A 112,907-nucleotide genomic window follows, 5' to 3' on the forward strand; every position below is an offset into this window, starting at 1 on the left:
TGGTTATTTACCCAGACCTTGCTGTCACGATCTTCCGGCAGCACGCCCACGGCGGACAGGCGGATCATGAAGTCACCCTTGCCCAGACCGATCTTGGTGCTGGCGCAGGTCTGGAAAATGCCGCAGCGGCCCTTGGGCTGCGCGGGTGCAACCGGCGCGGCCAGCGGCGCGTTGACATAGGTGGTGGGTGCTGCGGTCTGCGCCTGGACCGCGACCGGTGTCAGCGCCGCGGCGCCGAAAGCGGCCGACAGGGCGATGTTGCGAATGTTCTTCATCATGGGCAGACCTTAATTTTTTCTCTCACGGGTTAGTGAGGTGAGAATGTTAAGAATATTCGAAGTGATGTGATCTGTGCAGAAATCACGCCCACCTAACATTCGGCTTTGATGTGAATCAATCACAGAGGCCGATCTATTTCCTTATTGCGCTCTATCCGGACTGTTCTTTCGGTAATGTGGCTTGATGAACACAGTTTCAGGACTGTGTTGTCCTTGTTTGCCACGGGGTTACTGTAGGAAAAGGTGCGTATTGCCCGGCACCCCATTTCCCGCGCCAGTGTTTCCATGGCGGGAATCAGCGCGTCGATGATCTGCTGCTTGTGGGCGTAGGACAGGGCGATGATGTAATCGGCGCTCAGCGTATCGCCCGAATACAGGTCGAATCCACGCCGGAAGGTCGCCATGGCGCAGGGGGGCCGCGCTTCTCCGTAATGGGCGACCAGAATCCCCTCCCGCGCGCGTTTGCCCGCGCGCGACATCCTGCGCCCGATGCGGGTCCATTCCCGCATCGTAATGTGCGGAAACGACAGCCGGATAAGGGGATACAGCAACGGTACATCCGCGGGAGCCAGTCGTCTGACCAGGGGGGAAGGGGCGGCCTGCACGCGGCGGGGTTTCCTGTGGGTTGAGAAACTTTTCTTATGATGCTTATTGTATTTACCGAATGATCTGCGGCGCAACGCATTGATTTACATCAATCCATCGGACATACTCGGTTCCGCTTGCGAATGATTTGCTGTATTTTCAGGAGGCTCGCGCCTGTCCGTTGGTATTCACCACCGGAACGCAGGCCCCTGAAAGTAATTGGGAATAATCTATGTCGGATATGCCTTCGTGTCAGTTCGAGTCGCGGCCACGGCGTATCGTGATCGGGTCATCCGGTGTGCAGGCTGATTTCTGCGCCACCTGTACCGTCCGTCCCACCAGTGTGTGCAACGTGATCGGGCAGGCTGACATGGCCCGCCTGGCGGAAGCGGCGGTGGAAACCATCATTCCCCCCGGCCGTGGCTTTATCGAGGAAGGCGCGCCCGCCACCGATTTCTTCAACGTGACCTCCGGCACCGCCAAGCTGTTCAAGGCCCTGCCGGACGGGCGGCGGCAGATCACCGGCTTCGCGGCGCCGGGGCATTTCCTGGGGCTGGCGGTATCGGACAGCTACGCTTTCGGGGCGGAAGCGGTCGATACGGTGCGGGCGTGCCGCTTCTCGCGTGAGAAGATGGCCGAACTGCTGGATGATTTCCCCCGCCTTGAGCGCCGCCTGCTTGAAGAGGCGTCGAATGAACTGGTGGCGGCGCAGAACCAGATGCTGCTGCTTGGCCGCAAGACGGCGCGCGAGCGGGTGGCGAGCTTCCTGCTTGACCAGATGCGCGCGGAAACGCCGCTGGACCAGAACGGCCATCGCGGCAGTCTTCACCTGCCCATGACACGCGGCGACATTGCCGATTACCTTGGCCTGACCATCGAAACCGTCAGCCGTACGCTGAGCTGGATGCGCAGCCAGGGCATGATCGACGTGGGCAAGGGCTATGCCATCACCATCCTTTCGGTGGGTAGACTCGACATACTGGCGGCGGGGAATGGTTAGTCCGGCCCCAGTGTGTCGTCATTATCCGCGTCCGGCGCCGCGTCTTCCGTAAAAAGCGGGTTCTGCGGCGTGGTCCGTGTCGGGCCGCCGACAATGTGGCCGATGGGGGTGAGGAACTCCACATGGTCGCAGATGATCTTGAAGACCGCCAGCAGCGGCACCGACAGGAACGCCCCGAAAATACCCCACAGCCAGTCCCAGAACATGAGCGACGCCATGACCAGCACCGGGTTCAGCGTAAACCGGCGCGCCAGCACCATGGGGGTTATGGTCTCGCCTTCCGTCAGGTGGATGCACAGGTAGATGGCGGGCGGCAGGAGCGCCTGCCAGACGGATGGATAGACGAACAGCCCCACCAGGAAATAGATGATGATGCCCATCATGGGGCCGATGATGGGGATGTAGTTGAGCAGGAACGCCAGCACGCCCCATAGCAGCGCGTTGGGTAGGCCCAGCAGCCAGCATTGCGCCATGTTCACCAGCCCGACCAGGCTGTTGATGATGGTGATGGTGGCCAGGTACAGCGAAACGTTGCGCTCGATCTGGTAGGCGATCTGCACCGTGCGGCGTTTGTCGGCAAAGGTGGGCATGATCTCGACGAACCGCCGCAGCAGGCTGTCCCCCTGCGCGAGCAGGAAGAACAGCATCAGGATCATGGTGAAGAACTGCCCCATGAACGCCTGCGTGCCCAGCAGGATGGACGAACTGAACCGGTCCAGCCCCCCCACCCCGGGCGAGGCGACGACAATGACATGCTCCCCCGTCGTCTCCATCGCCGGGGCGGGATGGTCAAGGCGACCGCCCGCGATGGTCATGAAATTGCGGATCCGGTCCGATGCGCTGGTCAGGAGCTGGAACGGCCCGCGCAGGAAGGCCAGCCTGTCACGCAGGGTGTTCAGCGCCTCTGGCGCGCGCTCCAGCCAGCCGGTGGCGGGTACGGAAATGGCGGTGCCCACCGCCCCGGCAATGCCGAACACGCACAGGATCAGGCACAGCGCCGCCAGCGGCTTGGGCAGGTGCAGCCGGCTGTGCAGGAAGCGCATGGGGGTCGAGAGCAGCAGGTTGACCACCAGCGCCAGGATCATGGGCAGGATGATGGCGGATGCGAAATACAGCGTGTAGAAAACAGCCAGTACGCTGAGCAGCAGCAGGCAGGCGGTGCGGGTGTCGATGCGGCTGTGACGCATGACCTCGATGGCGCGCTGCTGCTGTATCTGTTCGTAGGATGACGGGGTCGGCTCGGTCTCGGGCGGCATCACTCAGATCCTGGCTTGTACGGGCGCGGGCCAACGGCCGGATCAGGTTCCGTGCCGACGTCTGGAGACTGCTTCGGAAACCCTGCGCCCTGGGCGAACCGTCACGTGTTTTTCCCGCTCCGGTGCCCACGGCCCTGATTGCCGCCCTGCCCCGGTGCTCGTAAAACATGTTCCGGTCGTGGCCGGGGCCACGTTCGTCCATCAGCAGAAGTTTTGAAACATTCCCGTGCATCCGTACCGATCCGTTCTTATGGGCGTATATGGCAGGCAGGACCAAGGATTTTGGCACATCCCCGCTACGCAGGCAGTGCAGGGGATCGTTTCGCACACGGGAACGTGAATTTTTAGCCTTCATCTGGCGGAACACAAGGGTTGAAAGCGGTATTGGACAGGGCTCAAATACCGCAAGAGGGAGGCTGCTGCCTTCTGTTACCGTTAATCAATGGAGAATCCCATGGCCTGGAATACCCCCAAGATCGTCGAAGTCCCGCTGGGCGCCGAAATCAACAGCTACGTCTGCGGCGAAAAGAAGTAAGAAAAATTGCCGCCTGTCTCGCGCAGGCGGCAATTTTCTTTTACAACCTGCGTCCATGATCGACATTATCGTTCTCGGCGCGGCAGCGGGCGGTGGATTTCCGCAGTGGAATTCAAACGCTCCCGGTTGCAGGCGGGCCAGGGCCGGCGATCCAGCAGCCCCGCCCCGCACACAGGCTTCCATCGCCATCAGTGGTGACGGAAAGCATTGGTTCGTGGTCAATGCCTCCCCCGACCTGCGCACCCAGATAAACCAGACCCCCGCCCTGCACCCGCATGAGGGGCTGCGTTCCACGCCCATCGCCGGTGTCATCCTGACGGGTGGGGAGATAGACGGCATTACCGGCCTGTTCACCCTGCGTGAAAGCCAGCCCTTTACCCTGCTGGCCACGGCCGAAGTCCTGTCCGTGCTGGACGCCAATCCCATATTTGAAGCCCTGAACCGCGAAATCGTGACCCGGACGGCCATCGTGCCCGACCAGCCGTTCACCCTGCGGCTGACGGACGGCACACCCGCGGGCCTGACCATCGTGCCCTTCGTGGTGCCGGGCAAGGTGCCGCTTTATGCCGAGTCCGGACCCGATCCCGCGGCCATCTGCGAAAATGGGGAGACCGTGGGGCTCGAAATATCCGATGGCAGCCACCGGGTATGTTTCATCCCCGGCTGCGCGCGCATGACCGATAACCTGCGCGTACGCCTGCGGGGCGCGGATGCCGTGTTCTTCGATGGCACGCTGTGGGTCGATGATGAAATGGTCCGCGCGGGGCTGGGACAGAAGACCGGCCGCCGCATGGGGCATATGTCCATCGACGGGATGGATGGCACCATCGCCGCCCTGCGCGATCTGGATATCGCACGCAAGATTTTCATACACATCAACAACTCCAACCCTGTTCTACTGGCGGATTCACCCGAACGCGCCCAGGTCGAGGCCGCAGGGTGGGAAGTCTCCCATGACGGGATGAGGATTACTCAATGAGTGGACACCTGCTTTCCCCCGATGAACTTGAGGCCGCGCTGCGCGCCATCGGGGCGGAACGTTATCATAACCTGCACCCTTTCCACCGCGCCCTGCATGATGGCAGGCTGAACCGGGCGCAGGTGCAGGCATGGGCCCTGAACCGCTATTATTACCAGGCCAGCATTCCGGCCAAGGACGCGACCCTTCTGGCCCGCCTGCCCACGGTGGAACTGCGGCGCGAATGGCGCCGCCGGATCGTTGACCATGATGGTGACGCACCGGGCACCGGCGGTGTCGCGCGCTGGCTCAAGCTGACCGACGGGCTGGGGCTTGACCGCGCCTATGTCGAATCCCTCGAGGGCCTGCTGCCCGCCACGCGCTTCGCGGTGGATGCGTATGTGGCGTTCGTGCGCGACCGCTCCATTCTGGAGGCCATCGCCTCGTCCCTGACCGAACTGTTCTCGCCCACCATCATAAGCGAGCGCGTAGCGGGGATGTTGCAGCATTATGACTTCATCAATTCCGAAACGCTGGCCTATTTCCATCCGCGCCTGACACAGGCCCCGCGTGATTCCGATTTCGCGCTGGCTTACGTGAAGGAATATGCGCGCACCCCCGAACAGCAGAAGGCGGTGCTGGATGCGCTCAACTTCAAGTGCGGCGTGCTGTGGGCGATGCTGGATGAACTGGAATACGCCTATGTCACGCCCGCGCGCATTCCTCCCGGAGCCTTCCGCCCGGATGCGGCATGACCGCCAGCCTGGCAGATAGCAGCGTTATCCGTTTCGCGCGCGGGGTCAGGCTCCAGCATGACCGCGTGCGCGACCGCTGGATCATCCAGGCGCCCGAGCGTGCCTTCATACCCGATCCCGTTGCGGCGGAAGTGCTGAAGCTGGTGGATGGCAACCGCACGCTGGGCCAGATCGTGACGGAACTGGCCGGTCGGTTCACGGCCCCCGTTGACGTGATCGGGCGTGATGTCCATGTCATGGTCACCGACCTCATTACCCGGCAGGTACTGACGGCATGACAGACACTGTTCTCCCCCCCATGAGCCTTCTGGCGGAACTGACGCATCGCTGCCCGTTGCAGTGCCCGTACTGTTCCAATCCGCTGGCGCTGGAGCCACGGGCCACCGAGCTTGCCACGGATGAGTGGATCAGCGTGCTGGACCAGGCGGCGGAAATGGGGGTGCTTCAGGTCCATTTCTCCGGGGGGGAGCCGATGAGCCGCCCCGACCTGCCCGAACTGGTCCGGCATGCGGTGGGGCTTGGGCTTTATACCAACCTGATCACGTCCGGCGTGCTGCTCAATGCCACGACCTTTCCCGTGCTGGTCGAAGCCGGGCTGGATCATGTCCAGCTTTCATTCCAGGACATCGACACGGCCAATGCCGAACATGTGGGTGGCATGAAGGGCGCGCAGGCCCGCAAGCTGGAAGCCGCGCGGCTGGTCGTGAACGACGGCATGCCGCTGACACTCAATTTTGTCATCTACCGTGAAAATGCCGGGCGTGTGCCCCAGATGCTCGAGGCCGCGGTCGCGATGGGCGCGCGCCGTGTCGAGATCGCGCATACGCAGTACTATGGCTGGGGACTGGTCAACCGTGCGGCGCTCATGCCCACGATGGCACAGCTTGAACTGACAACCCGGGCGGTGGACGCCGCGCGGGAGAAATATGCGGGCAGGCTCACCATAGATTACGTAACGCCCGATTATTACGCCGACCGGCCCAAGCCCTGCATGGGCGGGTGGGGGCGGCGGTTCATCAACATCACACCCTCCGGCCGCGTGCTGCCGTGCCATGCGGCGGAGACGATCCCCAACGTCACATTCCCCGATGTGCGTAGTGGGATGCTGGCGGATATCTGGCGTGATTCCCCGCTGTTCAACATGTTCCGTGGCACGGACTGGATGCCCGAGCCCTGCCGGAGCTGTGATGAGCGCGAGAAGGACTGGGGCGGCTGCCGCTGTCAGGCGCTTGCCCTTGCGGGTAACGCCGCCGTAGCCGATCCGGTGTGCGCCCTCGCCCCCGATCATGAACGTGTCGTGCAGGTGATCGATACACTGCCCGCCGAGCCGCCGCCTTTTCGCTACCGGCGGTATGCGCGGGCTATGGATGGGGTCGGCTGACTTCCACGCGCGGCAGGCAGATCACGAAGCGCGCGCCCAGCACCCGCCCGCTGGCGTCCATGCGGTTTTCCGCGCTGATGGTGCCGCGCAGGGCCTCGATGATCTGTCGGCTAATGGACAGGCCAAGACCCGAATGCTGGCCGAAATTCTCGCTGCTGGGCCGTTCTGAATAGAAACGGTCGAATATGTTGTCGAGCTTGGCCTGCGGGATTCCCGGCCCATCGTCATTGACCGCGATCTCGATCATGCCGCCCGCCGGTACGGCGCTGAGCAGGATCTGGCCATCGGGCGGGGAAAAGGACACGGCATTGCCGATCAGGTTGCGCAGGACCTGCACCAGCCGGTCTTCCACCGCCATGACGGCCAGCCGGCGTTCCGGGCTGTCACCGCTGCTGGCCACCGCCATGCTGGGCTGGCCGGGCCGGCGGGTGGCCTGGTGGATTTCCACCAGCACGGACAGAAGGGGCACGATGGCCACGGGTTCGGCGCGCGCGCGCGACAGTTCCGCATCCACGCGGCTGGCGTCGGATATATCGGTAATCAGCCGGTCGAGTCGGCACACATCGGCATTGATGATGGAAAGCAGGCGCTGCTGGCGTTCGGGGTCATCGATGCGCAGCAGGCTTTCAATGGCCGAGCGGATGGAGGAGAGCGGGTTCTTGATTTCATGGCTGACATCAGCGGCAAACCGTTCAATCGCATCCATGCGCGCCCACAGGGCGCTGGCGCTGTCCTGCAGTGCGCGGGCGACTTCACCGATCTCGTCGCGGCGCGCCAGCAGGCGTTCGGGCACCATGTCCGTGCGGTCGGCGGATTCGCGCATGGTATGGGCCGAGGCCGCCAGCCGCAGCAGGGGCCGCGCGATGGTCAGCGACAGGTACCATGACAGCAGGATGGTCAGCGCCAGCGCCATGAGGAACAGCGACAGGATGGACGACCGCACCGCGAACAGCGAACGGTCCACATCCCGCGCCTCACGCGTGAGCTGGATGATTCCCACGGTGGTCCGTCCGTCATGCATCACGGGTTCCGCCACCGTCACCATGAGGTGATGGTGGGCGTTGCGGCGGATATAGGGCGGAATTTCCATGACCCGCGTCCCATCGGGCTGGGTGACCGGCTGGATGGACGGATCGGAATCCGGCGTGTCCAGCATCATGATCCGCTCACCCGACAGGGTGGGCAACTGGCCCAGGAGCCAGTTGTACAGCCGCTCCCCGATATTGACCGAAGGCGGGTGGAGGGGGGAATGCTCCTCCTCCTCCGGGGTGGAGGGGGCTACTTTTTCCTCTTCGCCATGGTGGCTGTTCTGTTCCACGCGGCTGTCGGCCACCACCTGCCCATCAGGCGCGAACAGGCGGGCATGCGCGCTGGGGCTGGGTTCGGTCAGGCGCATGAGCAGGGGCCGCGCAAGGGCGGGCTCCAGCGTGACATCATGGCGGGAAAGGGTGACCGCACTCTGCCCCAGCGCGCCGGCATAGATGCGCGCCTGCTCACGCAGGGCCGAGACCTCGGCTTCCAGCAGGCTGTTCTGGAACTGGGTAAGATAGAGCAGCGTCAGCGCCAGCAGGCCCAGCGGCACGGTATTGACCAGCAGGATCCGCCGCATGAGCGGTGAGACCAGCCGGGCCCGGTATTCCATGAACTCCACCACCGCCTTCCCGCCCTCCCCCTTTCCCCGGCGCGGGATCAGGCGGCGCAGGCGCGCGGGCAGCGGCAGGGAGGATAAGATGTGGCGTGGCATCCGGCCGGGTCATTCTTCCTTGTAGCGGTAGCCGATTCCGTACAGCGTCTCGATCTGGTTGAACGCCTCGTCCACCTGCCGGAATTTCTTGCGCACGCGCTTTATGTGGCTGTCTATGGTGCGGTCATCGACATAGATGTTCTCCCCATAGGCGGCGTCGATCAACTGGTCGCGGGACTTGACCAGGCCGGGGCGGGCCGCAAGCGCCTTGACCAGCAGGAATTCAGTCACCGTAAGCTGGATGTCGCGCCCATGCCACAGGCACTGGTGGCGTGTCTCGTCCAGCGACAGGTTGCCACGCACCATCGTGCCGGTGGGGCTCATGCCGGTGGCTTCGCTGCGGGTGACCTCGTTGCGGCGCAGCAGCGCGCGGATGCGCTCCAGCAGCAGGCGCTGCGAAAACGGCTTGGTGATGTAGTCATCCGCCCCCAGCCGCAGCCCCATGAGCTGATCCACCTCCTCATCCTTAGAGGACAGGAAAATGACCGGAAGCTGCGAACGCGCGCGCAGGCGCTGGAGCAGTTCCATGCCATCCATGCGCGGCATCTTGATGTCCAGCACCGCAAGGTCGGCCGGCCGCGACAACAGACCGTGCAGCGCGCTCTCGCCATCGGTATAGGTGCGGACGGTGAAACCTTCCGCCTCCAGCGTCATCTGCACGGAGGTCAGGATGTTCCTGTCATCATCCACCAGCACGATCGTCTGTTTCGTTGGCTCCATGGGGGCTCTCTTTTTGCTTCTTCGCCGGGGCGGGCGTGGTACCATGTCTTGCCCGACAGGCGGCGGCAGCATAGCGTTATATACGTCCGCATGTCATGAGGGGATGCGGTTATCCTGCTTCACTGGAATGTCACAGGCATTCCGGCTGTGCCGTTCGCGGCAGGGACGTTACGCAAAAACGGCATGCCTGTCCGTAATGCAATGTCTTGTCCATCGGTCAGCCGTTACCTACTTGTAAGAGCATGAGCGAGAACACAGAGCATAACCCCTTTGCCGATGCCGCAGCAGGCGAAGGTACCCCTGCCCCCACGGGGGGCGAACAGCCCGGTCCCGCACATGACGGGGCGCCGGAATCCGGCGCGGCCAGCCCGCGCGTGGCCGAGCTTGAGGCCGAGCTTTCCGCCATGCGCGACAAATGGATGCGCGCCGAGGCGGAAATGCAGAACGTCCGCAACCGCGCCAAGCGCGAGGTGGAGGACGCCCGGCAGTACGCCGTGCAGAAATTCGCCAAGGACGTGGTCGAGGCGGCCGAGAACCTCAAGCGCGCGCTGGCCAGCCTGCCCCACGCGACGGAGGGTGAGGACAGCATCCTGACCCGCATGCGCGAGGGGATCGAAAGCACCGAGCGTTCCTTCATGGGAATTCTCGAACGCAACGGGATCTGCGCGGTGGACGCGAAGGGCAAGCCCTTCGACGCCAACCTGCACCAGGCCATGGCGGAACAGCCCAGCGAAGAACACGCGGCGGGCACCGTGATGGAGTCCTGGACACCGGCGTGGACCCTGCACGGCCGGCTGCTCAAGCCAGCCATGGTCGTGGTGTCGAAAGGTCCGGCGCAGGCGGGATGAAATCCCTGTCCGTGCGTATCCTCATCCCCTTGAAAGGTGCGTGCGGGTTGCCTACATCGAATATGACACCGGTGTGGGAATGGATGTGGAACAGACAGTCCAGCACCCGCCGGACGATATGAAAGAAAGGGTCTGTCCCGATGCTTCGGGTCCGGACAGGCCGCTGAAAAGGAGAGTATCTGAATGAGCAAGGTTATCGGTATCGACCTTGGTACGACCAATTCCTGCGTTGCCGTGCGTGAAGGCGACGAGACGCGGGTTATCGAGAACAGCGAAGGCGCACGCACGACCCCGTCCATGGTCGCCTTCACCGACAGTGGCGAAATGCTGGTCGGCCAGGCCGCGAAGCGCCAGGCCGTCACCAACCCGTCCAACACGCTGTATGCGGTCAAGCGCCTGATCGGGCGCCGCTACGATGACCCGACCGTGGCCAAGGACAAGGAACTGGTCCCCTACGAAATCGTAAAGGGCGACAACGGCGACGCATGGGTCGAGGCACAGGGCAAGAAATACGCCCCCGCCCAGATCTCCGCCTTCATTCTGGGCAAGATGAAGGAAACGGCCGAAGCCTATCTGGGCGAGACGGTCCAGCAGGCGGTCATTACCGTTCCGGCCTACTTCAACGACGCCCAGCGCCAGGCCACGAAGGACGCGGGCCGCATCGCCGGTCTGGAAGTGCTGCGCATCATCAACGAGCCGACGGCGGCGGCGCTGGCCTATGGCCTGCAGAAGAAGAACAGCGGCACCATCGCGGTCTATGACCTTGGCGGCGGCACGTTCGACGTCTCGGTGCTCGAGATTTCCGATGGCGTGATCGAGGTGAAGTCCACCAACGGTGACACCTTCCTCGGCGGTGAGGACTTCGACGCCCGCATCATCAGCTACCTGGCCGATGAGTTCAAGCGTGACCAGGGCATCGACCTGCGCCAGGACAAGCTGGCCCTGCAGCGCCTGAAGGAAGCGGCCGAAAAGGCGAAGATCGAGCTGTCCTCCGCCAAGGAGACCGAGATCAACCTGCCGTTCATCACGGCGGATGCTTCCGGTCCGAAGCACCTTGTGCTGAAGCTGACCCGCGCCAAGCTGGAAAGCCTGGTGGACGACCTGATCCAGCGCACGCTCGAACCCTGCCGCGCCGCGATGAAGGACGCAGCCGTGTCCGCGGCCGAGATCGATGAGGTCATCCTCGTCGGCGGCATGACGCGCATGCCCAAGGTGATCGAGGCGGTCAAGCAGTTCTTCGGCAAGGATCCCGCCCGTAACGTGAACCCTGATGAAGTCGTGGCCATTGGCGCCGCGGTGCAGGGCGCGGTGCTTCAGGGCGATGTGAAGGACGTGCTGCTGCTGGACGTGACCCCGCTGTCGCTGGGTATCGAGACGCTGGGTGGCGTGTTCACCCGCCTGATCGACCGCAACACGACCATCCCGACCAAGAAGAGCCAGACCTTCTCCACGGCGGAAGACAACCAGAACGCCGTGACCATCAAGGTCTATCAGGGCGAACGCGAGATGGCGGCCGACAACAAGCTGCTGGGCAACTTCGACCTGACCGGCATCGCGCCCGCGCCGCGTGGCGTGCCGCAGATCGAGGTGACCTTCGATATCGACGCCAACGGCATCGTATCCGTCTCGGCCAAGGACAAGGCGACCGGCAAGGAACAGCAGATCAAGATCCAGGCTTCCGGCGGTCTGTCCGAATCCGAGATCGAGAAGATGGTGAAGGACGCCGAGGCCAACGCCACGGCCGACAAGGCCAAGAAGGAGCAGGTCGAGGCCCGCAACCAGGCGGAAGGCCTGACCCATCAGGTCGAGAAGTCCCTGAGCGAGGCGGGCGACAAGGTGCCGGCGGCCGACAGGACCGAAGCGGAAGAGGCGATTGCCGAAGTTCGCAAGGCGCTTGAAGGTGCCGACAGCGAAGCCCTGAAGAAGGCGACCGATCGCCTGACGCAGGCCGCCATGAAGGTTGGTGAAGCCGTCTACAAGGCAGGTGGTGAAGCCGAGGCGGCAGCCGGTGCGGCGCCGGGTGGCGCGCCGAAGGACGAAAAAGTGGTCGACGCCGACTTCGAGGACGTGGACGACTCCAAGAAAGCCTGATCGACGCCACACGCGTCATACAGGCTCCGGAACGGCGGGTGCGGGCTTGTGGTCCGTACCCACCTTTCTCCAGGATGGCGCCCGTGCTTCTGTGAAGACGGGCGCTTTTCATATTCCGCATAACGACAAGATCTGGAACGCGGGAACCACGCTGCGACATGTCAGCCAGCCGCGTTTGCTAGAGGACCCACATGGCCACCAAGATAGATTATTACGCAGTCCTTGAAATTTCGCGCGATGCCAATGGTGACGAGATCAAGCGGGCGTATCGCAAGCTGGCCATGAAATATCACCCCGACCGCAATCAGGGTGATGAGGAAGCGGAAAGCAAGTTCAAGGAAATCAACGAAGCCTATGACGTCCTGAAGGACGAGCAGAAGCGCGCCGCCTATGACCGTTTCGGCCATGCGGCATTCGAGGGCGGTGGCCCCGGCGCGGGCGGGTTCGATTTTGGCGGCGGTGGCCTGGGTGACATCTTCGAGCAGATGTTCGGGGACATGATGGGCGGCCGCCGGGGTGGGGGTGGCCGGCGCGCGGGCGCGGACCTTCAGGTACAGGTGACCATCACCTTCGCCGAGGCGTTTTCCGGCGTCAAAAAGAAGATCACCGTTCCCACCCGCGTCATCTGCGAAAGCTGCGATGGCACCGGCTCCGCCGACAAGGACCAGCAGCCCGAAACCTGCCCGTCGTGCCATGGCGCGGGCAAGGTGCGCGCGCAGCAGGGCTTCTTCTTTGTTGAACGCCCCTGCCCCACCTGCCACGGGTCGGGCCGCCTGATCCGCAACCCGTGCAAGGAATGTCAGGGCGCGGGCACGGTGGAAAAGAACCGCAGCATCGAGGTCGCGATTCCCGCCGGGGTCGAGGACGGCACGCGTATCCGTATTTCCGGCGCGGGCGAAGCGGGGGGCAAGGGCGTTCCGGCGGGCGACCTGTACGTGCATGTCGCCGTTGAGCCGCACCCGATCTTCCAGCGCGATGGCGCCAATGTCTATTGCCGGGTGCCGGTGCGCATGGGGCAGGCCGCCCTTGGCACGGAAATCGAGGTGCCGGTCGTGGATGGCTCCCGCACCAAGGTGAAGATCCCGGCCGGAACGCAGACGGGCGAACAGTTCCGCCTGCGGGGCAAGGGCTTCTCCGTGCTGCGCTCTTCCGCGCGCGGTGACATGTATATCCAGGTGGTGGTGGAAACGCCGCGGCACCTGAGCAAACAGCAACGTGAACTGCTGGAGGAGTTCGAGGGCGATGCGGCGGATCATGCCAAGGGTAGCCCCGAAAGCACGGGATTTTTCAGCAAGGTGAAAGACTTTTTCGAAGGCAAGCTGTGATCCCGTCCCGCTGGCCTTGGCTGGCATGACGGAGCGGCAGTTGAAATTGCCGATTATTCAGGTGTAGGTTCGGGACGCTATTCATGGTGAATCCCCCCAACTCGCACCATGAGTAGAGTCAGGCGGCGCGATCCCCCGGTCGCGCCGCCATTTCTATGTCTGGACTGGTGGAGAAAGCTCAATGAACGCGCAGCCATTGCGTATCGGGATCGCGGGCCTGAACGGGCGCGTCGGTCGCCTTCTGGCTGAGGAAGTGCCAGCGGGCGGTGCAGTACTCAGCGGTGGCACAACGCGCGATGGCAGCCCCGTTGCCGGTCTGGACTGTCCCGTTTACGCGGATATTGCGGTACTTGCCCGCAATTGCGATGTGGTCATTGATTTCACCCATGCGGATACGGTTGCAAGGCATGCCGATGCGATGCGTGAAACCGGCACGGCATGGGTGCTAGGCACGACCGGCCTGTCCGCCATGCAGCAGCAGGCAGTCGATGTGGCGGCCCGGACGGTTCCCGTGGTGCAGGCGGCCAATTTCTCGGCCGGTGTGACGCTGGTCACGCGGCTTGCGCGCCAGATGGGGGCGGCCCTGCCCGGCAGTGACTATGATGCCGAGATACTGGAAATGCACCACCGGCAGAAGGTGGATGCCCCATCGGGCACGGCGCTGGCCATGGGGCGCGCGGTGGCCGAGGGACGGGGCATCCGGCTGGAAGACCATATCGAAAGCGGCCGGGACGGGCATACCGGCCCCCGCGCCGATGGCGCGATCGGCTTTGCCGCCCTGCGGGGCGGGCAGATCGTGGGGGAACATTCGGTCATCTTCACGTCCGGCCATGAACAGATCACCCTGACCCATCGTTCGTTCGACCGCAGGGTCTATGCAACCGGCGCGGTACGGGCGGCCAGATGGCTGCGCGCGCGCGCGGCGGGTCTCTATACCATGGACAATGTGCTGGGGCTTGATCCCGTCACCTGAATGAACCGGCGCGTCCATATGCCGGGTGGGACGGTGGTATTTACGGAAACGGCTTGACGCTGGTTTCCGTTTCCGTCAAACGCATGCGATCGTACGTCAGGCTCCATCGGCGTTGCTCATCCTTCTCTATACGAGGCAGACAGGACCATCATGCGTAATAAAGGCGATTTTCTGTTCACATCGGAATCCGTATCCGAAGGGCATCCTGACAAGGTCGCCGACCGGATCAGCGACTCCGTTCTTGACGCATTTCTGGCAGCGGATGGTGAATCGCGCGTTGCGTGTGAAACGATGGTCACCACCAACCGCATCGTTCTTGCCGGTGAGGTGCGGGGCCCCGCTTCCGTCACGCCCGAGCAGCTCATTCAGGGCGCGCGCGACGCGGTAAAGGACATCGGCTACGACCAGGCCGGGTTCTCATGGCGCAACGCGGAAGTCGAATATTACCTGCACGCGCAGTCCGCCGACATCGCGGTGGGCGTGGACAGCGCGGGTGAGAAGGACGAAGGCGCTGGCGACCAGGGCATCATGTTCGGCTTCGCCACACGTGAGACCGAAAGCCTGATGCCCGCGCCGCTGTTTTACGCGCATGAAATCCTGCATCGCGTGCGTGACCTGCGCAAGGCAGGCGATCCGCGTGCCGCGGCCCTCCAGCCGGATGCGAAAAGCCAGGTGACCCTGCGTTATGTCGATGGCAAGCCCGTCGGCGCCACCTCGGTCGTGATTTCCACCCAGCATGTCGAAGGCGCCAGCCAGGCGACCATCCGCGAGGAACTGGGCAGCATCGTGCGTGATGTCCTGCCGCAGGGCTGGATGTGCCCCGAAGAGGAATTCTACGTCAATCCGACCGGCGTGTTCGTGATCGGTGGCCCCGACGGTGACTGCGGCCTGACGGGGCGCAAGATCATTGTGGACACCTACGGCGGCGCGGCCCCGCATGGCGGCGGCGCGTTCTCCGGCAAGGATCCGACGAAGGTTGACCGTTCGGCCGCCTATGCCTGCCGCTACCTGGCCAAGAATGTCGTGGCCGCCGGTCTGGCGGACCGCTGCACACTCCAGATTTCCTATGCCATTGGCGTGTCCCATCCGCTGTCGGTCTATGTTGACCTTGATGGCACGGGCAAGGATGTGGACGAAGCGAAGCTGGGCCGCGTGCTGCGTGAAGTCATGGACCTTACCCCCCGTGGCATCCGCAAGCACCTGCGCCTGAACCGCCCGATCTATACCCAGACCTCCGCCTATGGTCACTTTGGCCGTACGCCGGATGCGGCGAAGGACGATTTCACCTGGGAGCAGACCGATCTGGTCGATGCCCTGCGTGGCGCCTTCAACCGCTAGGATCATATCGGGATAAAGGGCGGGAAGTCATTTTCCCGCCCCATTCGGCCCTGTGGGGCCGGAGCCATCGGGGGCCTGCCATGACTGCTTGCAAAAGCCGGTCGCGGCGGCCCCTGTTGCGTTCCATCATGCCCCCGGCAGGGGTAATCATGCCATGCAGGCTATCCGCCATGGCAGCAGGAGCAGGATTTTCGGACATATGACGGCCTCCGTGGATGTAAAGGCATCTCCAGACCGGCTTTACGGGCGGCAGCGCGGCCATCCGCTGCGCGCGCGCCAGCAGCGGCTGCTGGACCAGACATTGCCACGGCTGCGTTTTGCGCAATCCGCCATCGCGGACCCGGCGGCGGGCTTTGGCCGCGCGCCAGAGCAGATCTGGCTGGAAGTCGGTTTCGGGGGTGGTGAACATTCGCTGGCCCAGCATGCCGCCAATCCCGATGTGGGCTACCTTGCCTGCGAGGTGTTCGAGAACGGGCTGTGTTCCCTGCTGTCGCGCGTGGTGCCCGAAGGGGGCGAGGAAACCGCCCCGGTGCCCGACCTGCTGCGGATATGGGACGAGGATGCGCGCATCCTGTTGCAGCGCCTGCCCGATGAATCCATCGACCGCATGTTTCTCATGTTTCCCGATCCGTGGCCCAAGTCGCGCCATGCGAAGCGACGCTTCATCCATCCTGAAACAGTCAGGCTGGCCGCGCGCATCCTCCGCCCTGGCGCCATCTGGCGCGTGGCGAGCGACGATCCGACCTATCAGGCATGGGTGGAGGAGGTCATGGGCGCACAGGATCTGTTCGACACGGCGCCGCCCGCGCGCGTCCGCCCCGAAGGCTGGCCGCCCACCCGTTACGAGGCCAAGGCGCTGAAGGCCGGGCGGCAGCCGCTGTACTGGACATTCGTGCGCCGCTGATCAGGACAGGGCCGTGCCGGTCAGCCGTTCCGCCACCTGCCATAGCCGCCGCGCGGTGGCGGGGTCGGCGGCGGCGGGCGGGATCAGCGCCTCGCCCACATCGCCCCGGCGTTCGCCCGGCCCGTCGGGGCCGTAATAGCCGCCATCGCGCGCTTCCGGCGCCATGGCCGCGAATTCAAGGGGCAGCGCGCCGTGGGCCGCGGACTGTCCCATCAGCCGGAAGGCCCATACGGCCCCCACGCGGGTCAGGCGCTCACGCAGGCCCTGTTTCGATGTCAGGCGGCTGGTGGCGATATCGGTCCGGGCCCAGCCGGGATGGGCGGCGATGGAATGGAGCGGCCAGCCGTTGGCGCGGGCCTGCCGGTCCAGTTCCAGCGCTAGAATGAGATCCGCCAGCTTGCTCTGCCCATAGGCGCGAAAGGGCGCGTACCGGCGGCGGCCCTGCAGGTCATCGAACACGATCCTGCCCGTCAGCGCGGCAAGGCTTGCCACCGTCACCACCCGGCCCCCGCCATCGGCCGCGCAGACCAGTGGGCGCAGGCGGGCGGCCAGTGCGAAGGGGCCGAGAAAATTGGTCCCGAACTGGAGTTCGAACCCGTCGCGTGTTTCCAGCCGGCGCGGAGTGCCCATGACGCCCGCGTTGTTGACCAGCACATCAAGCCGGTCCGTTTCCTGCGCCAGTTCATGGGCAAAGGCGGCGACCGAGCCCAGGCTGGCCACATCGAGCAGCCGGAAGGATGCATCCGCCCCCGGCTGGTCCTGCCGTAGCCGGGCCAGGGCGGCCTGTCCCTTCTCCGCGTTGCGGCCCGTCAGCATGACATGCGCGCCGCGCGCGGCAAGGCCAAGCGCCGTCTGGTAACCCAGCCCGCCGGTGGCGCCGGTTACAAGGGCAAGGCGGCCATCCATGCGGGGGGCCTGTTGGAGTGTCCAGTGTCTGGTCATCTGTCCGCCTGTTCTCCGGATTGGATCAGTTCCCGTTCCGCCGCCGCCTCGGCCTCGACGGTCAGACGGGCTTCATGCCGGCGCAGGAAGATGAAGGCGCATATCAGCATGATCCCGCCCCCTGCCGCGAGTGCTATTCCCACCGGGCCGGAAATGCGCAGGATCCGGTGGCCCAGATAATAGGCCGCATAGGCATATCCCGCCCCCCAGATGACGCCGCCCAGGGCGTTGAACAGCAGGAAGCCGGGCCACGGCATGTGGTTCGCCCCCGCCAGCAGGGCCACGAACATGCGCAGGATAGCGAGGAAACGCCCGAAAAGGACAATCACGCCTCCGTAACGCAGGAACAGGAAACGCCCGGTCTGCAGGCGGCGTGGCGTCAGCCCGATCCGCGCGCCCTTGCGCTCCAGCAGCGGGTAACCCAGCCAGCGCCCGATCAGGTAGCCGAAATTGTCCCCCATGATCGCGCCGAGGGTGGCCGCCGTCGCGACCCATGCGATATCCAGCCGGTGCGTGGCGGCGCAGTAGATCGCGGCGGAGATGATCAGGGTCTCGGCCGGAAGGGGCGCGCCCATGCTTTCCAGCATGACAATGACCCCGATCACGCCATATCCGTAATGCTGGAAAAGTTGTTCAAGATGCTGGAGCAGCGGACTACCTGTCAGAAAGAAAAAGGTTATGTAGGTTACGGAGCCAGACCGTGAAGCACGGTTTGCGCAATCCCGATCCCATTGTCACGCACAAATGGCAGGAGTACGAACATGATCCAGTCCACCACAGGCGATAAGGCGGGTCCGGATGTGCGCCCTTATGGCACATGGCCTTCGCCCGTCAGCGCGGGTCTTGTCGCGGGGCGGACGGTGGCGCTGTCGGATGTGCGGGTGGATGGCGGGGATATTTACTGGATCGAAGGCCGCCCGGCGGAAGGTGGCCGCCGGGTGCTGGTCCGCGCACGGGCGGATGTGGTGGCCGATGTCACCCCCGCCCCGTTTGATGTCGGCACCCGCGTGCATGAATATGGTGGCGGGGCCTATGCGGTGCGGGACGGGCGCATCGCGTTCAGCAACCGCCGCGACGGCAGCCTGTGGCTGCTGGAAAATGGCAACCCGCGCTGCCTTTGCGCCCGGGCGGGGCTGCGTTATGCCGACCTGACCTTCAGCCCCGATGGCCGCTTCCTGTTCTGCGTGCGTGAGGATCATCGCGCGGTGGATGAGGAACCCGCCGCCGCCATCGTGGTGCTGGATTGCGCCGAGGCGGGGGATCCGGCCTTCAATGACGGGGTGCCGCTGGTGATGGGACCGGATTTCCTGTCTTCACCGCGTCCCTCGCCCGATGGACGGTACCTGGCATGGATCGAGTGGGATCACCCCGCCATGCCGTGGGATGCGACCCGGCTGCGCATTGCCAGCCTGTTGTGCGAAGGCGATGACCCGCCCCGTCTTGCCGCCCCCTGGACTGCCGCGGGCGGAAAAGGGCTGGCTGAATCCGTGATCGAGCCGTGCTGGGACGCCACCGGCCGCCTGCTCGCACTCTCGGACCGGAGTGGCTGGTGGAACCTGTACGCTTTCGACACCACCTTCGGCGCACCGAAGGCGCTGGCGCCGATGCATGCCGAAATCGGCCAGCCGCACTGGGTCTTTGGCCTGCGCAGTTACGTGCCGCTGGACAATGGCGATATTCTGGCCATGGTCATCGAGGCGGGGGAAGCCAGGCTGGTCTCCATCCATGATGGCAAGGCGACGGCGGTGACCCTCGGGTCTCCCTCCGGCTGTCCCGTTCCGGTGGCGGGGGCCGGGTTCGCATGGCTCGATGCGCCATCCGACAACGCGGCGGCGGTGGTCCGCGGGCAGCCGGGGCAGACGCCCCATGTCCTGCGCCGGGCGACGGAACTGCCGCTGGGCGCGGCGGATATCGCCCTGCCCCGCCCCATCGAATTTCCCCTGCCCGGTGGTGACGGTGCCGGGCATGCGTTTTTCTATGCGCCCGCCAATGCGCGTTACATCGGACCGGCGGGTGAAAAGCCGCCGCTGGTGGTCATGGCCCATGGCGGCCCCACGGGGCGGGCCAGCGCCGCGTTTTCGTTCAAGGTGCAGTGGTGGACCAGCCGTGGCTTTGCGGTGGTGGATGTCAATTACGGCGGCTCCGTTGGCTTTGGCCGGGCCTATCGCCAGCGGCTGGAAGGCCAGTGGGGCGTGGTCGATGTGGATGACTGCATCGCCGCGTGTGACCATCTGGCACGCACCGGGCAGGTGGATCCGGCGCGCATCGTCATACGCGGCAGCAGTGCGGGGGGGCTGACGGTGCTGCTGGCGCTGGCGCGTTCGGACCTGTTCGCCGCCGGAACCAGCCTGTACGGCGTGACGGACCTGCGTGCGCTGGCCCGCGATACGCACAAATTTGAATCGCGTTATCTCGACACGCTCGTTGGCCCCTACCCGGCGGATGAGGCCACCTATCTTGCCCGTTCGCCGCTGACGCAGGTGGCGGGCATCCATGTGCCCGTCCTGTTCCTGCAGGGGCTGGATGACGCGGTGGTGCCGCCCGCGCAGGCGGAGTCGATGGTTGCAGCACTGCGGGCGCGCGGCGTGCCCTGCGCATTGTATGAGTTCGCGGGGGAAGGCCACGGCTTCCGGCAGGAAGCGACCATCCGCCGGGCATGGGAACTGGAACTGGCTTTCTACCAGCAGGTGCTGGCGCTTCCTGTCTCCCCCGCCCCCGCGGTTGACCTGGTGGCGGATGGGCAGGCTCAGGCGCTGTAAAGGTTTTTGGGCCCGCCTTGTTTTAAGAAGGCGGGCCTTTCAGGCGGTCTCTCAGTCGGATTCGTCTTCCTCGGCAATGGCGGTGTTGTCGCGTGTGGGGCGGAAGCGGCCCTGACGCAGGGCTTCCTCGATATCCTCCAGCGAAGCGCCGCGCGTTTCGGGCACCATAAAAAAGACAAACAGCACCGAGAGCAGGTTGACCCCGGCATAGAACCACATGGTCCCCCCCAGCGTGATCTTGGAGACCAGCGTCAGCGCCGTGCTGGTCACCAGCAGGTCACTGCCCCACAGCATGGCCGAATGCAGGCTGGTGGCGTTGCCGCGCATGGATAGCGGGAACATTTCCGCGCCCAGCAGCCAGCCGACAACCTGGATGCCCCCGGCGTTGAACACCATGAACAGCAGCATGAACGCGATGATGAGCCAGCTTCCGGCACTGCCGGGCTGCGGGTGGATGAGGAACATGATCCCGAGCCCGATCAGGCTGATAACGCTGCCCGGCCCCATGACCAGGACCAGACGGCGGCGGCCGATCCGGTCCACGATGTTCGAGCCCAGAATGGTCATGACCAGATAGATGATCGCGATGCCGATACTGGCCATGAGCGCGGACGAACTGCCAAACCCCGCATCCGACAGGAAGGTCGGCGCGTAGTAGATCATCATCTCCAGCCCGCCCGCCTGCGTGAAGAAGGCGACGCCAAGGGCGGCGACCAGAGCGGGGCGCACCCATGGCTGCATGACGCCACGCCAGCCCACGTCGCGCGGGTCGGTTTCCTCGTTCGCATTGGCGTGGATGTGGCGTATCTCGCGCCGGATCTCGCGCTTGGTCGTGCGGATGCGCTGAAGCTGTTCCAGCGCGGAATCCAGGCTTTCATGCTCCGCGGCCCAGCGCGGGCTCTTGGGCAGGAAGAACATGGAAATGAACACGATTGCCGCCGGAATGGCCGCGATGGCCACCATCGGCCGCCAGCCCCATGCGTCCCGCGCGGCGAAGCCGATGATGTTGGCCGCCAGGATGCCGATGCCGATCGCGATGTTGAACATCGTGACCATGTGGCCGCGCTGGTGCGCCGGGGCCAGTTCCGAGATGTACATCGGCACGACCTGCGTGGACCCGCCCACCGCCAGCCCCAGGAACACGCGCGAGATGATGAGCATATAGACATCGGGCGAGAAGGCACAGGCCAGCGCGCCCAGCACGAACACCGCCGTCACGATCATGACGGAGGAACGACGCCCGTAATGTTCGGACAGCCAGCCGGTCAGGAGGGAACCCATGACGGCGCCCGCTAAAATGGCGGAGGCCACCATCTCCTGGTAGAAACTGCTCAGGTGGAACTCACGCGTAATGAGCAGCAGCGCCCCCGAGACGATGCCGGTATCGTAACCATAGAGGCCGCCGCAGATGGCGGCCACGATGGCTGCGAGCCATAAAGTCTTTCGGGCGTTGGGGGAAATCTCGATATTCGTCAGATCGGGCAACGGCTCGGTGGCCGGCTGGTCGTGGGGGGCAGGCGGGGCTTGATCATTCATGCGGGGGCCTTCTCCTTTCTTGGCTGTTTATATAAAGCGGGCATGTCGGTCCGGTTCCCCGTGGGGTTGCGCCCCGCCTTAGCGGGGGGCGGTATCCAGGGCGGCTTTCGTGCTGGCGATCCGGCTGAGTGCGGCGTGCAGGTGCGACCAGTCATCGGCGCTGGCGATGGGCTGCCAGATGGCTTCCACGGTTTCAACGGGCATCATGGATGGTGCCTCGCCCCCGAAATAGGGATGCGACAGGTCGATGCCCGGTGCGGGCTCATGCAGCATGATCCGGTCGTGCAGGGGCCGGAAGCTGTCCTGAGCATAAAAGTCCTTACGTAGTCCTGATGTGGCGCGTTCCTGACTTGTGGGGCCACCATACCAGTCAAAAAACGGAAATTCAAACCCGATCTGACTTTCCTGCATGAAAGAGAACAGGGATTGACGCAAATCAGTGGATGATTTTCTTGAATCCTCTTTCAGTCCCAGCCGCTTGAGCACTGTAATATCGAGAAATCTTTCGTATCGTGCCTGAAAGTCGTTAAAAATACTTTGTATGGTCTCAATGCGGGAAAAAGGCAGCAGGCATTCCCCCAGCCGCGCCACGTTCCACGTCATTGCCCGGGGCTGGCGGCCATAGGCGTACAGGCCGGAATGATCGAAATAGGCGGCGGTGAAGTCAGGGTCGAAATGGGGCAGGAACCGCCATGGGCCGTAATCGAAGCTCTCGCCCGTGATATTGATGTTGTCGGTATTGAGCACGCCATGGACAAAGCCCGCCGCCATCCACTGGGCGGTCATTTCGGCAATGCGGGTGGTCGCGGCGTCATACAGCGCCGCGGCGGGGTCCGGCGCGCCGGACAGGTGGGGGTAATAGGTCTCGATCACATAGGCCACCAGTTGCTGGACGCTTTCCCTGTCGTCATGGGCCATCAGGCGCTGGAACGTGCCGATACGGATGTGGGAATGGCTGAGCCGCGCCAGCACGCATGACCGCGTGGGTGAGGGTTCGTCGCCCCGGTGCAGGCTCTCGCCCGTTTCGATCACGCTCAGGGTGCGCGATGTGCGCACGCCCAGCGCGTCCAGCCGTTCGCTGGCCAGGATTTCACGGATCCCGCCCTTCAGCGTCAGCCGCCCGTCCCCCCCGCGCGACCAGGGCGTGGTGCCACTGCCCTTGGTGCCGATATCGAGCAGCCGGCCATCCACCGCGTCCACAAGCTGCGCGAACAGGAAGCCCCGGCCATCGCCAAGGTCGGGATTGTACGCGCGGAACTGATGGCCGTGATAGCGCAGCGCCAGCGGCTGGGGCAGCGAGCCGGGCAACGGGTCGAAATAACCGAAATGGCGGATCCACTCCGCGTCATCAAGGGTATCGAGACCGATGCGCGGCGCGACGTCGTCATTGCGGTAGCGCAGGATATGGGCGGGAAAGTCGGCGGCTTTCACCACATCATAGAATTCATTTCCCAGTCGGCTGTGATGCGTGGCGGGGGTGTAGGTTTTGGAAAAGGGCATTTCATCTACTTTACGTGTGATAATAAATTAGCAGGACTCGGGATCGCATACCGGAAGGTCAAGCGAAAAAGCTATCGGGTCATGCAGGCAGGCCGCGACGTCCAGCGTGGAGACGGCGGCGATGCTCTCCGGTGTCCAGCGCGGGGTGTTGTCCTTGTCGATCAGGCGCGCGCGCACGCCTTCGGCAAAGTCGGGACGGCGCTGCAGGTGGCAGATCAGGCGGAATTCCTGCTCCAGCACCCGGTCCAGGTCGGGCAGCGCGCGGGCCGCATGGTAGGCGGCGAAGGTGACGCATAACGAAAAGGGACTGGCGTTTCGCATGGCCGCCATATCCGCGCGCGCCCAGTCGGCGGGATGGGCGTGCAGCCTGCGCAGGAGTTCGGGCATGTCCGGCGCGCCATAGACCGGCGCGATGGCGGCCGTATCCGGCCCGCAGGGCAGGGCGGGACAGGGGGGCAGGCTGTCCATGACCCGGACCGCGGGCTGGTGCGCCAGGGCGTCGGCCAGTTCGCCCAGCGTGCCGGAATGGGCCTGCCGGTCGGCAAAACCGGCGTCAAGGGCGGCGGTGGCGTCCATCCGGCCGCCGGTCAGCCCCAGGCGCAGCCCGCTCAGGCCCGGCGCGCGCGACAGAAGGTAGGACCCCCCCGCATCCGGTGTCAGGGCAATGGCGGTTTCGGGCATGGCGAGGCAGGCGCGCTCGGTCACGATCCGGTAGCGCACATGCCCGCCCAGCCCGATGCCACCCCCCATGGCGATCCCGTCCATGAAGGAGACGACCGGCTTCGGATACCCCGCCAGAAGGGACGCCAGCCGGTAGCTGCTGCGGAACGGTTCCATCGCCCCCGCGAAGTCACCATGTTCCAGCCGGGCGCGGATGGCGCGGATGTCGCCCCCGGCGCAGAAGGCCCTGGGGCTGGTGCTGTCCAGCAGCACGGTCTCGATGGTCGGGTCGTGCCGCCAGGCATGCAGGCAGGCGCTTATGCGGGTTATCATGTCCATGTTCAGGGCATTGAGCGCGCGGGGGCGGTCCAGCGTGATGCGCCCCAGCCTGCCGGTCTGGCGTATGTGGATCAGTTCAGGGTTCATACGGTGGTTCCTCGTGCGGTTTACTGTGTTCAACCGGTGCAGAATGCGCTACCCCGGCAACCGTCCGGCGTCACGGCTGCGTGCGGACCCACTGGCATGTAACAGCGACTGAGGCACGATCACCATGGGAGTTGACGCCCTTACCTTTCGTAACGCCATGGCGCGCCTTGGCGCGGCGGTAAATGTTGTTACGACCGGAACACTGGATGACCCGGCGGGTTTTACGGCGTCCGCCGTCTGTTCGGTCACGGATACGCCGCCCACCGTCCTGGTCTGTCTCAACCGCAATTCCCGCGTGCGGGACCGTTTCCGGGTGGATGCGGCCATGTGCATCAATGTGCTCGCGGCCGGGCAGAAGGACATATCGGGCGTGTTCGCCAGTTCCCTCGAACAGGCGGAGCGTTTCCGTTCCGGCCACTGGGATACGCTGACCACGGGCGCGCCCGTGCTGGAGGAGGCGGTGCTGTCGCTTGACTGCCGCATCGAGCGCATTGTCGAGGTCGGCACCCACAGCGTCATGTTCGGCGCGGTGGAAAGCGTGCGCAGCGGCAGCGCGCGTGGCGGGCTGGTCTATTTCAACCGCACCTACCACATGCTGCCCCATACGGAGGAATGACCCGCCCGTTCCCGGTTAAGGAAAAATCCAGTTTTCTGCTTCATCAGGGGTGGGACGGACCAATCTGACGGGAAGACGGGAAAATGATGGGCAAGACACCGGACAAGAAACGCATGCACGCGGGCAGGGTTCCCGTCTTGACGTTGCACCGGCTGATCTGGATACATGCCGGGCTTGCCCTTTTCGTGGTATTGATGGCCATGTGGGTGGATTACCTGCCGGACTGACCCCCTGCCCGCTTCTGGCTGGATGGGTCATGCTGGCGACCGGACACAGGAGCACCAGCAGTGGCCCGCACGACCCAGATGGCCCCGACCGGCCCGTCCGAAGGGATGGACGCGCTGCTCGATCAGGCCGCCGCCCTCTGCCACAAACGCGCGGTGCGGCTGACGGATATGCGCAGGCTGGTGCTGGGCCTTGTGCTGGCGGCGGACCGTCCGCTGGGGGCTTATGAACTGCTGGAACGGATCCGTGTCAGCCGGGGCAGGCCGGTGGCCCCGCCCACGGTGTACCGGGCGCTGGATTTCCTGCTGGAACAGGGGCTGGTCCACAAGATCGAACGTCTTTCCGCTTTTGTGGGCTGTCGCCATATGCTGGAATCGGGCCATGCCTGCCACGGCCATGTCCATGCGGCGCAATTCCTGATCTGCACCCGGTGCGGGCGCGTGACGGAACTCGATGATCCCCATATTCTCCATGCATTGCTGGAGGTCACGCGGGCGCGTGGTTTTTCGGTCAGGCAGACCACGGTCGAGGCCGAAGGCATATGCGCCGCCTGCGCCTGAGCGGGCGGACGGGGTTTACCGGCTTGGATGGGGCAGGGCATGGCGCAACGGCGAAAAGGCAGGGGGACGGAATTGCCTTTCGCGCCCATGGCCCGCGCCCCGCGCCCGCGACCACGCCCCAGGGGGGAAACGCCCCCACCCGTCACCTCGCCCGCCGGGCAGTCGGACCTGTTCGCGGCGGCGCAACCACCAGCACGGCGCGTGCTGACCTATCTCGACATAGCCGCGCTGGGGCTGGGAATGGTGAGCATAAGCAGCCTGCATGCGGGCGCGGGGCCGGATGGCTACCTGTACCATGTCACAACACGGGACGGGATGGATACGATACATGCCCGTGGCACGGTCGTGTTTTCACGGCGCGCGCCGCTGGTGCTGACGGAGCGCCCCGGTGTTGCCGCATGGCTGGCGGACATGGTGGAACACGATGCCCCTGGCCCGGATGGCCCGCCGGACAGCGCACCGGGGGAGAGGCCGGTCATCTTCCGGGTCAGGCGGTTCATGATTGATGACCTGCTGGAAAATGACCCTGACCGGACACGGCGGTATGGTGTCCCGTTCTACCTGCTGACCGGCATTGCCCGGCCGGAACATGAAGGGGGCGCCTGAAAAGCCTGCCCGGTGAACACTCTGCAAAAGGCGGCATCCAAAAACTTTTATTGTTTTTATAGATAAGTTATTTTCAAATAGATTCTAAAACCGGCAATAAAAAGATCAAAAGGACCGGACTTAATGGAAAATCAGCCTCAGGCCACCGGGTTCGATCCGGCCCGCCTGCGCACTCTTGTCATTGGTTGCCTTGCGGCGCTGGCCGGTCTTATGGCCGGGCTTGATATCGGGGTCATATCCGGGGCGCTGGATCTGGTGGCGAAGGCTTTCCATGCCTCCACCATCGCGCAGGAATGGATCGTCAGCGCCATGATGGGCGGGGCCGCCGTGGGCTCGTTATGCGGGGGGTGGATGTCGCACCAGATCGGGCGCAAGCATGCGCTGCTGGTCGGTGCGCTGGTGTTCATCGGCGGGTCGCTGGCCTGCGCGCTGGCGTGGTCGATTCCGTCCATGATCGTGGGGCGCGTGGTCATGGGGCTGGCGATCGGGGTCGCGGCGTTCACCGCGCCGCTCTACCTGTCCGAGATTGCAAGCGAACAGGCGCGCGGGGCCATGATCTCGACCTACCAGCTTATGATTACGGCGGGTATTTTCATCGCTTTCCTGACCAACACGATGTTCAGCTACTCGGGCAACTGGCGCGGCATGTTCGCCGTGGCGGCGGTGCCGGGCGTGCTGTTCCTGATTGGCGTGCTGTTCCTGCCCTACAGCCCGCGCTGGCTCATGATGCGCGGCCGCCGTAGCGAGGCGCTCCAGGTGCTTGAGGACCTGCGCGACGACCGGAGCGTCGCCATGCAGGAAATACAGAATATCAGCCGCCAGTTGCAGATGAAGCAGCGCGGCTGGAGCCTGCTGCGCCATAACGCCAATTTCCGCCGCTCCATCTTCCTCGGCATTGCGCTACAGGCCATGCAGCAGCTCGCGGGCGTGAATGTGGTGATGTACTACGCCCCGCGCATATTCGCGCTGGCGGGTTATGTCGGCCCCGCGCAGCTATGGTGCACGGCCATGGTGGGTCTGGTGAACATGCTGGCCACCTTTATTGCCGTGGGGCTGGTGGATCGCTGGGGGCGTAAGCCGATCCTGTATACCGGCTTCATCATCATGGCGATCGGCATGGGTTTTCTCGGGCTGGTGCTGAACCATCCCGATCTGGGGCAGACGGAGCAGATCATCTCCGTGTTCATGCTGCTGATCTATATTTCCGGGTTCGCCATGTCCGCCGGGCCGCTGATGTGGGTGCTGTGTTCGGAGGTGCAGCCGCTGCAGGGGCGTGACCTTGGCATTTCCATTTCCACGCTGACCAACTGGGTCGCCAACATGATCGTGGGGGCAAGCTTCCTGTCCCTGCTGCAATGGCTGGGCAATGGCCCCACCTTCTGGCTGTTCGCGGGGTTCAACCTGGTCTTCGTGCTGGTGACATGGCGCTTCATTCCGGAAACACGGGACATGTCGCTCGAACGGATCGAACGGCGGCTCATGGCAGGCCTGCCGCTGCGTGAAATCGGGCAGGGGCGGCCCCTGCCGGGTGAGGAAGGGTAGATCATAAGGAAGTTTTTGGTGAAGCTTTTTTCAAAAAGGCGGCGCCCAGAAACCTTTATTTTCAAATGGCCTCCTACCTGCGGCGCGGAGGGAGTCAGCTTGCCTGCCAGCCATCGTGCCGGAGTACGACCCCGGCCAGGTACAGGCTCCCGCATATGATTACCCGCGCGGGCGGGGTGGCAGGGTTACACGCGGCCAGATGCAGCAGCGCCGCATGTAATGTGGGGCCGGCCGTGGCCTTGCCGCCGGATGCCGCGATGATGTCCGCCACCGGCAGCGCCAGATGCTGGCCTTCCTCCGCCACGGCCTGCACGGAGGCCGCGCGCGGCAGGAGCGGGGCCAGGAAGCCGGTGACATCCTTGGTCTGCTTCATGCCGATGACAAGATGGATCGGGCGGTCGGGCCATCCATCCATCACCCGCGCCAGCACATCGCCCGCGCCGGGGTTATGGCCACCGTCGAGCCACAGTTCCCATCCGGCGGGAAGAAGCGCCGCCAGATGGCCGGTCAGGCGCTGCATGCGTGCGGGCCAGCAGGCCTGTGCGATGCCGGACCATGCCCGTGGCGGCAGCGGCAGGCCCGTGGCCCGCAGGGTGGCTATGGCCAGTCCGGCATTGTCGATCTGGTGCGCGCCGCCCAGTCCGGGCAGGGGCAGGTCGAGCGCGCCGTGGGCGTCGCGATACTGCAGGCCCGCGCCGTCGGGCGTGGGGGTGATGGACCATTCATGCCCGCGCCGCCACAGGGGGGCCGCGTTTTCCCGCGCCGTGTGCTCCAGCACCTCCATGACTTCAGCGGGCTGGTGGCCCGTCGTGACGGGTACATGGGGTTTCATGATCCCGGCCTTCTCACCCGCGATGGCCGCGAGCGTGTCGCCCAGAAAAGACTCATGATCCATCGAGATGGCGGTGATCGCGCAGGCGGCCGGGCGTTGCAGCACGTTGGTGGCGTCATGCCGCCCGCCCAGCCCGACCTCCACAATGGCGAGGTCGGCCGGATGGCGCGCGCATAAGACGAATCCCGCCGCCGTCAGGACTTCGAACACCGTGATCGGCGCGCCCGCGTTGACCCGCTCTATTTCTTCCAGAACGGCGGTGAGTTCGCTTTCGCTCACCAGTTCCCCCGCGATGCGGAAGCGTTCGGTCACGTGGACGAGGTGGGGAGAGGTCAGGACATGCACGCGCCAGCCCGCCGCTTCGGCCACGGCGCGCATGAGCGCGCATGTGCTGCCCTTGCCATTGGTGCCCGCCACATGCACCACGGGCGGAAGCTGCCGCTCCGGGTGGCCAAGGCGCGCCAGCAGCGTTTCCAGCCGCGTGAGCGACAGGTCGATCAGGGCCGGATACAGGCGGTTCAGCCGTTCCAGTATCTGCCCCGCCCGCCCGACGAATTCAGGCCCGAGGGTTGGCGCGCTCATGCGGGTGTCCTGTGCTGGTTCAGGCGGCGGGGCGGGCGATATGGCGGTAGTTGAGCTGACCGATCAGCCGCCCCAGTGTCGCGGGCAGTTCGCCACGTGCGATCACCATGTCCAGCATGCCGTGTTCGAGCAGGTATTCCGCGCGCTGGAAGCCTTCGGGCAGTTTCTCGCGCACGGTATCCTCGATCACGCGCTGCCCCGCGAAGCCGATCAGGGCATTGGGTTCTGCGATCTGGACATCCCCCAGCATGGCAAACGACGCCGAGACGCCGCCCGTGGTGGGATTGGTCAGCACCACCAGATAGGGCAGCCCCGCTTCCTTGAGCATTTCCACCGCGACCGTCGTGCGGGGCATCTGCATGAGGCTGATCATGCCTTCCTGCATGCGTGCGCCACCCGACGCGGTGAACACGACCAGCGGCGACTGCTGGAGAATGGCCAGGCGGGCGGCGGCCAGGAAGGCTTCGCCCAGTGCGGCCCCCATCGTGCCCGCGATGAATTCGAACGCCATGACGGCCACGACCGCGTTATGGCCGCCAATCCGCCCATGCGCCACGGCCATGGATTCATCAAGATGGGATTTGGCGCGCTCATCCTTCAGGCGGTCGGTATAGCGCTTGCGGTCGCGGAAGGAGAGGGGATCAACCGGCGCCTTGGGCAGTTCGATGCGGGTGTATTCCCCATTATCAAACGTCCATTCCAGCCGTTCGGGCACGCTGGCGCGCATGTGGTGGCCGCAATGCGGGCATACGTTCATGGCCTTGAGCAGGTCCTTGGTCAGGATCATCTGCTCGCAGGATTCGCAGTTGGTCCACAGATTGTCCGGCACTTCCCGCTTGAGCAGGCCGCGGATCTTGGGGCGGACATATTCGGTCAGCCAGCTCATATTGCCTCTCCCTGGTCTCGTCTGGGTGCCTGTTCAATACAGGCAGATGAATGATTGGGCCAGATTGTCATTTACTTCCGTACCGCGTGCACCGCATCGGCCAGCGTGCGCAACTGCGCCAGAACGCGCGGCACGGTCTGGTCGGTGGCCTGCCCCGCGTCATCCAGCGTACCCTCGAGCGTGTTGAGCAGGGCCGAGGCCACGACGGCGGCATCGGCCACGCGCACGGCGCCGGCCGCCAGTTCGGGTGTGCGGATGCCAAAGCCGATGGCGATGGGCAGGTCGGTGGCCCGGCGCAGGCGCGGCAGGGCGTGGGCCAGTTCATCGGTGCTGGCGGTGCGCGTGCCGGTTACGCCGGTAATGCTGACATAATACACGAACCCCGATGCGCCGTTGAAGACCACGGGCAGCCGGTCATCGGGCGTGGTGGGGGCGACAAGGCGGATGATGTCCAGCCCCGCCTGTGCGGCGGGGGCGCTGAGCAGATCGGCTTCCTCCGGTGGCAGGTCAACCACGATCAGCCCGTCCACGCCCGCCTTGCGCGCATCCGCGCAGAAGCGCTCCGGCCCGTAAGCGCCGATGGGGTTGGTATAGCCCATGAGGATGATCGGGGTTTCATCATCATCCGCGCGGAAGGCCGCGACCATTTCCAGCACGCGCTTCATGCTGGACCCGGCCTTCAGCCCGCGCAGGGCCGCCTTCTGTATGGTCGGGCCATCGGCGGACGGATCGGAAAAGGGCACGCCCACCTCGATCAGGTCGGCGCCGGCGGCGGGCATGCCGCGCAGGATCGCGAGCGCGGTGTCGTAATCCGGGTCACAGGCTTCGACATACGGGATCAGGGCGCCACGGCCCTGCTGGCGCAGGCTGGCGAAGCGGCGGGCGATGCGGCTCACAGTTTCACTCCCAGATGTTCGGCAACCGTGAAGATGTCCTTGTCCCCCCGGCCGGAAATGTTGATGACCACAATCGCATCCCTGGGCATGTCGGGCGCGATTTTGGCGGCATAGGCGATGGCGTGCGCGCTTTCCAGCGCGGGAATGATCCCTTCGGTGCGGGTGCAGAGCTGGAAGGCGTCCAGCGCTTCCTGATCGGTGGCACCCACATATTCCGCCCGGCCTATGTCGTTGAGCCAGGAGTGTTCCGGCCCCACGCCGGGATAGTCCAGCCCGGCGCTGATGGAGTGGGCCTCGGTCACCTGGCCATCGGCGTCCTGCAGCAGGTAGGTGCGGTTGCCATGCAGGACACCGGGCGCGCCACGTTCGATGGAGGCGGCGGTGCGTCCGCTGTCCAGCCCCAGCCCCGCGGCCTCCACCCCGATCAGGCGCACCTGGGGGTCGTCAAGGAAGGGATGGAAAATACCCATTGCATTCGATCCGCCACCGATCGCGGCCACGATCGCATCGGGCAGGCGGCCTTCGGCGGCGAGGATCTGCTCCTTCGTTTCCACCCCGATCACGGACTGGAAATCACGCACCATCTGCGGGTAGGGGTGCGGCCCCGCCACCGTGCCGACAAGGAAGTAGGTGTCATGCACGTTGGTGACCCAGTCGCGCATGGCTTCGTTCATCGCATCCTTCAGCGTGCCGGCCCCGGCGGTGACGGGCACGACCTCGGCCCCGAGCAGGCGCATGCGGAAGACGTTGGGCTTCTGACGCTCCACATCGGTCGCACCCATGTAGATCGCGCATTTCATGCCGAACAGCGCGCAGACCGTGGCGGTGGCGACACCGTGCTGGCCCGCGCCGGTCTCGGCCACGATGCGGGTGCGGCCCATGCGGCGGGCCAGCAGGATCTGCCCCATGACGTTATTGAGCTTGTGGGAGCCGGTATGGTTCAGCTCCTCGCGCTTCATGTAGATTTTCGCGCCGCCAAGCTGTTCGGTCATGCGGCGCGCGAACCATAACGGGCTGGGACGGCCGACGTAATCCTTGAGATAATAGTCCAGTTCGCGCCGGAATTCGGGATCCGCCCGTGCCGCCCTGTAGGCGGCGTCCAGTTCCAGGATCAGCGGCATCAGGGTTTCCGCGACGAAACGACCGCCAAAAATTCCAAAACGGCCGCGGCTGTCGGGGCCGCCGCGCAGGCTGTTGGCGCCTGCCTGTGTATCTGTTGCGCTCAACTTCGCTACTCCGCAAGAATAGGTGCGTGGCTCACTGGTATGTTCATGCAGCCATCCCGGGCCGCGTGTAGGGCGGTTCTGGACCGGATGGCGGCAAAATACCAGCCCCCCGGCGCGGGCCGCGTCGTGTCATGATTTGACATGTTTGCTGCCGCATGATGGATGGACACGGATCAGGAACGAAAGAAAGACGGCTCATGTTTCTAGCGCACCGCCCCGGGGCTCCGGCCAGAAGTGTGACCACAGCGGAGGATGCGGCAGATGCCGCCTGGCTGGATCTGCTCAATCCCACGGCGGATGAGGAAGCCCTTGCCGCGCAGGTGACGGGCCAGCGTATTCCCACCCGTGCCCAGCTTGACGAGATCGAGAGTTCATCGCGCCTGTTCATGGAAGATGACGCCGTCTATCTTTCCACGCCGCTGGTGCGCAAGACACCGGATGATTTTTTTGTCTCCCCCGTGGGGTTCGTGCTTATGCGTGAGCGGATCCTGACCATCCGTTTTACCGGTTTCAGCGCGTTTGACGTGGTGGCCCGGCAGGTGGCGGGCCAGGGTGCCCTGACCGCCAATGAGGCGGCGATCCTGCTGCTTGAGGCGATCGTGGACCGTCTGGCGGATATTCTGGAACATCTGGGGCAGTCGCTCGATGTCATGTCGCGCGACGTGTTCCAGTCCGAGGAGCCGGGACAGGCGCAGGCGGGCACGCTGCTGCGCAACATGCTGCGCCGGGTGGGCCGGTCGGGCGATCTGGGCTCATCGGTCAGGGACAGCCTGCTGGGGCTTGAGCGCATTTCCATCTTTCTGGGTGAGAACAAGCGCCATGACCTGTCCGAGCATCTTCAGGCGCGGCTGGGCACGGTGGAGCGCGATATCCGCTCATTGAACGATTTCGTGTCGCAAACCGCCAACAAGGTCCAGTTCCTGCTGGACGCGACATTGGGCTTTATCAGCATCGAACAGAATAACGGCATGAAGATACTGACCGTGGTCAGCTTTATTGGCGTGGCCCCCACGCTGGTGGCAGGCATCTACGGCATGAATTTTCATGACATACCGGAACTGAACTGGAAATACGGCTACTGGTACTCACTCATACTTATGGCGGCGACCGTCATATTGCCCCTGATCTGGTTCTGGCGGCGCGGGTGGCTGGGTAAATAGGGGTCACGGCCCTTGCCGCGACCGGCGGGCCGGAAAAGCGCGGGGAGGCAGGCGGGCCGGGCGTTTCATGACCGCTCCCCGCCGCGCGGCGGCATGCCGTGACGCAGGTTGGGCTTGACGTCGGGGCGGAATTGGCATAGGGTGGCGCTGTTCCGGAAGGTCTTCGCACCTGTCTGGATTCCCCGCCTTATCAGTCAAGCAGCATCAACCGTTTCGCAAGAACATGGTCAGGGTTTGCGCCCCGCGCGCCTTGTTAACGTGATTGCTGGCTTTACTTTTCCCTCCGTGAACTGCCCACTTATAGGCATATCCTGCATGCAACTCGCCGAACTCAAGGCCAAATCCCCAGCAGACCTTCTGGCTTATGCTGAAAGTCTGAATATTGAAAACGCATCATCCCTTCGCAAGCAGGAGTTGATGTTCACGATCCTCAAGACCCTGGCTGATAACGACCAGGCCATCTATGGGGACGGTACGCTTGAAATCCTGTCCGATGGATTTGGCTTCCTTCGCTCGCCCGAGGCCAATTACCTGCCCGGCCCGGATGATATCTACATCTCACCCAGCCAGGTCCGCCGCTTCGGGCTGCGCACCGGCGATACGGTGGAAGGCCAGATCCGGGCCCCGCGTGATGGTGAGCGGTATTTCGCCCTGCTCAAGGTCAATGCGATCAATTTCGAGCCGCCCGAGGCGGTGCGCCAGCGGATCAACTTCGACAACCTGACCCCCCTGTACCCCGAACGCCGGTTGCAGATGGAAGTCGAGAATTCCGCCGTGGGCGGGGCCGAGCCGCCCGCCAATGGCAAGGGGAAGGGCAAGACCCCGAACCGCGACTTCACCTCGCGTGTGATCGACCTGGTCTCGCCCATCGGCATGGGCCAACGCGCGCTGATCGTGGCGCCGCCCCGTACCGGCAAGACCGTGATGCTGCAGAGCATTGCCTCCTCCATCGCCGCCAACCATCCCGAAGTCTTCCTGATCGTGCTGCTGATTGACGAGCGCCCGGAAGAAGTGACTGATATGGCGCGTTCCGTGCGCGGGGAAGTGGTTTCCTCCACCTTTGACGAGCCAGCCACACGGCACGTGCAGGTGACGGAAATGGTGCTGGAAAAAGCCAAGCGCCTGGTCGAGCACAAGCGCGATGTGGTGATCCTGCTGGACTCGATCACGCGTCTGGCCCGCGCCTACAACACCGTCGTGCCATCATCGGGCAAGGTGCTGACAGGTGGCGTGGACGCCAATGCGCTGCAGCGTCCCAAGCGCTTTTTCGGTGCCGCCCGTAATATCGAGGAAGGCGGGTCGCTGACCATCATCGCGACCGCGCTGATCGATACCGGCAGCCGTATGGATGAAGTCATTTTTGAAGAGTTCAAGGGCACCGGCAACTCGGAGCTGATCCTGGACCGCAAACTGGCCGACAAGCGCACCTTCCCCGCGATCGACATCACCAAGAGTGGTACCCGCAAGGAAGAACTGCTGGTTGACCGGGCTGACCTGGCCAAGATGTGGGTGCTGCGCCGCATCCTTGCCCCCATGGGCACCATGGATGCGATGGACTTCCTGCTGGATAAGCTGAAATACAGCAAGACCAACCATGACTTCTTTGACGCGATGAATACCTGAACGGATTATCCGTAATCCCGAACGTGAAAAACCCCGGCTTTTATAGGTCGGGGTTTTTTATTGCCGGAAGTACCTGTACCGGACGCGGCCCGTTTCAGGGCAGCAGGATGGTGCTGCCCGTGGTCTTGCGGGATTCAAGCGCGATATGGGCCTGTGCGGCATCGCGCAGGGCGAAGGTCTGGCCGATATGCGGCTTGAGTACGTCCTTTTTTATCAGGGCGAAAACTTCTTTTGCCGCATGCAGCAGAGCGGTGCGTCTGGCGATGTAGGTCATGAGCAGCGGACGGGTGAGGTACAGGCTGCCATGGCTGGCCAGCGTGCTCACATCCACGCCGGTCACGGGGCCCGAGGCATTGCCGTAGCTGACCATGAGCCCCCGTGGCGCGAGACAGGACAGGCTGGTTTCGAACGTGGCCTTGCCGATGCTGTCATAAACGACGGGCAGCATCCGGCCCTCCGTCAGTTCCCTGACCTGTTCCGTAAGGCGGTCCGTGCCGATAATGACATGCGCGGCGCCATTGGCCTGCGCCAGCCGGGCTTTTTCCGCGGTGGAGGCGACACCGATGACATGCGCGCCCAGATGCTGCGCCCACTGGCACATGAGAAGCCCCACGCCACCCGCTGCCGCATAGACCAGTATGTCGTCACCGGGTTGCACGCGATAGACCTCGCGCAGCAGCATATGGACACTCATGCCCCGCAGCATGATGGCGGCGGCGGTATCGGACGGGATGTCATCGGGCAGGGCGACGACCTTGTCGGCGGCAATGGTCCGGAACGTTGCGTAGCCGCCCGGTACGCCGGCATAGGCCACACGCATGCCGGGGCTGAGATCATGCACGTCGGGACCGACCGCCGTGACGGTGCCCGCCCCCTCCATGCCGGGTATGGCGGGGAGGGAGGGGAATTTGTACAGTCCGCTACGGAAATAGGTATCAATGAAATTGACCCCGATCGCATCATGTCGCAGCACGATCTCGCCCGCGGCCGGGGTGGGGACAGGCAGCGTTTCCGTGCGGAGCACATCGGGGCCGCCATATTCGTGAACGCGGATGACGGTATTCATATTCATGGCTTGTCCTCCCTTGGGCGTTACCGGATTACCCTGTTCAGGGCGTGGTGGTGGAAAGAGCCTCCAGATCGCGCAGGAACAGCCGGTCGCGCGCGCCTTCATCACCGGGATAGGTGTCCGGGTCATAATCGGGACAGTCGGTGAAATCGATACGGTGGCAGGGAATGAGAATGGGAATGGGATTTTCCACGCAGGCGCTGACAATGCTTTCGGGCGCGATGCCGGCCTGCGCCGCCGCCTCTTTCCAGTGGACCTGATGGCCTACGGGAATGGTCAGCATGAAACGCCACGCGGCAAGCTGTTCCTCACTGCCATGGGGGGCGAGGGGGAGATCGCAAGGTGCGGTCGCGCCATCAAAATAAGCATCCAGCCAGGCGCGCGCGGCCAGTAGCACGGGGGTCTGCTCCTGATCACGCCCCCAGCCCCAGTCGAGCGCCACGATCCGCTCATCTTCAGTCGAGACCGTAAGCGGCGCCAGTGGCGAGTGCATTGAAAGTTGTGGCATGAGTCACCTTGATCAGGACAAAGAGGTGAAGGATAACGCCGTTCCCGGAACCGACAAAATGACGATGGCAGTAACGGAGATGTTTATGCAGGAAAGTGATGGGCATCCTCCGGTCATTTTCGCCCTGGCCAGCGGCCTGTCACGCGCCGCCATCGCGGTCATGCGGCTGAGCGGGGCAGGGAGCGGCAGGATTGTGGAAAGCCTGTGCGGGCGTCTGCCCGCGCCACGTCGGGCCTCCCTTCGCGGCCTGTGGTGGCGCGACGGGGCGGAGCCCGTGCTGCTGGATCGGGCGCTGGTGCTGTGGTTTCCCGGCCCGGACAGCTATACTGGCGAGGACAGCGCGGAACTGCACCTGCATGCCGGGCCTGCCGTCATCAATGCCGTGGCCGACGCGCTGGTCGCCCTTGGGGCCCGCCCTGCGGAACCGGGAGAGTTCAGCCGCCGGGCTTTTGCCCATGGGCGGATGGATCTCATGCAGGCGGAAGGGATAGCCGACCTGATTGATGCCGAGACCGAGGCCCAGCGGCGTCAGGCCCTGGCGCAGGTCGATGGGGCGCAAAGCCGGCTTTACCAGCAATGGGCGGAGCGGCTGCGGGTGCTGCTGGCGCATCAGGAGGCCCTGATCGACTTCCCCGATGAGGAACTGCCCCCCGAGGTCGAGCAGGGACTGGTTGACGGATTGCGGGAACTGCACGCGACAATGCAGGCCAGCCTGGCGGAAGGGGCAGGGGCCGAGCGGCTGCGCCGGGGGCTGGTCTTCGCCATTGTGGGCGAACCAAATGTTGGCAAGTCCAGCCTGCTCAATGCCCTGGCCGGGCGGGACGCGGCGATCGTGTCCGCCCGCGCGGGCACGACGCGCGATGCGATCGAGGCCCGGGTCGTGCTGGGGGATGTGCCGGTCACGCTTGTCGATACCGCCGGCCTGCGCGAAACCGATGATGAGATCGAGGCCGAGGGTGTGCGGCGTTCATTGTTTCACGTGAAACAGGCGGATTGCGTCGTGCATGTATTTGCCGGCGATCATGCGCCCCCACGGCTGGAGGGGGATGGCCTGCTGGTCTGTAACAAGATAGATCTGCATTGCGCACCGGAGGGGGCCATTGGTGTGAGTGTACTCACCCATGCGGGCATGGATGTGCTAAGGGATGCCCTGGTCACGCGCGCACGGGCGCTGACGGCTGGCCGGGCGAATGCCCCCTTCACCCGTGCGCGGCACCGTGCCGCCCTGGAGGAGACGGTGAATCATATCGGACGCGCGCTCGATATGGACTGGCCTGAAATGCGTGGGGAAGAAATGCGGCTTGCCATGCGCGCGCTGGGGCGGCTGACAGGCGCTGTCGATGTGGAGGCCCTTCTGGATACCGTGTTTGGCCAGTTCTGTATTGGCAAGTAGGAAAGGCGCAGGATGAACCGCGCATATGATGTGATTGTCGTCGGGGGAGGGCATGCGGGGTGCGAGGCCGCCGCCGCGGCCGCGCGCACCGGCGCGCGCACGATGCTGCTGACGCATCGGCGCGAGACGATAGGGATCATGTCGTGCAACCCGGCCATAGGGGGCATCGGCAAGGGGCATCTCGTGCGCGAAGTCGATGCGCTGGATGGGCTGATGGGGCGTGCCGCCGATCGCGCCGGAATCCATTTCAAGCTGCTCAACCGCTCCAAGGGGCCAGCCGTGCACGGCCCCCGCGCGCAGGCTGACCGCACGCTTTACCGGCAGGCCATACAGGACCTGCTGGCGGAAACCGCCTTGCTGGATATTGTCGAGGGGGCCGCGGGCGACTTGCGGGTCGATACGCAGGGTCATGTTTGTGGCGTGGTCTGTGAAGATGGGCGCGCCTATTCCTGCGGCGCCGTGGTGCTGGCCACGGGCACCTTCCTGCGGGGCACGATCCATATCGGTCATGACAGCCAGCCTGCCGGGCGGATAGGGGACCGTCCCGCCAATGCGCTGGGTGAGAGGCTGGCCGCATGCGGCCTGCGCATGGGGCGCCTCAAGACAGGTACCCCGGCCCGCATCGCGCGCGACAGCATTGACTGGGACTCCCTGCCCGAAGACAAGGGGGATGCGGTACCCGAACCGTTCAGCCGTATGACGGATGCCCTCACCAACCCTATGGTATCGTGCCGCATTACGGCGACAACGCCCCGCACGCATGACATCATTCGCGAAAATCTCCAGCTTTCCGCCCTTTACGGGGGTGCGATTTCGGGGCGGGGGCCACGTTATTGCCCCTCCATCGAGGACAAGGTGGTGCGCTTCGCGCAGCGTGAATCGCACCAGATCTTTCTGGAGCCCGAAGGGTTGCCCGGCAATCCGGAGGGTGATCTGGTCTATCCCAACGGCATTTCCACCAGCCTGCCTGAAAGCGTGCAGCGCGAGATGCTGCACAGCATTCCCGGGCTGGAGCGGTGCCGGATCGTGCGGCCGGGCTATGCGGTGGAATATGACTATATCGACCCGCGCGAACTCGCGCCCACACTGGAGCTGAAGAACATGCCCGGCCTGTTTCTTGCCGGGCAGGTCAACGGCACCACCGGGTATGAGGAGGCTGCGGCGCAGGGGCTGGTCGCCGGTCTCAATGCCGCCCGGCAGGCCGGGGGCGCGCAGGGCGTTACACTTGATCGGGGCGATGCCTATATCGGCGTCATGATTGATGACCTGACCACGCAGGGCGTGTCGGAACCGTATCGCATGTTCACCTCGCGGGCGGAATATCGCCTGACCCTGCGGGCCGATAATGCGGATCTGCGCCTGACCCCGCGCGGGCTGGAATGGGGATGTATCGGTTCGGCCCGCGCCGCGCGTTTCCATGCCGATCGCACCGCCATCGACGCCGCCACCGCCCGCGCGCGTGATGAAACTTATACGTCCGATCTTCTGCGCAAGGCAGGGGTCCATGTTTCGGCTGACGGACGTGCGCGCTCTTTGCTGGATGTGCTGGCAACCGATGCCGCGCCAGAAACCATAAGCCGGATCGCCCCATGGTTTGCGGCACTTCCCCCGCGCATCGCCCGGCATCTGGCGACCGAGGCACGCTATAGCGGCTATATTTTCCGCCAGGAGCGTGAAATCCGCCAGCTTGCCACGGAGGGGCGCATGACCCTGCCAACAGATCTGGATTACAGCCAGATCGGTGGGCTGAGTGCGGAAATGCAGGAACGTCTGGCACGGGTGCGGCCCGTCACCTTCGCGGCTGCGCAGCGTATTCCCGGTATCACACCCTCCGCCCTGGTGGCCCTGCTGGCGCATGTGCGCCACAAGCCGGTGATGGCCTGATGGGTAATGACAGCCTGCCGGTCCTGGCCGATGTTTCACGTGAAACACGTGACCGGCTGGACCGCTATGCCGAAATCCTGCAACGCTGGAACCAGCGCATCAACCTTGTCTCCCCGCATGACCTGCCGCATCTATGGTCACGCCATATAGCCGACAGCCTGCAGCTTGCTGGCCAGATTCCCGCTGGCGGGGTGACGCTGGTCGATATGGGTTCCGGGGGCGGCTTCCCCGGTCTGGTCATCGCATGCGCCACGGATGCGCGGGTGACGCTGATTGAGTCGGACCAGCGGAAAGCCGCTTTCCTGCGTGAAGCCGCACGGGTGGCCGGGGTGTCGGTGACAGTGTGCGCCCAACGGCTGGAGGTGGCGGATGTGCCGCCCGCGCAGGTGGTGACAGCCCGCGCGCTGGCGCCGCTGGCCCGCCTGCTGGAATGGGGCACGCGCTTCCTGCAGCCCGATGGTTTCTGCCTGTTTCTGAAAGGACGGAATGCGCAAGAGGAATTGACGACGGCCCGTGCCGGTTGGCACATGGCAACAACCCGGATTCCAAGCCGTACAAATACGGATGGTGTGATTCTAAAATTGAGCGATATCAGGCGTGTCAAAGACCACAATAATGAATGAGACGGGAATTCCGCCAGCTTCCTCCCCCCGCGTTATAGCGCTAGCCAACCAGAAGGGCGGTGTCGGCAAGACCACCACGGCCATCAACCTCGCGGCCGCGCTGGCGGCATCGGGGCAGAAGGTGCTGCTGGTTGACATGGACCCGCAGGGCAATGCCTCGACCGGCCTGGGCGTGGGGTATGACGCCCGCAGCACGGGTACCTATGCCATGCTGGAAGACGGCGCGCGCGCCGCCGGCGTGGTGCAGGCCAGTGAACTGCCCGGTCTGTCGCTGATCGCGGCGGATACGGAACTGGCGGGGGCGGAGCTGGAACTGGTCATGGCCGACCGGCGTGAATACCGCCTGCGCGATGCCCTGGCGCAGATTGGCGCGGATTACGATGTGGTCCTGATTGACTGCCCGCCTAGCCTCGGCCTGCTCACGCTCAATGCCCTTGTGGCCGCGCATTCGGTCATTGTGCCGTTGCAGTGTGAGTTCTTCGCGCTGGAGGGGATCAGCCAACTGGTGCGTACCGTCAACAGTGTGCGGCAGTCGCTCAACCCGGCGCTGAAACTCGAAGGCATCGTCCTGACCATGTACGACAGGCGCAACAACCTCTCGGAACTGGTGGCCGACGATGCCCGCAGTTTTTTCGGGGACAAGGTGATGGACACCCTGATCCCGCGCAATATCCGCATTTCCGAAGCGCAGAGTCACGGCCAGCCCGTGATGAATTATGACAACCGCTCATCGGGCAGTCAGGCCTATCAGGCGCTGGCGGCCGAGGTGGCCGAACGTCTGGCCCTTGGGGTGGCGGTAAAAGGGAAGGTCCGCTGATGAAAACCAGAAAGGACGCAGGCCGTCCCCGTCTCGGGCGTGGTCTGGCCGCCCTGCTGGGCGAACAGGTCAACATGCTGCCTGCAAGCCCGGCGGTGGACGGGCGCAGGGGGCCGGACATAATCGCCAGCCTGCCGGTGGACGTGCTGGAACCCGGTCCTTTCCAGCCCCGCCAGCAGATGGAACCCGCGGCACTGGATGAACTGGCCAGTTCCATCCGGGTGCGCGGTATCCTGCAACCCATTCTGGTGCGTCCACACCCCCAGCGCACGGGTATTTACCAGATCATAGCGGGGGAGCGGCGCTGGCGGGCCTCCCAGCTTGCGGGTCTGCATGACGTGCCTGTCCATGTCCGTCCGCTGGATGATGGCGACGCCATGGCCGCGGCACTGGTGGAAAACCTCCAGCGTGCCGACCTCAACGCGATTGAGGAGGCGGAAGGACTCCAGCGCCTGCTGGATGATTATGACCTGACGCAGGATGAACTGGCCAGCGCGATTGGCAAGTCCCGCCCGCACGTGGCCAACATGGTCCGCCTGTTGCAGTTGCCGCCACCGGTGCGCGATGCCGTGCGTCATCGTGGCCTGTCGGCAGGGCACGCCCGCGCCCTGCTGGCCCATGCCGACCCCGTGGCGGCGCTTAAGGTCGTGCTGGCGCAGGGGCTCAATGTCCGCCAGACGGAAGCCCTGGCCAGACAGCAGGAACGCAAGGCCGCGAATGCGCGGGACAGGGCGGAAAAAAATGCCCGCAATCCCGAAATCGCATCGCTCGAACGCGAACTTACGGCCCGGCTGGGGGTCAGGGTCCAGATTGCCTTTGATGGGAAAGGCGGCAGCATAAAGATCGATTACCGTTCCCTGGAACAGTTCGATGGCCTGCTGCGCCTGCTGCAGCAGTAGAAAATTCCGAAAAGTGTAAAAAACCCCCTTGCCATAGGGCGATATGGGCTGCTAGAAGCCCTCTCACCCGATCGGGTAACCCTGTGGGCGCATAGCTCAGTTGGTAGAGCAGCTGACTCTTAATCAGCGGGTCCAAGGTTCGAGCCCTTGTGCGCCCACCATAGGGTTCAATAAGATTACTCAAGTCCCCATCAAGGCTTTGCCGGTGGGGATTTTTTGTATCATGGCCACAGGGCCTCCCTGCGGCACGGTTCTGGTCAGGCGGCAGGAAAGGGGCGGCATGGCATATCCATTCCCTTCGGCTGTACATGCATCCCGGCAGGCCGGATGAACGCCTCACCTCCGCTGATAGGCGTCACGCTGGACAGTGAGCCGCCAGCACAACAGTCAGCCGGCGGCTACTCCCGCTACCCATGGTACGCGATCCGCCAGAACTATATGGACATGATTGCCGCCAGTGGTGGCCTGCCGGTGGCGCTGGGGCATGAACCCGGGCTGGCGGGGCAGGTGGTCGCGCGTCTCGACGGGCTTGTCGTGACGGGTGGGGCCTTTGACGTGCCCCCCGATCTTTACGGGGGTGGGGAATGGCACGCCAGCGTCCAGACAAAGCCACGCCGCACGGCGGCGGAAACAGCCCTGGTCCATGCCGCCATGGCGCGCGGGATTCCTGTGCTGGGCATATGTGGCGGGATGCAGCTGCTTGCGGTCATTCTGGGCGGGCAACTGGTACAGCATATTCCCGACACCTATCCCGCCGGCCTGGCGCATGAGCAGCCCAACCCCCGTAACGAGGCCGGGCATGAGGTGAACATCGTGGCGGGCACCCATCTCGCCCGGCTGGTGGGGCAGGGCAGGCAGGCGGTCAATTCCGCGCACCATCAGGCCGTGTCCCATCCAGGGCGGGCGGTTGTGTGCGCGACCGCGCCGGACGGGGTGGTGGAGGCTATTGAACTGCCCGGTTATCCATTGTGCATCGGCGTGCAGTGGCATCCGGAATTTGGTATATCGGCAGGGGACCATCTCCTGTTCAAAGGCTTGATCGACGCTGCGAGGCAGACAGGAACATGACACAGGACCATTCCCCCCCCGCCGCATCCGGGCGTGGCGACCGTATCGCCAAATGGCTGGCCCGCTCCGGTGTGGCGAGCCGGCGCGATGCCGAGCGCATGATCGCCGAGGGCAGGGTCAGCCTGAACGGCGCCATCATCACCCACCCCGCCACGTTTGTGGAGACGGGCGACATCGTGCAGGTGGACCGTAACGTGGTCAGCGCGCCGGATCGCACGCGCCTGTGGCGCTACCACAAGCCCGACGGGCTGGTCACGACCCACCGCGACCCTGAAGACCGCCCCACGGTGTTCGATTCCCTGCCAGCCGGTCTGCCCCGGGTCATCAGCGTCGGTCGCCTTGACCTGAATAGCGAAGGATTGCTGCTGCTGACCAATGATGGCGAACTGGCCCGCAGGCTGGAACTGCCCAGCAATGGCTGGATCCGCCGTTACCGCGTGCGTGTTTTCGGCGTGGTGGATGAACGCATGCTGGCGTCACTGGCCAAAGGGAGCGAGTTCGAGGGCGTGCGGTATGGCCCGATCGAGGCGCATCTTGATTCGAGCAAGGGCGACAACGCGTGGCTGACCGTCTCGCTGCGTGAAGGCAAGAACCGTGAGATCCGCAAGGTCATGCACGGGCTGAACCTGCATGTCAGCCGCCTGATCCGCACATCCTACGGGCCGTTCCAGCTCGGTACGCTGACGCGCGGGGAACTGGAGGAAGTGACCGGCAAGGTCATCCGTGAACAGGTACCCGGCCTTGCGGGCGGCAAGACCCAGCGCCCGGCGTAATGCGCATTATCGCGGGAGAGTGCCGGGGCCGTAGCCTGCATGCCCCGCCGGGGCAGACCACCCGCCCCACGGCGGACCGGGTGCGTCAGGCGCTGTTCGATACACTGGCCCATGCGCCCTGGGCGGGGGCGGACCTGATCCGGGGGGCGCGCGTGCTCGACGGCTTCGCCGGAACCGGCGCGCTGGGGCTGGAAGCCCTGTCACGGGGCGCGGCAGGCGCCCTGTTTGTCGAGCAGGACCGACAGGCATTGCGCGCCCTGCGCGAAAATGTCGGCGCGTGCGGCATGCAGGCGCGTGCCGTGATCCGTGCGACCGACATGCTGCGCCTGCCGCCCTGCGGCCCCACGGGGCCGATGGATCTGGTTTTCCTGGATCCCCCCTATAACCGCGACCTGCCTGCCCGTGCGCTGGCGGTGCTGGAACGTGGCGGGTGGCTGGGAGCGGCCACGCTCATCATAGTGGAAACAGCAGCGGGTGAGCCCGCGCCAGTCGCGGCGGACAGGCTGTTGCTTGAACGACGGCACGGAGCCGCCTGCCTGTTCGGCTGGCGGCATGAAGCCGGCGGCGTGACATAATTCATTGCCGTATTTTATACGCCCGGCCTTCTGTCCGTAGGGCCGACGGGGTTATAGTTACCCTCCTTGGCGGAAATGGTGGCACGATACGCAGTGGTCATTTCCCCCGTGCCACTGGTTCCCGCAGGCGCATGCATGCCGGGGCCATACTGATCAGGATGTGGATTTTTGGCGATCTTCAGCCGTTTTATCCCTGACTCGCTGTCTTCCGCGCCCGTGCGTTCGCGCCTGCGTGAACGGTTGGCCGAAGCTGGCGGGCTGGGGCTGTGGAGTCTGGCGCTGTGTCTCGCCATCGCATTGTGGAGCTATAATCCACGCGATCCTTCAGCCAATACATCCAGCGCCCAGCCCCCGGCCAACCTGATGGGGCGGCCGGGCGCGTACATGGCCGACCTCATGTTGCAGGATTTCGGGGTCGTGGGGGTCGTCGCCATCCTGTGCCTGCTGGCGTGGGGGTGGCGGCTGGTCCGTCACCATGGCCTGGCTTCGGCGCTGTTGCGTTTCATTGCCCTGCTGTGCGGGCTGCCGGTCATCGCGGCCGATATCGCCGCATTGCCCCTGCTGGTCCCGGGTTTTCCCGCATGGCTCTGGCCAACCGGGGCCGGGCTGGGCGGGGCGGTTGGCCTGTCCGTCGCCCATATGTCCATTCAGGCGGCAACCGGGTTTGTCGGGCGTGGTGGCCCGGTCATCGTCTGGCTGCTCGGGCTGGTGCTGGGGGGGCTGCTTCTGCTGCTCGCCTTCGCCCTGTCCCTGTCGGAGTGGAAAGGGATCGGCCGTGGCATGCGGTTCGTACTGCGTCAGCCCGTGGTCGTAGCCCTGTGGCTGCGGCGGCTGGCCGGACAGACGAAAGACGCGGCAATCCCCCCTGACAGGCCCGGTTATTCCCCCCGTCCACCGGCTCCCGATTATCCATCGCCGCTTTCCGCCGCCCCTGCATCCGGGCAGGAACCCTATGTTCCCGCAGGTGGGGTAGCGGAGCCATCCATCGCCCCCGTGGCGGACAGGGCGCCCGAGCCTACTCCATCTCCCGGCACGGCCATGATGCCGGTGATGGAGATGCCCGCGTCAAAGCCGGTTGCGCCGCCCGCCGCAAAAAGCGTGCCCGCAATGGCGAAACCGCCGGAGGAAGCGCCCCGTCCCGCATTGGGTGGCCGTACTGCCGAGGGGAGCGCGCGCCCCGCGCAGGTATCGCTGCATACAAGCTGGATGCATCCGCCCGGCATGGATGAGGAAATCACCCAGCCCCTGCTGGGCGGGAGCACCCTGCCATCGGACCGCCTGCCGTGGCATGAGGATCCTGCGCCAACCCCCAATGATCCCACCGCCATTGCGTCGCATGAGGATCTGCCTGCTGCCGTTACGGAGCCCGTGCGCCCGACCCTCCTGTCGCGTTTTTTCTCCGGCGGACGGGCCGCGCCGGAGCCGGAACCCGTATCCGTGGCGGATGGGTACGCGCCGCCGCCCGCGGCCATGGCTGAGGAGTCGGATTATATCCCGTCCCCCCAGCCCCAGTGGCAGTTTCCCTCCCTGTCCCTGCTCAGGCCCCCGCCGGAGGATGCAGCGACCAAACCGACCGATGAACTGCTTCAGGCCAATGCGGCCCATCTCGTCACCGTCCTGTCGGAATATGGCGTGCAGGGGGAGATCGTGGCCTACCACGCGGGTCCGGTCGTCACGCTGTACGAACTCCAGCCCGCACCGGGCATCCGCGCCGCGCGCGTGATCGGGCTTGCGGATGATGTGGCGCGCTCCCTGTCGGTGCTGAGCGTGCGCATCGCAACCGTGCCGGGGCGCAATGTCATCGGGATCGAGGTGCCCAATACGCGGCGCGAGACGGTCTATTTTTCCGAACTGCTCATGGACCCGCAATGGTCGCATGCGCGGGCCCGTCTCAACCTCGCGCTGGGCAAGGATATCGCGGGCGAGTCGGTGTACAGCGATCTCGGTTCCATGCCGCATCTGCTCATCGCGGGCACGACCGGGTCGGGCAAGTCGGTTGGCGTGAACGCCATGATCCTGTCACTGCTCTATCGTCTCTCGCCCGAGCAGTGCCGCCTGATCCTGATCGACCCCAAGATTCTTGAACTGTCGATTTACGAGGGCATTCCCCACCTCATGACCCCGGTCGTGACGGAACCGGCCAAGGCGGTGGCGGCCCTCAAATGGGCGGTGCGGGAAATGGACCGCCGCTACCGCGCCATGGCGCATCTTCAGGTACGCAACATCGCCAGCTACAACGACCGCGTGGCCGAAGCGCGCGAACGTGGCGAGATCGTGACCCGCCGCGTACAGACCGGCTACGACCCGGAAACCGGCAAACCCACATTCGAGGAACAGCAGCTCGCCCTCGATTCGCTGCCCTATCTCGTGATCGTGGTGGATGAGATGGCCGATCTCATGATCGTGGCGGGCAAGGAAATCGAGGCCCTGCTGCAACGCCTCGCGCAGAAGGCGCGCGCGGCGGGCATCCACCTGATCCTCGCAACCCAGCGTCCGTCGGTCGATGTGATTACCGGCACCATCAAGGCCAATTTCCCCACACGCATTTCCTTTCAGGTCATCAGCAAGTTCGACAGCCGGACCATTCTGGGCGAACAGGGGGCCGAGCAGCTTCTGGGCCGGGGCGACATGCTGTTCATGCAGGCGGGCGGCCGGATCACGCGCGTGCATGGGCCGTTCGTGGATGATAGCGAGGTCGAGGCGGTCGTGGCGTTCCTGCGCACGCAGGGCGAGCCGATCTATGATGACGACGTCATTTCCCCCCAGGAAGATGACAGCGCGGGCAAGCCCTTTTCCGCGCCCGGCGGCGGGGCCGAGGAAGATGGCCTGTTCGCCCAGGCGGTCGAGGTCGTGGCGCGCGAAGGCAAGGCGTCCACCTCCTTCATCCAGCGCCACCTGTCGATCGGCTATAACCGCGCGGCCAAGATTATCGAGCAGATGGAAAAGGAAGGCCTGGTCAGCGAGGCCAACCATGTCGGGCGGCGTGAAGTGCTCATGCGGCGTCCCACGGAAGACGAATGAGCGCAAAGCCCCCTGCGCGCCCGACGGTGCGGGCAGCGCCTTCCGGTCCGCCGCCCTTTACGGTCCTGTACCGCGATAACAGGTTCGTGATCATCGACAAGCCGCCCGGCCTGCCTGTCCATCCCGGGCGGCACGGCGGCCCGAGCGTGGAGGACTGGTTCCCCCAGCTTTCACGTCACCGCACGGGTCCATGGCTGGCCCACAGGCTGGATCAGGATACATCGGGGTGTCTTGTCATCGCCCTGCGCAAGCATGCGCTGGTCGCAGCCCAGGCCTGTTTCGCGGCGGGGCGGGCGCGCAAGACGTACTGGGCCATCGTGCAGGGCGCGCCCACCGGGCTTTGCGGCGTGGTCGATGCACCGCTTGTGCGGGTGGAGCAGGGACGGCAGTGGTCCATGCAGAAGGTGGCGGCAGGCGGGCAGGACGCCCGCACGCGCTGGCGTGTCATGGGGCAGGGCCGGGACGCGGCGGGCCAGCCCATAAGCTGGCTGGAACTGGAGCTGGAAACGGGGCGAACTCACCAGGCCCGCGCGCATTGTGCCGTAATGGGCTGCCCCATACTGGGCGACAGCCGATATGGCGCGCGCGGGGAAGGGGCGTTATACCTCATGAGCCGGAGCATTCATCTGCCACTGGACAGTCCCGTACACGCCACGGCCATGCCACCGGAACATATGCGCCGTCTCATGGCACGGGCTGGCTGGTCCCTCCCGCCTGACAACGTGGAAAAGGAAGCAACACGGTGTTCGCCCACACATTGACGCAGGAACTGATGCGCGTTCTGGAACGGCCGGACCTGCGTGTGATTGCGGGGGAACGGCGGATCCTGCTCGATCCGGCGCTGGATCTTCCCTTCCGTATCCTGCCCGATGGGGGAATCGTGCTGGGCATGCCCGCGCAGGGGCAGCAGGAAGTCACGGCCTTCTACCTGCGCCATGCGCTGGAACTGGCCATCATGCTGGAAATCGCGCCGGACCGGCCAGTATGCGCCGCCTTCTGTGCGGCGCGTACGGCGGCGCTGTTCTGGTATCTCGATACCGGCAGGCAGGATGCGGACGCCCCGGCCCCATGGGTGCTGCGGATGGCGCGTTCTCACGTGCCGCCCGCCGATGACCTGCGTGAAATCTGGTCCTGCCTTGCCGCCTTGCAACCGCCACCTGCCCGGATGGACAGCGATGGGTTCACCACGCGGGCGCATGAGGCGCTCCAGGCCCTGTGGCCCCTGCTGGGCCCGACCGAGGCGCTCATGGCCACCGGCGGCGACGCCCGGCTGAGCGTGGATCCGGCCACCGGGCTCAACCATTACGGCTGTTCGCACCGGCCCCGGCCATGGGCCATCACCTTCGCTTCGTCCACCGCGTCTTCCCTGTCCGAACGGGGCTTCGCCGGGGCGGAAAAGGCGCGCCTGGCGCTTCTGGCGGGTGTGTTGCATGGCAGGCTGGAAACCACGGCCTGTGAACTTGATGCTGGGATACAGGCCCGGCTGGCCAAGCATTTTGGCCTCCGGGGGGATGAAGGCGTGGTGCTGGCGCCTTCGGGCACGGATTGTGAACTGTACGCGCTGGCCTGCGCGACCCTTGCGCCGGGCGGTCGGCCTGTCGGCAACATCCTCATCGCCCCGGAGGAAACCGGCAGCGGCGTCCCCCTTGCCGCCACCGGCTGCCATTTTGCCAATGATACCGCACGCGGCGTGGCGGTCATGTGTGGAACGCGGATCGAAGGATTCCCCGCCGATACGCTCGTCGCCAATGTTCCCATGCGCGATGCGCAGGGCCATGTCCGACCGCCCGCCGATGTCGATGCGGATACATGCCGCCTGACGCGGGAAATGCGTAAGGCCGGGCGGCACGTACTGCTGCACCGGCTGGATCTGTCCAAGACCGGCCTGCTGGCGCCGGGGCTGGAGGCGCTGGAACAGGCGGGCCAGCCCGATCCCGTGACCGGCGACCGCCCGGATGTGGTGGTCGATGCCTGTCAGGCCCGGCTCGATCCGGCACGGGTCCGCGCCTATCTGGACAGGGGCTGGATGGTGATGGTGACCGGCTCGAAATTCTTTACGGGGCCGCCTTTCTGTGGGGCGCTGCTGCTTCCGGCGGCAGTAAGGCGCAGGCTGGACGGCCCGCGCCCGGTGCCCGCCGGCCTGGGGGATTACAGCCACCGTTGCGCATGGCCCCGGGGCCGGGCCCTTGCGGGCCTGCCGGGTGGGCACAATATCGGCCTGATCCTGCGCTGGTGGGCCGCCCTGTCCGAAATGGCGGCATTCCGCGTCCTGCCGCGTGCGGTGGTCCATGACCGCCTGCGCGGGTTCCTCGCCACTGTCGAGGCCCGCATCATGGCGGACCCCCTGCTGGAACTGCTGCCTCCCGTCGCGCCCCGGCGGTCCCGTCTCGACCATGCATGGGACTGCCTGCCCACCATCATGTGCTTCTTCGTCCGCGCGCCCGACCATGCGGGTACAGGGTTCCGGCCGCTGGCGCTGGCGCAGGCGCGGCGGCTGTACGCATGGCTCAATACCGACCTGTCCGGCATCGTTCCGGCGAATGATCCCGATGCGGCCGTCGCCGCCGTGCTGTGCCATGTGGGCCAGCCGGTACCCATGGCCCATCCCGGCCTGCCGGGCGCGATTGCGGGGGTGCTGCGTATTTCCGCCGGGGCGCGGCTTGTCTCGGGCGAGCCATCGCATGAAGGCATGGACCCCACCGGGCGCCTGCGCCGGGAGGCCGGGAATGTAAGCCGGATCCTGGACAAGGTGGGGCTAATCCTGCGGCACTGGTCCCGGCTGAACAGCGCCGATCCGGTGCAGACTTACCTGCCGCGTGGCTGGCAGGCGCGGGCCATCCTGCCCGCCTGACAGGTAATGATTTTCTTTCCAGACGGATTTCGCGTGTGACAACCCAGAACAATCACGGCAATTTTCTCGATACCCCGCAATTGCAGCAGGGGATTACCCGCTTCTGGCTTATCCGCCATGCACTGGTGGAGCAGAATGCCCGCATGCACCTGTATGGCGCGATGGATGTGCCCCTGTGTCCGGACAGCCTGGTGGCCCAGCGCCGGATGTATGAATCACTGGCGCATCGCCTGCCCCGTCAGGCGCTGTGGTTCACCTCGCCGCTATGCCGTACGCAGCAGACCGCCCGCGCCATTCAGGAAGCCGGATACGGCCCCCATGAATGGCGGGTCGAGCCGGGCTTTATCGAACAGTCCATGGGTGACTGGCACGGCATTACCCATGACACCCTGCCCGACAGGCTGAGCCTGCCCGCCCATCCGTTCTGGTCCGTGGGCGCCACCGAACTGCCGCCACAGGGGGAAAGCATGGTGCAGGTCTGCGCCCGTGTGGGGGCCTGTCTCGATCGGCTGGCCAGCGAACATGCGGGGCGGGACATGGTTGTGGTCAGCCACGGGGGGGCCATCCGCGCGGCCCTTGCGCATGCCCTGCGGATCCATGCCGAAACCGCGCTGCATTTCTCGATCCAGAACCTGGCGCTCAGCGTGATCGAGCGCCTGCCCGAAGGCTGGCGTATCGTGACGGTGAACGAACTGCCCATGCCCTGATCCGCCGTCAACGCGGGTGGAAAGAGAGCATGCAGGTCAGTGCGCAGGGGGTGGCCGGCTGCGCGGGGCGGTCGCATCGGTCGTCTGCCGTCGCCATTGCCGCGACAATGGCGGCGGTGGCAAGAACCAGTGTAAGCATATGCATGACCTTACCCCCAAGCACGTGGGTCGGTCGCGATCCGGGCAAGCACTACGGAACCCGGAAAAATGACCGGCCTGTGTCTGTCTGCCTGATGGGCATGCGCGCGATCCCTGTCGCGGCATGTCACGTTCCTGAAACGGTTTGTGTCACGATACAGTTGCGCCGATCCACCAAAAAACACCATGGAACGTTTATGGGGTGGAATGGGAACGGGCCTGCCGGGGCGCGTATTACGATCGGGGAGACATGATGCCCACATCCCTGCTGTCGGGCCTGTTGCCGGGTCATTTCATGGATATCGCGATGGCGGAGGCGCGCGCCGCCGCCGGGCGGGGCGAGGTTCCGGTTGGAGCCGCCCTGTCCGGTCCGGACGGCGTGCTGCTGGCGCGCGCGGGCAACCGGGTGGAGGAATGGGGCGACCCGTCCGCCCATGCGGAAATGCAGGTGATGCGCGCGGCGGTCCGGCAGTGCGGGGGTGCGCGGCTTGCGGGGTGCGTGCTGTATGTCACGCTGGAGCCATGCCCGATGTGCGCGGCGGCGGCGACGCATTTCAGGGTCGGGCGGATCGTGTTCGGGGCCTATGACCCCAAGGGTGGCGGCGTGGAGCATGGCCCGCGCGTATTTTCCCACCCGCGCTGCCTGCACCGCCCCGAAATCGTGGGGGGCGTGCGCGAGCGTGAGGCGGGGCGGCTGCTACAGGATTTTTTCCGGGGCCTGCGTGCCTAACCTATTTGTCATGCAACGGTATGGGACGGGCTGGCTCACTTGCGGCACAATGCGGGCAGTGGGACTGTAAGCATCGGCGGCCAGTCCCGCCCGTTATTTCGAGATTGCAGCAGGACCATCATGTTCAGGGGTACCATGTCAGACGTATTACGGTCGAACACCACTTCCTCGCGCCGGTTTCGCAGCCACCTGATGGCCTCCCTGGTAGCCGGCACGGTGGCGGGGGGCTGCCTGTCCGCCGCCGTGCCCGCCCGGGCCGATGACAGCGGGGTGATCCGCCCTGATACACAGATCCAGCAACTGCCGAATTTCGTCAATCTCGTCAAACAGGTCAAACCGGCGGTCGTCTCGATCACGGCGCGCATCAAGGACCCCGACATGAGCGAGGAAGCCGGGGCCGGCGGTGGCATGCCCGGTGGCTTCCCGTTCCCCTTTCCCTTCCAGATGATGCCGCAGCAGGGCCACCAGACGGTGGAAGCCCGCGGTTCGGGTTTCGTCATCTCGGCCGATGGCTACGTCGTGACCAACAACCATGTGGTCAAGGGCGCCAGCAAGGTGACTGTCACGCTTGATGACGGCACGGCATTGCCCGCCAAGATCGTCGGGCGCGATTCCAAGACCGATATCGCCCTGCTGAAGGTCACTCCCTCGGGCAAGCTGCGCTTCATCGAACTGGGTGATTCCGACAGGGTGGAGCCGGGTGAATGGGTCGTCGCCGTGGGCAATCCGTATGGCCTTGGCGGCACGGTGACCGCCGGTATCGTCTCCGCCCGGGGGCGCGATATTGGTGATGGCCCCTATGATTCCTTCATTCAGGTCGATGCGCCCATCAACCGGGGCAATTCCGGCGGCCCGCTCTTTACGCAGGATGGCAAGGTGGTGGGTGTGAACACCGCCATCCTGTCGCCCTCGGGCGGGTCGATCGGCATTGGCTTCGCCATCCCGTCCGATACCGTGAAGAATGTTGTCGACCAGCTTGAAAAGACCGGCCATGTCACGCGCGGCTATCTGGGCGTGACGGCGCAGGCGATCACCCCGTCCATGGCCAGCGCGCTGGGGATGAAGCCTTCCACCACCGGCGCGCCTGTAACCGGCGCGCTGGTGGCGAGTGTCAGCGCGGGCAGCCCGGCGGAAAAGGCGGGGCTGAAGGCCGGTGATGTCGTGACGGAACTCAACGGTCAGGCCATCGACACCCCGCATACGCTGGCGGTCAAGGTCGCCTCCATCGTGCCGGGAACCAAGACCTCCGTTTCCTACCTGCGCAACAACAAACCGCAGACGGCCAGTATCGTCATCGCCAGCCTGGGCAAGGGCGGCACGGCCGACAGCACCGTGGGCGACGCCCCGCATGATGCGGATAAAGGCCCCCGTCTGGGTGTGACCCTTGCCCCCCTGACCCCGGACCTGCGCCAGCAACTGGGGCTGGAGGATAGCGTGCGCGGCGTGGTCGTGAGCGATGTGCAGGCTGGCTCCCCGGCTGAACAGGCGGGCATTCACGCGGGCGATGTCATTCAGGCGGTGGGTGAAGTCCCGGTTGAGAACCCGCGCGCCACGGTTTCCGCCATAAGGCAGGCGCTGCAGGCCAACCATTCCGTACTGTTGCGGGTGGTGCGCAACGGGCAGAGCGTTTTCGTGGCGGTCAGCCCCAATGCGGATGAAGGCGACGCGGCGGCTGGTGAAGACGACGACCAGTAATTCCCAACGCCATTCATCGGGTTGCCTGAGGGCCGACGCAGCGATGCGTCGGCCCTTTTTTGTATCTTCCGATGGGTTCGCAAGGGAGTTTTTTGCTGTTCCGTCCAAAAAAACGGGTGGCGATGATTGTGGCAGGGCGGTTTCTTGCCTTATCTGCTCGCATCGCCATGTTTGTTTCCGGAGGGATGATGACCGGCCCAGCACTATCCGAAACGCAGGAACCATCCCGCGCCCGCCTGATCGATGGCAAGGGATTCGCCTCCCGCCTGACGCAGGATATCGCGGCCGATGTCCAGGCTTTCTATGACCGGCACCACATTACTCCCGGCCTTGCCGTGGTGCTGGTGGGCAACGACCCGGCCAGTGAGGTCTATGTGCGCAACAAGGCGCTCCAGACCCACCGCGCGGGTATGCGCTCGTTCATGCACATGCTGCCCGCCACCACGTCGCAGGACGAACTGCTGGGGCTGGTCGAACGCCTGAACGTGGATCCCGAAATCCATGGCATCCTTGTCCAGCTCCCGCTTCCCGCCGGGCTGGACCCGGTCGCGGTCACTAACGCCATTGCTCCGGAAAAGGATGTGGACGGCCTGGGCGTGGTCAATGCCGGGCGGCTGGCGCTGGGCCTGCCGGGGCTGGTGCCATGCACCCCGCTGGGCTGCCTGCTGCTGCTGCGCCATTACGTGGGCGACATGCGGGGTAAGGACGCGCTGGTGATCGGGGCGTCCAACCTGGTGGGGCGTCCCATGGCGGAACTGCTGCTGCAGGAGGGCTGCACCGTAACCGTGGCGCATATCGACACACGTGATACGGCGGCGCTCGCGCGGCAGGCGGATATCGTGGTGGTGGCGACCGGGGTGCGTGAACTGGTGCGGGGTGACTGGATCAAGCCCGGCGCCACGGTCATTGACGTGGGTATTTCCCGTGTCACGCTGCCTTCGGGCAAGACGCGGCTGGTCGGGGATGTGAAATTCGATGAAGTCGTGCAGCATGCGGGCCTGATTACCCCCGTTCCCGGTGGGGTCGGCCCCATGACGATCGCCTGCCTGCTCCGCAACACCCTTGATGCGGCGCGCATGATCGTGGAAGCACAGGCGCGCTGAAAGCGCCGTTCCGTACACAGGAAAAAAGAATGACCCTGACTTCTGTAGAACTGATTCCGCGGGATCCGGAAACGCTGCTGCGCGATGCGCGGGAGGTCAGCGAGGTATTTCCCGATGCGCAGATGATCAATATCCCCGATCTGTTGCGCTTCCCCCTGCGAAGCTGGGAGGCGGCTGCGCTGGTCCGGCCCGTCTTTTCCCGTGTGGTGCCCCATATCCGCGCCATCGACATCGCCCCCGATGGTCCCCTGCCGGGCGCGGAGGATGAGGGCCTGCGCGAGGTACTGGTGGTGCAGGGCGATCCGCCATCGGATCTGAAGCACCGGACCTACCCCAACACGACCGAGAGCATCATCACACGCTACCGCCGCGAAGCGCCGCACCTGACCGTGTATGCCGCCTTTGACCCGTACCGCCGCGCGCCGTATCAGGAAATGGAGGCCATCGCGCGCAAGAAAGATGCGGGGGCGGCGGGCCTGTTCACCCAGCCCGTGTTCGACATGCGCATGCTTGATCTGTGCATGAACTGGCTGCATGGCGAAAACGTGTTCTGGGGCATTTCCCCCGTGGTCGGCCCCAAGTCGCGTTCCTACTGGGAAACGACGAACCACGTCATCTTCCCCCCCCATTTCGAACCGACGATAGAGGCCAACATCGCCTTTGCCCGGCAGATGATGGAGGCCGTGGCCAGGGCGGGGGGCAATACCTATCTCATGCCGTTGCGCGTCAATCTGGCGCGGTACCTCACGCCGCTGCGCAAGGAATAGGGAACCGGGGCGGGGTGGTCAGATCCATCCCCGCGCCCGGATCAGCCCGAATGCCGCGATCGTGACCATGCAGGTAATGCGTCCGTCCCCGATCATGGCCTCCATTTCCGCCAGCGTGACGGTGTGGCAGGTAATGTCTTCCTCCGTCTCCTCACGCTGGTGCGGCCCCTGGCTCAGTCCGGTGGCAAGATAGGCCCGCCCTTTCTGCGTGGAGTAGCCCGCCCCCTGGTACAGCAGGCCGGCATCACGCATTTCAGTGGCGACGAGGCCGGTTTCCTCCCGCAGTTCGCCACGCGCCACGTCCTCTGGCGTGGCGTCGGGGCGGTGCTCCCACATGCCCATGGGCAGTTCCCACATCCGCCTGCCCACGGGGTAGCGATACTGGCGGATAAGGGTGATGCGTCGCTGCGCGCCCCCCGCATCATCCCATAGCGGCAGGATCACGACGAAATCCCCCCGTTCCACCACCCCGTACAGGCCCTGCACGCCATTGGGTCGGATGATGATGTCCTCCCTTACGCGGGTCCATGGGTTTTCATAGGCGGTGCGGGTGGAAACGGTCACATATCCGCCTGCATCCGGCGTGGGGGATTGCGTCATGAAGGGTCCATCCTCTGTAATCATACCGTGTGCATCCGCATGCCATGCAACAGGGGTATGGCGTGGGAGTTGATGCTATCATCAGGATTTTGCAGTTTTTTCCATAATTCGTATTGTTGTTTCGTTCCAACGCATTCTGTCCGCCGATCCGGGCCGCCGCCATGTGCGCCGGTCGATCCTCTCGTGGAGTTTACGCGTATCATGTCCGGCTCGCAGGCCCCATCGGTATCCCATACACGGCGTATCCTGTCCGTCGTGCTGTTCAACCTGCTGTGTTATATTGATATCGGCCTGCCGATGGCGGTCATTCCGGTTTTTGTGCATCAGGTGCTTGGCTACAACACGGTACTGGCCGGGTTCGCCGTTTCCATCCAGTATCTCGCCACCTTCGCCTCCCGCGCCAGCGCGGGACGCCAGACGGACCGCCTGGGGGCCAAGCCCACGGTGGTGAAGGGGCTGGCCATATGCACGCTGTCGGGTGTGATGCTGCTGCTGTCGGGGGTGCTGCTGCACTTCGCCATGCTCTCCATCGTGTTGCTGATACTGAGCCGCATCCTGCTGGGGGTGGGCGAAAGCTGGACCGCGACGGGCGCCATCATGTGGAATATCGGGCGGGTGGGCGCGGCCCGGACGGCGCAGGTCATTTCATGGAACGGGATCACATCCTATGGCGGGATCGCGCTTGGCGCGCCCATCGGGCAGATCCTGTCCGGCCTGCCGCTGCCTTATGGCGGGCTGACCATGGTGGGGGTGCTGTCCGCTGTTCTGGCCCTGTTCGGGTTCGTGCTGGCGCGGCGCTACGACCCCGTGCCGCCCGTGCCAGGCAGCGGGCCGCCCATGCCCTTCCGCGCGGTGTTCATGCGCGTGCTGCCCCATGGGCTGGTGCTGGCCTGTGGCTCGGTCGGGTTCGGTACGATTTCCGCCTGCCTGGCCCTGTTCTATGCCAATAACCACTGGGATGGCGCGGCCGTGGCGCTGACCGGATTCGGGCTCATGTTCTGTCTGGTCCGGTTCCTGTTCGCCCGCCAGATCGACCGCCGGGGCGGCCTGATCGTCACCCTCGTATCGCTGCTGGTGGAAACGCTGGGGCTGGTGGTGCTGTGGCGGTGCCACACCATGGCGGGGGCGGCCATCGGGGCGATATTGACCGGGGCGGGGTTCTCGCTGGTCTTTCCCGCCATGGGGGTGCTGGCGGTCACGCGCGTGGGGCCGGAAAACAGGGGGGCCGCGCTGGGGGCGTTTTCGGTTTTTCTCGATATCGCGGTGGGGCTGTCCGGGCCATTGCTGGGGCTGGTGATCCAGACAATGGGGTATGGCGCGCTGTTTCTTGTCTCGGCCCTGTTTACGCTGGCCGGCGTGGGTGCGACCATTGTACTGAAATTCCTGCCGCGCTGATCCGCGCGCAGATTGACTGACTGATATTTTCCGTGGGGAGCTGAGCTGGATAGATGCAGATTTCATCCGTTGCCGTTTTTTGTGGTTCGCGCTTCGGGGTGCGACCGGAATACGCGGCCGAGGCCCGCAAACTGGGCACAGCACTGGGGCAGGCTGGCGTAAGGCTGGTTTATGGCGGGGGCCATGTCGGGCTCATGGGGGCCGTGGCGGATGCGACGCTGGCCGCTGGCGGCACGGTTACAGGGGTCATTCCGTCCTTCCTGCATGACCGTGAGATCATGCATGAAGGGGTGACCGACCTGACCGTGACCGAAAGCATGCATGACCGCAAGGCGCTCATGTTCGCCGCGTCCGACGCCTTCGTGGTCATGCCGGGCGGGCTGGGTACGTTTGACGAGACGATCGAGATCATGACCTGGCGGCAACTGCGCCAGCATGACAAGCCGATCTATATCGTCAACATCGCGGGCTGGGCGGATGCGCTGCTGGCCATGGTCGATGCCTGCATTACGGATGGTTTCGCCGCCCCCACGGCGCGTGACCTGTTTGAAGTGATGCCCGATGTCCAGACACTGATGGCGACCCTGGCGGCATTGCCCGCGCAGGCGAGCGCGCGCGACACGGTGGCAACGCTGTAAAACTTTTCATCTATCCCCTTGCGTAAAAAGGCATGGGCTTGTATAGCCGCCTGCAACGGAGTGTAGCTCAGCCTGGTAGAGCACTGTGTTCGGGACGCAGGGGCCGGAGGTTCGAATCCTCTCACTCCGACCAGTTTTGCAGGCCGGTCACCGCAGGGTGGCCGGCCTGTCTGGTTCAGGGCGTCCTGCGCCCCGGAGGTTGCGGTCGGTGGTGAAATATTTTATCCCCAATCGCCTCATATGAGGTGCGGTCGGGCCGGATGGTTGCCCGCCATATTCTCCTCCGTTCTGTGAACTCCCGGGACCTTACCGATCATGCAAGTTGCCGTCGCACCCGCGCATAATGACATGCATGCCCGGTGCGCGCCCCGGCCGGGGCCGGAACTGAGTATCATCATTCCGTGCTATAATGAGCGTGGCAATATCGAGCCGCTGTTCCGCGCGGTGGCCGCGGCGGTGACGCGCTATACGTGGGAACTCATCTTCGTCGATGACAATTCGCCCGATGGCACGATAGATGAGGTCTGGCGTCTGGCGCGGGCGGATAGCCGGGTGCGCGGTATCGTGCGTGTTGGCCGGCGTGGGCTGTCCTCCGCCGTGATCGAGGGGATCCTGTCTTCCTCCGCCCCGGTTGTCGCGGTGATGGACGGGGACATGCAGCATGATGAAAGCCTGCTGGAACGCATGGCCGACGCCATAACCGTGGAAGGTTACGATGTCGCGGTCGGTAGCAGGCATGTGGAAGGTGGCGACAATAGCGGACTGGCCAATGCGTGGCGGCTGCTGCTGTCAAATGCGGGCATAAGGATCGCGCAGTATTTCCTGCCCGTGCGGATCACCGACCCGATGAGCGGGTTCTTTGCCGTTCGCCGCGACCTGTTTGTAAAATCCGTCCACAAGCTGTCGGGAAGGGGATTCAAGATTCTGCTAGATATGCTGATGGTCCAGAAGACGCCCCCCAGAATTATCGAACTGCCCTTTATCTTCCGTACCCGTCAGGCGGGTGAAAGCAAGATGGGCAAGAAGGTGCTGTTCCAGTTCGCCCAGATGATTTCCCACAACCTGCGGGCACGGAAGAAGCGGGCTGGGCACAAATAAGACCCGACCTATGATTTAAGAAAATTAAGAGAGTTTTTGGTGAAGCTTTTTTCAAAAAGCTTCAGGTAACGCCGCCTTTTTTCAAAAAGGCGGCACCCAAGAACTTTTATTGTTTATTTTCAGTTTTTGATTCCGGCACAGCCGTACCCGCTGCATCCGGCACAGGTTTACCGTTCCCGGCAGGCTGAGCGGTGGGTGCCGCCTCTTTCGGTACCGCCGGAGGGGATGGCGCCGTATTATTATCGGTCGATGGGCCACCTTCCTGCCCGGTTGCCGGGGCGGGGGAGGACGCAGATGCCTTGTCTGGTGCTGGTGCTGGTGCAGGCGTAGCGGCGGGCTCCGGTGTGGCGGGGGCCGATGTGCCGGGCTGCGCCGCGGGAATCGGCTGCGGCGCGGAAGCAGGGGCCACCGTGCCGTTCACCGGGGCCGGAGTATCGGCCGGGGCCGGGACAGGCGGCGCTGCCGTCTCGGTGGGTGCTGGGGACGTTGACTGTGGCTGAGATTGTGGCTGTGGCGATGCAGGTGCCTGCTGTCCGTCCGGGGTATTGTTCGCAGGCTGCGGCGTACTGGCGCTGGCATCGGTATTGGCGCTGGCCGGGGCGGCGGGCTGCGGTTGGGCTGCAGGCGGCACCAGGGTGGGCGATGACGGGGCGCTGGCCCCCACGGTGGACATCTGCGGCAGGGCCGGGGTCGGCGCCACGGGAAGTGGCGTCAGCGTGACGGAAGGCTGGGTATAGCGGCTCAGGGTATCGGCATCGCTCTGCACGCCATAGGCGTTCATGGGCGGCAGCGGCTGGGGCGATGGCTGGTCAGCCGCCGGGTTACGGTCAAGCACCACGCGCGTATTCTGCGGGTAACGGTTCATAAGGCCCAGCAGCGTGCCATTGGTCCAGCCGAACCCGATCTGCATGGGGTATTCCCCGCCACCCTTGCCGCCCTTGGGGCTGATATAGGGATTGACCACATCATATTTTTCCAGCAGCACGCCGGATTTTTCATAGGTGCCGATCACGCGGCCCATCCACCGCGCCGCGATGTCGCTTGCCAGTGTGTCATAGCCGTACTGGTTGAAGCCCTTGACCGCCATCCATTGCAGCGGCGCCCAGCCGTTGGGGGAATCCCACTGCTGCCCGCTGGTGCGTTCGGTGGCGATCAGGCCGCCTATCTTGAGCAGGTTCTTGCGCACGGTTTCCGATACGGCCTTGGCCTGTTCCGGCGTGGCCATCTGCAGGAACAGCGGCATGACCGTGGCCCCGGACAGGATGGAGGTCGATTCCCCCTTCTTCCAGTCATAATCGATGAAGGCGGCGCGCCGTTCATCCCACAGGAAGCGGTGCAGCGCGTCGATGCGTTCCTGCGCCAGGCGGGCATAGAGGGTGGCGTTTTCCTTGTTGCCCTTCAGGTCATAGGCATGGGCCAGTGTCTGCTGCAGGTGCGGGATCAGGCTGTTGAGTTCCACCGTCAGCAGTTCGGTGGTGTGGATGGTGGACAGGGTATGGCCATCGGCCAGCCAGCGCGATGAAAAATCCCACCCCGTTTCCGACCCGGCGCGCAGGTCGCGATAGACGTCTTCCTTCGGGCGGTCGGAATGCGCGGCGGTGGCGATATCCTGCGGGTAGCTCTCGTCACGCGGGGTGTCGCGGTCATCCCAGTGGCGGTTCATGAGCGTACCGTCGGGCAGGCGCACCACATGGCGGTAGGCGCCCCCCGGCGGTACGGAGTCCTGCCCGTCCATCCAGTAGTCATATTCCGCCTGCAGTTCGGGCAGGAAGGTGAGATAGGCCACCTGCCCGTCATGCATGGCCAGCAGGTCCACCATAAGCGAGAAGAACGGCACCTGCGAACGGCTGAGGTAATAGGTCCGGCTGCCATTGGGGATATGGCCGTACCGGTCGATCATCGAGGCCATGTCGCGCACCATGTCGCGCATGAGGTCGATCTTCTGGTTTTCGTACAGCCCGATCATGGTGAAGTAGCTGTCCCAGTAATACAGCTCACTGAAGCGCCCGCCGGGCACGACATAGGTATAGGGCAGCGCCAGAAGCGAGGAATAGGCCACCTGCGTATCAGGGGGGCGGCTCAGCACTTCCCACATGCCGTTGATGTAATCGCGCACATTTTCATCGGGGCTGCGCTGGTAGGATACGGTCTTGCGTTCAGGCAGGGTGAAGTGCTGCGCCACGAAATCCTGAAGCGAGAAGTCCGGGCGCAGCCGGGCCAGCTTGTACTCCGCCAGCAGGTCCGTCGGGGCTTCATCGGGTATGGCGTCGGCGGCGGTCTTGGCGTCGGTGTAGATATGCGCCTCGCCAATGGCCTGGAACAGGCCGTCCAGCGCGATCGATGGCGGGCGCAGATCCTGCGCCGGAGCCAGTGACGCCCCAGCCAGTGACGCCCCGGGGGCGGGTGACCGGGCCTCAGCCGCCGGGGGAGCGGGGGGGGCGCTTGTTGACGTCGCGCCATCCGCGTGCGCCGCTGTCTGCGGGCTCTGCGGGCTCTGCGGGCTCTGCGGGCTCTGCGGGCTCTGCGGGCTCTGCGGGCTCTGCGGGCTCTGCGGGCTCTGCGGGCTGGTCGTCTGGGGGGGCGCGGCCGGAATGGGGGCGGCAGGCTCCGCGCCATCGGGCGTGGGCGCTACGGCGGCGGGCGGCGTAGCGGTCTGTGCCGTGGGGGCTGGCGCGGACGCGGGGGGGGCGCTGACGGGTGCCGGTGCCGGTGCCGGAGTTGGGGCCGGGGTGGGGGCGGGGGGCGTGGCCGTGCTTCCACCGGCGGTGGTCCCGGCCGGAAGGGCAGGGGGAACGGGGCCCGGCATCACGGGGTTCGGGTTCTGGTCCGGTGGTGTCACAGGTGTCGGGGTCTGTGGTGCAGGCGGCATGGTTCCGCTCCCTGAAAGCGGTTCAGGCTTGGGCACCGAGTCGGGCTGGTCGGTCCGCGCCGCCGGTTCAGCTACCGGGCTGCCTGTCGGTTCCGGCGCAGGAGGTGCCGCTGCTGTCCGTTCCGTGCCGGTGGGCGCGGACGGGACGGCAGCGGGAGGCTGCGGGGGAAGGGTCTGTGATGTGGCGGATTCCGTTTCTGTCTGGCCCAGCGCGGGCGTACCCGCGCAGAGAAGACCGATGACAAGTAATCCGGCCTGCCGGGAAAAAGAGCGGGACAGAGTTGAATCGCACAGGAGGGAAATTCTCACGAGACGCCGTTTCTCCGAACAATGGAAGTCCAATCTTTGTACACTGTTCTATCTTTCATCCCTATCACAAAGGGAAACAGCCCAAATGAAAGGAAGTTCATTTCCCGGCATCGCATCTGTCATGAACGCGCCCCAACTTTCCCATGGGGGTGAATCCGGTTATGCTACCGGGGCCCCTCCCGGCCTGCGCGGCCCGAGCGTTCGTGTTTTTATGTTCCGCCAACCGGAGTTTCCGTTTCATGCCCTCATCCCTTCAGGGTCTTTCCCCGCTGGCCGCAACCGATGCCCTGTTTTTCGAGCGCGCCGGTTCCCGCCTTGGCCGCCCGGATGCCGAACGCCTTGTCCAGCAGGCGCTGGAAGGGATGGATGATGGCGAGCTTTTTCTGGAATATCGGGAAAGCGAGGTCATTTCCCTCGATGAGGGCGTGATCCGTTCCGCCACCTTCGACACGTCTTCAGGCTTCGGCCTGCGCGCCGTGCTGGAGACGGAAACCGGCTTCGCCCATTCCGATGAAATCAGCGAAAGCGCGATCCGCCGCGCTGCCGAGACCGTAACCCAGATCCGTTCCGGCCGCACGGGTACGCTGGCGGCGGGGCCGCGCGCGACCAATCACCACCTGTATCCCGACATCAACCCGCTGGGGGAAGGGGCGTTCGCCACCCGCGCGGCGATGCTGTCCGAACTGGATTCCTATGCGCGCGGGCGCGATCCGCGCGTGGTGCAGGTCATGGCTTCCCTCTCGGCGGAGTGGCAGGCGGTGCAGATCCTGCGGCCCGACGGGCAGCGCATGGCCGATATCCGCCCGCTGGTGCGCATGAACGTATCGGTCGTGGTGGAACAGGACGGACGGCGTGAAAGCGGTGGCCACGGGCTGGGTGGCCGTTATTCCTATTCCCGCCTGCTGGCCCCCGAGGCATGGAAAGGCGCCGTGGACGAGGCGCTGCGCATGGCGCTGGTCAACCTGGACGCCCGCCCGGCCCCCGCGGGCGAGATGGAGGTGGTGCTGGGCGCGGGCTGGCCCGGCATCCTGCTGCACGAAGCCGTGGGCCATGGGCTGGAAGGGGATTTCAACCGTAAGGGCACATCGGCTTTCGCCGGGCTCATGGGGCAGCGCGTGGCCGCCCCCGGCGTGACGGTGGTGGATGACGGCTCCCTGCCCGGGCGCCGTGGCAGCCTGACCATCGATGATGAAGGCACCCCCACCGGCCGCACCGTCATGATCGAGGACGGGATCCTGACCGGCTACCTGCAGGACCGGCTCAATGCCCGGCTTATGGGCGTGGCCCCCACGGGCAACGGGCGCAGGCAGTCCTATGCCCACGCGCCCATGCCGCGCATGACCAACACCATCATGCTGGGGGGCGACGCCACCACCGACGACATGATCCGCAGCACGAAGCGCGGGCTGTACGCCGTCAATTTCGGGGGTGGGCAGGTGGACATCACCTCGGGCAAATTCGTGTTCGCGGCGTCGGAAGCCTACCTGATCGAGGATGGCCGCATCACCGCGCCCGTGCGTGGCGCCACCCTGATCGGCAATGGCGCGGACGCCATGACCCGGGTCACCATGATCGGGGGCGAACCCGCCCTTGACCCCGGCATCGGCACCTGTGGCAAGGCGGGGCAGGGCGTGCCGGTGGGCGTGGGCCAGCCGACCCTGAAAATGACCGGCCTGACCGTGGGGGGAACCGGCGGGTCCTGACCCCCCGGCGCGTCAGGCGCGCGCGGCGCGCATCAGCGCCTTCATGTGGCGGATCACGGCGGGCAGGCCGTCGAAAATGGCCTGCCCGATCAGGAAATGCCCGATATTGAGTTCCATGACCTGCGGCAGCGCCGCGACCGGCGCGACATTGGCGTAGCTCAGCCCGTGGCCCGCATGGACCTCCAGCCCGCACCGCGCGGCATGGGCGGCGCCCGTGGTCAGGCGGCCCAGTTCGGTGGCGTGGGCCGTATCATCCGCCGCATCGGCGTAAGCGCCGGTATGCAGTTCCACCACCGCCGCCCCCAGCCGGGCCGCCATTTCAATCTGTACCACATCGGGGTCGATGAAGAGCGAGACACGGATGCCCGCGTCGCGCAGGCGGGTGATACGGGGGGCGAGGGCCTGCGCCTGTCCGTGAACGTCCAGTCCGCCCTCGGTCGTGACTTCCTGCCGCCGTTCGGGCACCAGGCAGCACGCATGCGGGCGCAGGCGGGTAGCGATGGCGGTCATTTCCTCCGTCGCGGCCATTTCCATGTTCAGCGGAATCGCCAGTTCGGCGCGCAGGCGTTCCAGGTCGGCGTCACGGATATGGCGGCGGTCCTCGCGCAGGTGGGCGGTAATGCCATCCGCACCCGCATCCTGCGCCAGCAGGGCGGCCCGGACCGGATCGGGATGGGAGCCGCCGCGTGCGTTACGCACCGTGGCGACATGGTCGATATTCACGCCCAGCCGGATCGGGGCGGGAGAAGATGCGCTCATGACCTGTTCCTGTGTTCGGCCATCCGTGTGGCCATGTGCAGCGCCGCGACAAGGCTGGAAGGATCGGCCAGCCCCCGGCCCGCGATGTCGAACGCGGTGCCGTGATCGGGTGACGTGCGGATGATGGGCAGCCCCAGCGTGGCGTTGACGCCCTGCGTCATGTCGATGGTCTTGAGCGGGATCAGCGCCTGATCGTGATACATGCACATCGCCACATCGTAACGCGCCCGGGCGGCGGGGGTGAACATGGTGTCGGGCGGCCAGGGGCCGCTTACGTCCATGCCATCCGCGCGCAGGGCCTCGATGGCGGGCTGGATGATGGTCTGTTCCTCCGTGCCCATGGTGCCGCCTTCCCCCGCATGCGGGTTCAGCCCCGCAATGGCCATGCGGGGGGACGCAATGCCGAAATCCCGGCGCAGGGCGGCATAGGTCGTGCGGGTGGCGGCGATGATGCGGTCGGTGTCCAGTTCATCAAGCGCCCGGCGCAGGCCCACATGGATGGTGACGGGCACCACCCGCAGTTCCGGGCAGGCCAGCATCATCACCTCGCGCCCCGGCACATTGCACAGCGCGGCGAGGTATTCCGTATGGCCGGGATAGGCGAACCCCGCCTTTTTCAGCACGATCTTGCTGATGGGGCAGGTCACCACGCCCGCCGCCTGGCCGTTGCGGGCCAGTTCCACCGCGCGCGCGATGCTGGCGGTAATGGCGCCGGCGTTGCGGCTGTCCGGCTGGCCGGGGCGGGGCGGGACTTCCAGCGGGACCGGCAGCACGGGCACCGCCCGGCCGAAAACCTCCGCAGCCTGCGCGATGGTGTCGATCTCGCGCACGGGCACGTCGTGCTGGTGAATGGTCGGCGCATCCCCGATTACCACGAAATGTTCCCCCCCGTGGCGCAGCGCCCGCCACGCGCCCGCCGTGATTTCCGGCCCGATCCCGGCGGGGTCGCCCATGGTCAGGGCCAGCGGGCGCGGGGGTTCACGCATGGGGGGCCGCCATGGCATGCAGGATGCGGATCCACGACCGGATCCCCTTGTGAAAGGAGGTCAGGTCATATTTCTCGTTGGGGGAATGGGCGCGGTCATCATCCAGCGCGAAACCCACCAGCAGCGCCGACATGCCCAGTATGCGCTGCATGTCGCCCGCCACGGGAATCGATCCGCCGCAGCCTATGGTCACGGCGGGCGTGCCCCATTCCGCCCCCAGCGCCGCAAGGGCGGGTTGCAGGCCGAACGTGCCCTCGGGCACGGTGCAGGCCATCGACCCGCCACAGGGCGTGAAGGTTACGGTGCAGTCTTCCGGCAGCATGTCGCGCACGCGCGCGCAGAAGGCCTGCCGGATACGGATGGGATCCTGCCCCGCCACCAGCCGGAACGAGACCTTGGCCACGGCCTCGCCCGGCAGTACGGTCTTGAATCCCTCATCGGCGTAACCGCCGGATATGCCGTTGATCTCGAAGCTAGGGCGGCACCATGTCTGTTCGATGGCGGTGTAGCCTGCCTCCCCCGCCGCGACCGAAAGCCCGACTTCCCCCAGGAAGGTCGCGTTATCAGGGGCGATCCCGGCCCAGCGCGCGCGCAGCGGCGCGGGCGGCTCCTGCACGCCCGCGTAGAAGCCGGGCAGTGTCACGCGCCCGCTTTGCGCATCGCGGATGGAGGCGAGCGCGTGGCACAGCAACTCCACCGGGTTGCGCGCGGCATTGCCGTAAATGCCGGAATGCAGGTCACGATCGGCGCAGCGCAGGTGGATTTCCTCCCCCACCATGCCGCGCAGCATGGTGGTGATGGCGGGCACGCCGGGCAGCATCGCGGTATCGCAGATCAGCCCGACATCGGCGCGCAGTTCCTCATGGTGCTCCTCCATGAAGGGCAGGAGATTGGGGCCGCCACATTCCTCCTCCCCTTCAATCAGCAGCGAGACACGGACCGGCAGCGTGCCCTGTGTGGCGCGGATGGCGCGCAGAGCCTCGATGAAGGTCATGACCTGACCCTTGTCATCCGATGCCCCGCGCGCGACGATGTGCCGCACGCCATCCTTGCCCGTGACCAGAACGGGTTCGAACGGCCCGGTTTTCCACAGCGACAGCGGATCGACGGGCTGCACGTCGTAATGGCCATAGAACAGCACATGCGGCCCCGCGGGCGGCGTGCGGTCATGGGCGACCACGATGGGGAGGCCCGGCGTCTCGCACAGCCGGGCGTCAAAGCCGAGGCTGTCCAGCTCATCACGCAGCCACTGGGCCGCGCAGCGGCAATCGACCGCGTGTTCGGGCTGGGTGGAAATGCTGGGTATGCGCAGGAACGCGAACAGCCGTTCAAGCGCCGCGTCAAGGGCATGGTCCGCCTGTTCCAGAACGGGAGAAAGGGCGGAAGGCGTGTCGGTCATGGAATCTCCGTTTACAGTCGGCGGCCAGGGCCGCGATTTTGCCTGTCACGGGATCAAAAGCAACTCATCCCTGCTATCGGCACTGCCCATGCAGGAACCCCAGCGCGGGCAGCGGCCGCCATGCGCGCGGCAGGTCCGCGCGCCGGTAGGGGCGGATGCTGTAATGGGGAACGGGTATGTCGTTGCGTTCGAGAAAGCCGCGATAGGCGGCAACCTGCCTGCCGCGCCATTCGCAGTCGGCCTCGGCCCCGGCGCGGGTGGGGTAGATGCTGGCGATGCATGTGCCGGTCCCGGTGCGGGCCACCACCGCCCAGGATTCATCGCGGCGCGCCGTCGTACGAAAAATGACAACCTTGCCCATTGTTTCGCTCCCGTTGCGGTCGCAGGGGCCGCTCACACCCCGATAACGCAGGCAACCACGGCTGTCGCGCCCGATCAAGCGGCACCCCCGATGAATTGATTTCCTTGCCTGCCCCCACTGTTGGCGGTAGGGAAGCAGGATCATGATACGTCTTGTCATTACCCTGCCCGTGATCGTGGCGCTGATTATTTTCGCGGCCTGCAATCAGGCGCCAGTGGAACTGTCATGGTTGCAGTGGAAATGGACATCATCGCCCGGTGTTCTGGCGCTGCTGGTGGCGGCGCTGTTCTATGCCACGGGATCGGCCAGCGCATGGATCGTGGTGTTGCGGCAGATGCGCCGCGCCCGCCGGGCCGAGCAGGAACTGCGCACCCTGCGCGCGCGCATGCCGGCGGATGACACGGTGGCCCCCCGCGCCCCCGGCCTGACATCGGCCCCGGCCGGTTCACCCATGCTGAAGGCCTACGCGGCGGAGGTTGCAACGCCGCCCGCGCCATCACCATCGGCGGGCGTGCCCGAAACGCCACCGGCCACGCCGGAAGCGCCGCAGCCGCCCGAGCGGCCGGTTTCCTGATTTCCCCTGTCATTTCATAGCCTGCCCGGAGTTACCGCCGATGCGTGGACGGTCCACCCGCCTGATTGTCGCCCTCGATACCAAGGATACGGCGCAGGCCGCGCAGTGGCGGCAGGACACCATGGGGGCCGCCGGGGCGGTCAAGCTGGGGCTGGAGTTCACCTATGCCCGGGGGCTGGACGCCGTGCGCGCGGCGGCGGGCGACGCGCCGCTGTTCCTTGACCTGAAACTGCATGATATCCCCAACACCGTCGCCTCGGCCATTGGCAGTCTGGCGGCCCTGCGGCCCGCCATGCTGACCATCCATGCCGCCGGTGGGCGTGCGATGATCGCCGCCGCCCGCGCGGCGGTGGACGAAACCTTTCCCGAGGGCGCGCGCCCCCTGCTGCTGGCCGTGACCGTGCTGACCAGCATGGATGCCCCGGCCCTGCATGAAACCGGGGTTGAGGGCAGTGTCGCGGCGCAGGTGGTGCGTCTGGGGCGACTGGCCGTTGCGGCGGGGGCGGACGGGCTGATCTGTTCCTCGCACGAGATCGCGCCGTTGCGGCAGGAGCTGGGGGAAAAGCCGGTGCTTGTCGTGCCCGGCATCCGCCCGGCGGGCAGTGCGGTGGGGGACCAGAAACGCGTCATGACCCCGGCGCAGGCGCGTGACGCGGGTGCTGACTGGATCGTGGTGGGCCGCCCCATCACCCGCGCGCCCGATCCGGCGGCGGCGGCGGCGGCCATCGCGGCTGAACTGTCGGCCTGAACCGGGGTGGAGGGACGCAGCCCCATGCCGGTTAAGGTCAAGATATGCGGCCTTCGTGATGAAGCCGGGCTGGATGCCGCCTGCGCGGCGGGGGCCGACTGGGTCGGGTTCGTGTTTTTTGACCGCTCGCCCCGCCATGTCACGGCGGAAGCGGCGGGCAGGCTGGCACGTGGCATGCCTGCAGATGGCCCACGGCGTATTGGCCTGTTTGTCCGCCCGACGGATGATGAAATCCGGCATGTGCTGGACCATGTGCCGCTCCACGGCGTGCAGATTTATGATGAAGCGCCCCGCGCCATGGCGATCCGTGAACAGTTCGGCCTGCCGGTCTGGCTGGCCACGGGCATTTCCAGCCGGGCCGACCTGCCCGCAGGCTGTGGCGTGGATGCGATGGTGATTGAATCCCGCGCGCCCGCCGGTTCCGATCGCCCCGGCGGGAATGCCCATGCCTTTGACTGGACATTGACCGCCCGGTGGCACGCCCCCGCGCCATGGCTGCTGGCGGGTGGCCTGACCCCCGATAACGTGCGTACCGCCATAGGGCAGAGCGGCGCGCGCGCGGTGGATGTATCGTCCGGGGTGGAATCCGCGCCGGGCGTCAAGTCACCCGAACTGATCCATGCCTTCGTGCGCGCGGCCCGTGCGCCATCTACCGTCCCCTAGCGGTAATAGCCGTAATAGGCCGGCGGTGGTGGGGGCGGCGGCGGCGGGTAGGCATAAACCGGATAGGGCGGCGCATAGCCGGGATAGGGATATCCATAGCCGTAACCATAGCCATAGGGCCGGTAGCGATAGGGCGACATGGCCACGCCCAGCGCCGTTCCCGCCGCCATGCCCATGCCAAAGCCACCCCAGCCCCAACCGCCGCGCCAGCCGCCGCCATGCCAGCCACCACCCCATCCGCCCCCACGCCACGCATAGGCGGAGGGTGCGGGCAGAATGCCGGCCAGTCCCACGGATACGGCCAGCAGAAGGGCCAATTTACGCATCGGGTCCGTTCCTTTTCATGACATCCTGATGTCCGATATTGGTGCGCGGGGGCCGGATATCCAGTCTCGTCCACGTACCGTTTCCAGGGCGCGCAGCTAAGGCCGGGGATGCGGCGTTTTCATGGCATGAACCGGCAGCAATGTAACAGGCGACGGTGGACCGGGGGTTAACGCCCGGTCCTTGTGCCCTATCTGGACCGGGAGCCGCGCGCCGCGTTCAGCCAGCCGCCAAGGCGGCCCAGCGCGTCCTTCAGCGGGCCATCGGGCATGTCGTCAATCTGTAGCGGGGCGGGAGCCGTGCGTGGTCGTGGCTGCGTGGCCGGGCGGGGCGTGACGGTCGTCAGATCCTGCACCATCTTCAGGCGCTTGACCACGCCCTGTCCGCATGTGGTGTTGATGCGCGCGATCACGGCGGGAGCAAGGTGCTGCAGCTCCATCGCCACCGGCCCCGAACACGCCACCGTCAGGGTGCCCGCGGACAGCCTGCGCGGCACGGTCAGGGCCGCCAGGTGCGGGCCGACAATATCGGGCCAGTCCGACATGACCTGCACGGCGGCGGGGGAATACCTGCGAAAGACCGGGGTGCTGATATGGGGCAGGAGTGCCGCCATGCTGCGTGGCCGGTACGCGCGCGGCGGTGGGTCCGCCGGGGCGGCGGCTTTCTTTTGCTTGCTGCGCGGGGGCGGGTTCGTCATAAACGGTTCCGTGTTACCTTCTTCCGCCGATCTGTTGCGCTGGTATGACCGGCATCGCCGCACCCTGCCATGGCGCGCCCTGCCGGGCCAGGACGCCGACCCCTATCGGGTGTGGCTGAGCGAGATCATGTTGCAGCAGACCACCGTTACGGCGGTCATACCCTATTTCGAGCGGTTTGTGGATGCCTTTCCCGATGTGACGGCGCTGGCCCGTGCCCCGCAGGACCGGGTCATGGCGCTGTGGGCGGGGCTTGGGTACTACGCGCGGGCACGGAACCTGCATGCCTGCGCGCAGGTTGTGGCCGCGCGGGGCGGCCGGTTTCCCGATACGGTGGAAGGGCTGCGGGAACTGCCGGGAATCGGTCCCTATACCGCCGCCGCCATCGCGGCCATCGCCTTCGGGCGCGCGGTGGTGCCGGTGGACGGGAATGTGGAGCGCGTGACGGCGCGCCTGTTCGCCATGACCGACCCGCTGCCCGGCGCGCGCAAGGCCATTACCCGACAGGCCGAAACCCTGAATGGCGACGCCCCGGCCCGGGCCCGCCCCTCCGACTTCGCGCAGGCGCTGTTCGACCTCGGCGCGGGGATCTGCACCCCGCGCACGCCTGCCTGCGCGCTGTGTCCGTGGCGTGGGGCCTGCGCGGGGCAACGGCAGGGAATCGCGGCCACGCTGCCGCGTCGCGCGGCAAAGGCGGCGCGGCCCATCCGGTACGGCGCGCATTTCTGCATGGTGGACGCCGCGGGCGGCATGCTGCTGGTCCGCCGCCCTGAAAAGGGACTGCTCGGCGGCATGATGGGGCTGCCCGGACCGCTGTGGCGTGATACGCCATGGGCGAAGGCGGACGCGCTGGTCCATGCGCCCAAAGCGCCCCGGCAGCGGGTTGAATGGCACCGGGCGGGGCGGGTGAAGCATGTTTTCACCCATTTCACGCTGCTGGCCGATATCTATGCCGCCCGCATACCGGCCTTTCCCAACAGCATGGTGGGGGAAGACGGCATGATCCATTATGCCGGGGGCGCGGCCGTGGCCCTGCCGTCGCTCATGCGTAAATGCATGGCCCTGGCGCGCAGCGGCAATGTTTTTGATTGACGCGGGCGGGATACGCGCTGTTGACTGGTACCCGTCCGATCAGGAAAGGGCCCGTGATGCTCACTTTAGTCCAGATGCTTGCCCCTGTTGTTGCCCTGCTGGGTTTTGTCGGCATGGCGTACGGCCTGCGTATGCGGGCCCCGGCGGCACAGCCGGTGCGGGTGCGCGCCCGGCGCTAGCACCCGGCATGTAGCGGGCGAACGGGTGGCCCCGCGCTGTTTCTTTGCATCCGCGCGCGGCTTCCTGTAGCAGCCGTTTCATGACCTTCATTACCATACACCGCGCGTCCGGAGCGGATGCGGCGCCCGGGCGGACCGGCGTGCTGCTCAGCAACCTGGGCACGCCGGACGGCACCGGCTATGGCGCGGTCCGGCGCTATCTGGCGGAATTCCTGTCGGACCGGCGCATTATCGAAGCCAGTCCCCTGATCTGGAAGCCGATCCTGTATGGTCCGGTGCTGACGTTCCGCCCCCGCAAGTCGGGCGCCGCGTATCATCGCATCTGGCATCATGACCGCGATGAAAGCCCCCTGCGCACCTATACCCGCGATCAGGCCACGCAACTGGCCCGGCGGCTGGCCACGGATGGCGTGCCCGTGGCGTGGGGCATGCGCTATGGCAGTCCCTCCATCCGGCAGGCCCTGCATGAACTGGTGGAGCAGGGATGCGACCGTATCCTGCTGGCCCCGCTTTACCCGCAGTACAGCGCCACGACCACGGCCACGGCCAACGACCAGGCGTTTCGTGCGCTCATGCGCATGCGCAACCAGCCCGCCATACGCACGCTGCCCCCGTTCGCGGATCATCCGGCCTATATCGCCGCGCTTGCGCGCTCCATCACCTCTCATCTCGGGACACTGGATTTCACGCCGCAGATGATCGTGGCGTCCTTCCACGGGCTGCCCAGGGTCTATGTGGAAAAGGGTGATTCCTATGCGGCGGAATGCGAACGTACCATCGTCGCCCTGCGCCGCGCCATGGGATATGACGCGCAGATGATGCCGCTGACGTTCCAGTCACGTTTTGGCCCCGCCAAATGGCTGGAGCCCTATACCGCGCCGTTTATCGAGTCGCTGCCCGCACGGGGCGTGACCCGGATTGCCGTGATCACGCCGGGCTTCATCGCCGACTGTATCGAAACACTTGACGAAATCGGCAACGAATCCCGCGCGGGCTTTCTCCGGGCAGGTGGCGCGGAACTGGCGTTGATTCCGTGCCTGAACAATTCGCCCGACAGTATCGACCTGCTTGAAACCCTCGTGCGGGGGGAACTGGCGGGCTGGCTGGCGCGGCCACACGGTGGGGCCGCGCCCGTGCCCTCAGCCACAGCCCCGGCGCGCCCGGCCTGACCCGCCGCGAGGCCCCACCGCGTTACGGCGGGCGGGTCGGGCCGGAGCCTTACGGCCGGTCACAGCTTTCGGTCAGGTCATTATAGACCTGTCCGCCGGGGCAGGATTTGGGCGGCTGGGGCGGCGGTGCCTGCGGGGTGGCGGGCGGACTGGCGAAGAGCGTGGAGAGGTCGCGGTCATAAACCGTGTCATCCTCCGGCGCGGAATTGCCTGTCGCGTTATAGATTTCGGGTGCCGCCTGGTAGCTGGCCCCGGCAACGGCGGCCCCCATGGAAGCCCCCATGGCCGCTCCGGCCCAGCCCCAGCCCCAGCCGCCCCATCCACCCCACGGATATCCCCAGCCCATATAGCCGGGGTAGTAGCCACCCCATCCCCAGCCGCCACCCCAGCGCACGGGCCGCCAGCCACCGCCCCAGCGGCCGCCGCCACCCCGCCAGCCCGGGCCGCCGCCATGCCAGCCGCCACCGCCGCGCCAGCCTCCACCACGTGGGCCACCGCCCCAGCCACCGCCGCCATGTCCGCCGCCGCCCCATCCGCCGCCACCGGGGCCGCCATGGGGTCCGGCATAGGCATCCACCGCCAGCGGGCCACATGTGGCTACCGCCAGAATTACCCCCGTCACCACATGTTTCAGCTTGTGCATGTTCCATTCCTGCATGTCTGAATAAGGTTTATCGCAGAAAATAATCCGTTCGGGAAAGACGCCGCACGCCATGCCGCCCGACTTTGCCCATAACGCGGGATCCGAAGCACCAGGAACCCGGCACGCGGGCAGGGACCAGCCTGCATGGCAGGGAATGTGCCGGTCCTGCTTCCGATGCGCATATGGGTATCTGCGGCGCGCTTCGCAGGGGGGCGCAGGTAAACAGGCCCCCGGAACATGCAAAAAACCACGCAGGCGGGGGGATCGCCCCGCCGGTCCGGCATCGGAAGCTGTTTGATGGGGAATTGACAAAAGTTTCCGGGTGCCGCCTTTTTCAAAAAAAGGCGGGGTTCAGGGGCGCCCCACACCGCGCAGGCGGTGCAGGGTGACGATGGCGGCGGTCAGGACCAGCGCGGCGCAGGTCTGGTGCACCGTGCCCGCCCAGACCGGCACCACCAGCAGCAAGGTGGTGATACCCAGCGCGTACTGCAAAAGCACCAGCCACCCCATGACCGCCAGCGCGTCATGCACGTCCTTGCCCAGATTGGGCGTGCGCAGCCCCAGCACGATGGTCAGGCCGATCAGCAGCGCCGTGGTGGTCGCCAGCAGGCGGTGGTCGAACTGGATGGCCGGAATGTTCTGGAACCAGTTCAGCCAGAACGGGTGCAGCCGCGCATAGCCGCGCGGAATCAGGTGACCATCCATGAGCGGGAAGGTATTGTAGGAAAAACCCGCATGGGTGCCCGCGGTAAATCCGCCCGCGATGACCGTAATGCCCACCAGCAGGCAGATGGTCCATACCAGGCGGTGGATGCGCACCACTTCACGCGTGGCGGGAATGAAGACGGGGCGCGGCGTGCGGACGGACAGGGCCGTCCACAAAATGGCGATATAGAGCGCGAAGGCGCAGCACAGGTGCAGCACCAGCCGCACCGGGGCCACGGCGGTGCTGTCAGGGTTGAAGCCCGACGCCACCATGAACCATCCGATCGCCCCCTGTAGCCCCCCCAGCACGAAAAACAGGACCAGCCGCGCCATGAGCCCCCGGCTCAGCGCCCCGGTGATGGAAAACCACACCAGCGGCACCAGCAGCACCATGCCCATGAGCCGCCCCCAGAACCGGTGCGTCCATTCCGCCCAGAAAATCTGCTGGAACCCTGACAGGCCGAAACCGTCATGCAGGATCTTGTATTGCGGAATGGTTTTGTACAGCGCGAACTGCCGTTCCCATTCGGCATGGCTCAGGGGCGGGATCATGCCGGTGATGGGCCGCCAGTCCATGATGGACAGGCCCGAGCCGGTCAGGCGCGTGTAGCCGCCCAGTGCGATCATGCCCACAAGCATGAAGCAGATTGCGAACAGCCACGTGGAAACGCGCTTCCTGTTGCGCAGCTCCTGCGCGGAAGGCGGCGTGCGGCCCAGCAGGGAGCCGTGGGAAGGATATGCGGACATAATCGAATTTAGACCGCCCTTGCGGTCCGCCGCAAGGCGATGCTAGGCGCGGGAGAACATATATTGCCACCGGACGGGACGCACGCATGACATTACCGCACGCCGTACCGCCCCTGCCGCCATCCGGGGCCAGCCCGCGCGTGCTCCTGCGGCCTGCCCTGCTGCTGCTGGGCTTTGTGGTGCTGGCCGTGGTCGCGAGCCACCTGCCGGGGGTGCGGCATATGCTTACGGTGGGCCCGGCGCTGCATTCCGGGGCGCGGGGCGTCGTGCTTTTCGTGCTGGGGGCCAGCGTGTACTGTGCGTTCGGCCTGCCACGGCAGGCCATGTGCTTCACGGCGGGCGCGGCCTATGGAATCGGGGCGGGCTGCGCGCTGGCCACGGTGGCCACGGTGGCGGGCTGCCTGTGCGGTTATGGCTGGGGGCGCTGGGCGGGGCGCGGGCGCATGCCGGCACGGCTGGGCGCCACCATGGCGCGGCTGGAGGGGGTGGTGGGCAAGGCGCCCTTCGCCTCGGTGCTGATGCTGCGGCTCATGCCGGTTGGCTCCGCACTTTTGCTTAACCTGGCATCTGGCATGCTGGGGGTGCGGGTTGTGCCCTTCGGGCTTGCGACCGTGCTGGGCAGCCTGCCCCAGACCATCGTGTTCGTGCTGGTGGGGACGGGCATGCGGCTGGGGGGTACGGGCCGGTTCGGGGTGGCGGCCGTGCTGTTCGGCCTGTCCGCGCTGGTGGGGCTATGGCTCATGCGGCGGATGCGCGCTGGACGGGTATAGGGATAACGAATTGCAGAAATGCCGTAATTAGATGGTGAAAAGCACGAGACTGCTGGTCTAGTAGTCCGGACAATCCTTTCAATACTGGAGTGCCTCATGGGGTCATCCGCAATGGCGGGCCGGTCAGCAGAAACCCCCGCGCCGGAATCGACTGTCCGCCCCATGGGCTGGATCGCGATCCTGCTCGGGTTCCTGACTGCGGTCGGGCCCGTCTCCACCGACATATACCTGCCTGCCTTCCCGGAACTGGAAACCACGCTGCATGGCCGCGCCGGTTCCGCGCAGATGACGCTGGCGGTCTGGTTCGTCGGGCTGGCGATCGGGCAGATCACCATGGGGCCGCTATCGGACAGGTTCGGGCGCCGCCTGCCCATGCTGGCGGGTACCATCGTTTATACGCTGGCGTCTGTCGGCTGCGCGATGGCGCGCGACATCCCCACCTTTTCGTTGTTCCGCCTGATCGCGTCGGTCGGTGCGTCCGCCAGTCTCATCATTCCCAGCGCGTGCGTGCGCGACATGTCGCATGGCAATGAATCCGCCCGTCTCATGTCGCGTCTGGTGCTGGTGATGGGTGTCGTGCCCATCCTGGCCCCCACGCTGGGGGGCATGGTGCTGTCGATCGCGTCGTGGCGGTCGATCTTCTGGGCCTCGGCGGTGTACGGGCTGATCTGTATCGGCCTGATCTGGCGCGTCCTGCCCGAGACGCTGCAGCCCGCGAACCGCAGCGAATTTTCCCCCGTGACCCTGTTCAGCCGCTACGTGATGCTGGCGCGTGACCGCGGGTTCATCACCCATGCGATGATCGCGGGTTTCTCGTGCTTCATGTCGTTTACCTATCTTTCGGCCGCCCCTTCGGTGTTCATCAACCAGTTCGGGCTTTCACCCGCGCATTTCGGCATGATGTTCGGCGTGTTCGCCGTGTGCATGATCGGGGCCTCGCAGCTTAACGGCGTGCTGGTGGGGCGGATCGACGCGGCCCGCATCCTGGGCATCTCGGTGGGGGTTGCGGTGCTGGGCACCATCGCCACGACCGTGGTGGCCATCGTCATCGCCTTCGCCACGCAGCATGGCGGCCACCCGCCATTATGGATGCTGGGCTGCCTGATCCTGGCCATGATGGTCTCGCTGGGCACCACCGGCATCATCGGTCCCAACGCGACGGTGGGGGCGCTGGCGGACCATCCGCGCTTTGCGGGCAGTGCCTCGGCCTTCGTGGGAACGCTGCAATACGTGCTGGGCGCGGTTGCCGGGGCGTTCGTGGGCATGCTGCCCGCCAATTCGCCCATTCCCATGGCGGGCGTGATGCTGATGGGGGCCGCGATCATGATGATCATGGTGCTGCTGCGCCCGGCCCGGCCCGGTCTGGGCGCTGGTGTGGGCGCGGGTGTGGAGACGCAGGAATAAAATCTTCCATCACGCCACCCGGTCGCGGGTCAGGGTCCAAAGCTCATGGAACCGTCGCGGGTGGGCTTGTCCCCCCGGCGCGTGGCGGCTACAGCGGGGAGCCGTCCACAGGGCGACATTTTCGTGAACGGGGCACGCATGTCCCGGATTTGGTATGACCACGCAACGGGGACTGCGCACCGATCATGACGACCGCCAAGATCGACCTGAAACAATACATCCGTAACATCCCGGATTTTCCCAAGCCCGGTATCCTGTTCTACGACATTTCGACCCTGATGCGGAACGCCGACGCCTGGCAGATCGCCATGGGCCGCCTTGCCGCGGCTGTCGCGCCCTGGGCGCCGGATGTTCTGGCCGCCATCGAATCGCGCGGGTTCCTGACGGCGGCGCCGCTGGCCAGTCGCCTTGGCTGCGGCCTGGTCATGCTGCGCAAGCCCGGCAAACTGCCCGGTGAGACCGTGGCCCACAGCTACGATCTGGAATACGGTTCCGATTCGCTGCACATCCAGGCCGATGCGATCCAGCCCGGCCAGCGCGTGGTGGTGATGGATGACCTGCTGGCCACGGGCGGCACGCTGGTGGCGTCCGTGTCGCTGCTGCGCAAGGTGGGCGCCGATGTGGTGGGGGCCGCGACCCTGATCGAACTGACGGATCTGGGCGGCCGCGCACGGCTGGACATCCCGGTCAGAACCCTCGTCTCCTACGACGGATAGTACCGGGCCGGGTATTCGCGGTATGCGGCACAGGCTTCCTTCCATGCGGGCATTCGGCTGTCGGCCTGTTCGTACAGCCGGTATGCTGTACAACATTACGCATGGATCGTGTCTGGACAGGGGAGGCTGAATGCCGGGATGAAAGATCGTGAGCTTTCCCTGATCCGTTTTCAGGATCATATCCGCGCTTTCTTCACGCGCCTGTGGCCACCGGGCTCCGCCCCACGGCAGGACCACCTGCGCTGGCTGTACGCACCCGGCATTTTCACGTTCGGCTATGCGCTGCGCACCACCATCACCTCCCTCATCGCGCTGGGCATTGCCCTGTGGTGGGAACTGGGCAGCCCGCAATGGGCGGCGCTGACGGTATGGATGGTCGCACAGGGCACGCGCGGCAAGAGCGTGGCCAAGGCGCGATGGCATCTGTTCGGCATGGTGGTGGGTACGATCTGCGCCGTGATGCTGGTGGCGGCCTTTCCGCAGGCGCCCATCATGTTCATCCTGCTGCTGGCCGGGGGGATCGGGGCCTTCTGCTTCATCGGCACGTTGCTGCCCGGCCCCGCCACCATGACCAACTACCGTATCCACGGCATGCGGGCGAGTGGCTTCACCTACGCTATCATCTCGCTCGACGGGATTGCCGACCCCCAGCACATCTTCATGACGGCCATGGCGCGCGCGACCTATATCGTGCTGGGGATCGTGCTGGAAACCACCGTTTCCTCCCTGTTCCAGTTCCGGTTGCAGGAGCGGGCGCAGGACCGCCTTGGCCATAACTTCCTGATCGCGATCGACGGCGCGGCGCAGACGCTTGCCTCCCTGCTGGCGGGAGACATGCAGGTCCTGCGCAAGGCGCGCGGCGTCTTCGCCAACATCACCACACTGAGCGACCAGATCGAGTTTGCCGAAGTCGAGATGGGCGCGAAGCGCGGGCATGAAGGCGACCATGCCCGCGCGGCCCTTGCGCGGGTGGCGATGCTGCTTTCACGCGGGCTGGATCTGGCGGCACTCATGAACGGGCCGGGCGGCATGGCGGGCGCCGCCTTCAAGGCGACATCGAGCAAGGTGCAGGCCTTTCTCAAGGACATGGCCCCGCAGCTCGGGGCCAGTGACGACATCGCCCCCGTCCTGTCCCGCCTGGCCGCGTTACAGGCCGCCTGCCGCCAGAGCGTGGCCGATTCCCTTGATGAGGAAATGGGCCGTCCCGGCAGCCTGCCCACCGACCCGCAACTGGCGCAGATGCTTTCGCAGCAGCGCATGCTCAATTACGCGCTGGGCAAGATGCTCGATGAACTGGAACAGGCGCTGATCCAGTTCGACGCCAGCCGCAACCCGCTGCTGCACGACCACTTCCATTACCGGCTCAAGACCTTCCGCGACTGGCAGCAGGCCTTCACCAACAGCCTGCGGGCCTCGGTCACGATTTTCGGTTCTGGCGTCATATGGGTCACCACGTCATGGTCGGCGGGGCTGACGTTCATGATGTTCGTCTCCATCGTGTGCAGCCTGTTCTCCACGCTGGAAAAACCGGCGCTGGCCACGCGCGCCTTCCTGGGCGGCGCGATCGTGGCCTCGGTCATGGCGGGGGTGCTCGTGCTGTGGCGGCTGGCGGAGCCGACCACTTATGAAATCATGGCCCTGTGCATGTTCCTGCCCATGCTGGCGGGGGGGCTGGCCTTCGCCTATCCCGTGCTGGTGCTGGGGGCGGTGTCCTACAACCTGTTCCTGCCCATCCTGCTCGGGCCGGGCAACCAGAGCCGGCTGGATGAAATAACCTTTTTCAACACCGCGATGCCGCTGGTCCTCGGGCTGTGGTACGCGATGTGGGCGTTCCGGCTGGTGCTGCCCTTCGATACGAACGACATGCGCTGGCAGATGCGCACCGGCATCCTGCGCGGGCTGCGCTACGTCGCGCGCGCCCGCACGCTACCCACCACGCTATATGTGGTCGAGCATAATGTGGACCGTTTTGTCCGCCTGCTGACGGATGCGGAGAACACGCCCGACACGATCATCGACGCCTACCTGCAGGGGATCCTGTCGGCCATGACGATCGGGCTGAACGTGATCCGCCTGCGCGCGATTCTTGAGCGGCATCTGCTTCCGCCCGAGGCTCAGCGCGTGGTGAGTGACATGATGGGGCGCATGGCGCAGTTCAGCGGGCGCTATGGCGGCCATTACGGGCGGACCGCGCGTTCGGCCAAATTCGCCATCGTCCACCTCCAGCAGATGGCGTGGCAGGCGGATAATCTGGGCGTGCGGCTGGAAATCGACAGTGCGCTGGTCTGTATGTACGTGATTTCCTACGAACTGGATCACAACCAGAAATTCTTCGACGCCTCCAGCCCCTATCTCGATCCGGTCATGGCCTGAACGGGTCACCGGATCCTGTTGGAAGGGACATGAAAAAAGGAGCCGCCCGTCCGGGTGGCTCCTTTTTCCTTATGGCGTGTCATTCACCCTGCTGTCGGGCCACGAAGTTTTCCAGCCAGTGGATGGTGTAGTCCCCCTTGCGGAACTGGGGGTCATCAAGGATCTTGCGGTGGAGCGGGATGACCGTCTTGACCCCTTCGATCACGAATTCATCCAGCGCGCGGCGCATGCGCGCAATGGCCTCGAGACGTGTGGGCGCGCGTACGATCAGCTTGGCGATCATGCTGTCGTAATAGGGCGGCACGCGATAACCCGCATACAGCGCACTGTCGATTCGCACGCCAAGGCCACCGGGTGGGTGATAGACCGTGATCGTGCCCGGCGTGGGCATGAAGGTCTGCGGGTCTTCCGCATTGATGCGGCATTCGATGGCATGGCCGGAGAAGTGGATGTCCGACTGGGTGTAGCCCATCGGCTCGCCCGCCGCGATGCGGATCTGCTCGCGCACCAGATCCACGTCGCACACCATTTCCGTTACCGGGTGTTCCACCTGCAGGCGGGTGTTCATCTCGATGAAGCAGAACTGTCCGTCCTGGTACAGGAACTCCAGCGTCCCGGCGTTGCGGTAGCCAAGCCCGGTCAGGGCGGTGGTGGCGATGGCCCCGATCTCGTCCCGCTGTTCGGCGGTCAGGGCGGGGGAGCCCGCCTCCTCCAGCAGTTTCTGGTGGCGGCGCTGGAGCGAGCAGTCGCGCTCGCCAAAATGCACGACGTTGCCGTGCATGTCGGCCATGATCTGCAGTTCGATATGGCGCGGCCTGTCGAGGTATTTTTCAAGATAGACCTCGTCATTGCCGAACGCGGCGCGGGCCTCGGTCCGGGCGACGCTCCATGCTTCCTCAAGGTCGGCCTCGGTGGGGGCGACCTTCATGCCGCGCCCGCCGCCACCGGCGGCGGCCTTGATCAGCACGGGATAACCCACCCTGGCCGCGACTTCACGCGCCTGTTCCAGGTTTTCCAGCGCCCCGTCCGATCCGGGCACCAGCGGCACGCCCAGCGCCTGCATGGTGGTCTTGGCGGTGATCTTGTCACCCATCATGCGGATGTGTTCGGCCGTCGGCCCGATGAAGGTGATGCCGTGGGCTTCCACCGTTTCCGCGAAATCGGCGTTTTCGGACAGGAAGCCATAGCCGGGATGGATCGCATCCGCGCCGGTTATGGTCGCCGCCGACAGGATGGCTGCGACATTGAGGTACGAGTCGCGGCTGGCTGGCGGCCCGATGCACACGGCCTCATCCGCCAGGCGGACATGCATGGCGTCCGTATCGGCCGTGGAATGCACGGCCACGGTCGGGATACCCAGTTCGCGGCAGGCCCGCAGGATGCGCAGGGCGATCTCGCCACGGTTGGCGATCAGGATTTTGGAAAACATTACTCTATGATGACCAGCGCTTCGCCGAATTCGACCGGATCGCCCGACTGGATCAGCACCCGGCTCAGCGTGCCCGCGCGTGGCGCCTTGATCTGGTTGAAGGTCTTCATCGCCTCGATCAGCAGCAGCGTCTGGCCCGCGCTGACCTGCTGGCCCTCCGTCACGAACGGGGGCGAGGACGGATCGGGCGCCAGATAGGCCACGCCCACCATCGGGCTCGTCACCGCGCCGGGGTGCTTGGACGGGTCGGCCGCGGGGGCCACCGGGGTCGCGGCCGCGGCTGGCGGCGCGACGGGGGCCGGAGCCGGGGCGGCGGCCACGGCGTGGGCCACGGGCGCGGCGGCGCGGACAACGCGGATGCGGTTGTCCTTTTCCGCGATCTCGATTTCGGTCAGGCCGGTATCGGTCAGAATTTCCGCCAATGCCCGAATGGCATCCGCATCCACGAGCAGTCGGCTCATTGATCGTCCTCGTCCAGAATCATGTCTGTCATGGCCTGAAGCGCCAGCGCGTACCCCCGCACGCCCAGCCCGCATATGACGCCAATGGCGGCGCGGGAAACGTACGAGTGATGGCGGAAGTCTTCACGGCGGTGAATATTGGAAATGTGAACCTCGATCACGGGCAGATCAACGGCCAGAAGCGCGTCAAGCAGCGCGACCGAGGTATGGGAGTAAGCCGCCGGGTTGATGATGATGCCGCGTGCGCGGCCCCGGCATTCCTGTATCCAGGATACGAGCTCCCCCTCCCCATTGGTCTGGCGGAAGTCGATGGCCACATCCAGCCGCTCGGCGGCCTGGACACAGACCTGTTCCACATCATCCAGCGTGGCGTGACCATACACCTCGGGCTGGCGCAGTCCGAGCATGTTCAGGTTGGGGCCGTTCAACACGGCAATGAGAGGGCGCTCCATGATGCACGCGCCTAGCACGCCCGCCGTCCGGTTCCAAGTCCGTTCATGCCCATGCCCGCGTAACGGCCCCGCATGGGCGTCATGCCACGGGCGCCCTGACCGTGCCGGTAGGGGGGCAGGGTACGTATTTGTAGGAAAATCGGGGTGCGCTGTGTTATGGGTCGGTTCATGACAGGGTATCCCGATCACCGGAACGGTGGCAGGCGGGCGCGTTGCGGGGTGGCATGGTCTGTGATGCCGGTCGTGATCGCCTGTTTCATGTCCATCGTCTCCGGCACCGAACCCGCGGCCTGTGCGCCGGTGCGTCATGACGCGCCTGGCGTGGTGTCCCCGGCCATCATGGCGGACGTTCCGCCTGACTGGAGCCAGCACGGCATTGCAAGCTGGTACGGCACCCACATGCAGAAAGGCCGCGCCACCGCATCGGGGCAGACCTTCGATCCGGACGCGCTGACCGCCGCCCACCCGCGCCTGCCGCTGGGCACGCGGCTGCGCGTGCATTCGCGTCGTACCGGCCGTTCGGTGGTGGTGACGGTCAATGACAGGGGCCCTTATTACGGCCACCGCATCATCGACCTGTCGGCGGAGGCCGCGCGCCGCCTGGGCATCCTGTCCGCTGGCGCGACGGCGGTCGATATCGAACCCGCGCATGCGGAAGACGAAGTCGCCAGCGCCCCGCGCTGACCCCGCTTATGCGGGACACGCGAGCCCCTGGACCATTTTTCAGAAATGCTGGTGCTTGGTCCAGCCTTCCATCGTCTTGCCCGGTGCGCAGCGCAGGTCCATCTCGACTTCCAGGCCCGCATTCAGTTCCGCGCCCAGCAGCACGACATAGGCCGAAACGTAGAACCACATCATGATGGCGATGAACGCGCCCAGCGGCCCGTAGGTGACGCTGTATCCCGACAGGTGGCTGACGTAATAGGAAAACCCCGTCGAGCAGATCAGCCACAGCACCGTCGCCCCGACCGAACCGGGCAGGACGCAGCGCCAGTAGGTATGGGGCCGGTTGGGTCCGAAGCGGTACAGCAAGGAACACAGTGAAAGCACGAACAGCAGCATGAGTGCCGGCCCCCCCATGCGCACCATCAGCTCCACCGAACCGCGTGGCGGGGCGACTTCCAGCCGCTGCGGCAGGTAATCCAGCAGGAACGGCAGCGCCACCATGAGCGCAAGGGTAAGGATCCCCCCGCAGATGGAGCAGAACGTCAGCGCCATGCCCATGACCTGGAAGCGCACGAAACTGCGTGTTTCCGGTGTGTTGTAGGCCACGTTCATCGCCATGATCAGCGAGCGTGTCGCCGCCGAGGCCGACCATGTGGCGATGGTGGTCGATATGATCAGGTTCAGCGTAAGCGAGGAATGCGATTCCGCCACCAGCAGGTGGATGCGCGCGCCGATTACGTCATAGGCGGAAGGCGGCAGCAGGTTGCGCAGCACCACAAGCTGCGGTTCCACCGTCTGGGGGTCGAACAGCAGGCCATACAGGGAGATGAGCGTGCTCATGGCCGGAAAAAGCGAAAGGGTGGCGTAGAACGCGCAGCCCGCCGCCGCCAGCGTGATCTGGTCGGATATGATGTTACGGGCGACCAGGCGCAGCACTTTCCTGACCTGCTGCATGGAAAATTCAGGCAGCGGCGGAGCTTGCGGGGGGATGTCCGTCATGTTGATCCGGGTAGAGGGTGATCCAGCCAATGCGGGCTTCGTGTCCTGTGGGGTGTTGGTGGCGGGCACGGGCCGGCGGGCGGGCCGCCGTGTGGGTATTGTGCCACGGTGGACCCATCCTAGATGAAAAACCTTTCGCAGGGATGATTTTTCTGTTGCGTCACGCGCGTATTGTCCGCATATGCGCTCCCTACGCAACAACGCACGTGCCACTGGCCCTCTGAGGTTACGCAACGACGTCAAGCGTTCTGGCAATCGGGCCGCCGCGCAGGCGGGGGTCCTTATTGGTCGCTGGTCCGTTAGACCGTTTCGCAACATCTGTCCGTTTGTGCAATTCCAGAATTGTATTCATCGGGCGGCAGTACAGAAGGGATTTGGGTGCGATGACTCCCAAAATCGCTCGTTATCTGGTTGAGCAGTCTCCTGCTACGCCTTGCCTTGTCGTTGATGTAGACCGGGTGGAAGAACGCTATCGCGCCCTGCGCGAGGCCCTGCCGCTCGCGCGCATCTATTATGCCGTCAAGGCCAACCCCGCCCGTGAGATCCTGACCCGCCTGGTGGGTCTGGGCTCGGCGTTCGACGCCGCCTCGTGGGAAGAGATTTCCATGTGCCTCGACGCAGGCGCGCGCCCGGCGGATGTCTCATTCGGCAACACGGTCAAGAAAGCCTCCGCCATTGCCCGCGCGCACAAGGCCGGGGTGGACATGTTCGCCTTCGACTGCGCGGAAGAGCTGGACAAGCTGGCGCGTCACGCCCCCGGCTCGCGCGTTTACTGCCGCCTGATCGTGGAGAATGAAGGCGCCGACTGGCCGCTGTCACGCAAGTTCGGCACCACGCTGGACAATGCGCGCGACCTCATGCTGCGCGCGCGTGACCTGGGGCTGGACCCCTATGGCCTGTCCTTCCACGTTGGCAGCCAGCAGACGGCGACCGGCGCGTACGAGGCGGCGATCGCCCGCGTGGGCATGCTGTTTACCGACCTGAAGGCGGCGGGGCTGGACCTGCGCATGGTCAATCTGGGCGGTGGGTTCCCCATCCGCTACCGTGACGACGTGCCGGGTATCGATCGCTTCGCGCTGGCGATCAGCCACGCGATGACCGAGCATTTCGGCAATGACCTGCCGGAAATGATTGTCGAGCCGGGGCGCTTCATCGTGGGGGATGCGGGCGTGGTCTCGTCCGAGGTCGTGCTGGTCAGCCGCCGTGGCATCGATGACGGGGTGCGCTGGGTCTATCTGGACATCGGGCGTTTCGGCGGCCTGGCCGAGACCGAGGGCGAAGCCATCCGCTACGGCATCCGCACCGCGCATGACGGCATGGAAACCGGCCCGGTCGCCATTGCCGGCCCCACCTGCGATGGCGCGGACATCATGTACGAAAAGACCCCCTACGCCCTGCCGCTTGGCCTGGAGTCGGGGGACCGGATCGAACTGCTCTCCACCGGGGCGTACGTATCCACCTACTGCTCGACCGGGTTCAACGGCCTCCGCCCGCTTGAGGAACATTATATCTGACACCGCGTATCCGGAACGGACGCGCGCACGACAGGGCGGCGGGACGAAGGTCTTGCCGCCCTGCGTGTATCTGGGGAATACACACCGCAGTCCCATCAGCGCCGGAGGTGCCTGCCCGTGTCCTTTTCCACACTGCCACGCATGCTGGCCGTTGCCGCCATCCTGTCAGGCGCGGGGGGAATGGCGCGGGCTTTCGCCGCGCCGGTTCTGGTCCAGGCCGAACCGGCGGCGGGGCGGACGGTGGCCGCGGGCAATGTCGCGTTCAGGCTGTCATTCGATAGCGTGATCGACCCCTTCCGTGCCCGCCTGCTGCTGCTGGGGCCGGACGGGGCGCCCCGCCTGCTGCCCGCGTCGCCCGTTGATGACGAACAGCACGCCATTTCCACAACCACGGCCCTGACGCCGGGGCACTACGTCCTGCACTGGCGCATGCGTTCGCGCGGTGGCGATACGGGAGAGGGCGCGTTGCCTTTTGACGTGGGCGCGCCGTCCGCCCCGGCCCCCGCGAAACCGGGAACACCGTAAGGATCCGGCGCGGCGGGCCTATTCCACCGCCGCGCGCAGTCCCGCCCCCGCTGCGAGCGGGCACAGGGGAATCGCCCCGGCAAGAAACGCCCCCAGCAGTTCCAGATCCGGCCCCCATGACAGGCCGGTCTGTGCCGCATCAAGGGCCGCCGCGCCAAAAATGAGCGCGGGCGTGGTCAGCGGCAGCACCAGCAGCGGCAGCAGCACGCCGCCCCGGCGCGCGCCCAGCACCACCGAAGCCGCCATGCCGCCAATCAGCGACAGGATGAGCGTGCCCAGGAACAGCCCCGTCAGCAGTACCACCATGCTGCTGCCCGGCATGCCCAGCATGATGGCCAGTGGCCCCGCCGCCAGCAGCAGCGGCAGGCCGGTCGTCAGCCAGTGGGCCATCATCTTGGCCAGCGCGATCAGCGGCGCGGGCAGTCCGGTCATGAGAAGCTGGTCAAGCGACCCGTCCTCCAGTTCCGAACCGAACAGACGGTCCAGCGGCAGAAGGGCGGCCAGCAGCGCGCAGACCCATACGATGCCCGGCGCCATGCGGCGCAGCAGTTCGGGCGAGGGACCAAGGGCGAGCGGAAACAGCGCGCCCGCCAGGATGAAGAACAGCACCGCGCCCAGCGTATCCGCCCCATGGCGCAGGGCAAGGCGCAGGTCGCGTTCCAGGATGGCCACGATGAGGGAGGGAATCCGGAATTTCACAGCAGGTCATCCTCGGGAAAATCCTCCATCGGTTGCGGAATGTCGGATTCGTTCAGTCCGGGCAGGGCCAGCGTCCGGGCATTGGGCAGGGGCAGGGGAACATGGGTTGTTGCGATCACGATTCCGCCAGCCCGCCGATGGGCCGCAAACAATGTGCCAAGCAGGTCCATCGTGTTGATATCCAGGCCCAGGCTGGGCTCGTCCAGCAGCCATAGCGGGGCGCGCGCCAGCAATACCCGCGCTAGCGCCGCGCGGCGTTTCTGCCCGGCGGAAAGCATGCGCGCCGGAAGATCCGCCAGCCCCAGAATATTGAGTGATTTCATGCATGAATCGGGATCTCCGCCCCCCGATCTGGCCGCCAGCGTCAGGTTTTCACGCAGTGTCAGGCCCGGCTTCAGCGCGTCCTGATGGCCCAGATAGGCCACGCGGCTGGCATGCTCGCTGCGGTCGGCCAGCGTATCCACACCCGACCACAGCACATGGCCGCCTTCAGGTTTGCGCAGGCCCGCAAGCACACGCAGCAGGGTGGATTTTCCCGCGCCGTTCGGCCCGGTCAGAAGCAGGGCGCATCCTGCCTCCAGCGTGAAGCCGACCCGATCCAGAACCAGCCGTTCACCGCGGAAAACCGAGATATTCTCCACTTCCAGCACAGGGGGGCCGGGGGGGGTAATGGCAGGAATGACGGAAATCCTCCAATCGGTGGGTCAGGGGGGGAGGGATGCAAAAAAACACCTGCTCCCGCTTTCTTGTTACCGGCTCCAGCTTGTGTCGCAACCGCGTCCGGGTATGTTCTACCCCCGTTGGGAGATCAAGCCGGTTGTCCCCGGCAAGGTCGTTAACCCCGCACCATGGAAACAGGCCGCGGGGACACGGTCACAGGGGACGATCCGTTGCTGACGCCTCGGAGGAAACAAAGCCAATGAAGACGGTTGGGCACGACTCACTGAAAACGGGCCGTACACTGAATGTGGACGGCAAGACCTATCATTATTTCTCAATCCCGGAAGCGGAAAAGACAATCGGTTCCGTGGCCCGCCTGCCGGTCAGCCTGAAAGTGCTGCTGGAGAACGTGCTGCGGTTCGAGGACGGGCATTCCTATACGGTCGAGGACGCCAAGGCCATCGCCGGATGGCTGAAGGAAGGGCGCAGCACCAAGGAAGTGCCCTTCAAGCCCGCGCGCATCCTCATGCAGGATTTCACCGGCGTTCCCGCCGTGGTGGATCTGGCCGCGATGCGCGACGGTATCCTCAAGCTCAAGGGCGACCCGCAGAAGGTGAACCCGCTGGTTCCCGTCAACCTCGTGATCGACCACTCGGTCATGGTGGACGTGGCCGGCACGCCGGACGCCCTGCAGGACAACGTCACCATCGAGTTCGAGCGCAATGGCGAACGCTACGCCTTCCTGCGCTGGGGCCAGGAAGCGTTCGAGAACTTCTCCGTCGTGCCGCCGGGCACGGGCATCTGCCACCAGGTGAACCTTGAATATATCGCCCAGGCGGTATGGACGGCGCATGTGGGCGGCAAGGACTATGCCTATCCCGATACGCTGTTCGGCACCGACAGCCACACCACCATGGTCAATGGCATGGGCGTGCTGGGCTGGGGCGTTGGCGGGATCGAGGCGGAAGCCGCGATGCTGGGCCAGCCGATCGCGATGCTGATCCCCGATGTGATCGGCTTCAAGATGACGGGCAAGCTGCCCGAAGGCGCGACCGCCACCGACCTGGTGCTGACCGTGACCCAGATGCTGCGCAAGAAGGGCGTTGTCGGCAAGTTCGTCGAGTTCTTCGGCCCCGCCCTTGACCACCTGCCGGTTGCCGACCGCGCGACCATCGCCAACATGGCGCCGGAATATGGCGCGACCTGCGGCTTCTTCCCGGTCGATAACCTGACGCTGGATTACCTGCGCCAGACCGGCCGTGACGAACACCGCATCAAGCTGACGGAAGAATACCTGAAGGCGCAGGAAATGTTCCGGCACGCCGATTCGGCGCACCCGGTCTTCACCGATACGCTGGAACTCGACCTTGCCACCATCGTGCCGTCCATCGCCGGGCCCAAGCGCCCGCAGGACCGTGTCGTGCTGAAGGGTGCGGACAAGGCGTTCGAGACCGAGCTGACCGGGAACCTGGGCGTGCCCGTGGCCGACAAGGACAAGAAGGCGAAGGTTGCCGGCACCAATTACGAGATCGGCCATGGTGACGTGGTGATCGCGGCCATCACCTCGTGCACCAACACCTCCAACCCCGCCGTGCTGATCGCGGCTGGTCTGGTGGCGAAAAAGGCGCGCGCGCTGGGCCTGAAGCCCAAGCCGTGGGTCAAGACCTCGCTCGCACCGGGATCGCAGGTGGTGACCGACTACCTGAACCGCGCCGGGCTGCAGGCGGAACTGGACGCGATGGGCTTCAACACCGTCGGGTACGGCTGCACGACCTGTATCGGCAACTCCGGCCCGCTGGAAGATCACATCGTCGATGCGATCGAGAACAACAAGCTGGTCGCGGTGTCGGTGCTGTCGGGTAACCGTAACTTCGAGGGGCGCATCTCCCCCAACGTGCGCGCCAACTACCTGGCCAGCCCGCCGCTGGTGGTCGCCTACTCCCTGCTGGGCACCATGCGCGAGGACATCACGACCACGCCGCTCGGTACCTCCAAGGATGGCAAGCCGGTTTACCTGAAGGACATCTGGCCGACCAACCACGAGATCGCCGCCCTGATCGGGTCCGCGATCACGCGTGAGGAGTTCATCAAGCGCTACAAGCACGTAAGCCAGGGCACCAAGGAATGGCAGGCGCTGAAAGTCGCCACCGGTTCCGAGACCTATGCGTGGGATTCCAGCTCCACCTACGTGCAGGATCCGCCGTATTTCCAGGACATCACCCCCGAGCCCAAGCCGCGCGGTGATATCATCGGTGCGCGCATCCTGGCGCTGCTGGGTGACAACATCACGACCGACCACATCTCGCCCGCCGGCGCGATCAAGGAAAGCTCGCCCGCGGGCAAGTACCTTGAAGCCCATGGCGTGGCGAAGAAGGACTTCAACTCCTACGGCTCACGCCGTGGCAATGACCGCGTGATGGTGCGCGGCACATTCGCCAACATCCGCATCAAGAACGAGATGCTGCCCGGCACCGAAGGGGGCGTGTCCAAGCACTTCCCGGATGGCAAGGAAGGCTCGATCTACGATGTCGCGATGGAATACAAGAAGGAGAGCGTGCCGCTGGTCGTCTTTGGCGGCAAGGAATACGGCATGGGTTCCTCGCGCGACTGGGCGGCAAAGGGCACGCTGCTGCTGGGTGTGCGCGCCGTGATCGCCGAAAGCTTCGAGCGTATCCACCGTTCCAACCTGGTGGGCATGGGCGTCCTGCCGCTGCTGTTCGAGGCGGGCACCACGCGCAAGACGCTGGGCCTGAAGGGGGATGAAACCATCGAAATCCGCGGTCTGGACAAGATCACGCCGCGCATGACGATGACGATGACCATCACCCGCGCCGATGGCTCCAAGCAGGACGTACCCCTGCTGTGCCGTGTCGATACGCTGGACGAGGTGGAATATTTCCGCAATGGCGGCATTCTCCAGACCGTGCTGCGCGGCATGACGAAGGCGGCCTGACCTTACGGCCTGTTCCGGCTCCGGCCGGAACCAAATGACAGAACGGCGGTCCGTATCATACGGGCCGCCGTTTTTTTATAGGAAAGCATCTATGCACATACAGCATAGGTACCGTTGCGTTACGCACATATCCGTGGTGCCTTTTCTCTGTATTGTGTATAAATAAGATGCCGTCTAAAGCCACGTTAATGTAATAACATGTCCGGATGTGATGGGGCCTCATGGATCTGCTTTCTGCTTTGCACAGCTTTGTCCGTGTAGCGGCGACGGGGTCATTCTCTGCCGTCTCGCGGGAGACAGGAGCCAGCCAGCCCACCATTTCACGCCATATTGCCCTGCTTGAGGCCCATTACGGGGCCACCCTGTTCGCGCGTACCACCCGCAGCCTGATGATGACGGAAGACGGGCGCAGCCTGCTGCCGCATGCCTATGAAGTGCTGGAAATTCTTGAAACGGCGGAAACGGCCCTGGGCCGCCGCCGGGCTTCGGTTTCCGGGCTGGTGCGGCTGGGGGTGACGACGGCGTTCGGCCTGTACCTGACCAGCCGGCTGGACAAACTGCTGGAAGAGCATCCGGACCTGTCGGTTGAACTGGTCATGCGCGACGGGTTTGGCGACCTGGTTGAAGAGGGGCTGGATCTCGCCATTCGCATCGGGTCCATTGCCGAAGGTTCCCTGATCGCCCGCCGCCTGGGCTCCGTGCATCGCTGCGTGATCGCCTCGACCGATTATCTGGCCCGGCGTGGCACGCCCGAACATCCGCGCGACCTGCTCAATCACCCCTGTATCGCCTACAGCTATGGCGGAACGCGCCAGGACTGGCAGTTTACCCGCAAGGGGGAGGGAGAAACCACGGTTGCCGCCAGCGGCCCCTTCCGCGCCAATAGCAGCGAAGCGGTATTGCAGGCGGTGCGGGCCGGGCTGGGCATCGGCCTGCTGCCCGCGTTTCAGGTCGAGGAGGATCTGGCGGCCGGGCGGCTGAAATGCCTGCTGCCGGAATGGACGATTCCCGAACTCCCCTTCTATGCCGTGCATACCGGCCCGCGCACGCTGCCGCTGCGAACCCGCACGGTTCTGGACTTCCTGATCGAGATTTCGGACGTACTGCGCCAGGGCTGAGGACTATTTCAAATAGTCCCCTCACGAAACACCCTGTAAATCAGAAAAAAGTTTCAGGAACCGCCGCCGTTTTGAAAAAAGCTGGTTCTGATCGACCAGTACATTCAGTCCAGCGGGTTGGCCTGTCCCGGCAGCGGCGCGGCGGGGTCGCGCGCGAGGCGGGCACGTTCTTCCTCATTCGTGGCCAGCATGTCGCTGTGGAAGCCGTCATGCATGACCTGCGCCCAATCGGCGATCCATGTATCGGTGCGCTTTACAAAATCACTGGCGGCAGGCTGCTGGGGTAGCATTTCCTTGGTCCAGTCCTGCGGGGAGCGCAGGGCTCTCGTACTGTCGCTGTTGACCGGGTTGAGGAAGATGGTCACCGTCTCGACATTGACGTTATGGTCACCGGCGGGGGTGCTGTAGCTCCATCCGGTTTTCAGCAAGACGGGCGGAAGGACAAAGCCTTCCTCCTTCAGCCGGTTGGCTATGACCGCCGTGCGGTTGATGGAGGAGGGATAGACCGCGGCCGTGAACCAGCACTCCATCGCCGGCGGGTGGGCCGATATCACGCGCGACATGAAGTTGCGGTCATCGTGGCAGCTCGTATCGATGGCGGCGATGGCCGTTTCCGGCACGGGCTGGATGCTGCCTTCCGCCCCGATCAGGCCGGTCACGACATGGCCGTCCACCCGGACCAGAATATTTTCCAGCACTTCGCCATGCGGGCCGTTGATGACGTTCATGACCGGATGCCACGTACCCGCCGGCAGCGGCAGGATGCGCCCGGCAAACGGGATCGACTTTGTCAGGCGGTCGGTTATGGGCATCATGGTCACGATGCCCTCTCCCCCGCCATCGCCATTTCCCTCGCCCGCCGCCGTTCCGGCGGGGGGCGTATCGGTCATGCCCAGCCTGTTGTGGATGTTCGTGGCGACATGCCCCAGCGCGGGTATCAGGCGCTTGAGGTAGGCGGGCGGGAATATGACCGTCAGCAGCCCGAAGGGCACGATCAGATACAGGCTCCACCGCCACAGCGGCGCGCGACGCCATAAACGCGAAAAAGCAGACATTCAGCAGCCCATGCCGTTCATCTGGCCGGTCCCCGCGACCGTGGCGGAAAAACAGGTCGCCACGCCAGAGACCAGTGGCAGGAAACGCGACATCACGGCCATGGGTCAGGGCGTGCCCCGGGCGCGCCGGGCTTCGCCGTCATCCGCGATCTGGACGACCACCCCGTCTTCATCCGTCACCACGCGCACCAGCTTGGCGCCCTGCTGGCGGGCGGTTATCAGCGAGTCGCTGATCATGTCCTCGATGGAGCGGGCCAGATCGCGCGCGCTGGCGGCGGGGCCCATGCGGTCCTGACGCCGCATGACCTGGAACAGAAGGGCGGCGTCGATACCGCCCGTTTCCACCTTCAGGCCATAGCTGTCGATCATCGTCTCGATCTCGAGTGCCGCCACACGGGCGATGTCGAGTCCCTCCAGCGGACGGAACACGAAAATACGGTCCAGGCGGTTGAGCACTTCCGGGGCGAACCCGGCCTGACGCAGGGCTTCGACCGACTCGGCGCGCATCTTGTCCGGTTCATCCGCCAGCCGGTCCGCGATCTCGGACAATGCATCGGTGGCGATGTTGGACGTCAGGATGAAGATGCTGCGCACGGTCGAGATCTGCTGCCCCGTGGAGGCCTCGGTCACGTGTCCGTCATTCCATGCGGTCAGGAATTTCTTGAAGACATCCGGATGCGCCTTCTCGATCTCGTCCAGCAGCACCACCGCATCGGGCTTTTCCTTCAGCCCGCCGGTCAGCTTGCCGTAGGTGTCCGAGCCGACATACCCTTTGGGTGAACCGAAAAGCTGGGTCGCGGCGTGGGGTGAACTCATCTGCGTCATGTCGAAGTTGAGCAGCGGGCGGTCAAGCTGGCGGGCAAGCTGCTTGGCCAGGTACGTCTTGCCGGTGCCCGGCGGCCCCGCCAGCAGGAAAATCCCCACCGGCTTGCCACGGACCTGCAGCGCCATGCGCCGGCGTAGCTGGGTGGCCACGTCCTCGCACACCTGGTCCTGACCGATCACGCGCGCGCGCAGGCTGGCGGCCAGCTCCTCCGCGTCGATCACGGTTTCCTTCTGTTCGCGCGCCAGCATTTCCTCCAGCGCGCTGCGATTGGTCAGCCTGGCGAGTACGTCCATCATCCATCCCCGTCTGCGTCGGATTCCCTTGCGGGCCAGTTTTTCGGCCCGGCTCTCGAACCAGAGCCCGGCCAGTGCCAGCAGGGCGCTGCCCGCGGCCAGGACCGGATATGCCGGGGCACACCATTCCATGAAATGCCGCACGCTGGCGAGCGAAAGATGCAGGGCCATCGCCGCCTGAAAACTGCCCAGCACCAGGAAGATGACCATGAAGAGCGGCACCAGCCGTTCCATCAGCAGTGGGTAGAGCGGCTTCATTGCACCACCACCGCGATCACGATTTCCGTATTGCGCGTCAGGACCGGCAGCGCCGTCGGCCCGGGCACGAACACGGCCCCGGCGTGGATTCCCGCCGGGCCCGGATCCCCTGCCGCGGTGACACTTACATTCCCCGCGATGCGGATGGGCAGGATCACGCTTTTGGGCTGCGGGCCGAGATGCACCGTCTGGACCAGCCCGAGGGACTGCACGTTCACGACTGCGCCGCCACCCATCATGTCATACATCGGCATATCCGCCAGAACGACTTCCCGCCGCCGCAACGCCGCCAGAATCTCGGTCTGCTGTTCCGGGGTGTAGGAAGTCTGGCGCAGCATTTCCGCCGCCCGGTCGGGGGCGATCATGGGCATCTGGCCCATCATGTCCGGCCGGTTCTGCACCGGGGCGTTCAGTTGCAGGTGGCCGTTGTTGTCAGTGCCGCGCCCCCCGGCTTCCGCCGCCATGGGCGCGGTCTGGCCGGCATTGCCGTTTTCGCGCGCGGCCATGAAGCCCCCCGTGCCCAGCCCGCCGCCCGCCACCACGGCCGCGATCAGCCCCACCACGACCAGCCTGCTGCGGCCGGCCGGGCGTTCACTGCGTTGTTCCCGTTCGGGTTCCGGCGGTGAGGGCAAGGGCGTCATGACCGCATAATGTGGGGCAGGCGACGGATAAGGCAAGACGATAAGAGAGAGGAAATGTAACGCAGCCGCCTGCATATATTCCTTGCGGTCGGGGATGGCGTGACTTATGTTATACACAATTCCTTCATCTCTGGTTTTTTCTTTGGGGGGTGGCCGCAGGGCTGCCTTTTTTGCATTGGACGCTGATCTGCCTTTCCTGACGGGCCTTGACGCCCGCATCGCCGCGATGATCGCGCCCGCGCTGGCCGACATGGGGTTCGACCTCGTGCGCGTGGCGGTGCTGGGGCGTGAATCGCCCACGGTACAGATCATGGCGGACCGGGCCGATGGCTCGCTCATCACCATCGAGGACTGCGAACAGATCAGCCATGCGGTCGGCGCGATCCTGGATGTGGATGACCCGCTGCCGGGGGCGTGGACGCTGGAAGTCTCCTCCGCCGGGATCGACCGGCCCCTGACACGTGTCAAGGACTGGGAGCGTTTCGCGGGCCACCTTGCCCGCGCCGAGATGAACATGCCAATCGACGGCCGCAAGCGTTTCGCCGGGATCGTGATGGGCGCGCGCGATGGCCATGGCCTGATGCGGCTGGATGATGGCACCGAGGTTTCGCTGCCTTTCGCGGATATGCGCAAGGCGCGACTTGTCCTGACGGACGAACTGATCGAGGCGAGTGCGCGGATGATGCAGCCCGCACCCGCCAGCGAGGAAAACGGGCCGGAGGAAGCACATTCCCCGGCTGGAACGCAGAAGGCCAGTGGCAGGCCCGGCCGCAAGCCGGCGCGCAAGGCCAACTGAACGATGTTGTGGAGACACTGATGGATACGTCCGTTGCCCGTCCCGAACTGCTGCTGGTGGCCGATGCCGTAGCGCGGGAAAAGTCGATCGATCGCGAGGAAGTGCTGGAAGCGATGGAGCAGGCCATCCAGAAGGCCGGCCGCGCCAAATACGGCCATGAAAAGGACATCCGCGCGACCATCGACCGCAAGACCGGCGATGTGCGCCTGTCCCGCTGGACCGAGGCGGTCGAGGCGGTGGAAAACGAAGAAACGCAGATTCCGCTGTACATCGCCCGCAAGTTCAAGCCGGAAATCCAGCTTGGGGAATACCTGATCGACCCGCTGCCGCCCATCGACTTCGGGCGCATCGCGGCCCAGACGGCCAAGCAGGTGATCGTCCAGCGCGTGCGCGAATATGAACGCCGCCGCCAGTTCAATGACTTCAAGGACCGCGTGGGCGAGATCGTCAACGGCACGGTCAAGCGCACGGAATACGGCAACCTGCTGGTCGAGATCGGCGATGCCGAGGCCCTGCTGCGCCGTGACGAACTGATCCCGCGTGAAAGCTTCCGCAATTCCGATCGCGTCCGCGCCTATATCTACGACGTGCGCGACGAACCGCGCGGCCCGCAGATTTTCCTGTCCCGCACGCATCCGGCCTTTCTGGCCAAGCTGTTCGCGCAGGAAGTGCCCGAAATCTACGATGGCATCATCGAGATCAAGGCCGTGGCCCGCGATCCCGGCTCGCGCGCGAAGATGGCCGTCATCTCGCGTGACGCCTCGATCGACCCGGTCGGCGCGTGCGTGGGCGTGCGTGGCCGCCGCGTGCAGGAAGTGGTGAAGGAACTCCAGGGCGAGAAGATCGATATCATCCCGTGGAGTCCGCAGGCCGCGACCTTCGTCGTCAACGCCCTTGCCCCGGCGGAAGTCAGCAAGGTGGTGATGGATGAGGAAGCCGGTCGCGTGGAAGTCGTGGTTCCCGATGACCAGCTCAGCCTCGCCATCGGGCGGCGCGGGCAGAACGTGCGCCTTGCCAGCCAGTTGACGCGGTGGGACATCGACATCCTGACCGAGGCCGAGGAATCGGAACGTCGCCAGGAAGAATTCCGCCGTCGCAGCAACCTGTTTGTCGAGGCGCTGGACGTTGATGACGTCATCGCCGGGCTTCTGGTGACCGAAGGCTTCCACTCCATCGAGGAACTGGCCTTCGCGGACGCCGATGAACTGGCCAACATCGAAGGCTTTGACGAGGACGTGGCCAGCGAGCTGGTCCGTCGCGCCGAAGGCTTCCTTGCCGGTCAGGAAGAGGAGCTGGACAACAGGCGGCGTGAACTCGGGGTGGTGGATGACATCGCCATGCTGGGCGTGTTCACCAACCAGATGCTGGTCACGCTGGGTGAGAAAGGCGTGAAGACGCTGGATGACCTGGCCGACCTTGCCGGTGACGAACTGGTCGAGATTCTGGGCAGCGACGCCATAGATGAGGACGCGGCCAACGAAATCATCATGGCCGCGCGCGCGCACTGGTTCGAGGGTGACGAAAATACCACGCAAGAGGAGACGTCCGACGTCTGATCAGGGTCATCCCCACGCGGAAGACGCAGGCGACATGGCCGACGAGGAACGCGGCCCGCTGCGCCGCTGCGCCGTGACGCGGCTCCGTCTGCCCAGGGAGGAAATGGTCAGGTTCGTCATTTCCCCCGACGGAGTCGTGATCCCTGATCTTTCCGCACGTCTGCCCGGACGGGGAATTTGGTTGAGCGCACGCGCGGATGTGTTAGAAACGGCACGCACACGTGGCGTCTTTGCCCGCGCGGCACGGGGAAGGGTTGTTATTCACCCTGACCTGACCCATCTTGTGGAAGACGGGCTGCTGCGGCGCATGATGGATGTCGCGGGGCTGGCACGGCGGGCCGGGCAGATTGTCTGCGGTTTCGCCAAGGTGCGTGAGTGGGTTGTGGGCGGTCGCGCCGGTCTGGTGATCCAGGCGGCCGATGGCAGCCCCGACGAGAGGAAGAGAGTTTTGTCCGGTGCACGGGACCTTCCGGTTACGGTTGTTCCTACGGCATCGGGTCTGGGTGCGGCATTTGGCCGCGACCATGTTGTTCATGCAGCCATGCTGCATGGTGAACTGGCGCGCCGTTTCCGTATCGAGAGTGAACGTTTTGCGGGTTTGTCCGGCAGGACTGGCCCGAATTCGGCGGAGCGGTCCGTCGGACGGTGTGAACAGGCGGGTACATGAGCGAAGGCAACGATCAGGATCAGGGTAAGGGACGCTTGTCCCTGCGGCCGGCGGGCCGGAGGGAAGTCGGACGGACGGTGGATGCCGGTTCCGTGCGGCAGAGCTTCAGCCATGGTCGTTCAAAGGTGGTTCAGGTCGAGGTGCGCAAGAAGCGCGGGGCCGGGGCTGCGGGTAGCGGATCGGGGCCGGCTGGCGGCCGCGCCGGTGGGCGGGGCGGTCGTGCCCTGACGGCGGCCGAACTCGCGACCCGTCAGCGTGTGCTGGACGAGCAGCGGCAGGCGGCCATCCAGCGGGAAAAGGATCTGCGCGAGCAGGAGAAGATCACGATCCTCTCCGCCGCGGAAGAAGCCCGCAGGCAGGAAGAGGAAAATGCCCGCCGCGCCGAGGAAGAGGCCCGCGCACAGGCGGATGCCGCCGCGGCCGAGGAAGCCCGCAAGCGGGAATCCCGCAGCGCGGAGACGGCGGAGGCCGCCGAGCCGGCCGAGCCTGCTGGCCCGGTTGTCTCGTCCGTGCCGATTCCCGGTGAGGTGACGCTCGCGCCGCCGATGCAGCGCCTGCGTCCGCTGGCCGAGCGGGCGATCATGCCCGCCCAGCCCGTGCGTCCGTCACGTCCGGCAGGTGGTGGCGCGGCATCCGCGCGCACGGCCGGAGCCGGTGCGGCCGCCGGTGCGGGCGAGACCCTGCGCCTGCGTCCGGGCCGCGCGGAAGGGGGCGAGGAAGAACGCCGCCCCAGCCGCCGCCCCGGTAGCGCCACGCCCAGCCGCCGCCCGTCGGGTGGCGCGAAGAAGAACAATGACAGCCGCCGCGCGGGTCGTATCGACGTGCAGGCCGCGATCGAGGGGGATGACGACAAGACGCGTTCGCTCGCCTCGGTCCGTCGCCAGCGTGAACGTGAGCGCCGTCAGGCCGAACTCGAACGCCTGCGTTCCGATCAGGTCCGCGTGGTGCGCGACGTTGTCCTGCCCGAGACCATTACGGTGCAGGAACTCGCGAACCGCATGGCCGCCCGTCAGGGTGAAGTCATCAAGGCGCTGATGAAGATGGGCGTCATGGCGACGGTCACGCAGTCGCTTGACGCGGATACGGCTGAACTCATCGTGCAGGAATTCGGCCATCGCGTACGCCGTGTGGCGGATAGCGATGTCGAGATCGGGATCGAGGGGATCGAGGACCGGGCGGAAGACCTCAAGACCCGTCCGCCGGTCGTGACGGTCATGGGTCATGTCGATCACGGCAAGACCTCGCTGCTCGACGCGCTGCGCACCACCGATGTCGCCACTGGCGAGGCCGGGGGCATCACCCAGCATATCGGCGCGTATCAGGTCACCCTCGCCTCCGGGGCGCGGATCACCTTCATCGACACGCCGGGCCATGAAGCCTTTACGGCCATGCGTGCCCGTGGCGCGTCGGTCACGGATGTGGTCGTGCTGGTAGTGGCGGCGGATGATGGCGTCATGCCGCAGACGATTGAGGCCATCAAGCACGCCAAGGCGGCGGATGCGCCGATCATCGTGGCCATCAACAAGTGCGACAAGCCGGGCGCCAATCCCGACCGCGTGCGCCAGGAACTGCTGAACCACGAGATCGTGGTGGAAAGCATGGGTGGCGACACGCAGGATGTCGAGGTCTCGGCGCTCAAGCGGACCGGCCTGGACAAGCTTGAGGAAGCGATCCTGCTTCAGGCGGAAATCCTTGACCTGAAGGCCAATCCCGACCGGGTGGCCGAAGGTTCGGTGATCGAAAGCCGCCTGGACCGTGGGCGTGGTCCGGTTGCGACCGTTCTGGTCCAGAAGGGCACCCTGCGCCGGACGGATATTGTGGTGGCGGGGGCCGAATGGGGCCGCGTGCGCGCCATGATTGATGACCGTAACCGCCAGTTGTCCGAGGCTGGTCCGTCCATGCCGGTCGAAATCCTGGGTATTACCGGGGTTCCGGGTGCGGGCGAGCCGTTCGTGGTGGTGGAAAACGAGAATCGCGCTCGCGAAATCTCCGAGTTCCGCCAGCGCGTGATCAAGGATCGCATGGCCGCTGGCCAGACTGCCGCGCGCGGCACGCTGGACCAGATGCTGGCGCGTATCCAGGCTGGTGCGCAGAAGGAAGTCGCCGTCCTGATCAAGGCGGATGTGCAGGGTTCGGCCGAGGCGCTTGAAGCCACGGTGCAGAAGCTGGAGCATGAGGAAGTCAAGATCCGCGTGCTCAACGCCACCGTTGGCCAGATCACGGAAAGCGATGTGCAGCTTGCCAAGGCATCGGGTGCGATCGTCATCGCCTTCAATGTCCGCGCCACGGCGCAGGCCCGCGAACTGGCACAGCGTGAAGGCGTGGATATCCGCTACTATTCCATCATCTATCAGGTGGCGGATGACGTGGAGCAGCTGGTGCGCGGCAAGATCGCGCCCAAGCATCGCGAGAAGTTCCTTGGTTACGCCGAAATCCGCAAGGTTTTCGAAATTACCAAGGTGGGCAAGGTCGCCGGTTGCTACGTGACCGAAGGCGTGGTCAAGCGTGGCTGTGGCGTGCGCCTGCTGCGTGACAACGTCGTGATCCATGAGGGCGATCTGAGCCAGCTCAAGCGCTTCAAGGATGACGTGAAGGAAGTGGCGCGCGGTTACGAGTGCGGCCTGTCCTTCGCAGGGTATAACGACCTGCGCGAAGGCGATGTGGTTGAGTGTTATGAAATGGAACTCGTCCCGGCATGAGCCGTAATTCATCCAGAAAAGGGATGAGCGAGAGTGGGCCGGCAGGGAAACTTGCCGGCCATGGCGCATCAGGTCCCTCGCAGCGCCAGTTGCGCGTAGCGGAAGAAGTACGCCGGACACTGGCGGAAATGTTCGCCCGCATCGAGTTCCGGGATCCGGAACTGGCCGATGTGCGCATTACGGTAACAGAGGTGCGGATTTCGCCCGACCTGAAGCATGCCACGGTATTCGTGGCGCGTCTGGGCCGGAGCGACGTGGCGGAACTCCTGCCCGCGCTCAAGCGCGTGACCCCGTTCCTGCGCACGCGCCTGTCCCATGCGCTCCGGCTGCGTGGTGTGCCCGACCTGCATTTCCAGCCCGATACGGCGCTGGATTATGCAATGGAGGTCGATAACATGCTGCGCCAGCCGGAAGTCAAACGCGATCTGGACTCCTGAAAAATTTCCGGGCGCCGCCTTTTGAAAACAGCCTTCCGGCTGGTCCATTAGCGGCAAACCAGGTGCGATGAATTTGAAAAGGCCGGTCCGGCATCATGCCGGACCGGCCTTTTCGTCATGTTCCGCGGGTCGCGGCGGTTCAGTTGCGACGTCCCATCAGCAGCAGTTGCGGGTTGCGTTCCACATCGGTGGCAAAACCGCGCAGGGCGGCGGCGGCGGCGGCGAGATCGCGCAGCGACGAATCGATATTGGACCTGTCGGCGGAACTGGGCGCCGTAATGTCGTGCAGTCCGGCCAGTGCGCCCCGGGCCTCGGTCACCGTCTCGTTCGAATTGACCAGCAGGGTATGCAGCTCACCCCCGCGTGCATCGAGCTGCGCCGTGCCGGTATCGGCCAGATGGTTGATGGAGGTCAGGGTCGTATCCAGACGATGGTCAAGATCCCGGATCGCATCGGTCGCGGTGTCCACCGTCACCCGCGTGTGGTCGGATGTGGAATGCACGCTATCCAGCAGCGGTGGCAGATCCTTGTCCAGCCTGTCGGCCAGGGTGCGGATGCTGACCAGCATGCTGTCCGCGTTGTTGGCGATGTTCTTGAGCGGAAGCGCCGTCAGGGCATCGGTCAGCTTCTGCATTTCCGATTCCCGGGCCGGGATTTCGGTCAGCGCGCTCAGGCCGGGATGCAGGCGCGCGGGCACGCCGGGGTCGAAGGTCAGGTCGATTTCTTCCTGTCCCGTGACGAAGCTCTGCATATGCAGTTCCGCGCGCAGGCCGTTTTCAACCAGCTTGGGCAGTTCCCTGGCGTTCAGGTCCTTGCCGTGATCGCCCGCCATATGGGCGCGGTTGGCCTCAAGCTCCAGCGTGACGGGAATATAGGCCTGATGGGTGGCGGGATCGAACTGGACGGTAATGCGTTCCACATGCCCGACCTGTACGCCGTTGAATGTAACCGGCGCCCCCACACCCAGCCCGTTGACCGGACCATCGAACACGACAACGGCCTGACTGGTGGGAGAGAAGGGATGAAATTTTCCAAACAGCGCAATGGCCGTCACACCAAGGAGGGCCCCACCCAACACAAATGCACCGACCGTGGTCTGCCGTTCAGCCATGGTGTTCAGCTCTCCCTAGACGCAGAATAAAAAACATTTGAGGAACACGGTATCCATGCGCCTGTTTGTTACAGGATGGCATCTCATTCCCGGCTGGCAAAGCGGGGTAGGGTGATGGCAGGCATGTGTCCCTCTCAGCTTAAATCTATCACGCGCGCGCGTGGCGGCCAGCCCCCTGGACGGAATGGGGCATTGCCGTGCCTGCGTGCCTCGTCTAAACGCACGGCATTCCCCCCATTGGTGCAAGGTGCCCAGTAATGCGACGCAAACGTGGACGCCCGCTTGACGGCTGGGTTGTGATCGACAAGCCATCAGGCATGACTTCCACCCAGGTTGTCGGGCGCGTGCGCTATCTGTTCGATGCGGCCAAGGCGGGCCATGGCGGCACGCTCGACCCGCTGGCCACCGGCCTGCTGCCCGTGGCGCTGGGCAAGGCGACCAAGACCGTGCCCTATATCATGGACGGCACGAAGCGTTACCATTTCACCCTGCGTATAGGCGAGGCGCGCGACAGTGACGACGCCGAGGGCAGTGTGACCGCGCGCTCCGGCATCCGCCCCGACAACGCGGCGTTCGAGGCCGCGCTGGGCGCGTTCCGGGGTGACATCATGCAGGTGCCGCCAGTGTTTTCCGCCCTGAAGGTGGGGGGCAAACGCTCCTATGACATGGCGCGCGCGGGCAACGCGCCCGACCTGCCGCCGCGCCCCGCGCGGATCGACCGCTTCGAACTGATCGCCCGGCCCGATGCCGATACGGCGGTGTTCGAGGTGGAATCAGGCAAGGGGGTGTACATGCGCGCCCTCGCGCGCGATATCGCGCTGGCCTGCGGCACGGTGGGTCATGTCGCGGCGCTGCGGCGGCTCAGGGTCGGGCCTTTTGATGAATCCGATGCGATTGTGCTGGACAAAATTGTCGCAAGCGCCGACAACGCGCCTGCTCCACCGGATCTGCTCCTTCCGGTCGCGACCGCGCTGGCCGACATCCCGGCGCTGGCCCTGACACGTGAGGAAGCGGATGCCCTGTCATACGGCCAGGCACTTGACCTGGGCGTTCTGGCGGACCGGATGCCGGCGCACACCGACCCCCGCAGCGGGGTCGTGCGTGCAATGGACGGGGCGCGTGTGGTCGGGCTGTGCCGCCCCGTGGATGGCTGGCTGCGATCAGTACGCATGCTGTGAACCGAACCTGAATCTTTAATGGAGAAAACGATGTCGATTACTGCTGAACGCCGCACGGCGCTGATTGGCGAATACCAGACCGCCGCCACGGACACGGGCTCACCGGAAGTGCAGGTTGCCCTGCTGACCGAGCGGATCGTGAACCTGACCGATCACCTCAAGACCCACGCGAAGGATTTCCATTCCCGCCGTGGCCTGCTGATGCTGGTCGGTCGCCGCCGCCGCCTGCTGGACTATGTCAAGCGCAAGGACCAGAGCCGCTACGAAACACTGATCAAGCGCCTCGGCCTGCGTCGCTGATTTGCGACCCCGCGGGAACGCGGTCATAATGCGTTCCCGCACGGCCCGTCCGGGCGCGGGGCATGCCCTGTCATGCCCGTGCCCGGCGCGGTCGGATATTTTCAGGCGTCCATAACGGGCGCCATCAACTCGCTGCCGACGCAACGGCGGAAATGTCCGGACCGGATCGCAGCGTTTCAGGCCACATGGTGTATTGGCGGCGGAGCCGTCATCACTCCATGCCGTCCGAGGCGCTGCCATCATATGTTCCCACGTCCGGCCCGCCAGCATTGCGGCAGTCAACGGACAGGGTTTGTCTGGATGTTCAATTATTTTCGCAAGGAAATCGAGTGGGGCGGTCGTCCGCTGGTGCTGGAAACGGGCAAGATCGCCCGTCAGGCCGATGGCGCGGTGGTTGTCACCTATGGCGATACGGTGGTGCTGTGCACGGCTGTCGGCGCCAAGAGCGTAAAGCCGGGGCAGGATTTCTTCCCGCTTACGGTCAACTATCAGGAAAAAGCCTACGCCGCGGGCAAGATTCCCGGTGGCTTCTTCAAGCGTGAGGGCCGCCCGAGCGAGGCCGAGGTCCTGAACTCCCGCCTGATCGACCGTCCGATCCGGCCGCTCTTCCCCGAAAACTTCCGTAACGAAGTGCAGGTCGTGGCCACCGTGCTGAGCCATGACATGGAAAATGATCCGGCGGTCGTGGCGCTGATCGGCTGTTCGGCGGCGCTGACGCTGTCGGGCATTCCGTTCTTCGGCCCGGTTGCCGCCGCCCGCGTGGGGTACAGCGATGGCGCGTACATCCTGAACCCGACCATTTCGCAGGTCCGCGACAGCGACCTCGATCTGGTCGTGGCCGGAACGGCCGAAGGCGTGCTGATGGTCGAGTCCGAGGCCAGCGAACTGTCCGAGGACGTGATGCTGGGCGCCGTGACCTTCGGCCATGAAGCCTTCCAGCCGGTGATCGACCTGATCATCGACCTGGCCGAGAGTGCCGCCAAGGCGCCGTGGGATCTGGCCGAGCCGACGGCCGAGGAAATCAAGCTGCGCAAGAAGGTGGACAAGGCCGGTCGCGCCCTGATCGCCGAAGCCTACAAGGAACGCGCCAAGCAGGTGCGTTACAAGAAGGTCGCCGCCGCGCGTGAAGCGATCCTCGCCAAGATCGGTGAGGCCGACGCCGACGCCGCCAAGCCGATGATCAAGGATCTGGAAGCCGACGTGGTGCGCACCGAGGTGCTGGACACCGGCTACCGCATCGACGGGCGTGATCTGGAAACGATTCGCCCCATCGTGTCCGAAGTCGGCATCCTGCCGCGCGCGCATGGCTCCGCCCTGTTTACCCGTGGCGAGACGCAGGCGCTGGTTGTCGCCACGCTGGGCACGGCGCAGGATGAGCAGGTGGTGGACGCGCTGGAAGGCGAATACCGCACCAATTTCATGCTGCACTACAACTTCCCCCCCTTCTCGGTGGGTGAGTGCGGGCGCATGGGTTCCCCGGGCCGTCGTGAAATCGGGCATGGCAAGCTGGCGTGGCGCGCCATCCACCCGCTGCTGCCGGGCAAGGATACGTTCCCGTACACCATGCGTGTCGTCTCCGAGATCACGGAAAGCAACGGCTCCTCCTCCATGGCCACGGTGTGCGGCACCTCGCTTGCGCTGATGGACGCGGGCGTTCCGCTCAAGCGCCCGGTCGCCGGTATCGCCATGGGCCTGATCAAGGAAGATGACGATTTCGCCGTGCTGTCCGACATCCTCGGCGACGAGGATCACCTGGGCGACATGGACTTCAAGGTGGCTGGCACCGAGCAGGGCGTGACCGCGCTGCAGATGGACATCAAGATCACGTCCATCACGCCTGAAATCATGAAGATCGCGCTGGGCCAGGCCCGTCAGGGCCGTCTGCACATCCTGGGCGAGATGGCCAAGGCGCTGACCGAAGGCCGTTCGGATGTGTCCTCCTCCGCACCGAAGATCACCACGATCTCCGTGCCGAAGGAAAAAATCCGCGATGTGATCGGTCAGGGCGGTAAAGTCATTCGTGAGATCGTTGAATATTCGGGTGCGAAGATCGATATCAACGATGACGGCACGATCATGATCGCCGCGACCTCCGACGATCAGGCCACAAAGGCCATCGAGCGGATCCGTGGCATCGTGGCCGAACCCGAAGTGGGCCAGATCTATAATGGTAAGGTGGTGAAGACCGCCGATTTCGGGGCGTTCGTGAACTTCCTTGGCCCGCGTGACGGTCTTGTTCACATCTCCGAACTGGCGCAGGGCCGCGTCTCCAAGACGACCGATGTCGTCAAGCAGGGGGACGAGGTGAAGGTGAAGGTTCTGGGCTTCGACGATCGCGGCAAGGTCAAGCTGTCCATGCGCGTGGTCGATCAGGAAACCGGCGCCGACATTACCGAGACAGTGGGCGCCAAGCCCGGTCGTGCGCCTGCCGCGCGCTGATACGCGGCGGCCGGGTCGATAAGACGGTCCGACGCGCAGGGGGCCTGCGGGTTTTTTCCCCTGCGCGCGGGCAGATACATGACGATGGAATGGTGATGAAGCCGATCAATGCGATCCGAATGGGTGGGACGGATATTCTGCCCCTGGTCGAGGGGGGGAAGGGCGTCTCGATCTCAACCGGCATCTCCGCCGGGCACTGGGCCGCAGCCGGGGGGGCAGGCACGGTTTCGATCGTGAATGCCGATTCCTACGATGCCGAGGGCAACGTTATCCCGCAGGAATATCACGGCAGGACGCGGCGCGAACGGCACGAGGAACTGGTCGATTACGCCATTCGCGGCGGTATCGACCAGGCGCGCATCGCCCATGAGATCGCGGGCGGGCGGGGACGTATCCACGCCAATATCCTGTGGGAAATGGGTGGGGCGGAACGTGTCATCAACGGGGTGCTGGAAGGTGCGCCGGGGCTGATACAGGGCCTGACCTGCGGCGCGGGCATGCCGTACCGCCTGTCCGAAATCGCGGCGCGGTTTGGCATCCACTACTATCCCATCGTTTCCTCCGCGCGGGCGTTCAACGCCCTGTGGCGGCGGGCCTATCACAAGGCGGCGGACCTGCTGGGCGCGGTGGTGTACGAAGACCCCTGGCGCGCGGGTGGCCATAATGGCCTGTCCAATACCGAAAACCCGCTGGCGCCGGAGGACCCGTTCCCCCGCGTGCTGGCGCTGCGCAAGCAGATGCGGGCTTTCGGGCTGGATGAGACGCCCATCATCATGGCCGGTGGCGTGTGGTGGCTGGAGGAATGGCAGGACTGGATCGACAATCCCGAACTCGGGCCGATCGCTTTCCAGTTCGGCACCCGTCCGTTGCTGACGCGTGAAAGCCCCATTCCCGATTCCTGGAAGCGCCGCCTCCTGACGCTGAAGAAGGGGGATGTGTTCCTGAACCGCTTCTCGCCCACGGGTTTCTATTCCTCCGCCGTGAACAACGCCTTCCTTGGCGAACTGCGCGGGCGTTCGGAGCGGCAGATTCCCTTCTCGCCCGAGGAACTGGGCGCGCACACCATGGCGCTGGCCATCGGCGCGCGCGGGCGGCAGGTTTACGTCACCCCGACCGACGGGCAGCGCGCGCGGCTGTGGATGGGCGAAGGCTATACCGAGGCCATGCGCACGCCGGATAACACGCTGGTGTTCGTAACCCCGGAAAAGGCGCGTGAGATTCTGGCCGATCAGGGGGCCTGCATGGGCTGCCTGTCGGAATGCCGCTTTTCCAACTGGTCGCAGCGTCCCCCGTCCTATTCCAACGGGCACAAGGCGGATCCGCGTTCGTACTGCATCCAGAAAACACTCCAGGCGGTGGCGCATGCCCATGGCCCGGACCAGGATGAGGTCATGGACCATAACCTCATGTTCGGCGGCACCAATGCGTGGCGCTTCGCGACCGATCCGCTTTACGCCAATGGCTACGTGCCCAGCGTGAGCGAACTGGTGGAACGGATCATGACCGGGCGCTGACCCCCCGGTGGAGTGACAAAAAAAGGCTGGCTCCGCAGGGATGCCAGCCTTTTTTTACTGATGGCGCAGGATGCGGCTCAGTTCGCGGCGGGCAGGCAGCGCTCCCGGAACAGGGCGAACGCCAGCGCGCGGTGGCTTATGGTGTTCTTTTCCGCATCACTCATATCGGCAAAGCTGCGCGTGCCGGTGCCGGGGGCGAAGATCGGGTCATAACCGTGACCGTTTTCACCCTGTGGCGGCCAGATGACATGCCCGTCAATCCGTCCCTCGAAGCTTTCGGTGCGGCCATCGGGCCAGGCCAGGCACAGGACGGAGATAAACCAGGCGCTGCGGTCGGGATTGTCTGCCATGCGGTCATGGATACGGCGCATGGCGTCGGGATAATCCTTTTCCGGCCCTGCCCAGCGGGCCGAGAAAATGCCCGGCGCGCCCCCCAGCGCGGCGACGCAGAAGCCCGAATCATCAGCCAGCGCGGGCAGGTTGGCCGCCCGTGCCGCCGCCAGCGCCTTGAGTGCTGCATTGCCGGTGAAGCTGTCCGCCGTTTCCTCCGGCTCGGGCAGGGACAGTTCACCGGCCGATACGACACGGATGCCATACCCGGCCAGCAGGGCCGCGAATTCGGCAATCTTGCCCCGGTTATGGGTGGCGAGGACCAGCGTGTCCCCACGGCTCAGGCGGTTGGTGGGGGTGTTCATGCCGCGAGCGCCTGCTTGACCGTGGTGGTCTGGATGCGGAACAGCTCCGCCGTGCCCATGCGCGCCAGCCGCATCAGCGCGTTGAACTGGGCTTCGGTAAAGGGGTCTTTTTCCGCCGTGCCCTGAATCTCGACAATCCCGCCATCGGCGGTCAGGACAAAATTGGCGTCGGCCCCGGCGGTGCTGTCTTCGGCGTAATCAAGGTCGAGGACCGCCCCGTCCCCCGTCAGCCCGCAGGAAATGGCGGCCACCTGCCCCCGGAGCGGGAGTGTGGCCAGCGCCCCCTCGCGCACCAGCTTGTCCAGCGCCAGACGCAGCGCGACCCATGCGCCGGTAATGGCGGCGCAGCGCGTGCCGCCATCGGCGTTCAGCACGTCGCAGTCCACCGTGACCGAGATTTCGCCCATGGCCTTCAGATCCGTCACCGCGCGCAGGGAGCGCGCGATCAGGCGCTGGATTTCCTGTGTGCGGCCGCTCTGTTTGCCTTTCGCGGCTTCGCGCCCGCCACGGGTATGGGTCGCGCGGGGCAGCATGCCGTATTCCGCCGTGACCCAGCCCTGGCCCTTGCCACGCAGGAACGGGGGCACGCGGGTTTCGATACTGGCGGCGCACAGGACTTCGGTCCCCCCCATGCGGATCAGGGCTGAACCTTCCGCATGGCGGGCGAATCCGGTCTGGATGGAGACGGGACGCAGGGCGTCGATGGCACGACCCGATGGGCGCATGGGGGCTAACTCCGCATTGTGATGGGGCGGCATAACCCGCAACCCGTTCCTATTGCCAGTCCCGCGTGGGCAGGGAAAGGAATGATCTGCTATAATGACGTGCCTGCGGGCTCTCCGCGGGGCAGATGACTGTGTACAGGAGGCATGGCGATGGAAACCCGATCCCCGGCATCACGGCCCGCCCTGTTATCGGGACTGGACGCCCGTTCCGCCGCGATCCTGCACGAGATCGTGGAACAGTATGTCGAAACGGGCGAACCCATGGGGTCGCGCACGCTGTCGCAGCGCCTGCCGCTGTCGCTTTCGCCCGCGACGATTCGCAATGTCATGGCGGACCTGACCGATGCGGGGCTGCTGTTCTCGCCCCATGCCTCCGCCGGTCGCCTGCCGACGGAAAAGGGGGTCCGGCTGTTTGTCGATGGCCTGCTCCAGTTCGGCAGCCTGAGCGAGGAGGAACGCGAGAGCATCTCGGGCACGCTGGATGTAAAGGGCCGTTCGCTGGAGGACATGCTGGCGCAGGCGTCTTCCATGCTGTCGGGCCTGTCTTCGGCCGCGGGGCTGGTCATGGCCCCCAAGAGCGACAGTTCCACCATCAAGCATATCGAATTCGTGGCGCTGGGCCCGGGCCGCGCGCTGGTGGTTCTGGTCAGCGCGGACGGGCAGGTGGAAAACCGCGTGATCGAGACGCCCGTGGGTCTGCCGCCTTCCGCGCTGGTGGAGGCGGGCAATTACCTCAACGCCCACCTGTCCGGCCAGACCCTTGACCGCCTGCGCGAGACGGTCAGCAACGACATGACCGCCAACCGCAATGAACTCGATCACCTGACGGCGGAAGTCGTGGCCAGCGGCCTTGCCACATGGAGCGGGGCGGATGAGCGCGGCGGCACGCTGTTCATTCGCGGGCAGGGCCGCCTGCTGGCCGATGTGACCGAGATCGAGCGCCTGACCACCATCCAGATGCTGTTCGAGCGGCTGGAAACGCAGGAAACCATGCTGCGCCTGCTCGATCTGGCCCGTGAGTCCGAGGGGGTGCGCATTTTCATCGGCGCGGAAAGCGGGCTGTTCGGCATGGCGGGCATGTCGGTCGTGGTCGCGCCCGCGCGGACGGACAGCAACCGCATCGTGGGGGCGATTGGCGTGATCGGGCCAACCCGCATCAACTATGCCCGCATCATTCCGGTTGTGGATTATACCGCGCGGGTGATCGGCCGCATGCTGGGCTGAAATGCGCCGTGGGCATGCAACCGCGCTTTACCGCATGTCATTATATTTCCGTATGGAGATGTTGCCGTATGGAGGGCGCCCGCGATGGCGCCGGTATGGCAGTGGCGCGCCCGGCCCGGCATGCGGTCCGGCCCCCGGCGCGCCTGAAGCTGGAAGGAAAATGACATGCCCACACCCGATGCAAGGCGGTCCGGATCGTTCATGATCGGCGGTGACCTGGAGGTCACGCGGCTGGGGTTCGGGGCCATGCGGATTACCGGGCCCGGCATATGGGGCGATCCCCCCGATCGTGCCGCAGCGCTGGCCACCCTGCGCCGCCTGCCCGAACTGGGCATCAATCTTGTCGATACGGCGGATGCTTACGGGCCCTTCGTCAGCGAGGACCTGATCCGCGAGGCGCTGCATCCCTATCCCGACACCATCATCGCCACCAAGGGCGGCCATACGCGGCATGGACCCAATATCTGGAAGCCGGTGGGTAATCCCGACTATCTGCGCCAGTGCGTGCTGATGAGCATGCGCAGGCTGGGTGTCGAACGCATCGATCTGTGGCAACTGCACCGCGTGGGGGCCGACTGCACGCCCGAACAGCAGTTCGAGGCGATCGCCACCATGCGCGCGCAGGGGCTGATCCGCCATGTCGGGCTGTCGGAGGTCACCGTGGAGATGGTCGAGCGCGCGCGGCTCTATTTTCCCGTCGCCACGGTCCAGAACCGTTTCAACCTCGTCAACCGTTATTCGGAAGATGTGCTGGATTACTGCACGCGGGAGAATATCGGCTTCATCCCATGGGCGCCGCTTGCCGCCGGTGGCCTGACCAGGGGGGATACGCTGCTGACCCGTCTGGCGCGCGAGAAGGGTGTCCAGCCCGGCCAGATCGCCCTTGCGTGGCTGCTGCGCCGCGCGCCGGTGATGCTGCCCATTCCCGGTACGGGCAACCCGGACCATGTGGCCGACAACGCCGCCGCCGCCCAGATCGTGCTGAGTGACGAGGAATTCCGCCAGCTTGATAACGATGGCCGCGCCGAATGGGCCCGCCAGAACAATGTGGGCGCGGGAAGACGTTAAGAAGCTGAATGACCATAAACTTTTGATAAAAAAAGAATAAAACTTTTTGGGTGCCGCCTTTTTTTTTAAAGGCGGCGTCTTTGCGGAGCCCTCTGGAAAAAAGCTTTCCCAAAACGTCTCCACAGGTTTCGGATACGCGCGGGGCAGGATCAGGGGCGACGGCGGTGGCGGACAATGCTAGACAGGGGACTTCGACACAGAACGGCCCTTTTCTTTCCCTACTGGATACCGGATGACGCTTGCTGACGGATCAGGCCGCGATGGCCGGATGGATGAACCCTCCCGGTCGGGTGCTGGTGGCCCCCGTCGTCCCCGCTACCGGATGGTGCGCTGGCTGGCCGGCACCACGCTGGCCGTGGTGCTGCTGGGCGGCGGCGTGGGGGGCGTGGTGGCGTGGCGCGAATATGAACGCCTGAGCGAGGGCCTGCCCACTGTCGATGGCCTGCGCACCTACCAGCCGCCGGTGATGAGCCGCCTGTATTCCGGTGAGGATCAGGTCATGGCCGAACTGGCGGCCGAGCGCCGCATATTCGTGCCCTACAGCGCCATTCCCGTGCGCGTGCGCAGCGCCTTCCTTGCCGCCGAGGACCAGAAATTCTTCACCCATGGCGGGGTCGATCCGCTGGCGATCCTGCGCGCGGGCGTGACCGACATGATGATGCACGGCACCAAGCACCGCCCCATCGGGGCGTCCACCATCACGCAGCAGGTCGCGCGCATCATGCTGCTCGGCTCGAATGCGGTGTCGATGGACCGCAAGATCAAGGAAGCCCTGCTGGCGATGCGGCTGGAGCAGACGCTGGGCAAGGAACAGATTCTCGAAATCTACCTCAACGAGATCTATCTGGGCGAAGGCGCCTACGGTATCGGCGCCGCGGCGCAGACCTATTTCAACAAGCCGCTCGACCAGCTTGACAATGCCGAGGCCGCCTTTCTGGGCGCGCTGCCCAAATCGCCCACCAACTATAACCCGCACCGCTTCGTGCAGGCGGCGACCAACCGGCGCAACTGGGTGCTGGACCGTATGGCCGACCTGCACGACATCACCCCCGAGGAAGCGCGCGCCGCCCAGCAGGAACCGCTGGTCCCGGCCAATTTCACCCGCCCCGGCCCGGTGCCCGGCTCCGAATGGTTTGCCGAG

Annotated in this window: 106 protein-coding genes and 2 tRNA genes (2 of these 108 cut by a window edge); 69 read left to right on the forward strand and 39 right to left on the reverse strand. The window is 65.2% G+C overall.

Annotated elements, in window-relative coordinates:
• Together LDL28_RS09405 and LDL28_RS09410 are read right to left on the reverse strand one after the other, a co-directional pair.
• A protein-coding gene (locus LDL28_RS09405) for an OmpW family protein (protein ID WP_233059252.1) crosses the window boundary here: on the reverse strand, positions 1–275 show its beginning. It extends 526 nt beyond the left edge of the window; only the first 275 of its 801 coding nucleotides appear in the window; the start codon lies at positions 273–275; its stop codon lies off the left edge, out of view.
• 122 nt (positions 276–397) lie between these two features.
• Entirely contained in the window at positions 398–829 is a 432-nt protein-coding gene (locus tag LDL28_RS09410) for a hypothetical protein (protein ID WP_233058309.1), read from the reverse strand.
• Between the two features lie 266 nt (positions 830–1,095).
• Between LDL28_RS09410 and LDL28_RS09415 the strand changes: the two genes are divergently transcribed.
• Complete coding sequence (locus tag LDL28_RS09415) at positions 1,096–1,863, forward strand: Crp/Fnr family transcriptional regulator (RefSeq protein WP_233058310.1); 768 nt, start codon at positions 1,096–1,098, stop codon at positions 1,861–1,863.
• Here LDL28_RS09415 and LDL28_RS09420 read toward each other — a convergent pair.
• A complete protein-coding gene (locus LDL28_RS09420) occupies positions 1,860–3,119 on the reverse strand; it encodes an AI-2E family transporter (RefSeq protein ID WP_233058311.1) in 1,260 nt (419 codons plus the stop codon). The genes LDL28_RS09415 and LDL28_RS09420 overlap by 4 nt on opposite strands.
• A 454-nt stretch (positions 3,120–3,573) precedes the next feature.
• On the opposite strand from LDL28_RS09420, the gene pqqA reads away from it, so the two are divergent.
• Genes pqqA through pqqE form a run of 5 tightly spaced genes read left to right on the forward strand, consistent with a single transcriptional unit; the run spans position 3,574 to position 6,748 of the window.
• Complete coding sequence (gene pqqA / locus LDL28_RS09425; RefSeq protein WP_010508617.1) at positions 3,574–3,654, forward strand: pyrroloquinoline quinone precursor peptide PqqA; 81 nt, start codon at positions 3,574–3,576, stop codon at positions 3,652–3,654.
• Between the two features lie 55 nt (positions 3,655–3,709).
• Positions 3,710–4,633: a pyrroloquinoline quinone biosynthesis protein PqqB gene (gene pqqB / locus LDL28_RS09430; RefSeq protein WP_233058312.1), complete on the forward strand. Its 924-nt coding sequence runs from the start codon at positions 3,710–3,712 to the stop codon at positions 4,631–4,633.
• Positions 4,630–5,367: a pyrroloquinoline-quinone synthase PqqC gene (gene pqqC / locus LDL28_RS09435; RefSeq protein WP_233058313.1), complete on the forward strand. Its 738-nt coding sequence runs from the start codon at positions 4,630–4,632 to the stop codon at positions 5,365–5,367. Before pqqB ends, pqqC begins: the two co-directional genes overlap by 4 nt.
• Positions 5,364–5,645, forward strand: coding sequence for a pyrroloquinoline quinone biosynthesis peptide chaperone PqqD (gene pqqD / locus LDL28_RS09440; RefSeq protein WP_233058314.1), 282 nt, complete (start codon positions 5,364–5,366; stop codon positions 5,643–5,645). Before pqqC ends, pqqD begins: the two co-directional genes overlap by 4 nt.
• Positions 5,642–6,748, forward strand: coding sequence for a pyrroloquinoline quinone biosynthesis protein PqqE (gene pqqE / locus LDL28_RS09445; RefSeq protein ID WP_233058315.1), 1,107 nt, complete (start codon positions 5,642–5,644; stop codon positions 6,746–6,748). The genes pqqD and pqqE overlap by 4 nt, the downstream gene beginning before the upstream one ends.
• Here the strand turns inward: pqqE and LDL28_RS09450 are convergent.
• Complete coding sequence (locus tag LDL28_RS09450) at positions 6,729–8,492, reverse strand: stimulus-sensing domain-containing protein (RefSeq protein WP_370636297.1); 1,764 nt, start codon at positions 8,490–8,492, stop codon at positions 6,729–6,731. The genes pqqE and LDL28_RS09450 overlap by 20 nt on opposite strands.
• A 9-nt stretch (positions 8,493–8,501) precedes the next feature.
• Positions 8,502–9,212, reverse strand: coding sequence for a response regulator transcription factor (locus tag LDL28_RS09455; RefSeq protein WP_025812497.1), 711 nt, complete (start codon positions 9,210–9,212; stop codon positions 8,502–8,504).
• 242 nt (positions 9,213–9,454) lie between these two features.
• On the opposite strand from LDL28_RS09455, the gene LDL28_RS09460 reads away from it, so the two are divergent.
• The 6 genes from LDL28_RS09460 (at position 9,455) to LDL28_RS09485 (ending at position 16,691) form a co-directional block, all read left to right on the forward strand.
• Positions 9,455–10,060 carry a nucleotide exchange factor GrpE gene (locus LDL28_RS09460; RefSeq protein WP_233058316.1) on the forward strand — a complete coding sequence of 202 codons (606 nt, stop codon included), beginning with the start codon at positions 9,455–9,457 and terminating at the stop codon, positions 10,058–10,060.
• 183 nt (positions 10,061–10,243) lie between these two features.
• The gene (dnaK, locus tag LDL28_RS09465; protein WP_233058317.1) at positions 10,244–12,151 is read left to right on the forward strand and encodes a molecular chaperone DnaK; all 1,908 of its coding nucleotides are present in this window, start codon (positions 10,244–10,246) and stop codon (positions 12,149–12,151) included.
• A 191-nt stretch (positions 12,152–12,342) separates the two neighbouring features.
• The gene (gene dnaJ, locus LDL28_RS09470) at positions 12,343–13,476 is read left to right on the forward strand and encodes a molecular chaperone DnaJ (protein ID WP_233058318.1); all 1,134 of its coding nucleotides are present in this window, start codon (positions 12,343–12,345) and stop codon (positions 13,474–13,476) included.
• A gap of 181 nt (positions 13,477–13,657) precedes the next feature.
• On the forward strand, positions 13,658–14,449 hold the full coding sequence (dapB, locus tag LDL28_RS09475) for a 4-hydroxy-tetrahydrodipicolinate reductase (protein WP_233058319.1): 792 nt from the start codon (positions 13,658–13,660) through the stop codon (positions 14,447–14,449).
• Between the two features lie 150 nt (positions 14,450–14,599).
• Positions 14,600–15,787, forward strand: coding sequence for a methionine adenosyltransferase (metK, locus tag LDL28_RS09480; protein WP_233058320.1), 1,188 nt, complete (start codon positions 14,600–14,602; stop codon positions 15,785–15,787).
• A gap of 199 nt (positions 15,788–15,986) precedes the next feature.
• Entirely contained in the window at positions 15,987–16,691 is a 705-nt protein-coding gene (locus LDL28_RS09485; RefSeq protein ID WP_233058321.1) for a tRNA (guanosine(46)-N(7))-methyltransferase TrmB, read from the forward strand.
• Here LDL28_RS09485 and LDL28_RS09490 read toward each other — a convergent pair whose 3' ends face one another.
• Positions 16,692–17,633 (reverse strand): SDR family oxidoreductase, encoded by a 942-nt coding sequence (locus LDL28_RS09490; RefSeq protein WP_233058322.1) that lies wholly within the window; start codon positions 17,631–17,633, stop codon positions 16,692–16,694.
• Positions 17,630–18,238: a DedA family protein gene (locus LDL28_RS09495; protein ID WP_370636299.1), complete on the reverse strand. Its 609-nt coding sequence runs from the start codon at positions 18,236–18,238 to the stop codon at positions 17,630–17,632. The genes LDL28_RS09490 and LDL28_RS09495 overlap by 4 nt, the downstream gene beginning before the upstream one ends.
• Before the next feature lie 156 nt (positions 18,239–18,394).
• Between LDL28_RS09495 and LDL28_RS09500 the strand changes: the two genes are divergently transcribed.
• Positions 18,395–20,392, forward strand: a complete 1,998-nt coding sequence (locus LDL28_RS09500) for a prolyl oligopeptidase family serine peptidase (protein WP_233058323.1) — start codon at positions 18,395–18,397, stop codon at positions 20,390–20,392.
• A 51-nt stretch (positions 20,393–20,443) separates the two neighbouring features.
• On the opposite strand, the gene LDL28_RS09505 is transcribed toward LDL28_RS09500, so the two are convergent.
• The 3 genes from LDL28_RS09505 to LDL28_RS09515 all read right to left on the reverse strand — a co-directional run bounded on the left by LDL28_RS09505 (position 20,444) and on the right by LDL28_RS09515 (position 24,514).
• Positions 20,444–21,928, reverse strand: coding sequence for a sugar porter family MFS transporter (locus LDL28_RS09505; protein WP_233058324.1), 1,485 nt, complete (start codon positions 21,926–21,928; stop codon positions 20,444–20,446).
• 78 nt (positions 21,929–22,006) lie between these two features.
• Positions 22,007–23,428: a protein adenylyltransferase SelO gene (locus LDL28_RS09510; RefSeq protein WP_233058325.1), complete on the reverse strand. Its 1,422-nt coding sequence runs from the start codon at positions 23,426–23,428 to the stop codon at positions 22,007–22,009.
• Positions 23,429–23,455: 27 nt separating this feature from the next.
• Positions 23,456–24,514: an enoyl-CoA hydratase/isomerase family protein gene (locus LDL28_RS09515; protein ID WP_233058326.1), complete on the reverse strand. Its 1,059-nt coding sequence runs from the start codon at positions 24,512–24,514 to the stop codon at positions 23,456–23,458.
• Positions 24,515–24,638: 124 nt separating this feature from the next.
• On the opposite strand from LDL28_RS09515, the gene LDL28_RS09520 reads away from it, so the two are divergent.
• The 5 genes from LDL28_RS09520 (at position 24,639) to LDL28_RS09540 (ending at position 28,063) form a co-directional block, all read left to right on the forward strand.
• On the forward strand, positions 24,639–25,130 hold the full coding sequence (locus LDL28_RS09520; protein ID WP_233058327.1) for a flavin reductase: 492 nt from the start codon (positions 24,639–24,641) through the stop codon (positions 25,128–25,130).
• Between the two features lie 83 nt (positions 25,131–25,213).
• Positions 25,214–25,357, forward strand: coding sequence for a hypothetical protein (locus LDL28_RS09525; RefSeq protein ID WP_233058328.1), 144 nt, complete (start codon positions 25,214–25,216; stop codon positions 25,355–25,357).
• A gap of 60 nt (positions 25,358–25,417) precedes the next feature.
• Positions 25,418–25,915, forward strand: coding sequence for a transcriptional repressor (locus LDL28_RS09530; protein WP_370636300.1), 498 nt, complete (start codon positions 25,418–25,420; stop codon positions 25,913–25,915).
• A gap of 87 nt (positions 25,916–26,002) precedes the next feature.
• A complete protein-coding gene (locus LDL28_RS09535) occupies positions 26,003–26,521 on the forward strand; it encodes a hypothetical protein (protein ID WP_233058329.1) in 519 nt (172 codons plus the stop codon).
• 123 nt (positions 26,522–26,644) lie between these two features.
• Positions 26,645–28,063: a sugar porter family MFS transporter gene (locus LDL28_RS09540; RefSeq protein ID WP_233058330.1), complete on the forward strand. Its 1,419-nt coding sequence runs from the start codon at positions 26,645–26,647 to the stop codon at positions 28,061–28,063.
• Positions 28,064–28,157: 94 nt separating this feature from the next.
• Here the strand turns inward: LDL28_RS09540 and LDL28_RS09545 are convergent, their stop codons facing one another.
• The 4 genes from LDL28_RS09545 to trpB form a co-directional block, all read right to left on the reverse strand.
• Positions 28,158–29,477 (reverse strand): folylpolyglutamate synthase/dihydrofolate synthase family protein, encoded by a 1,320-nt coding sequence (locus LDL28_RS09545; protein ID WP_233058331.1) that lies wholly within the window; start codon positions 29,475–29,477, stop codon positions 28,158–28,160.
• 19 nt (positions 29,478–29,496) lie between these two features.
• Positions 29,497–30,363 carry an acetyl-CoA carboxylase, carboxyltransferase subunit beta gene (gene accD / locus LDL28_RS09550; protein ID WP_233058332.1) on the reverse strand — a complete coding sequence of 289 codons (867 nt, stop codon included), beginning with the start codon at positions 30,361–30,363 and terminating at the stop codon, positions 29,497–29,499.
• A gap of 71 nt (positions 30,364–30,434) precedes the next feature.
• Positions 30,435–31,259 carry a tryptophan synthase subunit alpha gene (gene trpA, locus LDL28_RS09555; protein WP_233058333.1) on the reverse strand — a complete coding sequence of 275 codons (825 nt, stop codon included), beginning with the start codon at positions 31,257–31,259 and terminating at the stop codon, positions 30,435–30,437.
• Positions 31,256–32,485 carry a tryptophan synthase subunit beta gene (gene trpB / locus LDL28_RS09560; RefSeq protein WP_233058334.1) on the reverse strand — a complete coding sequence of 410 codons (1,230 nt, stop codon included), beginning with the start codon at positions 32,483–32,485 and terminating at the stop codon, positions 31,256–31,258. The genes trpA and trpB overlap by 4 nt, the downstream gene beginning before the upstream one ends.
• 197 nt (positions 32,486–32,682) lie before the next feature.
• On the opposite strand from trpB, the gene LDL28_RS09565 reads away from it, so the two are divergent.
• Positions 32,683–33,645, forward strand: a complete 963-nt coding sequence (locus LDL28_RS09565) for a magnesium transporter CorA family protein (protein ID WP_233058335.1) — start codon at positions 32,683–32,685, stop codon at positions 33,643–33,645.
• A 315-nt stretch (positions 33,646–33,960) separates the two neighbouring features.
• Positions 33,961–35,268: a transcription termination factor Rho gene (gene rho, locus LDL28_RS09570; RefSeq protein ID WP_233058336.1), complete on the forward strand. Its 1,308-nt coding sequence runs from the start codon at positions 33,961–33,963 to the stop codon at positions 35,266–35,268.
• Between the two features lie 94 nt (positions 35,269–35,362).
• Here rho and LDL28_RS09575 read toward each other — a convergent pair whose 3' ends face one another.
• Positions 35,363–36,334 carry a quinone oxidoreductase gene (locus LDL28_RS09575; RefSeq protein ID WP_233059256.1) on the reverse strand — a complete coding sequence of 324 codons (972 nt, stop codon included), beginning with the start codon at positions 36,332–36,334 and terminating at the stop codon, positions 35,363–35,365.
• Between the two features lie 43 nt (positions 36,335–36,377).
• A complete protein-coding gene (locus LDL28_RS09580) occupies positions 36,378–36,830 on the reverse strand; it encodes a methylated-DNA--[protein]-cysteine S-methyltransferase (protein ID WP_233059257.1) in 453 nt (150 codons plus the stop codon).
• 100 nt (positions 36,831–36,930) lie between these two features.
• Here LDL28_RS09580 and mnmE point away from each other — a divergent pair, with 100 nt between their 5' ends.
• From mnmE to LDL28_RS09645, 13 genes are all read left to right on the forward strand, one after another.
• Positions 36,931–38,238 carry a tRNA uridine-5-carboxymethylaminomethyl(34) synthesis GTPase MnmE gene (gene mnmE, locus LDL28_RS09585; RefSeq protein WP_233058337.1) on the forward strand — a complete coding sequence of 436 codons (1,308 nt, stop codon included), beginning with the start codon at positions 36,931–36,933 and terminating at the stop codon, positions 38,236–38,238.
• A 12-nt stretch (positions 38,239–38,250) separates the two neighbouring features.
• Positions 38,251–40,122 (forward strand): tRNA uridine-5-carboxymethylaminomethyl(34) synthesis enzyme MnmG, encoded by a 1,872-nt coding sequence (mnmG, locus tag LDL28_RS09590; RefSeq protein WP_233058338.1) that lies wholly within the window; start codon positions 38,251–38,253, stop codon positions 40,120–40,122.
• Positions 40,122–40,745, forward strand: coding sequence for a 16S rRNA (guanine(527)-N(7))-methyltransferase RsmG (gene rsmG / locus LDL28_RS09595; RefSeq protein ID WP_233058339.1), 624 nt, complete (start codon positions 40,122–40,124; stop codon positions 40,743–40,745). The genes mnmG and rsmG overlap by 1 nt, the downstream gene beginning before the upstream one ends.
• A complete protein-coding gene (locus LDL28_RS09600) occupies positions 40,738–41,562 on the forward strand; it encodes a ParA family protein (RefSeq protein WP_233058340.1) in 825 nt (274 codons plus the stop codon). The genes rsmG and LDL28_RS09600 overlap by 8 nt, the downstream gene beginning before the upstream one ends.
• Complete coding sequence (locus tag LDL28_RS09605; protein ID WP_233058341.1) at positions 41,562–42,461, forward strand: ParB/RepB/Spo0J family partition protein; 900 nt, start codon at positions 41,562–41,564, stop codon at positions 42,459–42,461. The genes LDL28_RS09600 and LDL28_RS09605 overlap by 1 nt, the downstream gene beginning before the upstream one ends.
• An 85-nt stretch (positions 42,462–42,546) precedes the next feature.
• Positions 42,547–42,622 (forward strand) — tRNA-Lys (locus LDL28_RS09610).
• Positions 42,623–42,788: 166 nt separating this feature from the next.
• Positions 42,789–43,529 carry a gamma-glutamyl-gamma-aminobutyrate hydrolase family protein gene (locus tag LDL28_RS09615; protein ID WP_233058342.1) on the forward strand — a complete coding sequence of 247 codons (741 nt, stop codon included), beginning with the start codon at positions 42,789–42,791 and terminating at the stop codon, positions 43,527–43,529.
• Positions 43,526–44,302 (forward strand): pseudouridine synthase, encoded by a 777-nt coding sequence (locus LDL28_RS09620; RefSeq protein WP_233058343.1) that lies wholly within the window; start codon positions 43,526–43,528, stop codon positions 44,300–44,302. The genes LDL28_RS09615 and LDL28_RS09620 overlap by 4 nt, the downstream gene beginning before the upstream one ends.
• The gene (gene rsmD / locus LDL28_RS09625) at positions 44,302–44,877 is read left to right on the forward strand and encodes a 16S rRNA (guanine(966)-N(2))-methyltransferase RsmD (RefSeq protein ID WP_233058344.1); all 576 of its coding nucleotides are present in this window, start codon (positions 44,302–44,304) and stop codon (positions 44,875–44,877) included. Before LDL28_RS09620 ends, rsmD begins: the two co-directional genes overlap by 1 nt.
• A gap of 168 nt (positions 44,878–45,045) precedes the next feature.
• Positions 45,046–47,898, forward strand: coding sequence for a DNA translocase FtsK (locus tag LDL28_RS09630; RefSeq protein WP_233058345.1), 2,853 nt, complete (start codon positions 45,046–45,048; stop codon positions 47,896–47,898).
• The gene (locus tag LDL28_RS09635) at positions 47,895–48,659 is read left to right on the forward strand and encodes an RluA family pseudouridine synthase (RefSeq protein ID WP_233058346.1); all 765 of its coding nucleotides are present in this window, start codon (positions 47,895–47,897) and stop codon (positions 48,657–48,659) included. The genes LDL28_RS09630 and LDL28_RS09635 overlap by 4 nt, the downstream gene beginning before the upstream one ends.
• Positions 48,641–50,749 (forward strand): hypothetical protein, encoded by a 2,109-nt coding sequence (locus LDL28_RS09640; RefSeq protein WP_233058347.1) that lies wholly within the window; start codon positions 48,641–48,643, stop codon positions 50,747–50,749. The genes LDL28_RS09635 and LDL28_RS09640 overlap by 19 nt, the downstream gene beginning before the upstream one ends.
• A gap of 35 nt (positions 50,750–50,784) precedes the next feature.
• On the forward strand, positions 50,785–51,456 hold the full coding sequence (locus tag LDL28_RS09645) for a histidine phosphatase family protein (protein WP_233058348.1): 672 nt from the start codon (positions 50,785–50,787) through the stop codon (positions 51,454–51,456).
• 7 nt (positions 51,457–51,463) lie between these two features.
• On the opposite strand, the gene LDL28_RS09650 is transcribed toward LDL28_RS09645, so the two are convergent.
• A complete protein-coding gene (locus LDL28_RS09650; RefSeq protein WP_233058349.1) occupies positions 51,464–51,601 on the reverse strand; it encodes a hypothetical protein in 138 nt (45 codons plus the stop codon).
• A 246-nt stretch (positions 51,602–51,847) separates the two neighbouring features.
• Between LDL28_RS09650 and LDL28_RS09655 the strand changes: the two genes are divergently transcribed.
• The 4 genes from LDL28_RS09655 (at position 51,848) to LDL28_RS09670 (ending at position 55,889) form a co-directional block, all read left to right on the forward strand.
• The gene (locus LDL28_RS09655; RefSeq protein ID WP_370636381.1) at positions 51,848–52,324 is read left to right on the forward strand and encodes a nucleoside deaminase; all 477 of its coding nucleotides are present in this window, start codon (positions 51,848–51,850) and stop codon (positions 52,322–52,324) included.
• A gap of 120 nt (positions 52,325–52,444) precedes the next feature.
• Positions 52,445–54,019 (forward strand): trypsin-like peptidase domain-containing protein, encoded by a 1,575-nt coding sequence (locus tag LDL28_RS09660; RefSeq protein WP_233058351.1) that lies wholly within the window; start codon positions 52,445–52,447, stop codon positions 54,017–54,019.
• Between the two features lie 188 nt (positions 54,020–54,207).
• Positions 54,208–55,122: a bifunctional methylenetetrahydrofolate dehydrogenase/methenyltetrahydrofolate cyclohydrolase FolD gene (gene folD, locus LDL28_RS09665; protein ID WP_370636301.1), complete on the forward strand. Its 915-nt coding sequence runs from the start codon at positions 54,208–54,210 to the stop codon at positions 55,120–55,122.
• Positions 55,123–55,151: 29 nt separating this feature from the next.
• The gene (locus LDL28_RS09670; RefSeq protein ID WP_233058353.1) at positions 55,152–55,889 is read left to right on the forward strand and encodes a methylenetetrahydrofolate reductase; all 738 of its coding nucleotides are present in this window, start codon (positions 55,152–55,154) and stop codon (positions 55,887–55,889) included.
• Between the two features lie 18 nt (positions 55,890–55,907).
• Here the strand turns inward: LDL28_RS09670 and LDL28_RS09675 are convergent, their stop codons facing one another.
• Positions 55,908–56,489 (reverse strand): NUDIX hydrolase, encoded by a 582-nt coding sequence (locus LDL28_RS09675; protein ID WP_233058354.1) that lies wholly within the window; start codon positions 56,487–56,489, stop codon positions 55,908–55,910.
• A gap of 201 nt (positions 56,490–56,690) precedes the next feature.
• On the opposite strand from LDL28_RS09675, the gene LDL28_RS09680 reads away from it, so the two are divergent.
• From LDL28_RS09680 to LDL28_RS09695, 4 genes are all read left to right on the forward strand, one after another.
• Entirely contained in the window at positions 56,691–57,884 is a 1,194-nt protein-coding gene (locus LDL28_RS09680; protein ID WP_233058355.1) for an MFS transporter, read from the forward strand.
• 53 nt (positions 57,885–57,937) lie between these two features.
• The gene (locus LDL28_RS09685) at positions 57,938–58,522 is read left to right on the forward strand and encodes a TIGR00730 family Rossman fold protein (protein WP_233058356.1); all 585 of its coding nucleotides are present in this window, start codon (positions 57,938–57,940) and stop codon (positions 58,520–58,522) included.
• A 56-nt stretch (positions 58,523–58,578) separates the two neighbouring features.
• Positions 58,579–58,655: transfer RNA gene (locus LDL28_RS09690), tRNA-Pro, on the forward strand.
• A gap of 182 nt (positions 58,656–58,837) precedes the next feature.
• A complete protein-coding gene (locus LDL28_RS09695; protein WP_233058357.1) occupies positions 58,838–59,620 on the forward strand; it encodes a polyprenol monophosphomannose synthase in 783 nt (260 codons plus the stop codon).
• Between the two features lie 106 nt (positions 59,621–59,726).
• On the opposite strand, the gene treF is transcribed toward LDL28_RS09695, so the two are convergent.
• The gene (gene treF, locus LDL28_RS09700; RefSeq protein ID WP_370636382.1) at positions 59,727–62,489 is read right to left on the reverse strand and encodes an alpha,alpha-trehalase TreF; all 2,763 of its coding nucleotides are present in this window, start codon (positions 62,487–62,489) and stop codon (positions 59,727–59,729) included.
• A 548-nt stretch (positions 62,490–63,037) separates the two neighbouring features.
• Between treF and tldD the strand changes: the two genes are divergently transcribed.
• A complete protein-coding gene (gene tldD / locus LDL28_RS09705; RefSeq protein WP_233058358.1) occupies positions 63,038–64,501 on the forward strand; it encodes a metalloprotease TldD in 1,464 nt (487 codons plus the stop codon).
• A gap of 12 nt (positions 64,502–64,513) precedes the next feature.
• On the opposite strand, the gene LDL28_RS09710 is transcribed toward tldD, so the two are convergent.
• The 4 genes from LDL28_RS09710 to LDL28_RS09725 all read right to left on the reverse strand — a co-directional run bounded on the left by LDL28_RS09710 (position 64,514) and on the right by LDL28_RS09725 (position 68,006).
• Positions 64,514–65,260 (reverse strand): pyridoxine 5'-phosphate synthase, encoded by a 747-nt coding sequence (locus LDL28_RS09710; protein WP_233058359.1) that lies wholly within the window; start codon positions 65,258–65,260, stop codon positions 64,514–64,516.
• The gene (gene pdxA / locus LDL28_RS09715; RefSeq protein WP_233058360.1) at positions 65,257–66,246 is read right to left on the reverse strand and encodes a 4-hydroxythreonine-4-phosphate dehydrogenase PdxA; all 990 of its coding nucleotides are present in this window, start codon (positions 66,244–66,246) and stop codon (positions 65,257–65,259) included. The genes LDL28_RS09710 and pdxA overlap by 4 nt, the downstream gene beginning before the upstream one ends.
• Positions 66,239–67,645, reverse strand: a complete 1,407-nt coding sequence (locus LDL28_RS09720; RefSeq protein WP_233058361.1) for a M20/M25/M40 family metallo-hydrolase — start codon at positions 67,643–67,645, stop codon at positions 66,239–66,241. The genes pdxA and LDL28_RS09720 overlap by 8 nt, the downstream gene beginning before the upstream one ends.
• A gap of 73 nt (positions 67,646–67,718) precedes the next feature.
• Complete coding sequence (locus tag LDL28_RS09725) at positions 67,719–68,006, reverse strand: hypothetical protein (protein ID WP_233059259.1); 288 nt, start codon at positions 68,004–68,006, stop codon at positions 67,719–67,721.
• A 142-nt stretch (positions 68,007–68,148) separates the two neighbouring features.
• On the opposite strand from LDL28_RS09725, the gene LDL28_RS09730 reads away from it, so the two are divergent.
• The 3 genes from LDL28_RS09730 to LDL28_RS09740 are packed head-to-tail and all read left to right on the forward strand — an operon-like array spanning position 68,149 to position 69,991.
• Complete coding sequence (locus LDL28_RS09730; RefSeq protein ID WP_233058362.1) at positions 68,149–68,580, forward strand: LapA family protein; 432 nt, start codon at positions 68,149–68,151, stop codon at positions 68,578–68,580.
• A 40-nt stretch (positions 68,581–68,620) separates the two neighbouring features.
• The gene (gene pyrF / locus LDL28_RS09735) at positions 68,621–69,328 is read left to right on the forward strand and encodes an orotidine-5'-phosphate decarboxylase (protein ID WP_233058363.1); all 708 of its coding nucleotides are present in this window, start codon (positions 68,621–68,623) and stop codon (positions 69,326–69,328) included.
• A 24-nt stretch (positions 69,329–69,352) separates the two neighbouring features.
• The gene (locus tag LDL28_RS09740) at positions 69,353–69,991 is read left to right on the forward strand and encodes a phosphoribosylanthranilate isomerase (protein ID WP_233058364.1); all 639 of its coding nucleotides are present in this window, start codon (positions 69,353–69,355) and stop codon (positions 69,989–69,991) included.
• Here the strand turns inward: LDL28_RS09740 and LDL28_RS09745 are convergent.
• On the reverse strand, positions 69,988–70,317 hold the full coding sequence (locus LDL28_RS09745; RefSeq protein ID WP_233058365.1) for a hypothetical protein: 330 nt from the start codon (positions 70,315–70,317) through the stop codon (positions 69,988–69,990). The genes LDL28_RS09740 and LDL28_RS09745 overlap by 4 nt on opposite strands.
• Positions 70,318–70,505: 188 nt before the next feature.
• Positions 70,506–71,012 carry a DUF721 domain-containing protein gene (locus tag LDL28_RS09750; protein WP_233058366.1) on the reverse strand — a complete coding sequence of 169 codons (507 nt, stop codon included), beginning with the start codon at positions 71,010–71,012 and terminating at the stop codon, positions 70,506–70,508.
• Here LDL28_RS09750 and mutY point away from each other — a divergent pair.
• From mutY to hemH, 3 genes are all read left to right on the forward strand, one after another.
• Positions 70,927–72,102 (forward strand): A/G-specific adenine glycosylase, encoded by a 1,176-nt coding sequence (gene mutY / locus LDL28_RS09755; protein ID WP_255663127.1) that lies wholly within the window; start codon positions 70,927–70,929, stop codon positions 72,100–72,102. The two genes, LDL28_RS09750 and mutY, sit on opposite strands and share 86 nt — an antisense overlap.
• A 56-nt stretch (positions 72,103–72,158) precedes the next feature.
• Positions 72,159–72,281, forward strand: coding sequence for a hypothetical protein (locus LDL28_RS15610; RefSeq protein WP_255663128.1), 123 nt, complete (start codon positions 72,159–72,161; stop codon positions 72,279–72,281).
• An 80-nt stretch (positions 72,282–72,361) separates the two neighbouring features.
• Positions 72,362–73,450, forward strand: coding sequence for a ferrochelatase (gene hemH, locus LDL28_RS09760; RefSeq protein WP_233058368.1), 1,089 nt, complete (start codon positions 72,362–72,364; stop codon positions 73,448–73,450).
• 49 nt (positions 73,451–73,499) lie between these two features.
• Here hemH and LDL28_RS09765 read toward each other — a convergent pair whose 3' ends face one another.
• Together LDL28_RS09765 and LDL28_RS09770 are read right to left on the reverse strand one after the other, a co-directional pair.
• Positions 73,500–74,093, reverse strand: coding sequence for a hypothetical protein (locus tag LDL28_RS09765; RefSeq protein ID WP_233058369.1), 594 nt, complete (start codon positions 74,091–74,093; stop codon positions 73,500–73,502).
• A gap of 351 nt (positions 74,094–74,444) precedes the next feature.
• Positions 74,445–75,545, reverse strand: coding sequence for a COX15/CtaA family protein (locus LDL28_RS09770; protein WP_233058370.1), 1,101 nt, complete (start codon positions 75,543–75,545; stop codon positions 74,445–74,447).
• 86 nt (positions 75,546–75,631) lie between these two features.
• Between LDL28_RS09770 and LDL28_RS09775 the strand changes: the two genes are divergently transcribed.
• The 4 genes from LDL28_RS09775 (at position 75,632) to LDL28_RS09790 (ending at position 80,808) form a co-directional block, all read left to right on the forward strand.
• Complete coding sequence (locus tag LDL28_RS09775; protein WP_233058371.1) at positions 75,632–76,315, forward strand: TVP38/TMEM64 family protein; 684 nt, start codon at positions 75,632–75,634, stop codon at positions 76,313–76,315.
• A gap of 96 nt (positions 76,316–76,411) precedes the next feature.
• Positions 76,412–77,719 carry a multidrug effflux MFS transporter gene (locus LDL28_RS09780; RefSeq protein WP_233058372.1) on the forward strand — a complete coding sequence of 436 codons (1,308 nt, stop codon included), beginning with the start codon at positions 76,412–76,414 and terminating at the stop codon, positions 77,717–77,719.
• 185 nt (positions 77,720–77,904) lie between these two features.
• The gene (locus LDL28_RS09785; protein ID WP_233058373.1) at positions 77,905–78,435 is read left to right on the forward strand and encodes an adenine phosphoribosyltransferase; all 531 of its coding nucleotides are present in this window, start codon (positions 77,905–77,907) and stop codon (positions 78,433–78,435) included.
• Positions 78,436–78,573: 138 nt separating this feature from the next.
• Positions 78,574–80,808, forward strand: a complete 2,235-nt coding sequence (locus tag LDL28_RS09790) for an FUSC family protein (protein ID WP_233058374.1) — start codon at positions 78,574–78,576, stop codon at positions 80,806–80,808.
• A 79-nt stretch (positions 80,809–80,887) separates the two neighbouring features.
• On the opposite strand, the gene accC is transcribed toward LDL28_RS09790, so the two are convergent.
• The 3 genes from accC to aroQ are packed head-to-tail and all read right to left on the reverse strand — an operon-like array spanning position 80,888 to position 83,150.
• The gene (accC, locus tag LDL28_RS09795; protein WP_233058375.1) at positions 80,888–82,237 is read right to left on the reverse strand and encodes an acetyl-CoA carboxylase biotin carboxylase subunit; all 1,350 of its coding nucleotides are present in this window, start codon (positions 82,235–82,237) and stop codon (positions 80,888–80,890) included.
• On the reverse strand, positions 82,237–82,698 hold the full coding sequence (accB, locus tag LDL28_RS09800) for an acetyl-CoA carboxylase biotin carboxyl carrier protein (protein WP_233058376.1): 462 nt from the start codon (positions 82,696–82,698) through the stop codon (positions 82,237–82,239). The genes accC and accB overlap by 1 nt, the downstream gene beginning before the upstream one ends.
• A complete protein-coding gene (aroQ, locus tag LDL28_RS09805) occupies positions 82,695–83,150 on the reverse strand; it encodes a type II 3-dehydroquinate dehydratase (protein WP_183480111.1) in 456 nt (151 codons plus the stop codon). The genes accB and aroQ overlap by 4 nt, the downstream gene beginning before the upstream one ends.
• 168 nt (positions 83,151–83,318) lie before the next feature.
• On the opposite strand from aroQ, the gene LDL28_RS09810 reads away from it, so the two are divergent.
• Positions 83,319–83,834, forward strand: coding sequence for a septal ring lytic transglycosylase RlpA family protein (locus LDL28_RS09810; protein WP_233058377.1), 516 nt, complete (start codon positions 83,319–83,321; stop codon positions 83,832–83,834).
• A gap of 39 nt (positions 83,835–83,873) precedes the next feature.
• On the opposite strand, the gene LDL28_RS09815 is transcribed toward LDL28_RS09810, so the two are convergent.
• The gene (locus LDL28_RS09815) at positions 83,874–84,815 is read right to left on the reverse strand and encodes a YihY/virulence factor BrkB family protein (protein WP_233058378.1); all 942 of its coding nucleotides are present in this window, start codon (positions 84,813–84,815) and stop codon (positions 83,874–83,876) included.
• Between the two features lie 383 nt (positions 84,816–85,198).
• Here LDL28_RS09815 and LDL28_RS09820 point away from each other — a divergent pair, with 383 nt between their 5' ends.
• Entirely contained in the window at positions 85,199–86,329 is a 1,131-nt protein-coding gene (locus tag LDL28_RS09820) for a type III PLP-dependent enzyme (RefSeq protein ID WP_233058379.1), read from the forward strand.
• A gap of 117 nt (positions 86,330–86,446) precedes the next feature.
• Positions 86,447–86,854, forward strand: a complete 408-nt coding sequence (locus LDL28_RS09825) for a copper resistance CopC family protein (protein WP_233058380.1) — start codon at positions 86,447–86,449, stop codon at positions 86,852–86,854.
• Positions 86,855–86,872: 18 nt separating this feature from the next.
• Here LDL28_RS09825 and ccmB read toward each other — a convergent pair whose 3' ends face one another.
• Positions 86,873–87,553, reverse strand: a complete 681-nt coding sequence (gene ccmB, locus LDL28_RS09830) for a heme exporter protein CcmB (RefSeq protein ID WP_233058381.1) — start codon at positions 87,551–87,553, stop codon at positions 86,873–86,875.
• Positions 87,550–88,194: a heme ABC exporter ATP-binding protein CcmA gene (gene ccmA, locus LDL28_RS09835; RefSeq protein WP_233059260.1), complete on the reverse strand. Its 645-nt coding sequence runs from the start codon at positions 88,192–88,194 to the stop codon at positions 87,550–87,552. The genes ccmB and ccmA overlap by 4 nt, the downstream gene beginning before the upstream one ends.
• A 278-nt stretch (positions 88,195–88,472) precedes the next feature.
• Here ccmA and acnA point away from each other — a divergent pair, with 278 nt between their 5' ends.
• Positions 88,473–91,166 (forward strand): aconitate hydratase AcnA, encoded by a 2,694-nt coding sequence (gene acnA, locus LDL28_RS09840; RefSeq protein WP_233058382.1) that lies wholly within the window; start codon positions 88,473–88,475, stop codon positions 91,164–91,166.
• Between the two features lie 221 nt (positions 91,167–91,387).
• A complete protein-coding gene (locus tag LDL28_RS09845; RefSeq protein WP_233058383.1) occupies positions 91,388–92,284 on the forward strand; it encodes a LysR family transcriptional regulator in 897 nt (298 codons plus the stop codon).
• Between the two features lie 104 nt (positions 92,285–92,388).
• Here the strand turns inward: LDL28_RS09845 and LDL28_RS09850 are convergent, their stop codons facing one another.
• The 3 genes from LDL28_RS09850 to LDL28_RS09860 all read right to left on the reverse strand — a co-directional run bounded on the left by LDL28_RS09850 (position 92,389) and on the right by LDL28_RS09860 (position 95,357).
• Positions 92,389–93,339, reverse strand: a complete 951-nt coding sequence (locus tag LDL28_RS09850; RefSeq protein WP_233058384.1) for a hypothetical protein — start codon at positions 93,337–93,339, stop codon at positions 92,389–92,391.
• Positions 93,340–93,444: 105 nt separating this feature from the next.
• The gene (locus LDL28_RS09855; protein ID WP_233058385.1) at positions 93,445–94,716 is read right to left on the reverse strand and encodes an AAA family ATPase; all 1,272 of its coding nucleotides are present in this window, start codon (positions 94,714–94,716) and stop codon (positions 93,445–93,447) included.
• On the reverse strand, positions 94,713–95,357 hold the full coding sequence (locus LDL28_RS09860; RefSeq protein WP_233058386.1) for a hypothetical protein: 645 nt from the start codon (positions 95,355–95,357) through the stop codon (positions 94,713–94,715). The genes LDL28_RS09855 and LDL28_RS09860 overlap by 4 nt, the downstream gene beginning before the upstream one ends.
• A 175-nt stretch (positions 95,358–95,532) precedes the next feature.
• Between LDL28_RS09860 and rimP the strand changes: the two genes are divergently transcribed.
• From rimP to rbfA, 5 genes are read left to right on the forward strand one after another with little or no spacing between them, the layout of a single operon-like run.
• Positions 95,533–96,153: a ribosome maturation factor RimP gene (gene rimP / locus LDL28_RS09865; RefSeq protein WP_233058387.1), complete on the forward strand. Its 621-nt coding sequence runs from the start codon at positions 95,533–95,535 to the stop codon at positions 96,151–96,153.
• Between the two features lie 20 nt (positions 96,154–96,173).
• A complete protein-coding gene (nusA, locus tag LDL28_RS09870; RefSeq protein WP_233058388.1) occupies positions 96,174–97,709 on the forward strand; it encodes a transcription termination factor NusA in 1,536 nt (511 codons plus the stop codon).
• On the forward strand, positions 97,669–98,376 hold the full coding sequence (locus LDL28_RS09875) for an RNA-binding protein (protein ID WP_370636303.1): 708 nt from the start codon (positions 97,669–97,671) through the stop codon (positions 98,374–98,376). Before nusA ends, LDL28_RS09875 begins: the two co-directional genes overlap by 41 nt.
• On the forward strand, positions 98,373–101,075 hold the full coding sequence (gene infB / locus LDL28_RS09880) for a translation initiation factor IF-2 (protein WP_233058390.1): 2,703 nt from the start codon (positions 98,373–98,375) through the stop codon (positions 101,073–101,075). Before LDL28_RS09875 ends, infB begins: the two co-directional genes overlap by 4 nt.
• A 23-nt stretch (positions 101,076–101,098) precedes the next feature.
• Positions 101,099–101,512 carry a 30S ribosome-binding factor RbfA gene (rbfA, locus tag LDL28_RS09885; protein WP_370636384.1) on the forward strand — a complete coding sequence of 138 codons (414 nt, stop codon included), beginning with the start codon at positions 101,099–101,101 and terminating at the stop codon, positions 101,510–101,512.
• 139 nt (positions 101,513–101,651) lie between these two features.
• Here rbfA and LDL28_RS09890 read toward each other — a convergent pair whose 3' ends face one another.
• On the reverse strand, positions 101,652–102,623 hold the full coding sequence (locus tag LDL28_RS09890; protein WP_233058392.1) for an MlaD family protein: 972 nt from the start codon (positions 102,621–102,623) through the stop codon (positions 101,652–101,654).
• A 257-nt stretch (positions 102,624–102,880) separates the two neighbouring features.
• Here LDL28_RS09890 and truB point away from each other — a divergent pair, with 257 nt between their 5' ends.
• From truB to LDL28_RS09910, 4 genes are all read left to right on the forward strand, one after another.
• Positions 102,881–103,801, forward strand: a complete 921-nt coding sequence (gene truB / locus LDL28_RS09895) for a tRNA pseudouridine(55) synthase TruB (protein ID WP_233058393.1) — start codon at positions 102,881–102,883, stop codon at positions 103,799–103,801.
• 30 nt (positions 103,802–103,831) lie between these two features.
• Positions 103,832–104,101 carry a 30S ribosomal protein S15 gene (gene rpsO / locus LDL28_RS09900; RefSeq protein WP_025812833.1) on the forward strand — a complete coding sequence of 90 codons (270 nt, stop codon included), beginning with the start codon at positions 103,832–103,834 and terminating at the stop codon, positions 104,099–104,101.
• Positions 104,102–104,401: 300 nt separating this feature from the next.
• Positions 104,402–106,540 (forward strand): polyribonucleotide nucleotidyltransferase, encoded by a 2,139-nt coding sequence (gene pnp, locus LDL28_RS09905; RefSeq protein ID WP_233058394.1) that lies wholly within the window; start codon positions 104,402–104,404, stop codon positions 106,538–106,540.
• A 95-nt stretch (positions 106,541–106,635) separates the two neighbouring features.
• Positions 106,636–108,054, forward strand: coding sequence for a nitronate monooxygenase family protein (locus tag LDL28_RS09910; protein WP_233058395.1), 1,419 nt, complete (start codon positions 106,636–106,638; stop codon positions 108,052–108,054).
• Positions 108,055–108,131: 77 nt separating this feature from the next.
• Here LDL28_RS09910 and rdgB read toward each other — a convergent pair whose 3' ends face one another.
• Together rdgB and rph are read right to left on the reverse strand one after the other, a co-directional pair.
• On the reverse strand, positions 108,132–108,749 hold the full coding sequence (rdgB, locus tag LDL28_RS09915) for an RdgB/HAM1 family non-canonical purine NTP pyrophosphatase (protein ID WP_233058396.1): 618 nt from the start codon (positions 108,747–108,749) through the stop codon (positions 108,132–108,134).
• A complete protein-coding gene (rph, locus tag LDL28_RS09920) occupies positions 108,746–109,474 on the reverse strand; it encodes a ribonuclease PH (protein WP_233058397.1) in 729 nt (242 codons plus the stop codon). The genes rdgB and rph overlap by 4 nt, the downstream gene beginning before the upstream one ends.
• Positions 109,475–109,618: 144 nt before the next feature.
• Between rph and hrcA the strand changes: the two genes are divergently transcribed.
• The 3 genes from hrcA to LDL28_RS09935 form a co-directional block, all read left to right on the forward strand.
• The gene (gene hrcA, locus LDL28_RS09925; RefSeq protein ID WP_370636305.1) at positions 109,619–110,698 is read left to right on the forward strand and encodes a heat-inducible transcriptional repressor HrcA; all 1,080 of its coding nucleotides are present in this window, start codon (positions 109,619–109,621) and stop codon (positions 110,696–110,698) included.
• A gap of 165 nt (positions 110,699–110,863) precedes the next feature.
• The gene (locus LDL28_RS09930; RefSeq protein ID WP_233058399.1) at positions 110,864–111,766 is read left to right on the forward strand and encodes an aldo/keto reductase; all 903 of its coding nucleotides are present in this window, start codon (positions 110,864–110,866) and stop codon (positions 111,764–111,766) included.
• A 232-nt stretch (positions 111,767–111,998) separates the two neighbouring features.
• Positions 111,999–112,907, forward strand: the beginning of a protein-coding gene (locus LDL28_RS09935; RefSeq protein WP_233058400.1) for a penicillin-binding protein 1A. The gene runs 1,656 nt beyond the window's last position; only the first 909 of its 2,565 coding nucleotides appear in the window; it begins with the start codon at positions 111,999–112,001; the stop codon falls past the right edge of the window.

This window comes from Komagataeibacter sp. FNDCR2, assembly GCF_021295395.1.
Lineage (GTDB): Bacteria > Pseudomonadota > Alphaproteobacteria > Acetobacterales > Acetobacteraceae > Komagataeibacter.

What these genes read in the sequence shown, in the direction of transcription:
- LDL28_RS09415 (WP_233058310.1), top strand. Translation starts at nt 1,096, where the DNA reads ATGTCGGATATGCCTTCGTGTCAGTTCGAGTCGCGGCCACGGCGTATC.
- LDL28_RS09420 (WP_233058311.1), bottom strand. Translation starts at nt 3,119, where the DNA reads ATGCCGCCCGAGACCGAGCCGACCCCGTCATCCTACGAACAGATACAG.
- pqqA (WP_010508617.1), top strand. Translation starts at nt 3,574, where the DNA reads ATGGCCTGGAATACCCCCAAGATCGTCGAAGTCCCGCTGGGCGCCGAA.
- pqqB (WP_233058312.1), top strand. Translation starts at nt 3,710, where the DNA reads ATGATCGACATTATCGTTCTCGGCGCGGCAGCGGGCGGTGGATTTCCG.
- pqqC (WP_233058313.1), top strand. Translation starts at nt 4,630, where the DNA reads ATGAGTGGACACCTGCTTTCCCCCGATGAACTTGAGGCCGCGCTGCGC.
- pqqD (WP_233058314.1), top strand. Translation starts at nt 5,364, where the DNA reads ATGACCGCCAGCCTGGCAGATAGCAGCGTTATCCGTTTCGCGCGCGGG.
- pqqE (WP_233058315.1), top strand. Translation starts at nt 5,642, where the DNA reads ATGACAGACACTGTTCTCCCCCCCATGAGCCTTCTGGCGGAACTGACG.
- LDL28_RS09450 (WP_370636297.1), bottom strand. Translation starts at nt 8,492, where the DNA reads ATGCCACGCCACATCTTATCCTCCCTGCCGCTGCCCGCGCGCCTGCGC.
- LDL28_RS09455 (WP_025812497.1), bottom strand. Translation starts at nt 9,212, where the DNA reads ATGGAGCCAACGAAACAGACGATCGTGCTGGTGGATGATGACAGGAAC.
- LDL28_RS09460 (WP_233058316.1), top strand. Translation starts at nt 9,455, where the DNA reads ATGAGCGAGAACACAGAGCATAACCCCTTTGCCGATGCCGCAGCAGGC.
- dnaK (WP_233058317.1), top strand. Translation starts at nt 10,244, where the DNA reads ATGAGCAAGGTTATCGGTATCGACCTTGGTACGACCAATTCCTGCGTT.
- dnaJ (WP_233058318.1), top strand. Translation starts at nt 12,343, where the DNA reads ATGGCCACCAAGATAGATTATTACGCAGTCCTTGAAATTTCGCGCGAT.
- dapB (WP_233058319.1), top strand. Translation starts at nt 13,658, where the DNA reads ATGAACGCGCAGCCATTGCGTATCGGGATCGCGGGCCTGAACGGGCGC.
- metK (WP_233058320.1), top strand. Translation starts at nt 14,600, where the DNA reads ATGCGTAATAAAGGCGATTTTCTGTTCACATCGGAATCCGTATCCGAA.
- LDL28_RS09485 (WP_233058321.1), top strand. Translation starts at nt 15,987, where the DNA reads ATGACGGCCTCCGTGGATGTAAAGGCATCTCCAGACCGGCTTTACGGG.
- LDL28_RS09490 (WP_233058322.1), bottom strand. Translation starts at nt 17,633, where the DNA reads ATGACCAGACACTGGACACTCCAACAGGCCCCCCGCATGGATGGCCGC.
- LDL28_RS09500 (WP_233058323.1), top strand. Translation starts at nt 18,395, where the DNA reads ATGATCCAGTCCACCACAGGCGATAAGGCGGGTCCGGATGTGCGCCCT.
- LDL28_RS09505 (WP_233058324.1), bottom strand. Translation starts at nt 21,928, where the DNA reads ATGAATGATCAAGCCCCGCCTGCCCCCCACGACCAGCCGGCCACCGAG.
- LDL28_RS09510 (WP_233058325.1), bottom strand. Translation starts at nt 23,428, where the DNA reads ATGCCCTTTTCCAAAACCTACACCCCCGCCACGCATCACAGCCGACTG.
- LDL28_RS09515 (WP_233058326.1), bottom strand. Translation starts at nt 24,514, where the DNA reads ATGAACCCTGAACTGATCCACATACGCCAGACCGGCAGGCTGGGGCGC.
- LDL28_RS09520 (WP_233058327.1), top strand. Translation starts at nt 24,639, where the DNA reads ATGGGAGTTGACGCCCTTACCTTTCGTAACGCCATGGCGCGCCTTGGC.
- LDL28_RS09525 (WP_233058328.1), top strand. Translation starts at nt 25,214, where the DNA reads ATGATGGGCAAGACACCGGACAAGAAACGCATGCACGCGGGCAGGGTT.
- LDL28_RS09535 (WP_233058329.1), top strand. Translation starts at nt 26,003, where the DNA reads ATGGCCCGCGCCCCGCGCCCGCGACCACGCCCCAGGGGGGAAACGCCC.
- LDL28_RS09540 (WP_233058330.1), top strand. Translation starts at nt 26,645, where the DNA reads ATGGAAAATCAGCCTCAGGCCACCGGGTTCGATCCGGCCCGCCTGCGC.
- LDL28_RS09545 (WP_233058331.1), bottom strand. Translation starts at nt 29,477, where the DNA reads ATGAGCGCGCCAACCCTCGGGCCTGAATTCGTCGGGCGGGCGGGGCAG.
- accD (WP_233058332.1), bottom strand. Translation starts at nt 30,363, where the DNA reads ATGAGCTGGCTGACCGAATATGTCCGCCCCAAGATCCGCGGCCTGCTC.
- LDL28_RS09565 (WP_233058335.1), top strand. Translation starts at nt 32,683, where the DNA reads ATGTTTCTAGCGCACCGCCCCGGGGCTCCGGCCAGAAGTGTGACCACA.
- rho (WP_233058336.1), top strand. Translation starts at nt 33,961, where the DNA reads ATGCAACTCGCCGAACTCAAGGCCAAATCCCCAGCAGACCTTCTGGCT.
- LDL28_RS09575 (WP_233059256.1), bottom strand. Translation starts at nt 36,334, where the DNA reads ATGAATACCGTCATCCGCGTTCACGAATATGGCGGCCCCGATGTGCTC.
- LDL28_RS09580 (WP_233059257.1), bottom strand. Translation starts at nt 36,830, where the DNA reads ATGCACTCGCCACTGGCGCCGCTTACGGTCTCGACTGAAGATGAGCGG.
- mnmE (WP_233058337.1), top strand. Translation starts at nt 36,931, where the DNA reads ATGCAGGAAAGTGATGGGCATCCTCCGGTCATTTTCGCCCTGGCCAGC.
- mnmG (WP_233058338.1), top strand. Translation starts at nt 38,251, where the DNA reads ATGAACCGCGCATATGATGTGATTGTCGTCGGGGGAGGGCATGCGGGG.
- rsmG (WP_233058339.1), top strand. Translation starts at nt 40,122, where the DNA reads ATGGGTAATGACAGCCTGCCGGTCCTGGCCGATGTTTCACGTGAAACA.
- LDL28_RS09600 (WP_233058340.1), top strand. Translation starts at nt 40,738, where the DNA reads ATGAATGAGACGGGAATTCCGCCAGCTTCCTCCCCCCGCGTTATAGCG.
- LDL28_RS09605 (WP_233058341.1), top strand. Translation starts at nt 41,562, where the DNA reads ATGAAAACCAGAAAGGACGCAGGCCGTCCCCGTCTCGGGCGTGGTCTG.
- LDL28_RS09615 (WP_233058342.1), top strand. Translation starts at nt 42,789, where the DNA reads ATGAACGCCTCACCTCCGCTGATAGGCGTCACGCTGGACAGTGAGCCG.
- LDL28_RS09620 (WP_233058343.1), top strand. Translation starts at nt 43,526, where the DNA reads ATGACACAGGACCATTCCCCCCCCGCCGCATCCGGGCGTGGCGACCGT.
- rsmD (WP_233058344.1), top strand. Translation starts at nt 44,302, where the DNA reads ATGCGCATTATCGCGGGAGAGTGCCGGGGCCGTAGCCTGCATGCCCCG.
- LDL28_RS09635 (WP_233058346.1), top strand. Translation starts at nt 47,895, where the DNA reads ATGAGCGCAAAGCCCCCTGCGCGCCCGACGGTGCGGGCAGCGCCTTCC.
- LDL28_RS09650 (WP_233058349.1), bottom strand. Translation starts at nt 51,601, where the DNA reads ATGCATATGCTTACACTGGTTCTTGCCACCGCCGCCATTGTCGCGGCA.
- LDL28_RS09655 (WP_370636381.1), top strand. Translation starts at nt 51,848, where the DNA reads ATGCCCACATCCCTGCTGTCGGGCCTGTTGCCGGGTCATTTCATGGAT.
- LDL28_RS09660 (WP_233058351.1), top strand. Translation starts at nt 52,445, where the DNA reads ATGTTCAGGGGTACCATGTCAGACGTATTACGGTCGAACACCACTTCC.
- folD (WP_370636301.1), top strand. Translation starts at nt 54,208, where the DNA reads ATGACCGGCCCAGCACTATCCGAAACGCAGGAACCATCCCGCGCCCGC.
- LDL28_RS09670 (WP_233058353.1), top strand. Translation starts at nt 55,152, where the DNA reads ATGACCCTGACTTCTGTAGAACTGATTCCGCGGGATCCGGAAACGCTG.
- LDL28_RS09675 (WP_233058354.1), bottom strand. Translation starts at nt 56,489, where the DNA reads ATGACGCAATCCCCCACGCCGGATGCAGGCGGATATGTGACCGTTTCC.
- LDL28_RS09680 (WP_233058355.1), top strand. Translation starts at nt 56,691, where the DNA reads ATGTCCGGCTCGCAGGCCCCATCGGTATCCCATACACGGCGTATCCTG.
- LDL28_RS09685 (WP_233058356.1), top strand. Translation starts at nt 57,938, where the DNA reads ATGCAGATTTCATCCGTTGCCGTTTTTTGTGGTTCGCGCTTCGGGGTG.
- LDL28_RS09695 (WP_233058357.1), top strand. Translation starts at nt 58,838, where the DNA reads ATGCAAGTTGCCGTCGCACCCGCGCATAATGACATGCATGCCCGGTGC.
- treF (WP_370636382.1), bottom strand. Translation starts at nt 62,489, where the DNA reads ATGCCGCCTGCACCACAGACCCCGACACCTGTGACACCACCGGACCAG.
- tldD (WP_233058358.1), top strand. Translation starts at nt 63,038, where the DNA reads ATGCCCTCATCCCTTCAGGGTCTTTCCCCGCTGGCCGCAACCGATGCC.
- LDL28_RS09710 (WP_233058359.1), bottom strand. Translation starts at nt 65,260, where the DNA reads ATGAGCGCATCTTCTCCCGCCCCGATCCGGCTGGGCGTGAATATCGAC.
- pdxA (WP_233058360.1), bottom strand. Translation starts at nt 66,246, where the DNA reads ATGCGTGAACCCCCGCGCCCGCTGGCCCTGACCATGGGCGACCCCGCC.
- LDL28_RS09720 (WP_233058361.1), bottom strand. Translation starts at nt 67,645, where the DNA reads ATGACCGACACGCCTTCCGCCCTTTCTCCCGTTCTGGAACAGGCGGAC.
- LDL28_RS09725 (WP_233059259.1), bottom strand. Translation starts at nt 68,006, where the DNA reads ATGGGCAAGGTTGTCATTTTTCGTACGACGGCGCGCCGCGATGAATCC.
- LDL28_RS09730 (WP_233058362.1), top strand. Translation starts at nt 68,149, where the DNA reads ATGATACGTCTTGTCATTACCCTGCCCGTGATCGTGGCGCTGATTATT.
- pyrF (WP_233058363.1), top strand. Translation starts at nt 68,621, where the DNA reads ATGCGTGGACGGTCCACCCGCCTGATTGTCGCCCTCGATACCAAGGAT.
- LDL28_RS09740 (WP_233058364.1), top strand. Translation starts at nt 69,353, where the DNA reads ATGCCGGTTAAGGTCAAGATATGCGGCCTTCGTGATGAAGCCGGGCTG.
- LDL28_RS09745 (WP_233058365.1), bottom strand. Translation starts at nt 70,317, where the DNA reads ATGCGTAAATTGGCCCTTCTGCTGGCCGTATCCGTGGGACTGGCCGGC.
- mutY (WP_255663127.1), top strand. Translation starts at nt 70,927, where the DNA reads ATGCTGCGTGGCCGGTACGCGCGCGGCGGTGGGTCCGCCGGGGCGGCG.
- LDL28_RS09750 (WP_233058366.1), bottom strand. Translation starts at nt 71,012, where the DNA reads ATGACGAACCCGCCCCCGCGCAGCAAGCAAAAGAAAGCCGCCGCCCCG.
- LDL28_RS15610 (WP_255663128.1), top strand. Translation starts at nt 72,159, where the DNA reads ATGCTCACTTTAGTCCAGATGCTTGCCCCTGTTGTTGCCCTGCTGGGT.
- hemH (WP_233058368.1), top strand. Translation starts at nt 72,362, where the DNA reads ATGACCTTCATTACCATACACCGCGCGTCCGGAGCGGATGCGGCGCCC.
- LDL28_RS09765 (WP_233058369.1), bottom strand. Translation starts at nt 74,093, where the DNA reads ATGCACAAGCTGAAACATGTGGTGACGGGGGTAATTCTGGCGGTAGCC.
- LDL28_RS09770 (WP_233058370.1), bottom strand. Translation starts at nt 75,545, where the DNA reads ATGTCCGCATATCCTTCCCACGGCTCCCTGCTGGGCCGCACGCCGCCT.
- LDL28_RS09775 (WP_233058371.1), top strand. Translation starts at nt 75,632, where the DNA reads ATGACATTACCGCACGCCGTACCGCCCCTGCCGCCATCCGGGGCCAGC.
- LDL28_RS09780 (WP_233058372.1), top strand. Translation starts at nt 76,412, where the DNA reads ATGGGGTCATCCGCAATGGCGGGCCGGTCAGCAGAAACCCCCGCGCCG.
- LDL28_RS09785 (WP_233058373.1), top strand. Translation starts at nt 77,905, where the DNA reads ATGACGACCGCCAAGATCGACCTGAAACAATACATCCGTAACATCCCG.
- LDL28_RS09790 (WP_233058374.1), top strand. Translation starts at nt 78,574, where the DNA reads ATGAAAGATCGTGAGCTTTCCCTGATCCGTTTTCAGGATCATATCCGC.
- accC (WP_233058375.1), bottom strand. Translation starts at nt 82,237, where the DNA reads ATGTTTTCCAAAATCCTGATCGCCAACCGTGGCGAGATCGCCCTGCGC.
- accB (WP_233058376.1), bottom strand. Translation starts at nt 82,698, where the DNA reads ATGAGCCGACTGCTCGTGGATGCGGATGCCATTCGGGCATTGGCGGAA.
- aroQ (WP_183480111.1), bottom strand. Translation starts at nt 83,150, where the DNA reads ATGGAGCGCCCTCTCATTGCCGTGTTGAACGGCCCCAACCTGAACATG.
- LDL28_RS09810 (WP_233058377.1), top strand. Translation starts at nt 83,319, where the DNA reads ATGACAGGGTATCCCGATCACCGGAACGGTGGCAGGCGGGCGCGTTGC.
- LDL28_RS09815 (WP_233058378.1), bottom strand. Translation starts at nt 84,815, where the DNA reads ATGACGGACATCCCCCCGCAAGCTCCGCCGCTGCCTGAATTTTCCATG.
- LDL28_RS09820 (WP_233058379.1), top strand. Translation starts at nt 85,199, where the DNA reads ATGACTCCCAAAATCGCTCGTTATCTGGTTGAGCAGTCTCCTGCTACG.
- acnA (WP_233058382.1), top strand. Translation starts at nt 88,473, where the DNA reads ATGAAGACGGTTGGGCACGACTCACTGAAAACGGGCCGTACACTGAAT.
- LDL28_RS09845 (WP_233058383.1), top strand. Translation starts at nt 91,388, where the DNA reads ATGGATCTGCTTTCTGCTTTGCACAGCTTTGTCCGTGTAGCGGCGACG.
- LDL28_RS09850 (WP_233058384.1), bottom strand. Translation starts at nt 93,339, where the DNA reads ATGTCTGCTTTTTCGCGTTTATGGCGTCGCGCGCCGCTGTGGCGGTGG.
- LDL28_RS09855 (WP_233058385.1), bottom strand. Translation starts at nt 94,716, where the DNA reads ATGAAGCCGCTCTACCCACTGCTGATGGAACGGCTGGTGCCGCTCTTC.
- LDL28_RS09860 (WP_233058386.1), bottom strand. Translation starts at nt 95,357, where the DNA reads ATGACGCCCTTGCCCTCACCGCCGGAACCCGAACGGGAACAACGCAGT.
- nusA (WP_233058388.1), top strand. Translation starts at nt 96,174, where the DNA reads ATGGATACGTCCGTTGCCCGTCCCGAACTGCTGCTGGTGGCCGATGCC.
- infB (WP_233058390.1), top strand. Translation starts at nt 98,373, where the DNA reads ATGAGCGAAGGCAACGATCAGGATCAGGGTAAGGGACGCTTGTCCCTG.
- rbfA (WP_370636384.1), top strand. Translation starts at nt 101,099, where the DNA reads ATGAGCGAGAGTGGGCCGGCAGGGAAACTTGCCGGCCATGGCGCATCA.
- LDL28_RS09890 (WP_233058392.1), bottom strand. Translation starts at nt 102,623, where the DNA reads ATGGCTGAACGGCAGACCACGGTCGGTGCATTTGTGTTGGGTGGGGCC.
- truB (WP_233058393.1), top strand. Translation starts at nt 102,881, where the DNA reads ATGCGACGCAAACGTGGACGCCCGCTTGACGGCTGGGTTGTGATCGAC.
- rpsO (WP_025812833.1), top strand. Translation starts at nt 103,832, where the DNA reads ATGTCGATTACTGCTGAACGCCGCACGGCGCTGATTGGCGAATACCAG.
- pnp (WP_233058394.1), top strand. Translation starts at nt 104,402, where the DNA reads ATGTTCAATTATTTTCGCAAGGAAATCGAGTGGGGCGGTCGTCCGCTG.
- LDL28_RS09910 (WP_233058395.1), top strand. Translation starts at nt 106,636, where the DNA reads ATGAAGCCGATCAATGCGATCCGAATGGGTGGGACGGATATTCTGCCC.
- rdgB (WP_233058396.1), bottom strand. Translation starts at nt 108,749, where the DNA reads ATGAACACCCCCACCAACCGCCTGAGCCGTGGGGACACGCTGGTCCTC.
- rph (WP_233058397.1), bottom strand. Translation starts at nt 109,474, where the DNA reads ATGCGCCCATCGGGTCGTGCCATCGACGCCCTGCGTCCCGTCTCCATC.
- hrcA (WP_370636305.1), top strand. Translation starts at nt 109,619, where the DNA reads ATGGCGATGGAAACCCGATCCCCGGCATCACGGCCCGCCCTGTTATCG.
- LDL28_RS09930 (WP_233058399.1), top strand. Translation starts at nt 110,864, where the DNA reads ATGCCCACACCCGATGCAAGGCGGTCCGGATCGTTCATGATCGGCGGT.